The organism is Neisseria sp. S1, assembly GCF_048060015.1.
GTDB lineage: Bacteria > Pseudomonadota > Gammaproteobacteria > Burkholderiales > Neisseriaceae > Neisseria > Neisseria arctica.
In genome coordinates this window covers 1-115,343 of sequence record NZ_JBLUPI010000002.1, presented here as the reverse complement: position 1 = coordinate 115,343, position 115,343 = coordinate 1, and the positions used below count along the sequence as shown (strand labels likewise).

The following is a 115,343-nucleotide window of genomic DNA, read 5'->3' as shown; positions in this document are numbered from 1 at the left end:
TCCGTTGAGTTTGCGCGCAGTCTCAATATTGCCTGCTAACGATTCCCGGCACATGTCGGCAAAGAGTTTGGGGGCAACGTTGGCCGCTACGGTAATGACACCATGGCCGCCGCAGAACATGAAAGCCATGCCGGTAGGATCGTCACCCGAATAAACGGCAAATCCTTCCGGTACACGGTTGATGAGGTCGATTTCACGGCCAATGTCGCCGCTGGCTTCTTTAACGCCGACAATATTGGGAATTTCGGCCAAACGCAAAATGGTTTCGTTCGTCATGTTGACAACGGTACGTCCCGGAACATTATAAATAATCATCGGGATAGAGGTAGCTTCGGCAACAGCTTTGAAATGGCGGTAAATTCCCTCTTGGGAAGGTTTGTTGTAATAGGGGACGACAGATAAAGTGTAGTCCGCCCCCAAGCGCTCCGCAGCTTGTGAAAGCTCAATCGCTTCGCGGGTATTGTTGGCGCCGGTGCCGGCAATAACGGGTATACGCTTATTAACGTGTTTTACGGTGGCTTCGATAACCGCCAGATGTTCGTCTACAGCCAAAGTGGCGCTTTCGCCGGTAGTGCCCACGGCAACGATACCATCAGTGCCGCTTTCAATGTGCCAGTCGATTAAAGACTTGAGTTGCTCGAAATTCACGCTGCCGTCTTGATTCATCGGCGTGATCAGGGCGACCAGACTACCTTTTAACATGGTTAAACCTTTATTTCTCAACGTCGGTAAATAGGGCGATTGTAGCTTACTTTGCCGATTGTGTGAAATATTGCCTTCAGACGGCCTGCAAAGGTTTGCAAAGGTCGTATACAGATAGGGTGAAAGGCGTTTCGTAAGCAACAGTAGGCTGTATTGTTGCTCATGAAGTGATTGAATAAAAACTGATAATTATATACAATGCCGCGCTTACAATTTTTAGCATTTCTTAAAATTAAATGGGAAGGAAGATGTAATGGCAATGCCCCCGAAAATGGCCGAAAGCCCCGATTTGGTTTACCGTTTGGAAGACAAACCTCCGTTTATGAATGCGCTTTTAAGTGCCATCACCCATTTATTGGCTATTTTCGTACCGATGATTACGCCGGCTTTAATTGTGGGCGGAGCTTTACAGCTTCCGGTGGAGATGACCGCTTATTTGGTATCGATGTCGATGGTAGCTTCGGGTATCGGTACTTATCTTCAGGTAAACCGCTTCGGCCCGGTTGGTTCGGGAATGTTGTCAATTCAATCTGTTAACTTTTCTTTTGTTACCGTGATGATTGCACTTGGCGTGGGGATGAAAGAGGGCGGTTTGGATGAGAACGCCATGATTTCTACACTCTTGGGCGTATCTTTTGTCGGGGCGTTTCTGGTTTGCTTTTCGGCTTGGCTGCTGCCTTATTTAAAAAAGGTCATCACGCCAACGGTTAGCGGCGTAGTAGTGATGCTGATCGGCTTAAGCTTGGTGCATGTGGGTATTACTGATTTTGGCGGAGGTTTCGGCGCTAAGAGTGACGGTACATTCGGTTCGCTGGAAAATTTGGGCTTGGCTTCGCTGGTATTGTTGATCGTTTTGTTGTTCAACTGTATGAAGAATCCGCTTTTGCGCATGAGCGGTATTGCTGTGGGTTTGATTGTCGGCTATATCGTGGCTTTGTTTATGGGTAAGGTGGATTTTTCACCTTTACAAGATCTCCCTCTGATTACCGTACCGGTACCATTTAAGTATGGTTTCGCTTTCGATTGGCATGCATTTATCGTGGCAGGGGCGATTTATTTGTTGAGTGTGTTTGAGGCGGTGGGTGATTTGACCGCAACGGCGATGGTTTCTGACCAACCTATCGAAGGTGAGGAATATACTGCCCGTTTGAAAGGTGGCGTAATGGCGGATGGTTTGGTGTCAGTGATTGCGACTGCGCTGGGTTCGCTGCCGTTGACTACATTCGCCCAGAATAATGGTGTTATCCAAATGACCGGTGTGGCTTCTCGTCATGTGGGTAAATATATTGCTGTAATTTTGATATTGTTAGGTCTCTTTCCCGTAATTGGCCGGGCGTTTACGACTATTCCCAGCCCGGTTCTCGGTGGCGCAATGGTTTTGATGTTTGGTCTGATCGCGATTGCCGGCGTGCGTATTTTGGTCAGCAACGGTATCCGCCGCCGTGAAGCAGTGATTGCGGCAACATCAGTTGGATTGGGTTTGGGCGTAGCTTTTGAGCCTGAGGTATTTAAAAATCTGCCGGTATTGTTCCAAAATTCGATTTCTGCCGGCGGTATTATGGCAGTGATTTTGAATTTGGTTTTGCCTGAGGATAAGAGTGGCGGTACGGTTTATGTAAGCGGTGATTTGGAATAATGCAAATATTGCTTATACAGCCATAGCCTAAAAAGGCCGTCTGAAAAATTTTCAGACGGCCTTTTAAAATATGTTAAAGGTTTATTTCAATACTGCAGCAAATGCATTGGCAACATAATCAATATTGTTGTCGTTTAATCCGGCAACGCACATACGGCCGGAGGCAACCAGATAGACGGCAAATTCGTCTTGTAGGCGCTGTACTTGTGCCGGGTTGAGGCCGGTATAGCTGAACATACCGCGTTGGGTTATAAAATAGCTGAAATCTTTTTCAGGGATTTTAGCACTTAATACTTCATACAGTTTGCGGCGCATTAGGCGGATACGGTCGCGCATGGCATAAACTTCTTTTTCCCAGAGGGAAAACAGCTCCCCGTCATTCATGACACGCGCGGTAATGTAGCCGCCGTGCGCCGGTGGGCTGGAATAAACGCGGCGCACCCCCAGTTTGAGTTGGCCGAACACAAGTTTGGCTTCTTCTTCGCTCGGGCAGACGACAGACAAGCCGCCGACACGTTCGCCGTATAAAGAAAGGTTCTTGGAAAAAGAATTGCTGACAAACAGCGGTAATCCCATGGCGACGGCTTTACGGATGGCATAGGCGTCGTCTTCTAAGTTTTCGCCAAATCCTTGATAGGCGATATCCATAAAAGGAATTAGTTTGCGGTTTTGTATAACTTCTAAAACTTTATCCCATTGATCGCTGCTGAGGTCGACACCGGTCGGGTTGTGACAACACGGATGCAGAATCAATACGCTGTTTTCCGGCAGGCTCTCAAAAAAAGCCAACATTTCTTCAAATAGCACATTGCCGCTTACCGGATCATAATAAGGGTAAATACCGACTTCAAAGCCTGCACCTTCAAAGATACTTTTATGGTTGTCCCACGTCGGATTACTTACATATGCGCGGGTAGTAGGAAACCAGCGGTGTAAAAAATCGGCACCGATTTTAAGTGCGCCCGAGCCGCCAAGGGTCTGGATAGTGGCAATTCGGTTTTCGGATAGGGCACTACAATTGTTGCCGAATAATAGTTTTTGTACGGCTAAGCGGTATTCTGCAAGGCCTTCCATAGGAAGGTAGGGACGGGGACGTGCAGTGGCGGCACGCTCTTCTTCTGCGTGGCGGACAGAGTCCAAAACCGGCAAATTACCGTTTTCATCAAAATAAATACCAATGCCGAGATTTACTTTTTCGGCCCGCGGATCCTGATTATAAGTTTCAACCAAGCCGAGTATAGGATCGCCCGGATAGAAGTCGATGTGTTTGAACATGAGTAGTTTATCCTTGTCGTTATAGGGGTTTTTTAAAAGTATGTTCATTTTACATGGATTATTTTAAGGCGGGATGGTTTATCCGTAACCAAGTAATAAGATAGGAAACCGCATAAAAGTGTGAAGGCGGTTTGATTCCAGAAGCCATTGTTTGATGGTTCGTATTTCCAATTAAAGGTGGGGTTAAAACCTTTCTCAATAGTAATTCGGCTGCCCTTAAATTTTGTAGGGCAGCCGTTTATTTATTTTACGGATTTCTTCCACTCACCGTAGCCTTGGGCATCCATTTGATCATAAGGAATAAATTTCAAACTTGCCCCGTTAATGCAATAACGTAATCCGCCTTTTTCTATCGGGCCATCCGGGAATACATGACCCAGATGGGAATCGGCAGCGCGGCTGCGTACTTCGATACGGTGCATGTTGTAAGAGAAATCGTCTTTTTTGACGATGGATTGATCTTTTATCGGGCGGGTGAAGCTGGGCCAGCCGCATCCCGATTTATATTTATCCCGAGAGCTGAATAAAGGTTCGCCGCTAACGATATCTACATAAATGCCGTCGGCAAATAGGTTGTCGTATTCATGGCTGAATGCAAGTTCGGTACCGTTGCCGCGTACGACATTGAATTGTTCGCGGGTTAGTACTTTGCGCAACTCTTCATCGCTGGGACGTTGGTAGTTTTTGTCATCAAAAGCTTTTGGGGCAGAGGATGTTTGCACAGATTTGTTCTCCAGCGGCTCATCTGCCTTGGTGATATCAATATGGCAATAGCCGTTTGGATTTTTTGCCAGATAATCCTGATGATATTCCTCGGCCTCGTAAAAGTTTTTCAGAGGTTGGTTTTCAACTACGATTTTACTTTTGTATTTTTTTTGCTCTTGTTCGAGTGCGGCTTGGATAATAGATTTTTCTTTAGGATTAGTGTAATAAATACCCGTTCGGTATTGAATGCCGCGATCATTGCCTTGTTGGTTGAGACTGGTGGGATCCACGACACGAAAGTAATAGCGCAAAATATCGTTCAGACTCAAACGGCTTGCATCATAGGTTACTTTAACGGTTTCCGCATGGCCGGTTTGCCGGTGGACGACATCTTCATAGCTGGGGTTTGGGGTGTTGCCGTTTGCGTAGCCTGAAACGGCATCGATCACACCGGGAATGCGCTGGAAATAAGCCTCAACTCCCCAAAAGCATCCGCCGGCCAGGTAGATGGTTTGTGCATTTTGAGCGTTGACATTACCGTCTTTATTTTGTTGGTAAAATTTCTTTTCTACTTTGGAGGGCGGGTCTTGAGGATTTTTCGCAAGAGAGAGTATGGCGTTTTCATCCAAGCTTCCTTTGATAATTTGTAAGACTTTGCCTTTTTCGTCTAAAACAGCCCAAGACGGGTAAACTCCGATGCCCCACTGTCGGGCAAGCGTACCGTTTTCATCAATCAGAACAGGCAGATCGGGATAGTTCAAACCTTGAAACCATTCGATGAAAGAGGCTTTATCTTTTTCATGTAAGAAACCCGGTGAGGCAACGGTAACAATATTGGCGTTTTCTAATTTGTTGTCCCGTATTAATGCTTGGGTGGTGGAGAGTTCGGCTAAACATAGCGGACACCAGCTTGCCCAAAATTTGATGAGAGTTGGTTTTTTTTCTTGTATGGGTGTTTTTTGCGGCGATGGCTGTATGTTGTCTAATTCCATCAGATAATGGTTGATGTTTTTAGGGGAGGCTATTTGTGTAGAATCCGTAGGCGTACAGGCTGCTAAGGCAACGGCTGAACCGACAATGATTGCCCATAGTGTTCGTGAAGTTTTCATGTGAAGTCCAGTACTGTGTATTTTTAAACTAAAAATGCATTCCAGACATTAAGCGTATCGGGAAGCGAACAACTGATGATAAGAATTATTGTTTTGTTATAGTGTAACACCTTAACTGCTTCTGCAATAGCATTTAATTATTTTGTAAAAATATAACAAATGTTTACTTTTTTATGGCAGGGCTATTGCTTTGGCTGTGGGAAAGTTAGGATATTCGTCGTTTTTATTTTTCGTACATGGAACAGAAATTTTAATTGTTCAACATTAATTAGGGCTGTAAATGAAAGCAAAAGGCCGTCTGAAACATTTCAGACGGCCTTTGGATTTTACAGTAAAAATTTAACAACAGCGTCCGCCGCTGGCGCCGCAGCGGCGTTTGCGGCAATAATCTTGAAATTGCAGTTCCGTCATCACCGGTGCGTTGGGATTATGTTGGCGTTGGCGGGCAACGTAGTTTTCATAATCGGGCACGCCTACCATCAGGTTGGCCGTCAGGCGGGCGGTTTTCCACACGCGTTTGATGCGATTCAGGATTTTACGGCTCATTGGCTTTCACCTCGTTACGGTATACAGCGGGTACTTCTTTCGCAGTCGACCACGCCACTTTACGGGCTTTCAATGCAACACGCAAGCCGTAGAAGGCAACGATGATGACTACCGATAAAAAGAGTACGGTTAAGCCCGAGTTCACATAATCGTTAAAGGCGATCTTATGCATTTGTGCGAGGTCTTTGGCGGGAGCCAATACTTCGCCGCGAGCAGCCGCTTCTTTAAATTTGGCAGCATGTGCCAAGAAGCCGATTTTCGGATTGCTGTGGAACAGTTTTTGCAGGCTGGCGTAACAAGTAACGAACAACAGTAGCAGTGCGGGAGTGAGAGGAACCCATACATAGTGTTCGCGTTTCATTTTCACCAAAACCACACTCACCATAATCAATGCCACACCGGCAAGCATTTGGTTACCGATACCGAAGAGGGGCCATAAAGAGTTGATGCCGCCAAGCGGATCGGTTACACCTGTGTATAGGAAATAACCCCATAAGGCCACAGCCAAGAACGTGGCAACTAAGTTGGCAGGTAGTGATTCGGTGTTGCCGAAAGATTTGACGAAAATACTGCCAAGGTCTTGAATCATAAAGCGGGCAACACGGGTACCGGCATCCACGGCGGTAAGAATGAACAAGGCTTCAAAAAGCAGGGCAAAGTGATACCAGAAGGCCATCATACCTTCGCCGGGAATCAGCTGGCTCATGATGTGTGCCATACCTACGGCCAAGGTAGGAGCGCCGCCCGCGCGTGAAAGAATCGTGCTTTCGCCTACTTCTTTTGCAGTGTGCAGTAGGGTGGAAGCCTCAACAGGGAAGCCGAGTTGGTTGGTAATCACTTGTGCTGCTTGTACTGCATCGGTGCTGATCAGCGCAGTAGGGCTGTTCATTGCGAAATAAATACCCGGATCCAATACGGATGCAGCAGCCAAAGCCATAATTGCTACGAAGCTTTCCATCAGCATACCGCCATAGCCGATCATGCGGACATGGGTTTCGTTTTCCAGCATTTTCGGGGTAGTGCCCGAAGAGATTAGGGAATGGAAGCCCGATACGGCGCCGCAGGCGATGGTAATGAATAGGAAGGGGAACAAATCGCCGGAGAATACCGGGCCGGTACCGTCAACAAATTTAGTGACCGCAGGCATTTCCAGTACCGGGCTAACAATCAAAATACCAACGGCCAAAGCAACGATGGTACCGATTTTCAGGAAGGTAGAAAGATAATCACGCGGAGTGAGCAACAGCCAAACGGGCAAAACGGCGGCAATAAAACCGTAAATCATAATGGCCCAAGTCAGCTGTACGCCGGTGAGGTCGAAATAGTGCGCATAAGAGCTTTGAGCCACATTTTCGCCGTATACGATTGCCAGCATCAGCAGGATAAAACCGACAATGGAGATTTCGCCGATTTTGCCGGGGCGGATATAGCGGGTATAAATACCCATAAACAGGGCAATCGGCATAGTGGCGGCAATGGTGAAGGTTCCCCATGGGCTGTGTGCCAGTGCTTTCACTACGATGAGTGCCAATACGGCCATAATGATGACCATGATCATCATGATGCCGACTGACGCAATGATACCGGCGGTGGTTCCCAATTCTTGTTTGACGATATCGCCCAGTGATTTACCATCGCGGCGCATCGAAACGAATAACACCATCATATCTTGCACGGCACCGGCAAAAACCACGCCAAAGATAATCCATAAGGTACCTGGCAGATAACCCATTTGTGCGGCCAGTACCGGGCCTACCAAAGGGCCTGCACCCGCAATGGCGGCGAAGTGGTGGCCGAATAAAACGCCTTTATGTGTCGGAACATAGTCTAAGCCGTCGTTATGACGCTCTGCCGGAGTCAAGCGGTTCGCATCAAGTTCGAGAACTTGTTTGGCAATAAAGAGGCTGTAAAAGCGGTATGCGATACAGTAAACGGAGATGGCGGCAACTACCATCCATACCGCACTGACCTGCTCACCGCGACTCATGGCAAGCGTAGTAAAAGCGGCCAGGCCGACTAATACCACGATGCCCCAAATCAGAAACGACTTCAGATGTTTCATGGCAAATCCTTCAGGAGAGGGGTTAGGTTGAGTATATTTAGAAAAGAATCAGCAGTTTGAATCGTTGTAATCGGTTCTGTCCAAGCCGGAACGGCATCACTGTGGAAGCTTGCCGAGCGGATGGAGAGCCGTCCGCAATAAAAAGGAAGGCGCACGGCAGCATGCTTGCGGATACACCGTCGTTTTTATTGCGAACAGGTGGATTAAAGCAGCAAAATTGATTGTCTGCTTTATCCGACCGAACATACCCGATAAGATTAACATATCCGTAAAAGTGTTAGATTGTTTTAAATAAAGAAAGTTGCGGTAAGTCAAATGATAAAAAAACCTTCTCAAATTGAATATTTCAGAAGGCTTTTATGGATATGTTGGCAAAATATTGCTAAATTAATCGGCAATTACATCGAAGTCGCTGTCTTTAAATACGGTGTTCGGCATTTGTACGATTAAAGGATCGACTGCACCGATGGCTTGTTCGTCTTTACCCGGGTAGTCCAGTGCATGTAAGAAAGCACGGATACAGTTCAAACGGGCACGTTTCTTATCGTCCGATTTGATAACCATCCACGGTGCATCGCCGGTATGGGTGTGGAAGAACATAGCGTTTTTAGCTTCGGTATAGTCGTCCCAGCGGTCAAGCGATTGGATATCTACCGGAGAGAGCTTCCAGTGCTTTAGGGGATCGTCGCGGCGTGAGATAAAGCGGCGCAGTTGTTCTTCGCGGCTTACGGAGAACCAGAATTTAAACAAATGAATACCGCTGCTTACCAACATACGTTCGAATTCGGGAGTTTGACGCATAAACAGCAGGTATTCGTGGGGCTGGCAGAAGCCCATTACGCGTTCTACGCCTGCGCGGTTGTACCATGAACGGTCAAAAAACACCATTTCGCCGGCGGTCGGCAAATTTTGGATATAGCGTTGGAAATACCATTGGCCTTTTTCGGTTTCTGTCGGTTTTTCCAAAGCCACTACACGGGCGCCACGAGGGTTGAGATGCTCCATAAAGCGTTTGATGGTACCGCCTTTACCGGCAGCATCGCGACCTTCGAAAATGCTGACGATACGCTGCCCCGAATCTTTCACCCAACTTTGTACTTTCAAAAGCTCGATTTGTAGTTTTTTCTTTTCTTTCTCATACACGCGGCGGCTCATGCGGGTGCGGTAGGGGTAGCTTTCGGGCAGAGGGGCGGCATTTGAGTCTTCATTGCTGACACGGCCTTTATGCTCCAGAACAGCTTCTTCGAAAACCGCCAATTTGTCTTTTTTATCGCCCAAATCCACTGCTTCAAATGGTTTTAGTTGATGGTCGGTCATACTTTAACTCCTTTATGTGATTGAATATTGTTGAGACCTTTGTAAAAACAGCATATTTGATATACCGGTATATTTTTTGCTTTGTTTAGAGCCGTTTGTTTACTGTTTTTACAAAGGTCTCCCGTATTAGGAAGAAGCTGTTCTTTCAGTTGTATTTTAACGCTGTTTACAAAAATAAACAAAAAAATTACATCGGATTTCAACATGTTTTTGACATAAAACATGTGATTGCGGCATATTTTTCGGCACGGTTTGTGTACCTCGGCCATACTTTGGCCATAGGCTTGTCGTATAAGCGGATTTTTCCCTATGCGTCTTATTGTTTTTCATACGTATCTAAAGTGCCGATTCACTATATAATCCTGCTTTCTTTTAGGTCTATTGCGTTATATTTATGCTACATTTTGTATTGTTCGACGATGCTGTGGCCAATCGTGCGAAGTTGTACCGCCAATACTGTTACAGCCGTTTTTTGACCGCACAGGATTTGCCGCAGCTGGATACTGTTTTACAGGCGGGATGGGCAGAAGGGCTGCACGCGGTATTGTGGGCGGACTATGAATTCGGCTTGCCGCTGATGGGGTTGGATGCGCCGGCGGCGGGAAATTTGGCGGTGCATTGGTTTGCCGAGTGTAACCCTGTTGAAAATCCCGAATCATGGTTGGCAGAACAATACCAAGCAGATGTTCCTGCAGGTATTTCGATGCCGCAGAGCGATACGGGTGAGGCGGATTATTTGCGTGCGGTGGCAGCAATCCAAGAAGCGATTGCGCGGGGTGATACCTACCAAATCAATTACACCACGCGCCTGCACTTGAAAGCTTATGGTTCGCCTTTCAAACTCTACCACCGCTTGCGCCAGCCCGTGCCTTATGCGGCTCTGGCGGCTTTGCCGTCTGAAAGTGGTGAAACGAATTGGACTTTGTGCTTTTCTCCCGAGCTTTTTCTGAATATCGGTTCAGACGGCCTGATTACGACCGAACCGATGAAAGGAACGGCGCCGGTGTTGGGTGACGGTCAAGACGAACAGCGTGCGCAGGCATTACAGGCCGATGAAAAAAACCGTGCCGAAAACGTTATGATTGTCGACTTGTTACGCAATGATTTGGGCAAAATCGCGGTTACGGGCGGCGTACGTGTGCCGGAACCGTTTAAGGTTTCGCGTTTCGGCAGCGTTTGGCAGATGACCAGTGCGGTTCAGGCGCAAGCTAAGCCGGATATCGGAGCAGCGGATATTTTTCAGGCGGCCTTTCCTTGCGGTTCGATTACGGGCGCGCCCAAGCGTATGAGTATGCAGATTATCCGGTCAATTGAAGCGGCTCCGCGCGGCCTTTATACCGGCAGCATCGGTTGGTTGGCGCCTTGTGCGGGCGGATTGGGTTTTCACGGCACTTTGAATGTAGTGATACGCAGTTTGCAATTAAAGCTGGTTTCAGACGGCCTCTATCAAGGTATTTACGGTGTCGGTTCGGGTATCGTGGCCGATAGCGTGGGGGCGGACGAATATACCGAATGTCGTTGGAAAGCCCGCTTTTTAAATGATTTGCAGCCGGAATTCGGTGTTTTCGAAACATTGCGTGTTGAAAATCGAACCTGCCGGCTGCTTGCGGCGCATATCGCCCGTTTACGGCGCAGTTCCGTAGCGTTGAATCTTCCTTTGCCGGATACGGCCGCTGCTGATATTTCCGCTTATGTGGGGGCGTTGCCTGATATCGGTGTCTACCGTGTAAAAATTGTGCTGACACGGGAGGGATTGTCTTTTGAACATTCACCATGTCCGCCACTTGGGCAGGAAGCGCAATATGTGCTGGTGTCGGATACCGTATTGCCTGATAACGATTACTTACGCCGTTTCAAAACCACATACCGCGGCATTTACGATGCGGGTTGGCAACACGCCGTGCGGCAAGGAGCGTTTGACAGTTTGTTTTTCAACCGCAGTGGTTTTTTGCTTGAGGGCGGACGAAGCTCGGTATGGGTGAAGCTGAACGGTATCTGGCATACTCCGGCTGCCGATTTGGATATTTTAGACGGCGTTATGCGCCGTGAAGTGTTGGAGAACCCACAGCATTATTTGGGCCGCAGACAAGTTTGCGAAAGCCGCATTACATACTCGCAGCTGCAAAATGCCGAAGCCGTTATGTTGTGCAATGCTTTACGGGGCATGATGGAAGTACGCTTGAAAACAGATTGAGGCCGTCTGAAAATTTTGCGGAGGTGTTATTTGAATCATGAATGAGTTGCGGCAATAAAGGCATTATCCCGCTAGACTGAAAAATATAAGCCCCGCCGAATGTGTTTGGCGGGGCTTGTTGCATGAGGCGGTTTTTTACGACCAGAAAGCCTGTAAGTTTATTTTTTAATAAACAAACGCTTGCTGGGTAGTTCGTTTAATACGTCTTCCGTTGAATAGCCGCCGATATGCGGTTTTACCAAGCGGGAGTTCACATAGCCGTATACGGGAATAACCGCGCTGTCTTCATCGATTTTGGCTTCGGCCTGGCGGTAAAGCTCGCTGCGTTCGGCAGCGGTAATACCGGCATCAAGTGTTTTGTCCAAAAGCTTATCGTAGTTCGGATTTTTATAGAAAGCACGGTTGCTGCTGTTGTTGCTGCGCAAAGTATTGAGGAAGGTAGAAGGCTCGTTGTAGTCGCCGCACCAAGATGCGCGCGCCAGTTGGTAGCTGCCGCTGCGGCGGTTGTCGAGGTAGGTCTTCCACTCTTGGTTTTCCAATTTGACGTCGACGAAATCCAAAGCTTGCTTCCACATTGAAGCGGCGGCAACGGCGATTTTTTTATGTTGTTCCGAAGTGTTGTATAGGAATGTGAACTTCAGTGGTTTCGAGGGGCCGTATCCCGCTTCCGTCAGCAGTTTTTGTGCTTCGGCAACACGGGCGGCATAGTCGGTTTTTGTCCAGGCGGGCACATAAGGTACGAAATCGGCAGTACCGATACGGGTGAGGTTATAGGCCGGTTCTTCACCGCGTCCCAATACTTTTTCGACAATGGTGTCACGATCGAGTGTTAGCGAAAGGGCTTTACGCACGCGGGCATCGTTAAACGGAGCCTTTTGGTTGTTGATTTCAAAGTAGTAAGTACACAGTGAAGGGCTGAACATCAGCTCTTTGGGATGCTCTGTTTTCAGTTTGGCAAACATTTCGGGCGGCAGGGCATCGGTAATATCAACTTCTCCGGCCAGATAGCGTGCAACATCGTCGGTTTGAGAACCGATAGGTAAGAAGGCCACACGTTCGATCTGTACTTTGCCCGCTTCGCGGTATTGCGGGTTTTTCCGTAGTTCGATACGCTCGTTAACTACCCATTTGTCGAGCGTGTAAGGACCGTTGCCGATAAAGTTTTCAGGCTGAGTCCATTTGTTGCCGAATTTTTCAACGGTAGCACGGTGCACGGGCTTGGTTGCTGCGTGAAAGAGCATTTTCGGAAAATAGGGCACCGGGGCGGTAAGGGTAATTTCAAGTGTATGCGGATCAATCGCTTTTACGCCGAGCGTATCGGGTGATTTTTTGCCGGATAAGATATCATCGATGCTTTCAATTTTGGCAGCTTGTAAGTAAGAAGCGTATTGGGATGCGGTAGCCGGGTCGACAAGCCTGCGCCAGCTGTAAACAAAATCTTCCGCGGTAAGCGGGTCGCCGTTACTCCATTTGGCATCCGGGCGGAGCTTGAAGCGCCATATTTTATTGTCGCTGCTTTCCCATGATTCGGCGGCTGCGGGAATAACATCGCCTTTTTCATCGGTTTCAACCAAGCCTTCAAACAAATCCCGTACGATATTGATTTCGGGAATACCCGTGATTTGGTGGGGGTCGAGTGATTGCGGTTCGGTAACATTATTGCGGGTAACGATACTTGCTTTGGCTTCAGCCGGTTTTTCTTCGGCAGTTTTTTCCCCGGGCGCACAGGCAGAGAGGGCTAATGCCGCAGTTAGGGCGGCGGCGGAGAGTCGGAAAGAAGGTTTCATTGCAATCCTTTGCAGAGTAAGAAAGTACGGCGGGGATTTTATCGGTCCCGCCTGATTGGAGTTGTCGGGCAATATTATAAAAAAACAGGCCGTCTGAAAACTGTAAAATACGTTTCAGACGGCCTTTATCTGAGTATTGCCTATACGGCAACTTGGGCTTTGATATGCGGATGCGGATCATAACCGCTCAGTTCGAAATCATCGAAGGTGAAATCAAACAGATTAGTTATCTCCGGATTGAGTTTCATAACCGGCAGTTTGCGCGGTTCGCGGCTAAGCTGTAGTTTTGCCTGCTCGAAATGATTGCTGTAGAGATGGGCGTCGCCGAATGTATGAATAAACTCACCCGGTTTCAGGCCGCATACTTGCGCAATCATCATGGTAAGCAGTGCATAGCTGGCTATATTAAACGGCACGCCGAGGAAAATATCCGCGCTGCGCTGGTAGAGTTGGCAGGAAAGCTTGCCTTCGGCTACATAAAATTGAAATAAAGCATGACAAGGCGGCAGTGCCATCTCGTCAACTAAAGCAGGATTCCATGCCGAAACAATCAAACGGCGGGAATCCGGATTGTTTTTAATCTGCTCGACAAGATTACTGATTTGGTCGATATGGCGCCCGTCGGGTGCGGGCCATGAGCGCCATTGGTAACCGTAAACCGGCCCGAGCTCACCGTTTTCGTCGGCCCACTCGTCCCAAATCGAAACATTGTTTTCTTTCAAATATTTGATGTTTGTGTCACCTTTGAGAAACCATAACAGCTCGTGGATAATTGAGCGCAAATGCAGCTTTTTGGTAGTGAGCAAGGGAAACCCTTTACTTAAATCAAAGCGCATTTGATAACCGAACACGGAACGGGTGCCCGTGCCGGTACGATCGGATTTGTCGACGCCGTTATCAAGTACGTGGCGCATCAAATCTTGATATGCTTTCATGGCTTCATGCTTTCTGATTTTTGAAAAATGTCTCCATTATAATATTAAAATTAGCCTTGAAAAATTAGTTTTAAGCGGTATGCCGCCCTCGTTTTTGGCTGTATTTGATTCGGGTACAGGCAGTGTTACAAAGTGTTAATGATATGTTTTGTGGCGATTCGGAATATCGAGATGCGGTCATTATGTGCCATTATGTGTTATGCTTGCCTCATTGGTCGGCCGAAGCTTGATTTCAGCGTATCTGGAGCCCGATAGCCGGCCTGCCTAGACTAAATATTCGGAGAAACTAAATGGCTACAGATTTAAACAGCCTTTTTCAAAAAGTTAAACAGCGCGATCCCAATCAGGCGGTTTTCCATCAGGCTGTAGAAGAAGTTTTTATGAGCCTTGAACCGTTTTTGGCCAATAATCCGCGTTATACCCGCCAAGGCCTGCTTGAGCGTATCGTAGAGCCCGAGCGCGTGATTATGTTCCGTGTACCGTGGGTGGACGACAAAGGAGAGGTGCAAGTTAACCGCGGATACCGTGTACAAATGAATTCGGCTATCGGCCCTTATAAAGGCGGTTTGCGTTTTCATCCAAGCGTTGATTTGGGCGTATTAAAATTTTTGGCATTTGAGCAAGTGTTTAAAAACGCGCTCACCACGCTGCCTATGGGCGGTGGTAAAGGTGGTGCCGACTTTGATCCGAAAGGTAAGAGTGATGCCGAAGTAATGCGCTTTTGCCAATCATTTATGACTGAATTGTTTCGTCATATCGGTCCGGATACCGACGTACCCGCAGGCGATATCGGCGTGGGTGCGCGCGAAATCGGTTATCTTTACGGCCAATATAAACGGTTGGCCAATGAGTTTACCTCTGTGTTGACGGGTAAAGGCCTGACTTACGGCGGTAGCCTGATCCGTCCGGAGGCCACAGGTTACGGCACGGTTTATTTTGCAGAAGCGATGCTGGCAACACGCAATGATAATTTGGCCGGTAAAACCGTTACCGTTTCCGGTTCGGGTAATGTTGCCCAATATGCTTGCGAAAAATTGCTCCAACGTGAAGCCAAAGTGTTGACCGTATCCGACTCGGCCGGCTTCGTACATTTCCCCGAGGGTATGACGGAAGCACAATTGAGAGCCTTGATGGAGCTGAAAAACGAGCGTCGCGAGCGTCTTTCCGTATATGCCCAAGAGCAAGGTTTGCCGTATTTCGAAGGGGAGCGTCCATGGCGTGTTCCGTGCGATATTGCTCTGCCTTGCGCCACTCAAAACGAATTGGATGAGAAAGATGCCGCCGTATTGTTGTCGAACGGCTGTTTCTGTGTGGCAGAGGGGGCGAATATGCCCAGCACTATGGGAGCGGTGGAAGCATTTATTAAAGCTCGTATCCTGTATGCGCCCGGTAAAGCCAGCAATGCGGGCGGTGTAGCCACTTCAGGTTTGGAAATGAGTCAAAATGCCTTGCGTCTTTCATGGCCGGCAGATCAGGTGAACAACCGCTTGCACACCATTATGACTGATATCCACGAAGCTTGTTTGCGCTACGGCAAAGATGATGGTGGTTATGTGAATTATGTAAACGGTGCCAATATTGCCGGTTTTGTCAAAGTGGCCGATGCCATGCTGGCACAAGGTGTTGTATAAGTGTAGTTTTGGTTTATTCGTAGAAATGCCGTCTGAAAATTTTCAGACGGCATTTTTATATTCGCCGTTATTTGTCGGATAAAAGCTGAATTTTTTGTTAGTGCCAAAAGGAGCTGCTATTGTTTTCCGGGAAAAGTAGATTTTGATTGCTATCGACCAATCAAAGAAAGGTATGGATGACGGTTTTATAGGTGCATTTAGGCAGATTGGTTTTGGTGTTGCATTCAAGTGCGGTGGCGATGCCGTCTGAAAACTAGGGTGTTGCCGTATGAATGTTTATAACACTTGATATTAATATTGTATAGCTGATGTGTTGTTTTAAGAGCCGATGCATTTTAAGGATCGGCTCTTAATTGCTTTACCGTTCGTTTTCAAAGTTTGCCTTCGCAACATGTGCCCACGCTTCGGCCAGTAGGGCAGGGTTGTTGGATTTGAGCATTTCGGCATCAGAAAGGATGCGTCGCCAAGTCCGAGCGCCTTTGAGACCGTGCATCAGACCGAGATAATGGCGGGCCATGTGGCGCAGAATGGTGCCGCGCCCGGCGGAGATTTGTGCTGCTGCATATGTTTGCAGTTTGGTGACCAATTCGGCATGACTGATACCCTCTGTATCGCTACCGTAGAAAAGCTTATCCCAATCGCGCATCAGCATAGGATTATGATAGGCTTCGCGCCCGACCATCACGCCATCAACATGCTGCAAATGCTCGCTGATTTGTTGATTGGTGGTGATGCCGCCGTTGATGATAATTTCCAAATGAGGAAATTCTTGTTTGAGCCGGTAAACGTAATCGTATTTCAGCGGTGGGATTTCACGGTTTTCTTTGGGCGATAAACCGTCCAGCCAAGCATTACGGGCATGTACGATGTAGGTGGTGCAGGCGGTGCGCTCGTGTAAGGTTCCGACAAAATCGGCCACGACTTGATAGTCTGTTTGGCGGTCGACACCGATGCGGTGTTTGACGGTGATGCTGCAATCGGGGACGGCATCCTGCATGGCATTGAGGCAGTCGGCCACCAATAAGGGTTCGTTCATCAGGCAGGCTCCGAACGCGCCTTTTTGAACGCGCGGGCTGGGGCATCCGCAATTGAGGTTGATTTCATCATAGCCATATGCGGCTGCCTTAGCGGCCGCCTTGGCCAAATCGGCAGGTTCGCTGCCGCCTAATTGCAAAGCAACGGGGTTTTCGCATTCGTCTTTCAACAAAAAGCGGACAGGATCCCCGTGAATAACCGCTCCGGCATTAATCATCTCGGTGTAGAGCCATGTATGGCGCGTAATCTGACGGGCCATATAGCGGTAATGGCGGTCGGTCCAGTCGAGCATGGGGGCAACCGATAATCGGCGCGTACCTTTGTAATCAATAGCTAAATTGTTTTTATTGGTTTTTTCTGGTGTTTCCATACGTTTTATTTTGTACTTTGTGCTTTTTTTATATATTCGGCGGCAACATACATATAATGTTACAAGCAATGATGGGGCAAATGCGGGTAGTTTAAGCCCGGCCGATTCGAGAAGCGTTATTTAAGAGCAAAATGATTCATTACGGCAAATATTTGAAATCAGTAAAGCCGTTTATTATAGCGGATTTTGGATGGGCTCCGTGCGAAGAGGAAAAGATGGCGGCCGGAACTGATTTTCGCCGCAACAATGTGTGGTTTTCGGTTACAATACGCGCTTGAAATTCCAGATGCGGAAAGATGATGAAAGAACATAAGGCCCGCAAGCGTTTCGGGCAGAATTTTTTGCAAGATACGCGCATTATCAGTGATATCGTAAACGCAGTGCGCCCGCAGCCGGATGATGTGGTAATTGAAATCGGCCCCGGGTTGGCGGCAATTACCGAGCCGTTGGCGAAAAAATTGAACCGTCTGCATGTCATCGAAATCGACCGAGATATTATCAAACGTTTGAAAACGCTTCCGTTTGCCGATAAGTTGGTGATTCATGAGGGAGACGTTCTTGCTTTTGATTTTCACAGTGTGCCGGGTAAAAAGAAAATCGTCGGAAACCTGCCCTATAATATTTCGACACCTTTGCTGTTTCGTTTGAGCGAAGTGGCGGACGATGTGTACGACATGCATTTTATGCTGCAAAAAGAGGTGGTGGAGCGCATGGTGGCCGAGCCTAAAAGCAATGATTACGGCCGCTTAAGCGTGATGCTTCAGTATTTTTTCGATATGGAATATTTGCTGGATGTGCCGCCGGAATCTTTCGATCCCGCCCCTAAAGTTAATTCGGCAGTCGTTCGGATGATTCCCCAGCCGGGACGTTTGGGAGTAGCGGCGGATTTCGGGCATTTTGGCAAATTGGTAAAAGCGGCTTTCGCACAGCGGCGGAAAACCATACGTAATAATCTGAAAGACATGGCAACTGATGAGGATTTGGCCGCCGTTGGTATCAATCCGCAAGACAGAGCCGAGCATGTGAAGCCGGAATTATATGTGGCGTTAAGCAACTATTTGTTGAATAAGGCCGTCTGAACAGTTGGAAGAACAAAGAGCAATGATTAAATTTAAGAACGTACACAAGTATTTTAAAGATTTGCATGTTATTAACGGCGTAAATCTTGAAGTAAAACAAGGCGAAGTAGTCGTAGTGTGCGGCCCTTCGGGCAGCGGCAAATCAACACTTATCCGTACCGTGAACCAGCTTGAGCAAATTCAGGAGGGGGAAATCTGGGTAGACGGCGTGAATGTTGCCGATGCCAAAACCGATTTGAATAAGGTTCGTGCCGAAGTAGGTTTCGTATTTCAAAGTTTTAACCTCTACCCTCATTTAACGGTGTTGGAGAATATTATTCTTTCTCCGATGAAAGTGAAAAAGCTTAGCCGTGAAGAGGCAGAGAAAAAAGCCATCGAACTTTTGAAACGTGTCGGCTTGGAGCATAAAAAAGATGCTATGCCGGCTCAGCTTTCGGGCGGGCAGCAGCAGCGTGTGGCTATTGCACGCGGCTTGGCAATGGAGCCGCGGGTAATGTTGTTTGACGAGCCTACCTCCGCACTCGATCCTGAAATGGTGGGAGAAGTATTGCGCGTTATGAAAGATTTGGCCTTAAGCGGTATGACCATGATGTGTGTGACCCACGAAATGGGCTTTGCCCGCGAGGTGGCGGATCGGGTGATTTTTGTTGACCACGGCCAAATCCTCGAAGATGCCGTGCCTGAGGAATTTTTCAAAAATCCCAAAACCGAACGCGCCAAACAATTCTTGCAACAGGTAATGCATTAATAAAGAAAGCAGTGCACTCAAACCTGTTTCGGTATGTTCTGTTTTAATAATGCCGTCTGAAAAGCTTTCAGACGGCATTATTTGTAAGCTTTGGGTGTGAAATGTGCCAATCTTTTGCAAATTCGCCCCTAGAGGGTGCTAATCGGGTAAAATGCTTTTCTTGTTTAACTGGTTGTCTGTGATGTATGGCTACTGAAAAAAAATCCACAATGAAATATTGGCTGCTGGCGGCAGCGGCTATCGTATTAGACCAAATTACCAAAATCACCGTACTGGAGCGTTTTGAATTTGCCGAACGGTTGAATATCATTCCTAATTTTTTCGATTTAACGTTGGTATACAACACCGGTGCGGCATTCAGCTTCTTGGCCGAGGCCGGCGGTTGGCAAAAATATTTTTTCTTGGCCTTAGCGGTGCTCGTGTGTGCGTATTTGGCGAGAGCTATTGTAAAAGATGAATTCGGCTGTCGCGGAAAATTGGGTGCGGCGATGATTATAGGTGGCGCGCTGGGTAATGTGATTGACCGAATGCTTCACGGCCATGTAATCGATTTTTTACTTTTTTACTGGCAAAACTGGTATTACCCCGCATTTAACGTTGCGGATAGTTTTATTTGCGTGGGCGCGGTTCTTTTGGTTTTAGACGGGTTCAAGCATAAACAAGAGCCGGAAAAAAACGCTTAAATATTATAGATGGGCCGTCTGAAAGCCTGATATTTATCCGATTACAGAGAAATACAAATGACAACAAATAAAACCATTATGCTGGCTAATCCTCGCGGCTTTTGTGCGGGAGTAGACCGTGCCATCAGTATTGTCGAGCGTGCGCTTGAAGAGTTCGGCGCACCGATTTACGTGCGCCACGAAGTAGTTCATAACAAATTCGTAGTGGATAACCTGCGTGAAAAAGGTGCCGTTTTTATTGAGGATTTGGCGGACGTGCCACCTGGTGCTACCCTGATTTATTCTGCGCACGGTGTGTCGAAGGCCGTTCAAAATGAAGCGGCCGAACGCGGTTTCCGCGTATTCGATGCTACTTGTCCGCTTGTTACGAAAGTACATAAAGAAGTTGCCCGTTTGGATGCGCAGGGCTATCAGATTATTATGATTGGCCATAAGGGCCATCCCGAAGTAGAGGGAACGATGGGCCAACTGCCGCCCGGGCATATGCTGTTGGTGGAAACCGTAGAAGATGTGGCTTCATTGGAGGTGGTGGATACTGACAAACTCTCGCATGTGAGCCAAACAACACTTTCGGTAGACGAAACCAAGGATATTATTGATGCGTTGAAAGCACGGTTCCCGAATATCCGCAGCCCGCATAAAGAAGATATCTGCTATGCCACAACCAACCGTCAAGAGGCCGTTAAGGCTTTGGCTCAAGATTGTGACGTAGTGGTGGTGGTGGGCTCGCCCAATTCTTCCAACAGCAACCGGTTGCGCGAAGTGGCCGCTTTGCGTGGTGTGGATGCCTATATGGTTGATAATGCAAGTTATCTGAGGCCAGAATGGTTTGAAGGTAAGCGTAAAGTGGGTATTACCGCAGGCGCATCGGCCCCCGAAGTGTTGGTGCAGGAAGTTGTGGCTAAGATAGACGGCTGGGGTTTCAATACCGTGCGCGAGGGCGAAGGGGTAGAAGAGAATATTATCTTTGTATTGCCCAAAGAGTTGCGCAAAGAGTGAATGTAACTGCAAGTATTATGTCCGGTTTGTTATCAGGCCGACAGTATTTTCTTATGCGCCGGCTTGTCCGGCGTTTTTATCACGCCAATATGGTTCAGTGGCGGATTTGGGTAACAAATAACGCTATAATGTAACAATCTTGATAGGCCGTCTGAAAAGATTATGAACTCGGTAAAGCATAATATTCTCGAACAAGCCAAACGCACGGGCGGGCAGGTAACTGCTTTGCGCGAGCAAGTGCTTGATATTATTTTGCAGCAAAGCGGTGTAATCAAAGCTTATACCGTTTTGGCACAGATGCAGCAGCAAAGCGAGGGTGTTGTCGCACCGCCTACCGCTTACCGCGCATTGGATTTTTGGGCGGAGCAAGGCGTGCTGCATAAGGTCGCTGCGGTAAACGGTTATGTATTGTGCAGTCATGCCCGCCACCAATGTGACCACCATTGTCATGATGGTGGTAGTGCGGCGCGCCACAGTGCGTTTATTTTGGTGTGTACCGAGTGCGGCTCGGTAGACGAGCAAACTTTAAGCCGCGAATGGGCGGCTTTGTGCGAAGGTGTGGCTGCCAGCGGCTTTGCCTTGAAAGAAGAACACGTCGTATTAACAGGAATCTGCAAACAATGTCAGTGAAAAAAACCAAAGTACATTTGATTTCCGGCTTTTTGGGTACGGGTAAAACCACCGCATTGAAAAGCTTGATGGCGCAAAAAGACCCTGCCGAAAAATGGGTAATTATCGTCAACGAATTCGGTGAAATCGGTATTGATGGTGCCGTATTGAGTGATAACGGCATACCTGTCGCCGAAATAGCAGGCGGTTGTTTATGCTGTGTCGCAGGCCCTCAAATGAGCAATACGGTTCAAAAAATGTTGCGCGATACCGCCCCCGACCGCTTAATGATTGAGGCCAGCGGTTTGGCTCATGCCGCCAGTGTGATTGACGAGCTTAAAGCACCTCCTTTGGATCAGAGTTTGGAAATCGCTGCTGTATTTACCGTGGTTGATCCGCGTCAGTTTGTTAATCCTGATTACGCCATGCAGGCATTGTATAAAGACCAAATCGGCGTATGCGATATTTTGGTAGCGAGTAAAACCGATTTGTGCACACCCGAAACGATGGCTGAATTCCGCGAAAAAGCCGCCAAACTGTTTCCGCCTAAAGCTTTAGTAGCCGAGGTTGAAAACGCACAGATGGATATTGCCTGGCTGGACACGCCGGTAATTGAGAAATCACGTTACCGCCTTAAAGCATTGCCTGATAATACGATGGGTTTCCAGTCGCAAGGTTTTACATTTCCGGCAGGGCAAGACTTTGACGGCGAAAGGCTGACTAATTTCTTCAATGATTTGCCTAAGATGACCGAAGGCTTGGTGCGTGCCAAAGGCGTATTCCAAGTATTGGGTACATGGGTATGGCTCAATTGGGTGGACGGGCAATGGGGTGCAAATCAGGTTTCGTGGCGGAGGGACAGCCGTTTCGAGCTGATTGCCAAATCGTTTGATGCCGATTTAATCGAGAAAAAACTTACCGAAGCTTTGGAATAAGCGAGGTAGCCTGCTCCAATGATGGGCAACAACCTTTCCATAGCATATTTAACAAAGCCGTCTGAAAACTATTTTTCAGACGGCTTTGTTAACGGAAAAGCAAGAAGTTTTTGAGGCGGATTGTGCAATGTTTTCGTATCGTTCATATAATCGTGTAAAGCATTGAAAAATTATGTGTCAAAGGATTTTCAGGTATTTATTTGTATTGACAAGCATCTTGACGCTTCATATAGTGCAAACATTCAGTGTTGTAATGATCTAGTAAATGTTATCGAAATAATTATTTTCAGATTCATTAATCTCTGAGTGAAAATCGGGTCAAGTTGCGGTAAACCGCTTGAATGGCCTTATGTAAAGTGCTTTTGATAAGGAGCCACCAAGATGTCTAAGTTTGAACTGAGTAAAAACGATGCAGGCCAATTTCACTTCAATTTTTTGGATGACAAAGATAAAACCATCCTACGCAGTGAGCAATACAGTACGAAAGCCGCTGCACAAAACGGCATCGAATCAGTACGGAAAAACGCGGCGAACGAAGCACGTTATGAGCTAAAAGAAACCAGTTCAGGTAAATTTTATTTCAACCTCAAAGCAGCCAATGGTCAAGTTATCGGCAGCAGCAGTATGTATGCAAGTGGTGATGCTCGTGAAACTGCAATCGCCGTATTGAAAAGCGGAGCGGCCAATGCAGGTGTGGTAGAGGATATGTAACCGATTTTGTAAGCAGGTAAGGCCGTCTGAAATCACCATGATTTTCAGACGGCCTTGGTATGTAGGATTTACCGTATTTCGCCATACAGCCTAATATCGGCTATAATCCGCCTATATATTTACCTAAGAAAGACAGACACTATGCCTCGTTTTTATCCGCATCCGATTATTGCCCGCGAGGGTTGGCCGTTTATTACCGCAGGGTTGGTTCTCAGTTTGCTGGTAACTGCCTGTGCCGGTTGGTGGTCGCTGCCGTTTTGGTTCTTTACCGTGTTTGCACTGCAATTTTTCCGTGATCCTGCACGAGATATTCCCCAAGAACCCGATGCAATCTTGGCACCTGCCGACGGCCGCATTGTAGTCGTGGGTAAGGCAACCGACCCCTACCGTCAGGTAGAGGCGTTGAAAATCAGCGTATTCATGAATGTTTTCAATGTACATTCGCAACGCTCGCCGGTAGACGGGGAAGTTACCCGCGTACAATACCACCCGGGTCAGTTTTTGAACGCCGCTTTGGATAAAGCCAGTACCGATAATGAGCGTAATGCCGTATTGGCAACGACTGCCAGCGGTCGCGAAATCACATTCGTACAAGTTGCCGGTTTGGTAGCACGCCGTATCTTATGCTATGTGAAAGTGGGCGATAAGTTAAATCGGGGTGGCCGTTACGGCTTTATCCGTTTCGGTTCGCGGGTAGATGTGTATTTGCCGCTGGATGCCGAACCTTTAGTCGCTATCGGTGATAAAGTCAGTGCCAGCAGCACCATTATCGCCCGTTTGCCGTTGAGTACGCCTGAAGCTGCCGCTCCGCAGGCAGAGGTTGCCGCCGCCGAAGCCGGTTTGATGCCGATCGAAAGTGAGGAGGCTACCGATGCTGCCGAAGTTTCTGCCGAAAACGTTGAAGTGGTTGAAAAGCCCGAAGCAGCGGGCGAACAGGAAATGATTGAAGATGTGGCGGCCAAAGTGCAAGCAGCCGTAGACAAGCAGTTTGATAAATAATCCGGTTAATCATTGGAAACGGTTTTCAGACGGCCTGAAAACCGTTTTTTGTTTTATCTGGTAATGGTATATGATTAATACGGTTATGTAATGCTTGATTGATAGCCGCCAAACAGGCTTGTTACAGATAATTGTTTTGTCTTTATCGGTATTGCGCCAAAGAAAGCAGGCCGCCTGAAAAAAAGGAAATATTTTGAGTCGAAAACCTTCTTTATTCCAAATCGACAAATCACTTAGCAAGCCCGAACGGGTTATGTTGGTAGGTGTGATGTTGAGTACCGATTATTCCGGTGCAAACGAAACGCGCGAGCGTGATTTTGAAGCCGCCGTGGCAGAAGCTGCCGATTTGGTACGCGCCACCGGCGGTGATTTGGTGCGGATAGAAACCGCAAAACGCGAACGGGCGCAGAGTGCTTTTTTTGTCGGTACGGGTAAAGCCGAAGAGCTGGCAGAGCAAGTTCGCCTGCATGAAATCGAGCTGGTGGTGTTTAACCACGAACTCACGCCCACCCAAGAGCGGAACTTGGAAAAAGTCCTGCAATGCCGTGTGTTGGATAGAGTAGGGCTGATTTTGGCCATTTTTGCCCAACGGGCGCAAAGCCAAGAGGGTAAGTTGCAAGTCGAGCTGGCACAATTAAGCCATTTGAGCGGCCGTTTGGTACGCGGTTACGGGCATTTGCAAAGCCAAAGAGGCGGTATCGGCCTGAAAGGGCCGGGTGAAACACAGCTCGAAACCGACCGCCGTTTGATTAATGTCCGCATTACCGCACTGAAACGACAGCTGGAACAAGTGAAAAAACAACGTGCGACCCGCCGAAAATCCAGAATGTCGGGTAGCCTGCCCACGTTTGCGTTGGTCGGTTATACCAATGCCGGAAAATCCAGCTTGTTTAACCGTCTCACCAAGGCTGATGTGCTGGCGAAAGACCAGCTTTTCGCCACGCTGGATACCACCGCGCGGCGGCTTTATCTTTCGCCAGAGGCAAGCGTTATCCTTACCGATACGGTAGGTTTTGTACGCGATTTACCGCACAAACTGGTTTCTGCTTTCTCGGCAACGCTGGAGGAAACCGCTTTGGCCGATGTTTTGTTGCATGTAGTGGATATTTCCCATCCGCATTTCGAACGGCAGATGGATGATGTGAACGAGGTGCTGAAAGAAATCGGCGCACACGAGATCCCTCAATTGGTGGTCTACAACAAAATCGACCTGCTGCCCGGAAAAGAGCATCAAGCAGGCATATTGCGCGACCACGAAGGGCGTGCGGCGGCGGTTAATATTTCCGCAGTAAACGGTGATGGTTTGGATGATTTGCGTGTGGCTATGGTGGAGTATGTCGCACTAAAGCAGGATAGGAAGTAACTTCTATACCTCGAAAATATTGTTTATTGGGATAATATGTATGATAGCTTTATTTTTATTGGTTTGTAGTAGTCGGTAGGCATAAGCCGTAGCCGAATATTTGCCTATTATAAAGGCCGTCTGAAAATATCGTTTTCAGACGGCCTTTATGATGATTGCGATATACGTGGCTTGCTTAATTTTCTTCTTCGTCGCCGTAGTATTTCACGCCGATTTTAATCGGCGGGCGGCCTTGCGATTTGCGGTGGTGGTTGGTATCGCGCAGCGAGTAGGCGCAGCCGCAGTATTCTTGTTGGTAGAAGTGTTCGCGTTTGCTGATTTCAATCATGCGTGCGCTGCCGCCACCCTTGCGCCAGTTGTATTCCCAGTAGGTAAGGCCGGGGTATTTTTCGGCGGCGCGTACACCGCAATCGTTGATTTGGTTCATGTTTTTCCAGCGTGATATGCCTAAGCTGCTGGTGATGACGGGGAAACCGTTTTCATGGGCGTAGAGGGCGGTTCGCTCGAAACGCATATCGAAACACATGGTGCATCGGCGGCCGCGCTCGGGATCCATTTCCATACCTTTGGCGCGTTCGAACCAATTATCGACATCGTAATCGGCATCGATAAATGGAATACCGTGTTTTTCGGCAAAAGCGATATTTTCGTTTTTGCGGATTTCGTATTCTTTTTTTGGGTGGATATTGGGGTTGTAGAAATAGATGGTAAAGTCGATGCCAGAAGCCAGCATAGCTTCCATCACTTCGCCGGAGCAGGGGGCGCAGCAGGAGTGCAGCAGCACTTTTTTATGACCGCCGGGCGGAATCAGTGTGGGGCGTTCGAAAGCTTTTTCGTTGGTATTGTCGCTCATAATAGTGTGTGTTTCAGACGGCTTCACAACCGTGCAAATAATGGGATAAAGGCCGTTATTTTAGCAGATTGCTATGTTAAGTGTTGTGTTATAAACCCATGGCGTGTTTGATTAAGCGGTTTTTCAGCGGAGCGGCGGCATTGACCAGATTCAGGCCGGTATTGCGCAGCCAAGGCAGGGCGGGCAGATTTTGTTCGCCGAAAAGTTTGAACAAGCCGTCGCAGCCGAGCTGCATGGTGCGGACGGGCTCAAGGCGGTTTTGTGCGTAGCGTTTCAGCACTTGGTGTGCGCCGATATCAGGCAGACCGTTGCTGATTTTGGCAAATTCGATAACATCGCCGAAGCCGAGATTCACACCTTGGCCGGCCAGCGGATGGATGGTATGGGCGGCATCGCCTATCAGCATAACCCTTTGGGCAATGGTACTTTCGGGACGGCGGAGAATTAGGTTGAAGGCGAAGGCGGGTGAAAGCGGGGAAAGCTGCCCGAGAGCATATTCGCCTTGCCGGGTAACGGCATTGGCTAATTCTTGGGGAGATAAGGCGGTGAGTTTTTCCGGTTCGGCAGTACTCCAAACAATGGAGATTTTGTTGTCCGGCAGGGGGAGGTAGGCTAAAACTTCACCGTTTTTAAACCATTGGTAGGCCGTACCATGGTGGTTTTTTTCAGTGTGGAAGTTGGCGACTACGCCGTGGTGGTTGTAGGCATCTTCGCGCGTTTGGATACCTGCTTGGTTGCGTACCCATGAATTGGCGCCGTCTGCCCCGATAATCAGGCGGGTGTTGAGACGTTGGCCGTTTTGCAGGGTCAGGATGGCTTTTTCGTTGTCGGTTTCTATAGCGGCGGCAGGCTCGCTGATGACGGGAATGCCTAGAGCCTCGATTTGCCGCCATAAGGCTGCAAGCAGCCAACGGTTTTCAGCGATGCTCGTGAGGCGTTCGGAATGGATATCCGCGGCATTGAATTCGATACGCCCGCCGTTGTCGCCGCGTACGTCCATACGGGCAACGGCTTGGATGCGGCTTTCAGACGGCCATGCGCCGAGAGATTGCAAGAATGCTTGGTTGGCGGGGCTGATGGCATAAATACGCGCGTCCCACCCTTGTTGCAAAGCAATTTCATCGGTAGATGGCGGACGGATTTCAAGTAGGCCGACTTCGCGGTTTTGGCGTTTGAGGCCAACGGCCATGGCTGCGCCGACCAATCCTCCGCCGATAATCAGGGTATCGTAAACAGTTTGCATCATCATCACTTTTCAGACGGCCTTGAGCTGCATATCCATATGCGGTATGCCGTCTTCAAGGTATTCGGTGGAAACGGGTGTAAAACCTAATGATTTATAAAAATCAATCAGGTAGCTTTGTGCCTGAATGGCAATTACAGTTTGGGGCCAGCGGTTACGGCAGACGGCGATGGCCTGCTGCATCAGGTTTCGCGCCATGCCTTTACCTCTGTATTTGGGCGCGGTAACCACGCGGCCGATAGCGGGTATACCTTGGCTCGGGGGGAGAATACGGGCATAAGCGGCGAGCTGTTGGCCGTCTTGAATCAGAAGGTGTAGTGCTTGGAAATCTTTTTCACCGTCCGGGTCTTGGTAGGGGCATTCTTGTTCGACAACAAACACACGGCTGCGTAAGGCCAATATGGAATATAGCTCGTGGATACTGAGTTCGTGAAAGCAGCACAAAACAGTTTGCATATTATCGGGCTTTCTTTAAATGTTTGCTTACAAACCGAAAATCAGCTGTTCGGTAAATTTTTTGCGGGCGGCAGGCAAACTGTCGAGCAGGCTCATGATGCCGCCGCGCCCGAGTTTGAGCAAGGCGTCGGGATGGTCAAACAGAGTAACCAGGCTGTGGGTAAAGCCGACGATCGCATGGGCGTCGAGACGTCTTCGGGCGGCATATTGTTGCGCCAGTTGATTATTGTTAAGGTTGGGATTGCTGCCGAAACACTGAGCTAATGCAAGGGCATCACGTACGCCCAAATTCAGCCCTTGTGCGGCAACGGGGTGCATGGTTTGTGCGGCATTGCCGATACAGATGACGCGGCCGCTGTAAACTTTATTGAGCTGTTTGAGTTGCAGTGGGAACACTGCCGCATCTCCGCGTGCTTTCAGACGGCCTAAACGGTTGCCGAAAGCATTTTCGAATACCCGGGCGAAGTCGTCAAACGGCATATCCGCCAATGACCGGGCATCAGCGGGGGAACGTGTCCACACCAGCCGGTAGGCTTGGTGGTAGGGCAGTAGGGCAAAGGGGCCGTCATCGGCAAAGCGTTCGTATGCGGTGCCGTTGTTGCCTTGCTCGAATTCCAAAGTGGTAACTAAGGCGGATTGGCGGTAATCGTAGCTGTGGCGGCGAAGGCCGGGAAGATTATCTGTAAGGTGGCCGCCTTCCGCCAGAATGACCCAATCGGCGGTGATGCTGTGGGTATGGCCGTTTTGTTCGATATCCAGTTCGGCAAAACGGCTGAGGGTGCGGACTTGCCGTACGGGCGTTTGCCATAAAACGGGTAATCGTTGGGCAGACAGCGCATCGGTGCATGCTTGCATAATCACGGCGTAATCAACAGTACGTCCTAAGGCTGCGACGCCCATATCTTCAGCACGCAAGAGGGTGCGGCCGAATACGCCTTGTTGTGAAATGTGTACGTCGGTAATGGGTGTACCCTCTGCCGATGAGAGTTTTACGCCTGCATCTTCGAAAGCGCGCACGCTGTTAAATGATAAAGCCAGTGTGCGCCTGTCGCGGATGACCGCATTTTGGGGCCTTGCTTCTACCAATAATACCTGATGCCCCGAACGCTGTAATGCCAAGGCCGCCAATACGCCCACCGGGCCTGCGCCGATAACGGCAATTTGGGTATGAGTGGGAATAGTTTGCATAATTTGGTGCCTCGGGTTTCAGATGGCCTTTATTTTAGCGGATTTACGGCGGCGGTTAAACGGCTGGATAGCGGTTGCGTAAAAGATACTGCTAGGTTGTTTTATTTGATTTTGAACGTTTTTTGCCACACAACACTGGTTTTAATATTAATGTAAAGATTAGGCCGGTATTGGCGAGTGTTATAGGCTATGAAATTAAAGCGATATTTTTATTTTGTGTGTGCGGTTCGGGTATCAATGCCCCCTTGTAAGCCGAAATATCCGTTTATATTTAAATAGGTAAAAACGGCGGGCGATGAGAGAAATAGCTTGCTTAGGGCATGCGAATGAGGTAGAAACCAACTTGTCTATTTACGATTCATAACAAAATTATAAATATTTTGTATTTATGTTAATAATGTTGTGGGGAATAAATAGATAACGGCAATTGAAGCCGTTACCGGACCCCGAAACGGATTTAGGGGCGTCAATATTCATTTTTTAGGAAAAGAGAGCATTATGTTGGAATTCGTTAATATGCTCAACAGATGGGTTTGGAGCCCTGCGCTGATTTATTTGTGCTTGGGGGTGGGATTGTATTTTTCTATCCGTACCCGTTTTTTACAATTACGCCACTTACGGCAAATGATCAAATTGCTGTTTGACGGTAAAAGTAGTGATGAAGGTGTTTCATCGTTTCAGGCTTTGGCTATGTCGCTGGCAGGGCGTGTCGGCACGGGTAATATTGCCGGCGTTGCAACCGCCATTACTTTCGGTGGTCCGGGTGCTTTGTTTTGGATGTGGGCGGTGGCGTTTTTAGGTGCCAGCACGGCATTTGTCGAGTCTGCATTGGGACAAATTTATAAAGAAAAGCAAGATGGCGAATACAGGGGCGGTCCGGCTTATTATTTTGAAAAAGGCCTGGGGCAGACTTGGTACGGTATTTTGTTTGCTATCTCGGCTATTTTGGCATGTGGTTTGCTGTTGCCGGGCGTGCAGGCTAATTCGATTGCCGATAGTATGAGCAATGCTTTGGATGTGCCCCAATCGGTTACTGCCGCCATTATCGCCATTTTGTTAGGCTTCATTATTTTCGGCGGTGTAAAACGTATCGCCAAAGCGGCAGAAATCATCGTTCCCTTTATGGCTTTGGCTTATATTATTGTGGCAGTGGTGATTGTGTTGTTGCATATCCATGATTTGCCAAAAGTACTTACACTAATTTTTGAATCCGCTTTCGGCTTGCATGCAGGATTTGGTGCCATGATCGGTTTGGCAATCCAATGGGGTGTGAAACGCGGTGTATACTCAAATGAGGCGGGCCAAGGTACCGGACCGCATCCTGCGGGTGCCGCGAATGTGAGCCATCCGGCCAAACAGGGTTTGGTACAAGCTTTTTCAGTATATATCGATACCTTGTTTGTGTGCTCGGCTACAGGTTTTATGTTGCTGGTTACCGGTATGTATAACGTTGTAAAACCTGATGGTTCGGGTTTTGTGTACCAAGGTGTTCCCAGTTCGAGCATTCAGGCCGGCGCAGGTTATACGCAAACCGCTATGGAAAGTATTATGCCCGGCTTCGGCTCTGTTTTCGTGGCATTGGCATTGTTTTTCTTTGCCTTTACTACGATTATGGCTTATTACTATATCGCCGAAACCAATATCAAATATCTGAGTAGCAAAATTAAAATGGATTGGGCGATTACGTTACTGAAAATCGGCATCATTGTAGTAGTGGTATACGGTAGCGTGAAAACAGCCGAATTGGCTTGGGGCTTGGGTGACTTGGGCGTCGGCTTGATGGCTTGGCTGAACATTATCGGTATTCTGTTCCTGCAAAAGCCTGCTTTGGCTTGCTTGAAAGACTACGAGCGTCAGTTGAAAGAGGGTAAGGATCCGATGTATGTTCCCGAAGAAAATGGCGTACATTTAAATACCGAGCTGTGGGCTGAGATCCGCCGTAAGTTTACCCAACAGGCCGATTCTTCTAAAGACAATAAATAATCAATTTTCTGTTGTAAGTTGTAATCTGCAATCCCGCCGGATAAATACGGCGGGATTTTTCATGAATGTTTTGGGTGAAGAAAAAGAGATGTTTGGTTTGCTCCAACCGATTATTTGTGCGGATATGATTTTATGTCGTCTGAAAATCGAGTAAGCGGTTGATATTGTTTTCAGTGTGTTCGGCCAGTTCAGCTAAAGAAATTCCGCGTAGGAGCGCTACGGTTTCGGCAATACGGCGCAAGTTGGCGGGTGTGTTGGTTTGTTTAGGGAGCATAAAGGGGCTGTCGGTTTCAAGAACGATATGCTCGAGAGAAAGTTCGGTTGCCGCTTGCTGGGCTTTTTTTGCATTGGGATTGAATAAAAGTGAGCCGATTCCGATTAAGAGGCCGCAATCTATCAGGCGGCGGGCTTCTTCCAAGCTGCCGGAAAAGGCATGGGCAATCCCGCCGTAACTGTGGCGTACGGTTTTGAGTGCAGAAACCAAAGCTTCTGTGGATTTTAGGTTATGTAGAATCACAGGGCGGCGGTATTGCCCGGCTAATTCGAGCTGGTGTCGCAGTAGTTTGGTTTGCCGCCGACGTGCGTTCGTATCAGGGCTTCCATATTGGAAATCCAGCCCGACTTCACCTACAAGTGCATAGGGGTATTTGCTAAGTAGTTTTTCGAGCTGTTGCAGGTGGTCGGGTAAGGTACTATTCGTAAACCAAGGATGAATGCCGAAAGCGGTATGAATTTGCGGATATATGTTGAGAGTGGCGACGGAATTAAAATCACCGTGATGGGTAGAGGGAACGATAAAGCGGCAAATACCGGCTTCCGCCGCTTGCTGCATAACGGTATCCAGTTTGGGTAATATTGCTTTGTCTGCAAGATGGCAGTGAGAGTCGGTAAACATATCAAATACTTAACTGGGGGTGAATGTTTCAGCCTTTGAAAAAGGCCATTACGGTCAGCATACCCAGCAATGTGAGTAGTAGGGAACCGAAAAGATGCAGGGAGATAGTTGTAAATGCAGCCATCCAACGATGCATTTGCAGCATATTGATGATTTCGAGCGAAAAACCTGAAAAAGTAGTCAAACTACCGAGAAAGCCGGTTATTAGTAGTAGCCGCCATTGCGGGGGAAGCAAATCGGTATATTGTATGAGTGCGGCAGCGATACCGATTATATAGGCGCCGATCCAATTGGCCGCCAAGGTGCCTAGCGCCAGGTACGAAAGCGTATCAGCAAGCCACAAACCCAAGGCCCAGCGTATTACGGCGCCGGTTGCGGCACCGGTGGAAATGAGGAGGAGGTTGGTCAATATAGGCATGGTATGGGATAAATAATAGGCAACCGCTTACGGCTGCCTATTTTAGCGCACTATGCAAATGTATAGAAACGCCGTTTGTTTGCTTTGGTTGAAAACAACCTGCAATTATCAGCGTTCCAAATGCAGAAACTGCATATGCCGTTCATACTGGCTCAGAATATCGATGATAATTTGCTCTTTGGTATAGCCGACAATGTCATAATCTTGGCTGCCTTCGCTTAGGAAAACTTCGGCACGGTAGTATTTTTCCTGCTCTTTCGAGGGAGATAAATTACCTGCTTGCCCTAGGGCGAAAACCGGTTTAATGGCTTCGACCAAACGAACCTCATACAGAAAATCAACCTCTTCGCCGTGCAGTACTTCAAGTTTGAGGCGGTGGTTGGTTTTATCTTGCGAGAGGCGGGAGTCAATACCTTTGTTTTGCAGTTCGTGTGCCACTTCAAGCATGGCGGGTTGTAAGGTTTTTACCATAAAACGTAATGCGGTTTTGGCGCTCGGGAAGTTAACCAAGCGGTTAAGCCGATTGCGCCAGTTTTGGCCGTTATCCAGTACGAACGCTTTATCCACTTGATTCGCTTTCCGTTTGTTGCCTTCTTGGCGCAGGCTTTTCCACATGGAAACCATATACACCACCAAAATCAGCGAGAACGGAAGTCCTGCCACAACGGATACTGATTGCAAGGATGAGAAACCTCCTGCAAACAGAAGCCCGAGCGTAATCAGACCGGTTGCGGCGGCCCAAAATAAGCGCAGCCAAATCGGAGCATCTGTATCGTTGGAAAGGTTTTTCGAGCTTAAATTGGCCAAAACCAAGGCTCCCGAGTCGGCTGAGGTTACGAAGAAAATCAGCCCGATAATGACACCCAAACTGGACCAAAGGCTGGCCATAGGGTAATGCTCAAACAGTAAAAACATCCCCATTGCAGGCTCTTCACCCACCATTTTTGCCAAATCGGCCGCTTGGCCGCTATTGACTAAGTCGATGGCGCTGTTGCCGAAAATTGAAAACCACGCAAAGATAAAGCCCAGCGGAATAAACATTACGCCGAATACAAATTCTCGTAAGGTGCGTCCGCGTGAAATACGGGCGATAAACAGGCCGACAAACGGTGCCCATGCCACCCACCATGCCCAGAAGAAGATAGTCCACCAAGATTTCCATTCCGCACCTTTTTCCCCTTCGTAGGCATAAACCTGAAAGGTTTTGTTAACGATGTTTTGAAAATAGTAGCCGATGTTGTCTACCAGTCCGTTAAGTAGGAAGACGGTTGGCCCCATCACCAGTAGTGCAATCAATAAACCGGTGGCGCCCAGCATATTGATTTCGGACAAACGGCGGACGCCTTTTTCTACGCCCGACATAGCCGATAAACCGGCTGCAACCACTACACAGATAATAATGGCCGTCTGAACCGTTTTACTGGTTTCGATGCCGAAAACATGAGTGAGACCGGCATTGGCTTGTAATACACCGATACCCAAACTGGTAGCGATACCCAGTAAGGTACATACTACCCCGAAAATATCTACGGTATTACCCAGCCAGCCGTTTGCATAACGTGAGCCAAATACCGGTACCAATGCGCTGCGCAGTGCAAGCGGCATATTTTTGCGATAGGAGAAATAGGCCAAAGCCATACCGATTAGCGCGTATATGCCCCAACCATGCAAACCCCAGTGCAGAAAGGTTTGTGCCATGGCAGCGCGGGCGGCTTCAGGCGTGCTTCCTTCGCCGATATTCGGAGTGAGGTAATGAGTGAGCGGTTCGGAAACGCCGAAAAACAACAAATCAATACCGATACCCGCCGAAAAAAGCATGGCGGCCCAAGCAAGAAAGGGGAAGTCGGGCTTATCTTGATCTTGTCCGAGTTTGATGTCGCCGTAGCGGGAAAAACCGACAAACAGAGAAAAAATACCGTAAGCGGCGACAACCAGCATGTAGTACCAACCGAAGTGGTCGGATACCCAGCGTAGAGAGTTACCTAATACGGCCTCGCCGGCAGCAGGAAACAAAATAGTAAATAGAATCAGCGCGATTGTTAGCGCTGAAGAGGCAAGGAAAACGGTTTTATTGACTTGTAACGTTTGTCCTGTGCCGGATGACGGGGTACTGTGCATAGCTCATTCTCCTTGTGTGTACCCGGGCGGCTTGCGTAAAGCCGCCCTCAGGGTGCTTAGTTTTCTTCTTCTTTTTTTGCATTTTGCTGTTGGCGTTTTTCTTCATACACCGCTTGCTGTGCCAATACCGAACCTTCGGGGGCTTCTGAGGTTTGCCCCTGTTCCCACGGCGAATTGTGCGGTACTTCTTCAATGTGGATGGTTTTCAGTGAATAGTCGGGTTGGTAATACAAATCGTATTTGGCAGCTTTGATGGTAGAGAGCATGATGAGGCTCATAATTACCAACAGGGGCGCTCCGGCAAAAATAGAGGCCGTCTGAAGAGTAGACAAGTCGCCGATAAACATTAATACGGCAGGCATGAGACACAAGGTAAATGCCCAAAATAAGCGGTTCCAACGATGGGGTTCGTCGTCTACCTCATGTTGCACAACCGAAGCCAGAATGTAGGAAATGCTGTCAAAAGTGGTTGCGGTAAATAAAACGGCCAATACGGTGAACACAGCGATCACTATTTTAGGCATAGGCAGGGTATTGAGTACGGCGAAGATGGTTGTGGTAGCACCTTGGCTGTTGAGTGTACCGACAACATCCAGCGCGCCGCTTAATTGCATATAAAGCCCGTAGTTGCCCAAAATAATGAAAAATACCGCACAGCCGAGTGATCCGAAAAAGATAGAGCCGACGGCCATTTGTCGAATGGTGCGGCCTTTGGAAATTTTGGCGATAAAGAGGCCGATAGTCGGAGCGAATACTAACCACCATGCCCAGTAGAATACCGTCCAGTCTTGCGGGAATCCGGTATTTTTAAAGCCGTAATCGGTAAATTTGCCGAATGCTTCCGTCCAAGTCATCATCGTGACCATTTGGGTGAGGGAGCGTCCGAGGCTTTCCAAACCGGTATCCAAGATAAATGTCGTCGGCCCGGCCAGTAGTACAAATATCAGTAGGGCAATGGCCAAATAGAAATTGATATTGGATAAAAACTGAATGCCGCTACGAAGCCCCTGATAGGCGCTGTAGGCAAAAATCATGGTAGTTACCAGTAAGACAACCAATTGGGTAGTGATATTGCTGGGTACGTTAAATAATTCATGCAGTCCTTCGGTAATCATCGGAGAGGCCAAACCTAAAGTGGTGGCACCGCCGCCTATCATGCCGAAAATAAAGAAGATGTCTACCATTTTGCCCCAATTGCTTTTGGTAAATTTTTCCCCGAAAAGCGGCATCAGGCTCTGGCTGACTTTTAAAATCGGTGAGTTACGCACATGGGCGAAATAAGCGATGGAAATAGCGGGTACCAAGTAAATTGCCCAAGCTACGGGTCCCCAGTGGAACAAACCGTAAGTAGACGCCCAGCGTATGGCTTCGGGTGTGGCAGGTTCGATTCCGAAGGGCGGGCCTTGGTAGTAGTAGACCCATTCCAAAATACCCCAATACATAATACTGGCGCCGATGCCGCCGCAGAACATCATTGCAGCCCACGAGCCGGTTTTGAATTCGACATCATCTTCAGGCTTGCCCAGTTTGATATTACCGATATCCGAAGTGCAGATATAAATCACGAAAATCAGTGCTAACGCACCGAATGCCAAATAGGCACCGCCGAATTTATGGGTAACGAATTGCTTGGTTTGAGCCACCCAATCGGCTCCTTCGGCAGGAAACAGTACCAAAGGTATGGTAACGCCCAATACAATCAGCAATACGCCGAAAAAAGTAAATTTATCAATACGGGTATTGGGTTGTGAAGAGGAGGGGCGGGGTTTGAAGTTTTTATCGGAATCAAACATACCGAGGTGTTTATAAGTGGTTTGTTTGACCTGCTTATATGTTCTCTGAGGAGAAGTGTCGTGTTTCGTCATACATGACTTCCTTATTTTATAGCCGTTTCAGACGGCCTTATCGTTTGGCGGCACCACGCACCGGAACACCGTTGGCAACGTAATAGGCGGCATTGGATTTCGGCAGCGGTGTGCGGCCGCGGATTTGGTCGGCAATTTTTTCAGCCAGCATGATTGTGGTGGCATTCAGATTGCCGGTAATGATGTCGGGCATAATGGATGCGTCGACTACACGTAAAGCTTCTATACCGTGTACGCGCCCTTGACTGTCTGTTACCGCTTCGTTGCCTTCACCCATCGCACAGGTACAGGAAGGGTGGTAAGCGGTTTCCGCGTGGTTACGCACATATTCGTCCAATTCGGCATCACTTTGCAGATGCTCGGGCGGTGTAATGGCTTTGCCGCGGTAAGGATCTAAGGCCGGTTGGTTCATGATTTCGCGGGTGATGCGGATAGCGGCGCGGAACTCTTCCCAGTCTTGCTCGTGACTCATGTAGTTGAACAAAATACTCGGGTGTTCTGCCGGGTTGCGCGACTTGAGTTTTACACGGCCGCGGCTGAGAGAGCGCATTGAGCCGACGTGTGCTTGGAAACTGTGGGATTTGCTGGCGTTGCGCCCGTCGTAACGGACTGCGATGGGCAAAAAGTGGTATTGGATATTCGGCCAAGCGAATTTTTCATCGCTGCGGATGAAGCCGCCGCCTTCAAAATGGTTGGTCGCACCCAAGCCGGTGCCGTTAAACAGCCACTCCGCACCGATGGCGGGTTTGTTCCACCACTGTGTGGCAGGGGCAATGGATACCGGTTGAGTACATTCGTACTGCATATAAAGTTCGAGATGGTCTTGCAGGTTGTTGCCCACTCCCGGTAAATCCAATATTTCGGTGATGCCTGCCTCTTGCAGCCATTCCCCCGGGCCGATGCCGCTGCGTTGCAAAATCTGCGGCGAGGCAATCGCACCCGCACACAAAATTACTTCGCGGCGCGCTTCGACACTGTGCATTTGCTTTTGATGTTCGAAACGCACACCACGGACACGTTTGCCGTCAAATAGAATAATATCCGTAAGCGCGCCGGTAAGAATGGTTAGCCGCTCGCGGTGTTTTGCCATGTCAAGATAGCCGCGGGCGGTGGAAGAACGGCGGCCGTTTGGCGTAACGAAGCGGTCCATCGGTCCGAAGCCTTCTTGTTGGTAGCCGTTCAAATCGTCGGTACGAGGGTAGCCGGCATCTACACCGGCTTGAATCATGGCTTCAAACAGGGGATTAGTACCGGGCTTGGCGGTGGTAACGTGTATCGGGCCATCAGCGCCGTGATAGGTGTTTTCTCCCGCATCACGGTGTTCGGCTTTTTTGAAATAGGGCAGACAATCGAGATAGCTCCAGTTTTCCAGCCCCGGTTTTTTTGCCCAGTGGTCGAAATCAAGTGCGTTGCCGCGGATGTAACACATGCCGTTAATCAGAGATGAACCGCCCAAACCCTTGCCGCGGCCGCAATCCATAATACGGTTGTTCATAAACGGCTCGGGATCGGTTTTATAACCCCAGTTGTAGGTTGTGCCTTGCAGCGGCATGGCGAGTGCGGCCGGCATTTGGGTACGAAAATCAAAACGGTAGTCGGGCAAGCCGGCTTCAAGCAGCAGCACGGAAACATTTTCGTCTTCGGTAAGCCGTGCGGCCAATACATTGCCTGCGCTGCCGGCACCGATGATGATGTAGTCGTAAGCGGATTTGAGAGTCATGGTTATCCCTTTTGGGTGTTTCAGACGGCCTTTCAGCCTATAAGGGCATATAAAACTATTTATACAGGCCGTCTGAAAAGATAATGGAAAGGCAGGCTGCCCGGCGATATTTCAGACGGCTTTAAAACACCGACTGATAATTGCCCAAATCCACCAATACAGATTTGGTTTGCGTGTAGTGCATCAAAGTTTGGATACCGTTTTCACGGCCGATGCCGGATTGTTTGTAGCCACCCACAGGCATTTGTGCGGGTGATTCGCCCCAAGCGTTAATCCAGCAGATACCTGCCTGAATTTGGCCGATGATACGGTGGGCGCGTTGGAGATTGGGAGTTACCACCCCGGCGGCCAAGCCGTATCCGGTGTCGTTGGCGCGGTTAATCGCTTCCTCTTCGGTGGTGTAGATCAGAATGCTCATCACAGGGCCGAAAATTTCTTCGCGGCAGATGGTCATATCGTCAGTGCAGTTGCCGAATACGGTTGGGGCGACATAAGCGCCGTTTTCCAAACCGTTTGTTTTCAGACGGCCTCCGCCTGTTAATAAAACAGCTCCCTCGGCCTTGCCTTGTTCGATATAGGACAATACTTTTTCCATGTGTGCGAAGCTGGCCAGAGGGCCGAAATTGGTATCGGGATCAAGCGGATCGCCGACACGGATACGTGCTACGCGGGATAACACGGCAGCTTCGAATTCGGCTTGGCGCGATTGCGGGATGAAAACGCGCGTGCCGTTGGTACATACTTGGCCCGAGCTGTAAAAGTTGGCCATTACGGCAATATCGGCGGCCAAATCGATGTCGGCGTCTTCACAGATAATTAAAGGGGATTTGCCGCCCAATTCCATGGTGACTTCTTTTAATGTAGAAGATGCGGCTTGCGCCATCACTTTTTTACCCGTTGCCACGCCACCGGTAAAGGATACTTTGGCAATACCGGGGTGTTCGCTTAAGGCGGTGCCGACACGGTAGTCACCCTGTACGACATTGAATACGCCGTTAGGTAGGCCGGCTTCGGTGAATATTTCTGCCAGTTTCAGCGCCCCCAAAGGCGTAATTTCGCTGGGTTTGAATACCATGGCATTTCCCGCCGCAAGCGCCGGGGCGGCTTTCCACATGGCGATTTGGATCGGATAGTTCCAGGCACCGATACCCGCAACCACGCCTAGAGGCTCTTGACGGGTATATGCAAAAGCAGTTTCGCGCAAAGGTATTTGGCGGCCTTCTAGGGCTTGTGCCAATCCGGCGTAGTATTCGATAACATCGGCACCGGTAACGATATCGACGTATAAGGTCTCAGAGAGGGGCTTGCCGGTATCAAGTGTTTCTATCCGCGCAAGCTCATCATTGCGTTGGCGTAGGATTTCGACGGCTTTTAATAAGATACGGCTGCGCTCCACGGGCGTATAAGCCGCCCAAATTTTTTGGCCTTGGTGTGCGGTTTCGACGGCTTGGTTGATTTCTTCAGGTGTGCTTTGTTGTATGAGTGCCAAGGTTTCGCCGTTGGCGGGGTTGATGCTGGCAAAGGTTTCGGCTTGCGGATTGGCGGCGGTATAGCTGCCGTTGATGTAGGCGGTATGTAAGGTCATGGCTTCTGCTCCCTTTGTCCGGTGTTTTCAGATGGGGACCTTTACAAAAACAGTTATGCTGCACTGGCTGTTGAGTGTCGCAATAGTTTGAAGCGGCCATTCTTATCGACTATTTTTGTAAAAGTCTCTTGAATTTTGTGTATTTGAACCTGCTAAAAAATAGCAATGCAAATGAATGGTTTAAATTACCTTAACACAAGTTAATAGGGTGTGTCACATTCCTATGACATAAAAAGGCGTTTGTTTTGAATAGGATGGCTCGATTTTGCTGGAATGATTTTAAACAAAGGTTTTTTGAAATCAAATGGTTATTTTGAATTTTCAAGATATGGGGAGGCGGTTTGTGGGTGGGGTAAAAAGAATCGGCTGTTACCGCTTTTTTGAATTAATGAAAAATATTTTCTAGAAATTGGAGAAGGGTTAAGGCAATGCCGTCTGAAAAATTTCAGACGGCATTTGAAGTAAAATCATATTTTGAGAATTAGGATATGAAGATGCCTGAAGTTTGCAAGCTGATATACATAATATCGATTGTAAAATCATTGGACTCTCAGGCAGGTTTCAGACGGCATCATCATCCAAAGATTTGAGCCAGGCCAGTTTTTCGCCGATTTTGATTTCCAGTCCGCGTGGTACGGGCTGATAGAAGTCGGGCTCATCCAAACCCTCGGGCATATAGGTTTCTCCGGCGGCATAGGCGTTGGGTTCGTCGTGTGCATAGCGGTACTCGCGGCCGTAGCCCAATTCTTTCATAAGTTTGGTGGGCGCATTGCGCAAGTGGACGGGCACTTCGTCGCTGGAATTTTTTTTCACAAAATCGCGCATTTGGTTATAGGCTTTATAACCGGCATTGGATTTTGGAGCGGCGGCCAGATACAGCACGGCTTGTGCCAGTGCGAGTTCGCCCTCTGGCGAGCCTAAGCGTTCAAATGTTGAGGCGGCATCGTTGGCGATCTGCATTGCGCGCGGATCGGCCAGGCCGATGTCTTCCCAAGCCATGCGTATGATGCGCCGCGCCAGATAACGCGGATCCGCCCCGCCGTCTAGCATACGGCAAAACCAGTACAGGGAAGCATTGGGATGGGAGCCGCGCACGGATTTATGCAAGGCGGAAATTTGGTTGTAAAAGCTTTCGCCGCCTTTATCGAATCGGCGGATTTGCGTACCGAGGCTGTTTGCCAAAAAATCGGTGGAAAGCTCGGTAAGGTTTTGTGTTTTGGCGGCGCGAAGCAATTGTTCGAGCAGGTTGAGCAGACGGCGGGCGTCACCGTCGGCAGTGTGGACAAGCAAGTTTTGTGCTTCGGTTGTCAGCCTCATTCCCAGGTATTCCGGCAATACCAATACTTTTTTACATAGTTGGTTTAAGTCTTCGGGCGAAAGAGGCTGAAGGGTATAGACTTGCGCACGGCTAAGGAGGGCCGGGTTGACTTCAAACGAAGGATTTTCAGTAGTGGCGCCGATAAACGTAAGCAGGCCGTTTTCCACATAGGGCAGAAAAGCATCTTGCTGGGCTTTGTTGAAACGGTGCACTTCATCAACAAATAAAATCGTAGACTGCCCCTGCTGTAAGGCCAGTTCCGCTTTTTCAACGGCTTCACGAATGTCTTTTACACCTGAGAAAACGGCGGAAACAGGTAAAAATTTGGCATTGAAGCTTTGTGCGAGAATACGGGCCAGTGTGGTTTTGCCGACACCGGGAGGTCCCCATAGCAGCATAGAGTGAGGCTTGCCTCCTTCTATGGCCACACGCAAGGGTTTACCCATTCCTATAAGATGTTGTTGACCGATGACGTCGTCCAATGTTTGGGGGCGGAGACGTTCGGCCAGAGGAGCTTCAGGACTGCGGGAAAAAAGGTCGGACATAACTGTTTCCGTGGGCGGAAGAGATACAAAATTAATGAATTATAGCGCAAGCCCTACAGAGTTTTGAAAGGAAACAATCTTTTTTCAGACGGCCTTTTGCATAATTTCGATATGGCCGGCATAACTTATAGCCTTGCTTTGAAGCGTATTTCTGAAATGATAATGACCGGAATTATGTTGGTTTCGGTAGTTTTAAGGCAGCATTAATCGGAACGGGCCGCTTTTTTGTATTATTATTGCATAATCCCCAGCGTAGATTGTGTAGGTTGTTTCAGGCACATCGGCAGGTTTATCTGCCAGAGTGGGTTGTAGGCGGGGGGAGCATCGGTGATAATAGCGGTGTTGCCGTTGTGTTCACATTATACCTCTCGGTATGCTCCGTGAGCGTATCAACGGGTTTTTGCCGGTTGGCATGGCGTAAATAGTAAAGTGAGAGAATCATGAAGAAATTTTTAGCAGCTACTGCTGCGGTTTTGGCTTTGGGTGCCTGTGCAAGCGGCAACGGTGGTTTCGATACCGGTATGGGTGTCGGCAATTCACTGGTAAAAGCGGCTATCGACAACCAATGCCGCACCGAGCTCAATAACCGCAATGAATGGCGTTTGGCTATGTTAGCAGTAAGCGCGCAACAGCAGCAGGCGTGGGAAGATAAAATTTGCGGTTGCGCCAGTGAAGAGGCGCCGAATCAAATGAGTGCGGCGGAATTAATGCAGGTTGTTAGCCCCGCTACCCGTACTCAGGCAGTTGCCAGTGTAACGGCAAAAACAGTCACCGCATGTGTAAAGCGGCTTTATAAGTAAGACAACAAGGTTTGAGACGGCCGCTTTTGTAATGCAGGCCGTCTGAATGTTTGGTTTTATCCCGTAATTTTCAGAAAACGGAAAACAGGTTTATGAAATATATCAGCACCCGTGGCGCAACGGCACATAAGGCATTCAGTGAGGTTTTATTGATGGGCTTGGCTCCCGATGGCGGTTTGATGCTGCCTGAGCATTATCCTCATGTGAGCGAGCAAACGCTTGAGGCTTGGCGTGGCTTGAGCTATCAGGAGCTGGCCTTTGAGGTGATGAGTCTGTTTATTACCGACATTCCTGCTGATGATTTGCGCGATATCATCAACCGCACTTATACCGAAGAGGTTTTTGGCAGTCGTGAGATTACTCCGGTTCGTACTTTGAGTGACGGTATTAAAATCCAAGCCTTATCAAACGGGCCTACTTTGGCATTTAAAGATATGGCGATGCAGTTTTTGGGCAATGCGTTCGAATATGTATTGGCCAAAGAGGGTAAAACATTAAATATTTTGGGAGCAACCAGCGGAGATACCGGTTCGGCAGCCGAATATGCTTTGCGCGGTAAGAAGGGTATCCATGTATTTATGCTGTCGCCGGAAGGCAAAATGAGTGCTTTCCAGCGCGCGCAGATGTATAGCCTGCAAGATGAGAATATCCATAATATCGCTGTTTTAGGTATGTTTGACGATTGTCAGGATATTGTAAAAGCCGTACAAAGCGATGCTTCTTTTAAAGAAAAATATCAAATTGGCACGGTAAACTCCATTAACTGGGGACGGATTGTAGCTCAGGTGGTGTATTATTTTGCCGGTTATTTCAATGCTACTACAGACAACAGTCAAAAAGTCAGCTTCTGTGTGCCCAGCGGTAATTTCGGTAATGTGTGCGCTGGCCATATTGCCCGTCAAATGGGTCTGCCTATTCACCGCCTGATTGTGGCGACTAATGAAAATGATGTGCTGGATGAGTTTTTCAAAACCGGCGAATATCGCCCGCGCAGCACAGCCGATACCCATGTAACATCCAGCCCTTCTATGGATATTTCCAAAGCCTCGAACTTTGAGCGTTTCATATTCGACCTGATGGAGCGCGATGCGGTACAAATCGAAGCCCTGTGGGCAGAAGTCGGTATTGGTAAAGGTTTCGATTTGAGCTTGCAGTTGGGTAAAATCCGTAACCAATACGGTTTCGTGTCTGGTAAAAGCTTACACCAAGACCGTTTGGCTACCATTGCCGAGGTTTACCGTGCCGACGGCGAGCTGCTTGATCCACATACGGCCGATGGTGTGAAAGTCGCTCGCGAAGTGCGTGAGGCAGGCGAAACAATCGTATGCTTGGAAACTGCCTTGGCAGCCAAGTTTGAAGAGACTATCCGCGAGGCTGTAGGTGAAGTGGCCGTTGCACGTCCGTCAGGCTTGGCAGGATTGGAAGCACTGCCTCAACGCGTACAAACCGTGCCTAATAATGCCGAAGTAGTGAAAAGTATTATTCGGGAAACATTGGATAAATAATCAGGAGCAATGCCGTCTGAAATTTTTCAGACGGCATTGGTTTGTTTTAAAAACAGCGAACATTGATTTGAGAAGCGTTTTTGTTTAAAATCGGATGTTTGCTCTAAAATTGCGAATCGATATGCATCAAAGCACCGACCAGTCGGCTTGGCAGCTTTATAAGCGGCTGGCAGTTTACCTGAAAGGGTATTGGAAAGTTTTCACCGTTGCCGTTTTCGCCATGTTAATAGTGGCGGCAACCATGCCTTTGTTTGGGTATCTTCTCAAGCCTTTGATTAATGAAGGCTTTGTCGATAAAAATATGCAGAAGATGAGTTGGCTGCCCTTGGCCATCGTAGCACTTTTTATCGTGCGCGGCATCTTCAATTTTATCAACGAATACTGCACCAGTTATCTTTCCAGTCATTTGGTTCAGCAAATGCGGGAGCAGATGTTCGGCAAGATGATGCGCTTGCCCTCTTCGTATTTCAGTAATCATGCCAGCGGGCGGGTGATGTCGCGCGTGTTGAATGATGCAAACCAAATTGCAGACGCCGGCTTCAACGTGATTACCGTGTTAGCGAAAGACGGTGTCAGCGTTATCGGTTTGCTTGGCCTGTTGATGTACCTAAACTGGCGGCTGACGCTGATTACCTTCGTAGTGTTGCCGATTGTGGCCGTGTGCGTGCGTATGGTCAGCAAGCGTTTGCGCAGTCTTTCGCACAGTAACCAACAACAGTTGGGCCAAATGACGCAGGTTTTAAACGAGAGTATAGACGGTGCACGCGTTATTAAGGTTTATGGCGGTCAAAAGCGGGAGACAGGCCGTTTTGAAAATGCCGCAGGCGGAGTCCGCCGTAATAACGTCAAACAGGCTGCAGCTAGTTCTATCGGCACAAGCGTCACCCAAATCATGGCTTCCGTCGCTTTGGCGGCGATTATGTATATGGCAGCCCGAGAGGCGCATAGCGACGGCTTTAGCGCGGGCGATTTTATGTCGTTTTTGTCGAGCATGATTATGATGTTCGACCCCATTAAACGTATGACCAGCGTAATGCAGTCGCTCCAACGCGGATTGGCAGCGGCGGAGAGCGTATTCGGCTTTTTAGATGAGCCTGAGGAAACGGACGGCGGCATGCAGCAGCTAGTTAATCCGGGTACGATTGAATTTGTCGATATCGTGCACCGTTATCCGGAGGCGGAGAAGAACAGTCTCAACGGTATCAATCTGACTGTTCCACGGGGTAAAGTTGTGGCTTTGGTGGGTGCTTCCGGATGTGGTAAAACTACTTTGGCAAATCTGATACCCCGCTTTTTCAATCCGAGCAGCGGTGAGGTGCGTATTAGCGGAACAGATATCCGTGAATATACGCTGGAGAGTTTGCGTAGCCAAATGGCATTGGTGAGTCAGGATGTGGTGTTGTTCAATGATACCGTAGCCGGCAATATCGCTTACGGTCAGTTAGGCAAAGCTAGCGAAGCGGAAATCATTCAAGCAGCCAAAGCGGCAAACGCATGGTCGTTTATTCAGGCAATGCCGCAAGGATTGAATACTGAGGTAGGCGAAAACGGTTTGAAGTTGTCCGGCGGCCAACGCCAGCGTATTGCGATTGCTAGGGCGTTGTTGAAAAATGCTCCGATTTTAATTTTGGACGAAGCTACCAGTGCATTGGATAACGAATCCGAACGTTTGGTTCAGGCGGCATTGGAAAAGCTGATGCAAAACCGTACTACTATCGTAATTGCCCATAGGTTGTCGACCATAGAAAAGGCAGACACTATCGTAGTTATGCACGAGGGCCGTATCGTAGAGCAGGGTACGCACCAGGAATTGTTAGCCCGTGGCGGCCGTTATGCCGATTTGCACAATCTGCAATTTGATGAAAAGCCGTCTGAAGCGGTTCAGACGGCCTCTTGAATATTTATATAGGAAAATAACATGGCAGCATTTAATACCCAGACGGTTTTGTCGGTTCATCATTGGACAGACGCTTACTTTACCTTCACTTGCACGCGCGACGAGTCATTACGTTTTGAAAACGGCCAGTTTGTGATGGTGGGCCTGATGGTGGATGGCAAGCCTCTGATGCGCGCATACAGCGTTGCCAGTGCCAACTGGGAAGAGCATCTCGAGTTTTTCAGTATTAAAGTTCAGGATGGTCCTTTGACCAGCCGTTTACAACATCTCAAACCTGGTGATGAGGTGTTGATCAGCAAAAAACCGACCGGTACATTGATTTGCGGCGATTTGAATCCCGGCCGAAACCTTTATCTTTTGAGTACCGGTACCGGTTTGGCACCGTTCTTGAGTATTACCAAAGATCCGGAAGTATACGAGCAATTCGAAAAAATCATTATGGTTCACGGTGTTCGTTATAAAAAAGACTTGGCGTATTATGACCGTTTTACCAAAGAATTACCCGAACATGAATATTTGGGTGACTTGGTAAAGGAAAAGCTGATTTACTATCCGGTGGTATCTCGCGAAGAATACCCGCACCGCGGTCATATCACTGATTTGATGATGAGCGGTAAAATGTTTGAGGATATCGGCTTGCCGACTCTAGATCCCGAGCATGACCGTGCCATGTTGTGCGGCAGCCCTGAGATGTTAAAAGATACCAGTGGGGTGCTAAACCATTTTGGCTTGAAAGTTTCTCCGAAAATGGGCCAGCGTGGGGATTATGTAATTGAGCGCGCGTTTGTCGAGCAATAAATACAAATTCTGCCTGCTTCTAGATAGATAAGCGCAGTAAAGCACAAGGCGGCATAAGCCGCCTTGTTGGCTTTTATTTCCGGTAAACACATTAAAATATAAGCTTCTCATAGCGATTTTGGGTTTTATGTTATGAAAGGCATGAGATATGGCGCTTGCGGGCGATATCTTAATTTGGTGCTTGTAAGGTAAATATGATAGAAATCAGTAATTTGACTCTCCAGCGTGGTTTAAAGGTCTTACTTGATAAGGCTTCGCTTACTATTACCCCAAATCAGCGTGTAGGCTTAATCGGTAAAAACGGTACGGGTAAATCCAGTCTGTTTTCTCTGATTAAAGGCGAAATTACGCAAGATGGCGGAGATATCCAAATTCCCAAGCATTGGAAGTTAGCGGCGGTGGCGCAGGAAACTCCGGCGTTGGATATCACTGCTTTGAATTATGTATTGCAAGGAGATGGCGAATTACAATATTTTCAGGCCGCTTTGATGCAGGCCGAGACCGATAACGATGGCATGAAGCAGGCGGAATACCACGCTAAATTAGAGGAAATCGATGCCTATACTGCTCCTGCGCGTGCGGCGAAATTACTAAACGGTTTGGGTTTTTCGCAACAAGAACACGATATGTCGGTTAAATCGTTTTCCGGCGGATGGAGAATGCGTTTGAATTTGGCGCAGGCGCTTATGTGCCGCGCCGATTTGCTGCTGCTTGACGAGCCGACCAACCACTTGGATTTGGAAACCGTATTATGGTTGGAGAATCACCTTGCTTCCTTACCTTGCACGCAAATCATCATTTCGCATGACCGTGATTTTTTAAATGCCACTACTACGCAAACTATTGAGTTATCTAATCAGAAGCTTACGCTATACGGCGGGAATTATGATTTTTATCAAACCGAACGTGCTCAGCGTTTGGCTCAGCAACAGTCTGCCTATCAAAAACAACAGGCCCAAATCAAACATTTGCAATCGTTTATTGATCGTTTTAAAGCAAAGGCGACTAAGGCTACGCAAGCGCAAAGCCGTATGAAAGCCTTGGCCAAATTGGAGCGTATCGCACCCGCTCATTTGGATAGTGAATTTTCTTTCCAATTCGAACAGCCAACCCATCTGCCCAACCCTTTATTGAAATTGGATGCCGCAGATTTGGGATATGAGGGTAAGAGTATTGTTAGCGGTGTCAATCTTTCTATTGAGAGCGGGGCACGTTACGGTTTGCTTGGTGTGAACGGTAGTGGTAAATCTACATTCATTAAAGCATTGGCCGGGGAATTGCAGCCAATGGCAGGGCAGCTGTTGAAATCAGACAAACTCAATATCGGCTATTTTGCCCAGCACCAACTTGACACCCTGCGGGCAGATCAAAGCCCTATTTGGCATATCCAACAGCTTTCACCGCAAGTGCGTGAGCAGGAAATCCGCAATTTTTTGGGTGGCTTCAACTTTATTGGTGATATGGCTACCCAAAAAATCGAACCTTTTTCAGGTGGTGAAAAAGCGCGGTTGGCTTTGGCCTTGATGGTGTGGCAAAAACCTAATTTATTGCTGCTTGACGAACCGACCAACCATTTGGATTTGGATATGCGCCACGCGCTTACCGTAGCATTGCAAAGTTTTCAGGGAGCTTTGATTGTCGTATCACATGACAGAAGCTTGCTTGAGGCGACTACTGATTCATTTTTATTGATTAGTGAAGGCCGTCTGAAAGAATTTGATGGTGATTTGAACGATTACAGACAATGGCGCCTAGCACAAGAAAATGCCGCTACGGCACCGGCAGCATCGGCACAGTCTCAAAGTCGAAAAGACATTAAACGTTTGGAAGCTCAAATGCGGCAGGAGCGGGCGCGTCGTACAAAACCGCTTCAGCAGAAAATAGAAAAAGCCGAAAAAGAAATGGCCGTTTTGGCCGAAGTACAAAGTACGTGTGAAGCATTTTTGGCACAAGAATCCGCTTATGCGGATGAAAATAAAGCTGAATTACAGCAAATGCTCGCACGATTGGCCGAAGTCAAAGTAAAATTGAACGGTTTGGAAGAAAACTGGCTGGGGTGGCAGGAAGAGTTGGAGCGTGTCCATCAAGCTGTTGATGCGGAATTCGCTGATCTTAAATAATACATGCCGTCGGGGAAAGTGGGCAGAAATGCCCAAAAAATTCAAAATGATAAATGAAACATTCGGTTGTATGAAAAAAGTATCCGTTTTGTGTATATTGGCTGCTCTGTCGGTGGGAACCCTTCAGACAGCGCATGCTGCAAAAATTTATACCTGCGTGATAAACGGCCAGACAGTGTATACATCAAAGGCCGGCCGTAATTGCTCTTCGGCAGATTTGCCGCCGATAGGCCGTTACAGCACCAGTCGTTATGACACGCCATCGGTACGTAGTGCGGAAAGCCAGCAGGCTCAAAAAAATACCAATCAAAATACTGCTAAAGCAAAGCCTGCCGCTGTGCCGGTTAAGCGGACACAAACAGCCTCTCAAGCAGCACCTGTTGTACCTGCTGCTCCTAAAGTATCCTCCACAGGCGGGCGTCGTTCTATTTTGGAGCAAGAGTTGGCTAACGAGCGTCAGGCATTGGCTAACGAACAAAAAGCTTTGGCTGCGGCGCGAACCGCTAAATCAGGCAATCTTGACCAACAGCATATCAGTCGCTTGCAAGGCAGTGTGCTAGACCGCCAGCAAAATATCCAAGCTTTGCAACGGGAATTATCCAGGATATAACCCCTTTTGAGAGATCTGATGTTGACTGAGGATGTGCAGACTATATTTAGCTATATACCGTAAACGGGTTCTCAATAATTTAAGAAACACCGTCTGAATTTTCAGACGGTGTTTCTTAATATACGGATAATATGTATATGCAAAGAATATTTATTGAATATGCAGAATATTCCACAGTAGTAGTCCGGCAGGATATTGGTGCGCTATCTTGAACCTTGCCTGAAATAGTTGTTTTATTCAGTATCTGCTTATCCAGTTTATGGGTACGTTTGGGAAGCTTATATGGTGTGTAATGAACTAATAAGAATGCCCGTTAAATTATAATAATAGGCCGTCTGAAAATTTTCAGACGGCCTTGCAGATAGAAATGGCTATACATAGATACAGTTAGCTGCCGCGTGCCCGATTTTCATGGAATTGTGCTTGGAATTCGGCAAACTTACCTTGTTCGATGGCTTCACGCATTTCAGCCATCAATACTTGGTAATAATGCAGATTGTGGATGGTATTAAGCTGTGCGCCCAAGATCTCTCCCGCACGGTGCAGGTGGTGCAGATAAGCGCGGCTGAAGTTTTGGCAGGCATAGCAGGTACAGCTTTCATCAATAGGCCGGGTATCATGTTTATGTTTGGCATTTTTGATTTTTAAATCGCCAAAACGGGTAAATAACCAACCGTTGCGGGCATTGCGTGTCGGCATCACGCAGTCAAACATATCAACGCCGTGAGCTACGCCGTAAACCAAATCTTCGGGTGTGCCTACACCCATCAGATAATGTGGTTTGTGTGCAGGGAGTATCGGTCCTACCGCTCGCAGCATACGGTACATTTCCGGTTTGGGTTCGCCCACGGAAAGACCACCGATAGCTAAGCCGGGAAAGTCGAATTCTTCTAGGCCGCGCAGCGACTCTTCGCGTAAGTCTTCATACATTGCCCCTTGTACGATGCCAAAAAGAGCGTTGGGATTGTTCAAATCTTCAAAAGCCTTTTTGGATCGTTCTGCCCAACGCAGACTCATTTGCAGCGATTTTTGTGCTTGCGAATGAGAAGCTTCTCCCGGAGTGCATTCGTCTAGCTGCATGACGATATCGGAATTTAATACGGTTTGGATTTTCATTGAAATCTCGGGCGATAGGAACAATTTATCGCCGTTAATCGGGCTTTTGAAGGTGCAGCCTTCTTCGGTCAGCTTACGCATATCCGAAAGCGAGAAAACCTGAAATCCGCCGGAATCCGTAAGGATGGGTTTGTTCCAGCCGATAAAGTCGTGTAAACCGCCGAATTGCTCAATAACTTCCAAGCCTGGCCGCAGCCAAAGATGGTAGGTATTACCTAGAATGATTTGTGCTTTTATATCGTGCAGATGTTGGGGTGTCATGGCTTTTACCGAGCCATAAGTACCTACGGGCATAAAAACGGGAGTTTCAATTTTGCCGTGATTGAGTTCGAGTGTGCCGCGGCGCGCATAGCCATCGGTTTTGTGAAGGGTAAATTTCAACATATATTACAGCAGAGCATACTCTGAAAAGTTATCATAATCGCAATTATAGCGGATTTGCTGTATTTATGCGGTTTTAGACGGCGTATGGCGGCTCATTGCAAAATAGACTGCTTGTCAAGCAAAGCGCGAATCAGCTAAAATAACGCCTTTGCCGTATATCTGTTATGGCTGCTTTAATAGGCATGTAGCTCAGTTGGTTAGAGCACCACCTTGACATGGTGGGGGTCGTTGGTTCGAATCCAATCATGCCTACCATACTGTGTATGCAGCAAAAGCAGTATGCTTTTGTTGCTTTTTTTATGATGTGAAAAAATAGTTATTGCCTGAGATTCAGGTTCTGCGCATTTCGGTTATTGGAGTATTTTAATGTTGAACATTACCTTGCCCGACGGGTCCGTCCGTCAGTTCGAAGCACCGGTGTCGGTTTACGATGTGGCTGCTTCTATCGGTACGGGTTTGGCTAAGGCGGCCTTGGCCGGTAAGGTCAATGGTAAGTTGGTAGATACTTCATATGTGATTTCCGAAGACGCGGCTTTGTCGATTATAACCGGTAAAGATGCAGATGGGTTGGATATTATCCGTCACTCTACTGCACATCTGATGGCGTATGCCGTTAAAGAGCTTTTTCCTGAAGCACAGGTTACTATCGGCCCGACTATCGAAGATGGTTTTTACTACGATTTTGCTTACAAACGCCCGTTTACTCCTGAGGATTTGGCGGCAATTGAAAGTAAAATGAACGAGCTGGCAAGAAAAGATATTCCTGTTGAGAGATACGAACTTAGCAGAGATGATGCTGTTGCTTATTTTAAAAGCATTGGTGAAGATTACAAAGCGGAAATCATTGAGAGCATACCGCAAGACGAAGTATTGTCCTTGTACCGAGAGGGTGAGTTTACAGATCTCTGCCGTGGTCCTCATGTTCCCTCTACCGGTAAGTTGAAAGTATTTAAGTTGATGAAGGTTGCCGGCGCTTATTGGCGCGGCGATAGCAATAATGAAATGCTCCAGCGTATTTATGGTACTGCTTGGGCAAATAAAGAAGATCTCAAAGCTTATCTTACCCGCTTGGAAGAAGCTGAAAAACGAGATCACCGTAAACTTGGTAAGCAGCTTGATTTATTTCATTTGCAAGACGAAGCCCCGGGTATGGTATTTTGGCATCCCCGTGGTTGGGCATTATGGCAAACTATCGAACAGCATATGCGTAAAGAGCTGGATGCAGCCGGTTACCAGGAAGTGAAAACTCCCCAGATTATGGATAAAACCTTTTGGGAAAAATCTGGCCACTGGCAAAACTATAAAGACAATATGTTTACAACCCAATCGGAAAAGCGCGAATATGCGGTTAAGCCGATGAACTGTCCCGGTCATGTGCAGATTTTCAACCACGGTTTGCGTTCATATCGTGACCTGCCTATGCGTTTGGCAGAGTTTGGTTCTTGCCATCGAAACGAGCCTTCGGGTGCCTTGCACGGCTTGATGCGTGTGCGTGGCTTTGTGCAGGATGATGCGCATATTTTCTGTACTGAGGCGCAGATTACTCAGGAGGCACAGGCATTTAACCGTTTGGTAATGAAAATTTACAAGCAATTTGGCTTTGAACAGGTTGATGTCAAGTTGTCTTTGCGACCTGAGCAGCGTGCTGGTTCCGATGAGATTTGGGATAAAGCGGAGCAAGGTTTGCGTGATGCGCTGACTGCCTGCGGTATCGAGTGGGAAGAGTTGCCCGGGGAGGGAGCTTTCTATGGACCTAAAGTAGAATATCATATTAAAGATGCAATCGGCCGCTCATGGCAATGCGGCACGATTCAGCTTGATTTTGTGTTGCCGGAGCGTTTGAATGCCGAATACGTGACCGAAGATAATGGTCGTGCACGTCCGGTGATGCTGCATCGTGCCATTTGTGGTTCACTCGAGCGTTTTATCGGTATTTTGATTGAGAACTATGCAGGCTCTTTCCCGCTGTGGCTGGCGCCGGTGCAGATGGTGGTAATGAATATTACCGAGAAGCAGGCCGATTATTGCCGTAGTGTGGTAGAAAAGCTGCGCGCAGAAGGTTTTCGTGTTGAATTAGACTTGCGTAACGAAAAGATCGGTTACAAAATCCGAGATAATAGCCAATACCGTTACCCCTATCAAATTGTGGTGGGGGAGAGTGAAAAAGAAAACAACCAAGTTGCCGTGCGCCGTAAAGCGGAAGATTTAGGCGCAATGGGTGTGGATGATTTTATTGCCCACCTTAAGCAGGAAATTGCTTTGGCATTGGTTTAAGATTAATCCAACAGAAGGAGTTTTATCATCGCACAAGAACGCGAAGCACGTATTAACGGCGAAATTACTGCCAAAGAAGTGCGTTTAATCAGTGGCTCAGGCGAACAGCTTGGTGTTGTAAGTGTCAAAGAAGCTTTAGCTATGGCTGAAGAACAGGATGTGGATTTGGTGGAAATTTCTCCTACCGCCAAACCACCTGTCTGCAAGCTGATGGATTTTGGTAAATATAAGTACGAACAAGCCAAGAAGCGTGATGAGGCCAAGAAAAAGCAAAAGTTGGTACAAGTGAAGGAAATTAAATTCCGTCCTGGTACTGATGAAGGTGATTATCAAATCAAGATGCGTAATATTGTCCGTTTCTTAAACGACGGAGATAAGGTAAAAGTTACTTTGCGTTTCCGTGGTCGAGAAATGGCGCACCAGCAGTTGGGCGCTCAGCTTTTGGAGCGTGTAAAAGAAGAATTGGCTGAAATTGGCACGGTCGAGCAATTTCCTAAGATGGAAGGCCGCCAAATGGTTATGATGATTGCGCCAAAGAAAAAATAAAACTATAATTATCGGCTCCCCCGATTGCCGTGCGGGTGGGCTGTGTTAAAGCGGCAAAAAAAACCGTGGTGTTCGGGTTCAAGTGTTTGTTTACAAACCCCCTTATACCTTATCTAATAAATGATATGGAGTATTCCCATGCCAAAAATGAAAACCAAGTCGAGCGCGAAAAAACGCTTTAAAGTACTGGGTAACGGTGGTGTGAAACGCGCTCATGCGTTCAAGCGTCATATTTTGACCAAAAAAACCACTAAAAATAAACGCCAATTACGCGGCACCTCTATGGTGAACGAGCGCGATATGGCTTCAGTTTCTAAAATGTTACCCTACGCTTAAGGAGTTAAACTATGCCACGCGTAAAACGCGGTGTAACCGCTCGTGCCCGTCATAAAAAAGTATTAGCGTTAGCCAAAGGCTATCGTGGTCGTCGTAAAAACGTCTACCGTGTAGCCAAACAGGCGGTGATGAAAGCAGGACAATATGCTTACCGTGACCGTCGTCAACGTAAACGCCAATTCCGTCAATTATGGATCGTGCGTATCAATGCAGGTGCTCGTGAAAACGGTCTGTCTTATAGCAAATTCATGAACGGTCTGAAAAAAGCTGCAATTGAAATTGACCGTAAAGTATTGGCAGATTTGGCAGTATTTGATAAAGCTGCTTTTGCACAGCTGGTTGAAAAAGCAAAAGCTGCTTTGGCTTAAATAATACTTATTTTGTATTTAAAGGAAACTGCAAGTCGGTTTCCTTTTTTGCGTTGGCCGATATTATAAATGTGAGCGCTGTGGATTTTTTCTCATTTCTCTTTGAATCCCTGTTTTTTTAGGTGTTGTTGCGTTAAAATACATTACTTTAAAAAAATGAAGCGGAAGCCAACTGTGCGGCTGTCTGAATCGGTTTCAGACGGCCTTCGTTATTTTATTGGTATATCGAAGGCTGTTTTATAATGAATCGAATTTACCGCTCCCTTCTTTCACAGGCAATTTAAAGCAAAACTATCATGGAAAATGTAAACCGTATTGTTGCAGAGGGTATTGCCGCTATAGATGCTGCAAGTGATTTCAGTGCTTTGGAGCAGGTTAAAGCCCGTTATTTGGGTAAAACCGGTGAGCTAACTGGTTTGCTGAAAACTTTGGGGCAAATGTCTCCGGAGGAACGTAAAACAGTAGGGGCTCATATCAATGAATGTAAAAACCGTTTTCAGGAAGCATTTAATGCAAAGCGCGATGTCCTGAATGAGGCTAAATTACAAGCCCAATTGGCTGCGGAAGCTTTAGATGTAACTTTACCTGGCCGCGGTCAGCCTTCAGGGGGAATGCATCCTGTAACGCTAACTTTGCAGAGGGTGGTAACACTTTTTCATGGCATGGGTTTTGATGTAGCGGACGGCCCTGAAATTGAAGATGATTTCCATAATTTCCAAGCTTTGAATATTCCTGAAAATCATCCCGCACGTGCTATGCAAGATACTTTTTATGTGGAAAATGGCGATGTATTGCGTACGCACACATCACCTATCCAAATCCGCTATATGCTGGATAAGAAAAATCCGCCTATTCGAATTATCGCTCCCGGCCGCGTGTATCGTGTAGATTCCGATGCTACCCATTCGCCGATGTTTCATCAGGCTGAAGGGTTATGGGTGGAAGAGGGTGTAACCATGGCTGATTTGAAAGCAGTATTTACCGACTTTATCCGTCGTTTTTTCGAACGTGATGATTTACAAGTGCGTTTCCGCCCATCGTTTTTCCCATTTACCGAACCTTCTGCTGAAATTGATATTATGGGTGACAACGGCAAATGGCTGGAAGTTGGGGGGTGCGGTATGGTGCATCCGAATGTGTTGAAAAACGTTAACATTGACCCGGAAAAATATACAGGCTTTGCCTTTGGTATCGGTCTTGACCGCTTTGCTATGCTGCGCTACGGAGTGAATGATTTGCGGTTATTCTTTGATAATGATTTAAATTTCTTAAGGCAGTTTAAATAAGCGTCTGATTTAAAAAATAGTGTTAGAGAAATATTTTTTAGGCGGTTTCAGACGGCCTGAATTAACCTGAATAAGAGAATATTATGCAATTTTCTTACAACTGGCTGAAAACCCAAGCCAATCCCAATCTTTCTGCCGATGAATTGTCACATTTGTTGACAATGGCAGGTTTAGAAGTCGAAGAAGTCAATCCGGCTGCTCCTGAATTTAGCGGCGTGGTGGTTGCTGAGGTGAAATCGGTAGAAAAACACCCGGATGCGGATCGTTTAAATATTACCCGAGTAGACGCAGGTACGGGTGATCTTATTCAAATTGTATGCGGTGCACCGAATGTAAAACCGGGCATTAAAGTACCTTGTGCTTTGCCAGGCGCCGTATTGCCGGGAAATTTTAAAATCAAGCCTACCAAAATGCGAGGGCAGGTTTCAAACGGCATGTTGTGCTCCACCGATGAATTAGGTCTTCCTGATGACGCTGTGGATGGTTTACATATTTTGCCCGAAGATGCGCCTGTCGGCTGTAATTTACGTGATTACTTGGATCTGGATGATGCGGTGATGACTTTGAAAATCACTCCGAATCGCGCCGATTGTTTGAGTATTAAAGGGTTGGCGCGCGAAGTGGCAGCATTGTCCCAATGTGAGAAAAAATATCCCGAGATTACAAAAGCTACGGCTACTTCTGCGCGAAAACAGCCTGTTCGAATAGACACTCCTGAAGATTGCGGTAGGTTTTTGAGCCGAGTGATTGAAAATGTCAATGCACAGGTTCCTACACCGGATTGGATGAAGCAGCGCTTGGCCCGTAGCGGTATTCGCAGTATTTCCGCATTAGTCGACATCGGCAATTACGTGATGATGGAGCTTGGCCAACCTATGCACGTTTTTGATGCCGATAAATTGACAGGGAGTATTATCGTACGCCGTGCAAAAAACGGTGAAACTTTGGCCTGTTTAAATGAAAAAGAAATAACACTGGCTGAAAACACTTTGGTAATTGCAGATGAGCAAGGTGTCTTAAGCTTGGCAGGGCTGATGGGGGGGGAACCCAGTGCTGTATCCGATAAAACCTGTAATATCGTTTTGGAAGCGGCTTGGTTTGCTCCCGAGATAATTGCCGGTAAATCGCGCCAGTATGGTTTTGGTTCTGACTCTTCTTTCCGTTTTGAACGGGGCGTTGATACAGCATTGCAGGTTGATGCTATAGAGCGGGCGACCGAGTTGGTATTGGCTATTTGCGGTGGTGCAGCCGGGGAAGTGGTAGAAGCCGTCGGTAATCTTCCGAATGCCCGCCGTGTAAACTTGCGGATGGCCAGAATCGAACAGGTATTGGGAGTCAAGCTTGAAGCGTCAGCGGTAGAAGCCATTTTACGTAATTTAGGTTTGAATCCTATAGCGGTTTCGGAAGGCTTTGAAGTATCTTCGCCTAGCTTCCGCTTCGATATTGAGATTGAAGCAGATTTGATTGAGGAAGTGGGGCGTGTATATGGCTATGAGAATATTCCTGATGATTACACCTCAGGCCGTCTGAAAATGTTGGCACTGCCCGAAACTAAGCAGCCTCGTTTTGCTATTTACAACCGCCTTGCAGAAAGAGGTTATCAGGAAGTAGTCAGTTACGCATTTGTAGACGAACAATGGGAAAAAGATTTCGGCGGCAATCACGATCCTATCCGTTTGCAAAATCCTCTGGCAGCTCAGTATGCCGTTATGCGTTCTACATTGATTGGTGGTTTGGTCGAAATTTTGCAGAATAATCTTAACCGTAAGCAAAATCGTGTACGCATATTTGAAATTGCCCGTGTGTTTACCAAAGCATCGGATGGTAGTTTTGTTCAGAAAGAGCGTATCGGCGGTTTAATTTACGGTTCGGTTTTGCCGGAGCAGTGGGGCGAGAAAACGCGAGCAGCAGATTTTTACGATATCAAAGCCGATGTAGAAACTCTGTTGGCAGGAAAGCAAGTCCGTTTTGTAAAAGCCGAACATCCGGCACTTCATCCGGGCCGTACCGCAGAAATCGTACTGGATGGCAAAACAATAGGTTTTATTGGCGAGCTTCATCCTCAATGGTTACAAAAGTACGATTTACCGCAAGCACCTTTAGTGTTTGAAATCGACATGACTACCGTTTTGGCTCAAGAAAAAGTAGCGTACCGTCCTGTGTCAAAATTCCAAGCTGTTCGCCGTGATCTGGCCTTTGTTATACCCGAAGATATGAAACATGATGAATTAATTGCTGCTTTCGATACTGTAGGCAGTAATTTGATTCAGGAAATCAGTGTTTTTGACGTTTATCGGGGTGCAGGGTTACGGGAAGGAATGAAAAGTATGGCGGTAAAAGTTTTGCTTCAGGATATGGAGGCTACATTGACTGATGAAGTCATTGAACCCCTGATGCAGAAATTGATTCAAGCAGCCGCATGTGCGGGTGCGCAGCTGAGATCATAAACGTAAAAATAGTTGGAAATTTCAATATAAACTTGAATTTAAGCTGGAAATTAGTGATAATCAGCCCCTTGCAAAAAATATAAGAAGGTAATTAAAACATGACTTTAACAAAAGCAGAATTGGCCGACATTTTGGTGGAAAAAGTAAGCAGTGTTACCAAGAATGATGCCAAAGAAATTGTTGAATTGTTTTTTGAAGAGATTCGCACCACTTTAGAACGCGGAGAAGAAATCAAAATTTCAGGTTTTGGTAACTTCCAATTGCGTGACAAGCCTCAACGCCCGGGCCGTAACCCGAAAACCGGTGAAGAAGTACCTATTTCAGCCCGCCGTGTGGTAACATTCCACGCAAGCCAAAAATTAAAAGGCATGGTAGAGCATTATTATGACAAACAACGCAGCTGATCTGCCGGTTATTCCGGCCAAACGTTATTTCAGTTTGGATGAATTGTGCGAGCTGGCCCAAATCAGCCCTGCCCAGTTTGCCGCTTGGCAACATAACCACGGGGTGGTAGTGGGTTATGGCGGCAAGCACTACACACGTAGCGATGTAGTGAAGGTGCGCCATTTAAAAGATACGTTTGCCCCTTTTGTTGATGAATTCAACCGTAATGCGTTGGATGCCTCTGGTAATCCGGCCATTAAAGCAGAAGAAATGCGTATTGAATTGGAAAGAATGTTGGCAGAGATTGAAAAAACACTTGCCAATTAAAATTTCCGGTTTTATAATCTTTGTCTTCTTTGAGTCGGAGTGTGGCGCAGTCTGGTAGCGCACTTGCATGGGGTGCAAGGGGTCGAAGGTTCGAATCCTTTCACTCCGACCAAAAAATTCAAAAACCAGCTTCGGAAACGGGCTGGTTTTTTATTTAATTGCCAAACATGGGAAAACAGCTGTTTGTGGATTCAAAATCGGCTGATAGGTTGTGTTTGGCTTTTTGCCGAGCTTCGGTAATATCGGATATTAAGGTAGTTTTTGCCTGATATTTTGAAAAAAGATTTCAGGCCGTCTGAATTTTTCAGACGGCCTTTCTTGGATTGTCGGAATAAAAATATGATGAAGCCGTCTATTTTAGAGAAGTTGCAACAATTAGCCGAGCGCTTGGAAGAGGTAACGCATCTGCTGGGTTCGCCCGAGGCAACCGAGGATATGGATAATTACCGCAAGCTGACCCGCGAGCATGCTGAAATTACGCCCGTAGTGGAAGTATTTCAAAAATACCGTCAAGCACAAAGTGATTTGGCCGATGCGGAGGAAATGCTTACCGATCCGGAAATGAAAGACTTTGCCGCAGAAGAAATCGAAGCGGCGAAAGCAACGATTGATACATTGGAAATTGAGCTGCAAAAACTGCTTCTGCCCAAAGATGCAGATGATGATAAAAATATTTTTATCGAGGTGCGTGCCGGTACGGGCGGTGACGAGGCGGCTTTATTTGCAGGAGATTTGTTGCGGATGTATAGCCGGTATGCCGAGCGTAACCGTTGGCAGATCGAACTGATTTCTGCCAATGAAAGCGATTTGGGTGGGTATAAAGAGGTGATTGTGCGTATTATCGGCCTGGGTGCGTACAGTAAACTTAAATTCGAGTCGGGAGGGCACCGTGTTCAGCGTGTTCCTGCTACCGAAAGCCAAGGCCGTATCCATACTTCCGCTTGTACTGTGGCGGTGATGCCTGAGGCGGATGAGCTGGAGGATATCGAATTGAATCCAGCCGATTTGCGTATCGATACTTTCCGCGCCTCAGGTGCCGGCGGCCAACATATCAATAAAACCGATTCTGCGGTGCGGATTACCCACTTGCCTACGGGTATGGTGGTGGAGTGCCAAGACGGGCGTTCGCAACACGCTAATAAAGCACAAGCGCTGAAGGTGTTGGCAGCGCGTTTGAATGATGTTCAAAAACGAGAAGCCCAGGCTAAAGAGGCTGCCGAACGCAAGAGCCTGATCGGTAGCGGTGACCGCAGTGAGCGCATCCGCACTTATAATTACCCGCAAGGGCGCGTAACCGACCACCGTATCAATCTGACCTTGCATAAGCTGGACTTTATTATGGACGGTGATTTGGAAGAGTTGACGGGCGCATTAATTGCCGAGCATCAGGCTGAATTGCTGGCAAATATGGCCGATTAAGGCGGTTAGGCAAATACGATGGTTAGTTACACTAGCCGAATCATGCGTTTAGTTTTGCCGTTGTGGTATTGAAAACAATATTACTAAAACCTTCTGAAAAACAGGCCGTCTGAAATAATAAATCAAGAGGATACACAATGGGTTTGCAGCTTTATTTGGTTCGTCATGGACGCACGGAATACAATGAGGCAGGGCGTTTGCAGGGTTGGCGTGATGCCCCGTTAACGGCGCAAGGTCGTGCAGTAGCCGAGCAATTGGGAAGGGCGTTAGGTGCTGCCGGTATCGTCTTTGATGCGGCATTTGCCAGTACCAGCCCGCGTGCCGAAACAACTGCCCGGCTGATTCTTGAAAACAAAGGCCAAGCAGATTTGACGTTGCATCAAATCGCCGATCTGCGCGAGTATTCTTTCGGTAGTTTCGAGGGCGAACTGATTGCCGATGTGTACCGCAAAGTGGCGCAAAACAGTGGTTCGCCTGATGTGGAAACTTGGTTGGAAGGCTACCGCAGGGCGGAGCATAATCTGTTGATTGAAAGTGTCTGTCGTATGGATGCGGAGGGTAAAGCGGAAACAGAGGCTGCGTTTACCCGCCGTTTGCGACAAGGTATGGAGGAGTTGGTTGCTAAATCGCCCGAGCAGGGAAAGGTTTTGCTGGTTTCCCACGGGATGGCGATTACGGCACTTTTGAAAATGATTGATCCGGCCAGCACGCCTTATCAAAGCGTACCTAATGCTTCGGTGTCCCGTTTGGATTATGAAAACGGCGTATGGCGTATTCTTAGTGTGGACGATACGTCGTTTGTCGGTAACGCCGTACCAGAAACGTTGTAAACCGAGCCGGTAAGTATTTTGCAAATGAAATAACAAAGCCGTCTGAAAATTTCAGACGGCTTGATTTTTTGGAAAACATTTAACTTGATAGATCTTGCTGTTATCAGTGTGCAGTAAGCAATGTTTTTTCTTGTGGAGTTAAGAAGGCGGTCATAATCCGCTGCCATTTTTCAGTATGGTTTTATTGCATATGTGGTTGGTTTTAGGCAGTTCGGCAGTTGGACGGAACCGAAGGCTGGGCATAGTGTTTTGTTTGTGAAACGGTTGTGCCGATTTGCTTTGGATGAAAACAGGCTTGCTTTTCTGTGGATGGTGATGAGAAACCAATGGAGGATTAGAATATTAATTAAGGCCGTCTGAACAAAGTATGGATAAGTATTTGTTCAGACGGCTTGTTACTTTAATAGTGGATCACGGTGCGGATAGATTTGCCTTCATGCATTAAATCGAATGCACGGTTGATATCTTCCAACGGCATGGTATGGGTGATGAAATCGGAAAGGGCAAAATCACCGCGCATATATTGGCTGATGATGCCGGGTAACTCACTACGGCCTTTTACGCCGCCAAAGGCCGATCCCCGCCATACGCGACCGGTAACCAATTGAAACGGACGGGTGCGTATTTCTGCACCTGCAGGGGCAACACCGATGATAATACTTTCTCCCCAGCCCTTGTGACAGCATTCAAGTGCCGCGCGCATGACGTCCACGTTGCCGATACATTCGAATGAAAAATCGACACCTCCATCAGTCATTTCAATGATTACTTCCTGAATCGGCTTATCGAAATCATTGGGGTTGATACACTCAGTAGCCCCTAATTTTTCTGCCAAAGGGAATTTGGAAGGATTGGTGTCGATACCGATAATGCGGGCAGCACTGCTCATACGAGCACCGATAACGGCAGCCAGTCCGATCCCGCCCAAGCCAAAGATAGCAACGGTTTCACCGCGTTTTACTTTTGCAGTATTCATCACTGCGCCCATGCCCGTAGTCACACCGCAACCTAGCAGGCAAACTTCTTCCAGCGGGGCTTCTTTTTGGATTTTCGCCAGCGAAACATCTGCAACTACGATGTATTCGGAAAAAGTAGAACAGCCCATGTAATGGTAAATCGGCTGGCCGTTTTTAAAAAAACGCACCGTGCCGTCGGGCATCAGCCCTTTGCCTTGAGTGGCGCGTACGGCCGAACATAAATTGGTTTTGCCCGATGTACAGAATTTGCATTTGCCGCATTCGGCGGTATAGAGCGGGATGACATGATCGCCCACTTGAAAATCGGTAACACCCTCGCCTACTGCTTCCACTATACCCGCACCTTCATGCCCCAACACGCAGGGGAAAACGCCTTCACTGTCTTGGCCGCTGAGCGTATAGGCATCGGTATGGCAAACACCTGTGGCTACAATCCGAACCAGCACCTCATGTGCTTGCGGCGGCATTAAATCAAGTTCCTCAATTGTAAGCGGTTGGTTGGAGGCCCAAGCAACGGCGGCGCGTGTTTTAATGAATTCCATATTTTTCTCCTATAGGGGCGGAATCGGTAGGTTTATGAGACATTCGGGGCGGAATTTTATCCGTAAAAACCGATGGGTTTGATTGTACGGAAGTTGCCGTTACTCGAGTGTGGCAGAGCCAGTATAGGCAGAGCGGGAATGCTTGGCAAGGAAGGTGGTAGAGAGTGCGGAAGTGAAGTTTTGTCAGATTGGCGTATGCCCAAAAAAGATACCGTGTTTTATTTTAATATTTTGATAGTTATATGATTTATTTTGGTTTGGTAAGTATTTTACTATTATCGTAGCAAGGGCGATGTCAGGCATAAGTCCGTCTGAAAAATAAGTGAATTGATAGGGCGATATTTTGCCGTAAACGGATGCGCAGTTATTTTTAATTCTTGTAAACATTGGCAAGGCATGGCCTTTTTGATAAAGGCCGCTGCTATAATCGGCCGCGATATTTATCTGGTTTTCAGACGGCCTTTATATAGGCGTGTTGTCAATTTTTTATTTTATTAATATTGCATCAATTCACAGTATTCCGCTATGCGTCGAGCACATTCTTCTGCCCTTGCTTCTCTTATCGGCCCTTACCGCCGCCGTTTTTGGGCGGCATTGTTGCCGGCATTGTTGTCGGTAGGGCTGTTGGTGATGCAAAGTGCATTATTGGCGGATTTGTTTGCTGCTTGGCTAGACAGTACCGCAAACGGGGAGACTCTGCAAATTACCCGGCTGTATGAATTATTACCGTGGATTATCGGCTGCCTGTTGTTGCGGCCTTTTTTATTGCTTGTAAAAGAGCGGATCTTGCAAAACCTGAGTTTGGAAATCCGGCATAGTTTGCGCCGGCGGTTGTTAGCCGCATTGGCGAAATTGGGGCCGGAGCGCAGCCGTTTCGGTAGTGACGGGGCGTTGAGTATGCAGATTTTGGAGCAGACGGATGCTTTAGACGGCTACATCAGCCGCTTTTATGTGCAACGTACGGTAGCGGTGGCGACACCTTTGGTGATTGCGGCGGCAGTATTGGCACACAGTAAATTAGCTGCCGTATTGATGCTGGCTACCGCACCGTTGGTACCTTTGTTTATGGTTTTGGTAGGCAGTGCAGCCGCTGATAAAAGCCGTCGCCAGCTTGATACTTTGGCGCAGTTGGGCGGACGTTTTCTCGATTTGGCACGCGGTATGGCCACGCTGAAAAGGCTCGGTGCGGTACCGAAGGCGCAAGCTCAGGTTTCGGCCTCGGCCAAGGCATATCAAGAACGCACGATGGGTGTGTTGGCTTTGGCTTTTCTTTCGGGGGCGGTATTGGAGCTGTTCGCTTCTCTGGCGATTGCTCTGGTTGCGGTGTATTTGGGTTTGGGGTTGATAGGGATATTGCCGTGGGCACAGGGTGAGGTACCCGTACCCTATCAAAGCGCGTTATTTATTTTATTGTTGGCACCGGAATTTTATACCCCTCTGCGGCAGCTTGGTAACGACTATCATGCAAAAGCACAGGCTTCGGCAGCGGCAGAAGCGTTGCAGCCGTTGTTGGAGGCGGCTGAAACCCAACTCAGGCCGTCTGAAAACGCAAGTTCACCTATTACTCCTCCGTTGCCGCCTCTGCTTTTGAAGGATGCACCGGCTTTGAAGTTGGAAAAACTGAGGATATACGGCAAAGACAACCGCATCCGTCTGGTTGAAACCGATATGGCGGTAGAAGCAGGAGTGCGTATCGGAATCTGCGGCAGGAGCGGTGTCGGGAAATCCAGCTTATTACAGACTTTGCTTGGTTTCGGTGATTACGAAGGGCGTATTTTGATTAACGGTGAAGACATTGCGGCTTACGACAAAAGCAGTTTGCAACGGTATACCGCTTACCTTGCCCAAAATGCTACGTTGCTGCCGGGCAGTATTGCCGATAATTTGAAACTCGCAGATGCCGACGCTGATTATAAAAAAATGCGGCAGGTGTTGGAGGCGGTGGATTTATGGCATTTGGTAGAGCGTTTGCCGCAAGGTTTGGATACTGTGTTGGGGGAACGCGGAAAAGGCCTTTCGGGCGGGCAGCAGCAAAGGCTTTCACTGGCACAAATGCTGTTGAGGGATGCTTCCTTGTGGCTGCTTGACGAGCCGGCCGCCCATTTGGACGATGAAACTGCTGCCGAACTCTATCAGGTTTTGGAACGCATCAGCCGCGGTAAAACCGTTTTATTGGTCAGTCATGATTTGGCGGCGGTTCCTTGGTTGGATAGGGTGGTGGTGTTGGAAGGAGGCAGCCGTGGCGGATAAGCAGGATTTGCGTTTGCGGGATTTGCTCGGCGGCAGAAAAGGTATGTGGGCGTTTTCTTGGGCATTAGGCGCGCTTACTTTATTGGCTGCGGTAGCATTGCTGGCAATATCGGGCTGGTTTATCAGTGCGGCGGCAGTGGCAGGTATTACGGCTTTGGCAAGTGCTTATACATTCGATTATTTTCGTCCTGCTGCCGTTATCCGTACGTTGGCGATTGCCCGTACGGCAGGGCGTTACGGTGAACATTTGGCCTCTCATCAGGCAGTGCTGTCGTTGCTGCACGATTTGCGCTGCCGTTTCTTTGCCCGCTTGGGCGGGGTACCGAACGCCAAGATGAATATGGCTTCAGACGGCATGATGCACCGGCTCACCGGTGATATCGATTTGCTTGATCAACTGCCCTTACGTTTTTTTATGCCATGGTTATGGGCATTGCTACTTCAGGCTGTCTTTGCCGTTTGGCTGCGGCTTGCCGTTCCTGATCTGCCCGCTTACGTACTGCTGCCTTTGCCGCTGGCAGGGATAGTTTTGCCTGTATTCGCCGCCTGCCGCGGAATCTCATTGGCGAAAGCAGATGCCGAAGCTTCGGAAATACGCCGCCGCCGATTATTACAACCTTTGAGTGTGATGACGGCGTTATTGCTATGGCGGCGTTGGCATGACTGTGAAAAAGTATTTTTGGAGGCTGATCGGCAATACGGGTATTTGCAGCTGAGGCAGCAGCATTTGGCCAGCCTGTATGCTTGGATGCAGCAGACGGCCTTAGCGGCTTTGCTGGGCTTGGTTTTGTGGCAGGCGCAACCTTTGTTGTCAGACGGTACATTGGGCGTACCACTTTTGTTGGCGGTGGTGTTGGCTGTATTCGGTTTGAATGAAGTGTTGTTGCCGCTGGTGTCGCAATTTATGGCACTCGGATTCAGTATGGCTGCCCGCGACCGTTTGAACGAATTGGGGCGGGTTACAGATTCTTCCAGTCGTCCAGTGCCGGCAATAACCGTTTGGCCGAAAGATATATGGGAGTTGCGAGCGGAAAACGTGAGTGCACGCCAGAACGGTGCCTTGAACGGCCCGGACGATGTGTCGTTTGTTTTGCCCAAAGGCGGGGGACTGTGGGTATCGGGGCGTTCAGGTGCGGGCAAATCGACTTTATTAGATGTTTTGGCGGGTGAGTTGCTGCCTATGCAAGGCCGTCTGAAATTAAACGGGCAGGATTTTGCATCGTTTCAAGCAGATGATGCGATAGGCTATTTGGCGCAGCAAGTGGATATTTTTGACCTGACTTTGGCAGAAAATCTGCGCTTAGGCAACGAACATGCCGATGATGAGGCCTTGTGGCAGGTGCTAGAAAAAGTACAGTTGGCAGAATGGGTAAGGACTCAGCCCCAAGGTTTGGCTACCCGTTTGGGCGAGTACGGTACGGAGGTGTCGGGCGGGCAGGCGCGGCGGATTGCATTGGCTCGGATTTTGTTAAAACCGCGTGCCTTATTAATTTTAGACGAACCTTTTGCCGGATTAGATACGGAAACGCGTGAGAAGCTGGCAGTCGTTTTATTACAAGAACAATCCGAAGGTGTGCTGGTGGTGGCCAGTCATCAGAACATATTAGCGAACGCACGGGTACAAAGATTGGTATTGAAGTCGGATTAAAAATATTTAATCGGCACGATTATTGACAAGCACGGTTTATCGGCGTTTAATTGTATTAAACAAAATTTATTTTGTATTAATACAATTTTAAACTAGAAGGCCGTCTGAAAAATTTATACGGATAAAACCTGCTGCGGAAATGTTTGACCGGGCAGACGGATATTTTTTATAAGCCTTTGTACGCAAGGAGCGTTTATTATGGACTTGGTGGAATTATCACGGCTTCAGTTTGCCGTTACGGCCTTGTACCACTTTTTGTTTGTACCGCTGACTCTGGGTTTGTCGTGGATACTTGTGATTATGGAATCCGTGTATGTGATGACGGGTAAACAGATCTACCGTGATATGACCAAATTTTGGGGCAAACTTTTCGGTATTAACTTTGCTTTGGGGGTTACCACCGGTATCACCATGGAGTTTCAATTCGGCACCAACTGGTCGTATTACTCGCATTATGTGGGGGATATTTTCGGTGCGCCGTTGGCTATCGAAGGTTTGATGGCCTTTTTCTTGGAAGCCACACTGGTGGGATTGTTTTTCTTCGGATGGGAAAGAATGTCGCGCCGACAGCATCTGCTGGTTACCATCTTTATGGCTTTGGGTACCAATCTTTCCGCCTTGTGGATTTTGGTTGCCAACGGCTGGATGCAGAATCCTGTCGGAGCAGTGTTTAATTTTGAAACCATGCGCATGGAAATGACCAGCTTTGCCGAAGTGTTTTTTAATCCCGAAGCGCAAAACAAATTCGTACACACCGTGTCGGCGGGTTATGTGGCCGGGTCGATGTTTGTGTTGTCGATATCATCATGGTATCTGCTGCGCAAACAGGACGTGGAGTTTGCCAAGAGAAGCTTCCGTATTGCCGCAGCATTTGGTATGGCTTCGGTTTTATCCGTGATTGTATTGGGTGACGAATCGGGTTACAGCATCGGTAAGGCGCAGAAAACCAAAATGGCGGCTATCGAGGCGATGTGGGAAACCGAGCCGCCGCCGGCATCTTTCAGCCTTTTTGCTATTCCCAATGAGCGTGAGATGAAAAATGATTACGCCCTCCATATTCCTTATGTGATGGGTATTATCGGCACGCGTTCCCTGAATACCCCGATTCCCGGTATCAAAGATATCATTGCTGAAAATGCCTTGCGTATAGAATCCGGCCGCCATGCGGTTACCGCATTGGAACGTTTGCGTAAAGACCATACCGATACCGAGGCGCAGGAGGTTTTCCGTCGGCATCAGGAAGATTTGGGCTTCGGATTGTTGTTGAAACAATATACCGATAACGTTGCCCAGGCAGGTTCGGAGATAGTGGCACAGGCAGCACGCGATTCCGTACCCAAAGTATGGCCGATGTTTTGGGCATTCCGGATTATGGTGGCTTGCGGCTTTGCGATGTTGTTGGTATTCGGTTTGAGCTTTTGGAGCTCGGTAAAAGGTACTTTCGGTCAAAAACCGTGGCTTTTGAAAATGGTGTTTTGGTCGCTGCCGCTGCCGTGGCTGGCAATAGAATCGGGTTGGTTTGTAGCGGAATACGGCCGCCAGCCGTGGACGATTTACGGTGTGTTGCCTACCCACCTTTCTGCTTCTTCATTGTCGGTAGGCTCTTTGATGGGCTCGCTGGGCGGTTTTGTGGCTTTTTATACCGTATTGCTGATTGTCGAAGTGTATTTGATGCAGAAATATATCCGCATTGGCCCGGGGTCGTTGGGAACAGGGCGTTATGACAATGAACAAGCACACTGAGGAATCAAAAATATGGATATCGTAAATTTTTTCGACTATGCCACATTGAAATTTATTTGGTGGCTGTTTATCGGCTTTTTGCTTATCGGCTTTGCGGTTATGGACGGCCATGATATGGGAATTGGCGCTTTGCTGCCTTTTGTGGCCAAAACTGATGAAGAAAGGCGTATCGTCATCAACAGTATCGGTGTGCATTGGGAAGGTAACCAAACTTGGTTGATTACGGGTGCTGGCGCTATTTTCGCTGCTTGGCCGATGGTTTACGCTACTGCGTTTTCCGGTTTTTATTGGGCGATGTTGGCGGTGCTTTGGGCAATGTTTTTCCGCCCGGTCGGCTTTAAATACCGCAGTATGATTCAAAACGATACTTGGCGGCGGACATGGGATTGGTGTTTGTTTGTCGGTTCGTTCTTCCCGGCTTTGTTGTTCGGTGTGGCTTTAGGCAATGTGATTCAGGGCGTGCCTTTCCATTTCGATGATACTATGCGCTCTTTTTATACCGGCTCTTTTTGGGCGTTGCTCAATCCGTTTGCTTTATTATGCGGTGTGGTTTCCGTAGCCATGTTGGTTTTTCACGGCGGCGTATATCTGATGCACCGAACGGAGGGCACGGTTTATGCGCGTACCCGTAAAACCCTGTTGGGCAGCGCGCTGCTTACTTTGGTTTTGTTCGGAGCGTTGGGTTTTTGGGTGGCAAACGGTATAGACGGTTATGTTGTGGCTGCCGGATTGCAACCTGACGGCTTGGCTAATCCGTTAAATAAAGAAGTTGCACGCCAAGCCGGTGCATGGATGCAGAATTACCAACGTTGGCCGCTCACCATGGCGATTCCGGTTTCTGCTTATATCGGTATCGTTGCGGCTTTATTACTGGCACGCTCGGGTAAAACGTTGGCTGCATTCACATGTTCGGCAATCGGGATTTCCGCGATTGTCGCTACTTTCGGCGTATCGTTGTTCCCCTTTGTATTGCCCAGCAGCAGTGATTTGCGTTCCGGCCTGACTGTTTGGGACGCTACGTCCAGCCATTTGACCTTGGTGATTATGTTTTTTGTTACCGTCATACTTTTGCCGTTGGTAATGGCCTATACTTCTTGGGCATTCCGCATTATGCGAGGCAAGGTGACCGCTGAATACGTGCGTGAAAACAATCATAGCGCTTATTGAATAATCAAAATTTCAGACGGCTTGTTTGCTTTTAGAAAAGGCCGTCTGAAAACGGAAAGGAATTTTTAAAATGTGGTATTTCGCATGGATTTTGGGTTTGGGCTTTGCCGTTTTACTGGCAGTTATGATTGCTATGTGGGGCGAGTTTGAGCGGGATAGGGTAGAGAGTTTGAATAAAGCAGATCGGTATAATCCGTAAAGAAGGCCGTTAAAGTGAAAAGGATAAATTAAAAATGCCGTCTGAAAGTTTCAGACGGCATTTTTTACGGTTATTTGGATCGGCTGAGTTTGTCCAGGCGGGCGTTGAGGCGTGCGATATCGTCGCGCAGGCGGTCCACTTCGGCTGTCCACGCATCAAATTCTTCGCGGGTGATGACGGCCGAATCGGGCTCACGGGCATAATCGCTTATTTGCGCCATTAGGTTTTGGCCGATTTGCTTGAGTGTATGACCGAGTTGTGCGGCGCGTGTGGCAATGCTGCCCGCCAACGCGTCGCCAAACAAACGGGAAAGATCGTCGTTGGCGTAGTAGCGCAAGCTGCCGAAAAGAGGTAGCAGGGCCATACCCATGGCCGTATCTCCTTCTAAAGCGATGTCGCCCACGCCGGGCACTTGTCCTTGAAGGGCTTTTTGCAGCGCACTGTTGTGGAAAATCAGCACGGTATCTGCGGCGTGTTCGGTGTTTTCCAAATAGCCTTCGGCATTAATACGGCCTTTTATCGACAAACCGGCGGCTTGAATGCAGACGGTGATACCGTTGTAGCCGCCAAGTGTGGCGCGTGTTTCCGGATTTTGTCGGATCAGATGGTTAAGTGCGGATAGGGCAAGCATGGTTTTCTTTCGGGTAGGTTGTCTGTACGTATGCTTCAGACGGCCTGATTATTCGGTCAATATATGGGCAAAGTCGTTGTATAGCGTGCCGACAATTTTGCCTTGTGCCAAGTCATCCATATCAAATATAGGTTCGGGGAGTCCGAGTTTGGCGGCTTCGGCTCGGTAAAATTGATATTTCGGCAGGTATTCGGGCTCGACAAGATTGCGGATGCGTTTGCCCTGCGGATTGCAGGCGGCATAAAAGAGAGCAGAGACGGCGCGGTCTTGGTGCAGCATATTGACGGGTGCGTATGCGCCGCTGATGTTATTGCGCTTTAGCAGGCTGTTGAGCGGATGGCGGGTGGCGGAATAGAGGCCGCCCAAGCGTAGGATATCGATATTCGGAACGGCGCTATCCAGTAATTGTTGCTCAAAGGTACAGATGTTGCGCGCACTTTCGGTTTGGGGATCGGGTACGGTATCTTCGTCGCATTCACGTGGACTATTGCCGTATACGCTGATGCTGCTGCCGTAGATGATGTGCTGTATACCGTATGTTTGGGCAAGCTTGAGCCATTGTTCCAAAATGCTGTTATAGCGGTTGCCGAAAGGAGAGGGGGGAAGCAGGCAGAACCATACGGGTTTGTCTGCCCAGTATTGTTGCCAGAAAGGGGCGTTTAGGCTTTCGGCTTCGTTTAAATTGGCGCAACTGAGCTGTATGGGAAGGTTGATTTCATCTGATGTGAGGCGGTGTTTCAGGGCGGCGATACGGCTGCCGTGTTGGTCTAATTTTTCTGCCAACGGGCGGCCGAGATAACCCAGCCCTAAAATTGCGCTGTCGGGTGCGTACATTTCAGACGGCCTCTTGGTCGAGCCAGGCGGGGCGGCTCCATTTTTTAGTTTCTACAAAACGGTATGCGGCCATTTTTTCCAGCAGCTTGTCCGGAGTATCTGCGCAGCACAGTAAGTTGAGGTTGGTTTCAGGCATGAATCCGGCTTGTGCGGTTTGTTCCAGCATGGTTAGTAGGGGATTGAAAAAGCCGTTGGTATTGAGCACGCCTACCGGTTTGTGGTGTAGGCCGAGTTGTGCTTGTGATAAAACTTCAAACAGTTCTTCGTAAGTACCCAATCCGCCCGGCAAGGCGACAAAACCGCTGCCGAGCTCAATCATTTTGTTTTTACGGCTGGTCATATCAGGGGTTTCGATCAAACGGCTCAGGCCGAGATGGGCAACTTCTTTTTCGCGCAAGAAAGTAGGAATTACGCCCACGGCTTCGCCGCCTGCTGCCAATACGGCATCGGCTACGGTGCCCATCAGGCCGACTTTGCCGCCGCCGTAAACCAAAGTGCTGCCGCGTTGGGCGATGGCGGTTCCCATGGCTTGTGCGGCACGGTGGTAATCAGGGATACTGCCGTAGTTCGAGCCGCAGTAAACAACTATGGATTGCATTTATGCTCTCTAAAAAATTTATTGGTAATGTTTAAGCCGAATGGCCCGGCAATAGTTGTGGCTTATAAAACTGCCAGCGGATAAGAGCCGATAATTTTGACAAATGATGCGCGCTCTTCCAAGCCGCTCAGGGCGGTGGTAACTTTTTCATCATTACGGTGCCCCTCTATATCGATGAAAAACAGGTAATCCCATAGCCCCGATCTGCTGGGGCGGCTTTCGAATTTGGTCATGGAAATACCTTGTTCGGTAAAGGGTTTGAGCAGGGCGTTCATAGCACCGGCACGGTTGGGGGTGGAGATGACCAACGACGTTTTATCACGGCCGCTGGGAACGGTATCTTGATGGCCGAGAACGAGAAAACGGGTGGTATTATTCGGTTCGTCTTCGATGCTGCTGGCGGCTTTGGTCAATTGGTACAACTCGGCAGCAGTTTGGCCGGCAATAGCGGCAACGCCGGGATTATCGCTTTCGGAAGCCATACGGGCGGCTTCGGCGTTGCTGGATACGGAAATACGGACGGCGTCAGGCAGATTGCGGCTGAGCCATTCATGGCATTGCGCCAGAGCTTGCGCGTGCGCATAGACATGGGTAATACCGTTTAGGCTGCCGTTGTTTTTACGCAGCAAATGATGATGTATGCGTAAAACAACTTCACCGCAGGCTTTTAGCGGTGATACGGATAATAAATCCAAAGTGCGGCCGACGGAACCTTCGGTAGAGTTTTCTACCGGAGCGACCACATAATCAGCCCGACGGGATTCGGCCATACGGAATGCCTCGTCTATTGTGGCGCATGATTGGGTATGGGCGGCATGGCCGAAATGTTTGATGGCTGCTTGTTGGGTAAATGTGCCGGCAGGGCCGAGATAAGCAATGGTAAGCGGACGCTCTACCGCCAAACACTCGCTCATGATTTCGCGGAATAAACGTGCCACGGCCTCATCGGGAAGAGGGCCGCGGTTGAGATTTTGAATGCGGCGCAATACTTCCGCTTCGCGCTCGGGACGGTATACCACACCCGTACCTTTGAGTTCGCCGATAGCGCGGGCATGACCTGCACGATCGTTGAGCAAACGTAAAATAGCGGCGTCTATTTCGTCAATGGCCTTGCGGTGCGGAAGCAGTTTGTCGTCGGCAGACATGGTATTCCTTTATAGAGATTCGGTTGTGTGCGCTTGAAGGATTGGGCTTGTAAGCGGCAAAATAGAAAACAGCCCATGTGTTTTTGCTGTCCGATATCGGCATATCCAGTGCGTTAACTTTTTATTTTCGTATATAACGCCCGCTTATTTTAACATTAAAGAAAGGCCGTCTGAAAATATAACTTTCAGGCGGCCTTTCGGGTAAAAGTATGGCATCTAACCGATACGCAGTATCAAAAATAAATCTATCTTGCGGGCTTAAGCAAGCGATCGGTTGCCAAATAAAACTTTGCCGGAAAACAGCCACAGTAAAACCATACCGCATATGGTAGAGAGCAGCATCATACCGGCCATGGTCAGCGGCGTACCATTGTGCATCCAGGTAGTCAGTATACCGACGGCTGCCGCAATCAACGATTGGCAGACGCCCAATACGGCATTGGCACTGCCGCCTTCTTCTTTGAAATAGCTCATAAAGCAGGCCTGGGTATTGGCATTAATCAAGCCTTGCGTACCGACAGATAACATAATACAACCTACCAAAAATGCCATATGCGGTTGTTTTGTCAATAAAACGGCGGAAAGCATCAGCAGATTGGCCAAAAATTGAATGGCGATACCCCATTTCAAAATATTTTGAGCATGACTGCCTGTTTTCAAACGCCAAGCCGTAATGCGGTTAAATGCGGCCATGGTAATGATGTTCATACCAAAAAACCAAGCATATTGGTGGGCGGAAATGCCGTAAAGCTTCATATAAACGAATGAAGATTCGGTGAGAAAGACAAACATCGAGGAAAAACTGAATGCTTGGAAAAATAGAAAACCCAAAGCAGAACGTGTACGTAAGACATGCAGATACCGCCTGATCACGGTTTGGAAGACCGAGCGGCCAATGGGTTCGGTTTGTGCCGGCTTGGCTAAAAAACGAAACAGCAATCCCCATACCGCACAAGCGTACACGGAGAGAAAAATAAAAATAGCCCGCCAGCCGCCCAAGCTTTTTAATAGTGCTCCGAGCATAGGGGCTGCCAGCGGGGCGACCATCATGATAATGCCGATAAGTGCAAACATCTGTGCTGCTTGGCGTCCTTCGTAGTAATCCCGTACGATTGCGCCTACTACCACAACCGCCATACCGGCACCGAAGGCTTGAACCATACGTAGAAAAAAGAGCTCTCCTGCGGTTTGTATGAAAACCAAGCCGACAGCGCCTGCCAAATATATTGCTAAGCCCGATAAGGCTACAATACGGCGGCCTTTTAAGTCGGACAAAGAGCCGCCGATAAGCTGCCCTGCAGCCACACCAAACATAAAAGAGCTGAGGCTTTGTTCGATACGGTGGATATCTGCGCCCAGTTGTGCTGCCATGGTGGGAATAGCAGGAAGATAGGCATCTACCGAGAAAGGCATAATGGCGACCAGAAGGGCAAGCAGCAGAGCCATTTGTTTGTCGGTAAGGGTAGGGGTGGAAACCGTATTTGTCATGATGGATAATATAGTAATGAAAGCGTTAAGCCGCCCAAAGGCGGCTTGTGTCAGATAAGTGGTTTTGATTCTACGCCTTTTTCAGACGGCCTAAAAGTCTCTTTTGGATGAAAAAGGTTAAATAAATCAAAAAAATGAAATAGATTTTGGCGGGGGTAGCTATTGTGGGTTACTACTCCTCTGGTGCAACATATTGATATGTGCTGCTTTCCGAAAGGCTATCGGCTTACGAATTTATGCTTATGGAATTTAATTTGTTTATTGAATGAGTACTTTCGGAATTGGTGGTTACGGCAATTTTTTGGGATAGGGGAAATTCATTTTGATTTATTCCTTGCATATGAAATCAGGCCGTCTGAAAAATTTTCAGACGGCCTGATTTGCTAAGAATTATATTCTTTAAGGTGCGCTTGCGCTGTCGGGAATGGTTTCAGGCTCCGAAGCCGCCTGATCCGGTATGTTTGATTCAGGCAACATATCGGCTTCGGTAAACTCAGGTTCCGGCTCGCTTTCAAATATTTTACCGTTGAGCTTGAGTTGGTTGTCAGCCAAATCTATGCGGGTACGGATGATGCCGTTATCGAGGGTGAGATAATTTTCACGCTGCATCGATTGTACGGTGCTGTCTACCATCAGGCGGAGAGTTTCATTGATATCGTCCAAGCTGGCGCGGCCTTCTGCCAAATCTTCGGGGTTCACGCTAAAGAGGTTGCTTGCTTGGTTGATGGCGATTTGTTCCAACAGTTTTTGGGGCACGTTCATATCAAATTGTGCCTGTGTTTTTCTCATCATAGCGGAAAAGTCATTTAAATCGGCTGCCAGCAGGCCGTTAAAGCGAAGCTCGCCTTTCACGTCTACTTTTCCTTGCGGCATGGTAAAGGCGAATGTATTGATTTTTAATACCGGATTTTGAGTAAACAGACCGGCTGCATCGGTTTTGACGGTTTGCAGCAGTTCCGCACGAATCTGCTCTTCGCTTAATTCGCGTGCAGCTAATTCGGTAAGTTTGTTTTTAACGGCCAGCAAGCCTTTGGCATCGAGGTGTTCTGCCGCAACATCAATATCAAGAGGACCGTATTTTTCGTCGCCGTAGGTGAGGTTGGCAAATTGGAAGCGGCCTTTACTGTTGATCCATTCTCCCGCTTCATCGGTTTGCGTGTCGAAGCTTAGTTTGTCGACTTCTATTTTTGAAGGTGCGATTGTGCCGGTGGGATTGATAAAGGCGCCGATTTGCAGGTTGGTTACCAAGTTGACCAGTTCGTTTAATTTGACGTTATAGTCGATGCCTTCTTTCCATTGGATGGAGAATTTATCCAATTTGAAACTGCTGCTGCCCAATGCCAGACGGTTGCCACCGTCTTTGGTTTCGGTATGGATATTCAGATTTTGCAGTACTACATCGCCTTTGTCGGCTAATTTGATATGAAGGAAGGGAGCGGTGTAATCATTATTATAGCTGTCGAAGCCTTTGGTGTAGGCAGTATTGCCGCTCAAACCTTTCCAATCCAGTTTGATACCGGAAAGCTCTTCATAGTCGAAAGCGGGGACTTTGAAACTGATATTGCCCGAACCGCTTAAGTAAACAGTATTGCTCATACTTACTGGCGCCTGATTGCCGAAAAAGCGCGCCAATACTTTTTCTGTTTCCGGGTTGTATTTGAACTCGGTTTCCACGCGTGCCCGAACGGGAGTCAGGCCGCCGGCAAAGGGGCCATGTTGGATATGGTTGACGAGCGTAATGGGCTCGTTCAGTACGGTTTTTAAATTCTCGGGTAAATATTGCTGGGTATTGTGGAGCAAAGAAGGTTTCAGCCGGATAACTGTAGTTTCGGTAGCGCTGAACCAGCCCCGTTCATAATTATGGGATTCGACGGTTAGAAAGCCTGATTGGGCGAGTATTTTTTGTTGTTCGTTGAGGCTTTCTTCGGCTTTTGTACCTAAATAGTAAGGCAGACCTAAAAACAGCACTGCCAAAAGGATGATGATGGTGGCCGAGATGGCAATCAGAAGCTTTTTCATTGCGTCGAATTTAATAATAGCTAAAGGCCAAGCATAGCATTTTTTAGCGGCTTTGTCTTTTTTGCACGGCAGAGGGTAGATTGGAATTAGGTAGTAAAAAAGCACCCTTTAAGGGTGCTTTTGATTATCTGGCGTATTATTTATTGTAACTCGCGAACATCGCGCCAACCATCATTGGTTTGCATAAGCGTAGCGCTTTGAGTACGTGTTTTCTCAATATCGGCCCAACTGTCGCCGCCTTGTTTGATCAGCTTGCGGGCCCAACTTTCAGGTTTGAATTCCGCTTCGTAGGAAACTTGTGAAACTGTTACACCGTTTGAAGGTGTCGGTTCGGTGTACCAATTGATCTTGTCGACCGTTTGGACACCTAAGCAAAACAACGGGCCATGGGAGCTGGGGCGAACTTGTCTATTGCCTTTTTCGGTAAGTTGGAAAACTTGCGTACGTATGTTTTCATCTCCGTCTTCGGTAATTTCGGTTTTTTGGCGTTCGTAAAATCCTTCATTGGTTAGCAGACGCATTTGTTTGAGATTATTTTCATTGATTTCCTGGCCGTTTCGGTTTTGTTCGGCAATTTTAATTACAGGTTCGCCCAACATGATACCGGAGCTGCTGCCATTTTCCGGTGATTGGATATCCAGGCTCAAAGGCAGACAAAAACGATTTTGCCCTGCGTATCGTTCAATCGATTTTTTAAATTGCGTATTACTGGCGGAATTTTTATCGCCGCATGCGGTAAGCATGGCGGCAGCGGCAATAGCGGTGATGATGGCTTTTTTCATATCGGTAGTTCTCCTGCTGTTTTTGAATGCCTTCTATCAAAGCAAAGGTGTTTATTAAAATAAGCATAACTTTTTTTAGATAGTCTTCCAAATTTTTTACTTGCTAAATTTTATGTTGCCATATATTTGAAGCATGACAACTATGTTGCGAAAACGTACAATTGGGTTCTTTTAATAAAATTGATTTGGAAATCATGATAAAAATTTACGGCATTCCGAATTGCGATACGGTCAAAAAAGCCCGGCGCTGGTTAGAAGAAAACCAAGTGGCCTATGAATTTATTGATTTCAAAAAGACGCCGCTGGATAAGGCTTTAATTGAGAAATGGTTGGCAGATATTCCAATGGAAGTATTATTAAATAAGCGTGGTACCACTTGGAGAAAGCTTGATGAAGCACAGAAGGTATCAGTAGAAAACCATGATGCCGCCATTGCTTTAATGGTAGACCAACCCAGTTTAATCAAACGTCCCATAGCCGATATGAATGGCCATTATCATGCCGGCTTTCAGATTGTCGATTACGAATCATTTTTTAGAAAATAATGAAATATATGAATACACAAACCATTTTTATTTCCGACTTGCACCTTTCCGCAGATGTGCCGGAATTAAACAAATTGTTTTTTCACTCTTTGGCAGAATGGCGAGGCAAAATCGACGCGCTCTATATCCTTGGCGATTTTTTCGATGTTTGGGTAGGAGACGATGACGAGAACCCGTTTATCAATAGTGTTGTTCAGGCTTTGGTAGATTTTACTGCCGAAACACCCGTATTTATCCAGCATGGTAACCGCGATTTTTTATTGGGTAATGCTTTTGCCGAGAAAAGTGGCGTACAGATGTTGCCTGAGCAGTATATAGCTGAGATTTACGGTAAACCTTATTTATTGGTACACGGCGATGAATTATGTACGGATGATTTGGCATACCAGCAATTCCGTCTGCAATCGCGTAATCCGATGTGGCAGGCTGCCGTTTTGACCAAGTCCTTGGCAGAACGCCGTATGTTGGCCGGGCAAATACGTATGATGAGCGAAATCAAAAAAGCCGAAGACGGTAAAAGCGAAATCTCTGATGCCACTGAAGCCGGTATTCAAGCTTTGTTGAGCCAACATCGAGGTAAAGGTATTGAGGTATTGATTCACGGTCATACCCACCGCCCGGCAGTACATGTTCACGAGACAGAAGAAGGCAGTGTGCATCGTTATGTGCTGCAAGATTGGGAAAACGGCAAAGGCGGTTATTTGAGTATCACTTCAGACGGCAAGATAGGCATGCATCTGTTAGAGAAGTGAAGGATTTTATGTAATATGGTAAAAGAGGTTATGTATTAATATAGTTTGTAACTTTTGTAACTGTTATTTTAATAATATACAGTATTTTATGCTTTAAAAGATGAAAAAAATACATATTATTGCCGTTCATCTTGATTAAATACCGTTGTTCCGGCTCTATGCTATCGACATCTTGAGTCGCACTAGAATGTAAGTCATTAGGGTGGTTGTTTTTTTGCCGCCCTTTAGCTCAGGCGGGAAAAGTATTCTGCCTGAAACCTTGCATGATGTGGATAACCTTGGAGTAAATGATGACTTATTATTACGGTACGGCCTGCTACGGCGGGAAATCTTATAGCTATGGTGGCTATAGCTACAGCGGCTCTAAATACTACGGCTCAACCAGTTGCGGTACCAGTGGAAGCTGGAGCACGGGAAGCACTTGGGGCAGCAAATGCAGCGTGGTAATTAAACCGATTGTAAAACCTGCTTTGTGCTTTTCTTTCTCGAGCCTGATTAAAATCCTTAATCCTGTTTACTGGTGCTATCCGAAGGCTACTGTTACTCCGAAGCCCGAACCAAAACCGACAACTCCCGATTGTCCTAAACCTGAACCTAAGCCGGAACCGAAACCCGAGCCGAAACCGGAACCTAAGCCGGAACCAAAACCCGAGCCGAAACCGGAACCTAAGCCTGAGCCTGCCAAGCCTTGCGTAGACTGCTCAGATGTTGATCCGAACCCAAGCAACCAATACGGTGGTACTGATACCAATCCGGGTAATGTTCTGCATGTTTCCGACATGAATGCCGATGAAAACGGTTATTACTGGGGTTCTGAAGAAAAAGACACCATTACCGGTACTGACGGCGAAGATGTTATTTTCGGCGCAGGCGGCCCCGATGTGATTTACGGTGGCGACGGTAACGATACTATTATCGGCGGCCCGGGCGGCGATTCTTTGTACGGCGGTAATGGCAAAGACTACCTGCAAGGCAGCGATGGTAACGACTACCTCAATGGCGGTCCTGGTGACGATATCATGCTGGGCGGTTACGGTAATGATGTTTATGTTGTACATCAACCCGGTGATGTGGTTAAAGAGTTTGAAAACCAAGGTACCGATTTGGTTTACAGCGTTATTGACTACACCTTGCCTGATCATGTTGAAAATCTGACCTTGCTGACTGATTCTAACTTGAACGGTACCGGTAACTCTCTGGACAACGTAATCACCGGTAATGCAGGTAATAACGTGTTGAATGGCGGTGACGGTAACGATACCTTGTATGGCAAAGGTGGTGAAGACACTCTGATCGGTGGTAATGGTAACGATTACCTGGATGGCGGTTCGGACGATGACGTTCTGAACGGCGGTTTGGGTAACGACACCTACTTCTACGACTTCTGCTATGGCCACGACACCATCGTTGATAATGGTGGTAACGACGTGCTGAAATTTGGTTCTGACATCAAGGCTTCAGATTTGTTGTTCAAAGCCGACGGTAACGACTTGGTTATCAACTTCAAAAATAACCCGACCAATGATAGCCTGACCATTTCTGATTGGTTCTCAGGTGCTGATAATAAAGTGGAAAGCTTCGTATTCACTTCAAGCAACACCACTTGGGACAGCAACGCTATCCAAAACCAACTGCAAACCCATGGTATCGTATAATTTAGTATGAATACTGTGCAGTAATGCTTAACCGCCCGATGATTCGGGCGGTTTTTTATATTCGGGCTACGGAGCTTGCCAACAGGCCGTCTGAAAATTTCAGACGGCCTGTTTGATCGGGTATGAATTAATGCTGTGTTGATTATATTATAGGGAATTCTGATTGGGAAAAAGCAGGGTATGGTTTCTGATAAAATGATTATAGTAATATCATGGGTGTAAGGCATCTCCTTAAGTCGGTGTGCCAATCGTCTTAAAATCAAGTAAAATACGCGCTTGAATTCAATTTTCCGGGTAGGGTAGCCATGAGTGAAATCAGTCTGAAAAAAATTTATTCAGGTAAGGTGCGGGATCTTTATGAAATAGATGACAAGCGTATGCTGATGGTTGCTTCAGACCGTTTGTCTGCTTTTGACGTTATTTTAGATGATCCTATTCCCGGCAAAGGTGAGATTCTTACCCAAATTTCCAATTTCTGGTTCCAGAAACTCGGCCATATAATGCCTAACCATTTCACGGGGGAGACGGTTTATGATGTATTACCCGAATCGGAAGCGAAATTGTTGGAAAAGCGTGCTGTAGTAGCCAAAAAACTCGAACCGGTGAAAGTTGAAGCGATTGTTCGCGGTTATCTGGCCGGAAGCGGTTGGAAAGATTACCAGCAAACAGGAGCAGTATGCGGCATCAAATTGCCGGAAGGTTTGCAAGAGGCGCAGCAGTTGCCTGAGGTGATTTTTACTCCGTCTACCAAGGCGGCGGTGGGCGACCATGATGAAAACATCAGTTTTGAAGAGTGTGAGGCCATTATCGGTAAAGAGTTGGCGGAGGAAGTTCGTGCCAAAGCCATTCAGCTTTATACGGAAGCCGCAGAATATGCCAAAACAAGGGGTATTATTATTTGCGATACCAAATTTGAATTCGGCTTGGACGAAAATGGTACGTTAACCCTAATGGATGAGGTTTTGACTCCTGATTCCAGCCGCTTTTGGCCTGCCGATCAATACCGTATGGGCAGCAATCCGCCGTCTTTCGACAAACAGTTCGTGCGTGATTGGTTGTTGCAAAGCGGCTGGAACAAACAGGCTCCCGCTCCCAAAGTGCCGGAAGATGTGGTGGAAAAAACCGTAGCCAAATATCGTGAGGCATTGCATCTTTTGGCCGATTGATTAAATAAAGCCCGATTTTCGGCGAATATAAATTTCAGCCGTTCGACAGATTGCCGCCGATCATTTCGGCGGCAGCCATTTTTCAGACGGCATAATGATATTAAGACGGATACATAATGAAATTACATCAGACTGTAGCAAAGCATGTAGAAGCAGCTTTTAACACGGCAGGTATCGGCGGTGAGCCGATCGTATTGCAACCTGCAAAAAATGCCGATTTCGGAGATTTTCAAATTAACGGCGTGATGGGTGCGGCCAAAAAAAGTAAGCAAAACCCGCGCGAGTTGGCCCAAAAAGTTGCCGATGCATTATTGCAAAACAGCGTGATAGAGTCTGCCGAAGTTGCAGGCCCGGGTTTTATCAACTTGCGACTGAAAGCCGGATTTTTGGCAGAAGAGGTGTATGCGGCACTTTCAGACTGCCATCTGAACGTCAGCCCCTGTTCCGATCCGCAAACAGTAGTGATTGATTATTCTTCTCCGAATTTGGCTAAAGAAATGCATGTAGGCCATTTGCGTTCAAGCATTATCGGTGACAGCCTCAACCGCGTATTGTCTTACCTTGGCCATAAGGTGATTGCCCAAAACCATGTGGGCGATTGGGGAACACAATTCGGCATGCTGGTGGCTTATATGGTGGAGCAGAAACAGGAAAATGCCGAGTTTGAATTGGCCGATTTAGAGCAGTTTTACCGTGCCGCGAAAGTGCGTTTTGACGAAGATACCGCTTTTGCCGATACCGCCCGTGAATATGTGGTGAAACTGCAAGGCGGTGATGAAACCGTATTGGCGTTATGGAAGCAGTTTGTAGAGATTTCGCTTAAGCATGCCCAAGCCGTTTACGATACTTTGGGGCTCAAGCTAACGCCGGCGGATGTGGCGGGTGAATCTAAATACAATGATGATTTGCAAACCGTTGTGGATGATTTGGTTGCGAAAAATCTAGCAGTGGATGATGAAGGTGCCAAAGTCGTGTTTTTGGACGAGTTCAAAAACAAAGACGGCGAACCGGCAGCGTTTATCGTGCAAAAACAAGGCGGCGGTTTTTTATATGCCAGTACCGATTTAGCCTGCGTGCGTTACCGTGTAGGCAACTTGAAAGCCGACCGTTTGTTATATGTGGTGGATACCCGTCAAAAACTACACTTCGAGCAACTATTTGCCACTTCGCGCAAGGCAGGCTATCTGCCTGAAAATGTAAAGGCAGAGTTTATCGGTTTCGGTACCATGATGGGGCAAGACGGCAAACCGTTTAAAACCCGCAGCGGTGATACGGTGAAGCTGGTGGATTTGCTGGACGAATCAGTTGAACGCGCAACAGGTTTGGTAAAAAGTAAAAATACCAATTTAAGTGACGAAGAAGCTGCGCAAATAGGCCAAGTAGTCGGCATCGGTGCGGTAAAATACGCCGATTTGAGTAAAAACCGCCTTAGCGATTATGTATTCAACTGGGATGAAATGCTCAGCTTCGAAGGCAATACCGCACCTTATTTGCAATATGCCTATACCCGTGTACAAAGCGTATTCCGTAAAGCGGGTGAATGGGATGAAAATACCAAGCCCGAGTTGGTCGAACCTTTGGAAAAACAGCTTGCCGTTGAACTGCTGAAATTTGAAGACGTGTTGCAAAGCGTGGCCGATACGCTGAATCCACACTATTTGGCGGCCTATCTCTACCAAGTGGCAACTTTGTTCAGCCGTTTCTACGAGGCTTGCCCGATTCTAAAAGCCGAAGGAACTACGCGAAACAGCCGCTTGCAATTGGCCGCACTTACGGGCGAAACACTGAAGCAGGGTTTGGGTTTGTTGGGTATTGAAACGTTGGATGTGATGTAGTTTGTATCGGGGCCGTCTGAATATTTCGGGCGGCTTTTTTATTGCTTTCGTATGAAATATCTATTTCAAAAACATACGTTTGATAAAAAAAGGCCGTCTGAAATATATTTCAGACGGCCTTTAACAAAGTATCTGCGTAACATCGGTCAAACTTATTTGTACATATATGGTGAGCGGTATTTTTACCGACAAGGCGCGGTGATAGGAATCGTAAACGTTTTCGTGCCATACACGAATTTACACGGCGGCGGTGTTGAAATCGGCCGCAGTGTGATCATATATAGAAAACTTAAACAACTGAATTATCTTGTTTATCAGTGATGAAGATTTTATTTCGCTTGACTGTATCGGTGTTGTTGGCAGCAGGTGCTTATGCAATGTGGTTGCATTATGGTGCTTTGAAGCCGTCTGAAAATACAAAGGTATTAACGCGCGAAGGTGTGCTTACCCAGATTCAAGACTTAAACCGTCTTGAAAGTACGGCGTTTTATATCGACACGATTATCAAAACCGAAAAGCAGGGCAATTGGTATGCTTTGTGGCAGGATGCGCAACGAGGTTTGTTTCTGGCCAAGGGCCGGGTGGTGGCCGGAGTGGATTTGAACAAACTGACGCCCGAACATGTGAATGTGGTGGATAACAAGGTGATTATCAGTTTGCCTCCGGTAGAAATTTTAAGTGTGAATTTAGACGACATAGAAGTTTATGATTTGAAAACCGGTTCGCTCGGTTTGCATCCGGTAGATAAAACAGTTTTCCAAACCGTACAAGCAGAGGGTAGGCGGCAGGTTTTAACCAGCGCCTGCAAAGCCGGTATTTTGGAGCACGCACAAAATCAGGCGCAGTTGCAGTTGGAAAAACTGTTTGCGCTTACCCAAACCGAAGTATCGGTTTATCCTGCCGCTTTACCTGTGTGTAAAGCGGTTTAATATCGTGATGAAAGGATCACAGCATGTCTCAAGTAACCTTACAGGGCAAACCGGTAGAAGTGGCCGGTAACTTTTTACAAGCAGGCCAAACCGCGCCGGATTTCAGTTTGACTGCCGGGGATTTGTCGCAAAAAAGCTTGGCTGATTTTGCCGGTAAACGCAAAATTCTGAATATTTTTCCGAGCGTGGATACCGGTGTATGTGCCAAATCCGTGCGGACATTTAATGAACAAGCAGCCGCTGTGGCCAATACGGCCGTATTATGTATCTCTGCCGACCTACCGTTTGCCCAAGCACGTTTTTGCGGTGCCGAAGGCATTGAAAACGTATCCATGCTCTCTACATTCCGTAGTGATTTTCCCGAAAATTACGGTGTGGCTTTGGTTTCCGGTGCGCTGCAAGGCTTGACTGCCCGTGCAGTGGTTGTACTGGATGAAAACAATCGGGTATTGCATAGCGAGCTGGTTGCCGAAATCGCCCATGAGCCGGACTATACGGCTGCTTTAGCGGTTTTGTGATGTAGAGCGTTATTTGTTATCAAGGCCGTCTGAAATTTTCAGGCGGCCTTTTGTTTGCAAACGGGGGCGAAGGGGAGATTGGAATAAATCTTGGTTTTGTGTGTTTGCATATCGGACGGGAGTAGGTGCCGAAGTGATTTTCTCAGCTATGTATGGTGTGAATGCGGTACAATAGCAGCCTATCTATACCGGAGCTGTAGAGCAGTTCCGGTTAATGTTTTTATTTTTACAGCCATTATGAACCGCAGAACTTTGCAGCAAAACCATTTTGCCCGTATTGAAAAGCAGGCGGGTTATAGTTTTTCCGACCGCTCCTTGCTTGAACGGGCGTTGACCCACCGCAGCTTCTCAGCCAACAATAACGAACGCTTCGAATTTATCGGCGATGCGATTTTGAATTATACCGTTGCCAAAATGCTATTTGATGCTTTTCCCAAATTAAGCGAGGGTGAGTTGTCGCGCTTGAGAGCGAATTTGGTGAACGAAGCGGTATTGGCGGAAATCGCCGTAGAAATGAAACTGGGCGATGCCTTGTTTCTCGGTGTGGGCGAATTGAAAAGCGGCGGCTTCAACCGTCCCTCCATATTGGCCGATGCGTTGGAGGCTTTGTTTGCCGCCGTCAGCTTTGATGCGGATTTTGCCGCCGCAGAGAAAGTGGTGCGCCGTTTGTTTGCCGAGCGGGTGAAAACAGTAGATTTTAAAAACCAAGGTAAAGATGCCAAGACTCTGTTGCAGGAGTTTTTGCAGGCGCAACGCCTAGCTTTGCCAAAATACCGTATTGAAAAGCAAACCGGTGAAGGCGCCGACAGTATTTTCAGAGTATCTTGCGATTTGGGCGAGCTTGGTTTTATCTGTTACGCCGAGGCAGGCAGCCGTAAGGCGGCAGAGCAAAGTACGGCAAAAGAAGCATTGGCTTGGCTTGAGCAGCACCGTTCACCAAAGAAAAGTAAAAAATTATGATTCAGACGGCTTTGATTTGAGAGCATGCCGTCTGGAAACAGGAAAATCATTTTATGAATATGGACGATACCCAATTTCAAATTCCGGATGCCAACGGTTATCGCTGTGGCTTCGTGGCGATAGTAGGCAGGCCGAATGTCGGTAAGTCAACATTAATGAACCACCTTATCGGTCAAAAAATCAGCATTACCAGTAAAAAAGCACAAACCACGCGCCATAAGGTAACCGGTATCTATACCGATGATACGGCGCAATTTGTGTTTGTTGATACCCCGGGTTTTCAAACCCATCACCGTAACGCGCTCAATGACCGGCTGAATCTGAATGTTACCGAAGCCGTCAGCGGTGTAGACATAATCGTTTTCGTGGTGGAGGCGATGCGTTTTAGCGATGCCGACCGCATCGTATTGCAGCAATTGCCCAAGCGCACACCGGTTTTGCTGGTGGTGAATAAGATAGATAAAGACAAAGCCAAGGACAAATTGGCATTGGATGCGTTTATTGCCGATGTGCGTACTGAGTTTGATTTTGCAGGCGTGGAGGTGGTGAGTGCCAAACACGGTCTGCGCATTGCAAACCTGCTCGAAACCCTCAAGCCGTTTCTGCCCGAAAGTATTCCGATGTATCCCGAGGATATGGTTACCGACAAATCCAGCCGCTTTTTGGCGATGGAGATTGTTCGTGAAAAACTGTTCCGCTATTTGGGTGAGGAACTGCCTTATGCCATGAACGTGGAGGTAGAGCAGTTTGAGGAAGAAGAAAGCGGCATGTATCGGATTTATATCGCCGTTTTGGTGGATAAAGACAGCCAAAAGTCGATTTTAATCGGCAAAGGCGGCGAGCGGCTGAAGAAAATTTCGACCGAAGCGCGGTTGGATATGGAAAAACTGTTTGATACCAAAGTTTTCTTAAAAGTATGGGTGAAAGTGAAATCCGGTTGGGCCGACGACGTGCGTTTCCTGCGCGAGTTGGGTTTATAAGACAAAGCCGATGAAGCATCTCGACAATATCCTGCCGTTTGCACACAAGCTGTTACGTGCCGCCATTGGTGAGGGCGGACGTGCCTTAGACGGTACGGCGGGCAACGGCCATGATACGCTGGTGTTGGCCGAGGCTGTGGGAGAGACAGGGCGCGTATGGGCGTTTGATGTACAGGCTCAGGCTTTGGAAAACACCTGCAACCGCTTATTGGCGGCAGGGGTGGCGGAGCGTGTGGTTTTGGTTTCAGACAGCCACGAACATGTTGCACGACATATCCATGAACCGCTGGATGCTGCGGTATTCAATTTCGGATGGCTGCCGGGCGGCGACAAAAGCCTGACCACAGAATCACAAACCAGTATCAGCGCACTGTCTGCCACACTTGGTTTGCTGAAAGAGGGCGGGCTCTTGGTTGCGGCATTGTACCCGGGTCATGAAGCCGGACAGTATGAAGCAGAAGCCGTTGAAGCATGGGCGGCACAACTGCCGCAACGGCAATATGCGGTTTTACGTTACGGCTTTACCAATCGGCAAAACCGTCCGCCTTATTTGTTGGCAGTGGAAAAATTCACAAATTAATAATTATTTCGTTTAAAATACAACGTTGAAGCTTGGGATTGATTTGGCAGTTTCTGCTAATCAAAACCGCTTCGGCATAAATTGTTGTTAGTGTGTCTCAACTTCAGGCCGTCTGAAAAAACACTGGGAGTTTGGCGTAATGTCTTATTTGGCTGTAAAACACAGTCACATGTTGTTTGTGGCAATCACGATTTTACTGTTTAACTTACGTTTTTGGCTGCGTTTTGCACGCCCTGAAAAACCATTGGCGGACATATTGAAAGTATTGCCGCATCTTAACGATACTTTGTTGTTGTTTACCGGCCTTTGGTTGATGAAAATCACCCATTTGACACCGTTCGGCAATGCAAACTGGTTGGGTGTAAAAATCCTGTTGCTATTGGCCTATATCGCTATCGGTATCGTTACTCTCAAAGCTCCTCCTCGCAGCAACAAAGCCAATACGGGCTATTCGCTCAGCATGTTGTGTTTGGCGGGTATTCTTTATTTGGTGTGGTTCAGACCATTCTAAACAAGAGGCCGTCTGAATTATGCAAGAGTCAAAAACAGCCGTTATTGCTTTGGGCAGTAACCTGAAAAATCCCGCCGAACAATTACGCGGTGCATTGGATGCCCTTACTGCACATTCGCAAATCCGAGTGGAAAAGGTTTCTTCTTTTTATGTCACCGAGCCGGTAGGCTATACCGACCAACCCGATTTTGTGAATGCCGTTTGCGTGGTTTCCACCACTTTAAGCGGTATGGAATTGTTGGATACCTTGAACGGTATAGAGGCCGATTTCGGCAGAGAGCGTACTTTCCGTAATGCCCCGCGGACATTAGATTTGGATATTATCGACTATGCGGGCGAAATAAGTGAGCATCCGCGTTTGATTTTGCCCCATCCCCGCGCACACGAGCGTAGTTTTGTGATGCGGCCTTTGGCGGAAATTGCGCCAGATTATTCTTTGGGCATGCACGGTACGGCGGCAGAGTTGGCGGAGACATTGGGTAACGGCGGTATAAGATTGTTGGCATAACAAAAAATCAGCTACGCCCAGGGCCGAAATACAGGTCGAAGCGTGCGGTTTTATTTAGGGAAGGCAGTATGGATTACCGTTATATTGTTGTAGAAGGATCGATAGGAAGCGGCAAATCAGAGCTCAGCCAGCGTTTGGCCGCTTATTTTGATGCGCTGTATCTTACCGAAAGTCCGGAGCGTAACCCGTTTCTCGAGCAGTTTTATCTCAATGCGGCCAATCACGGGCTGGCTACCGAACTGTACTTTCTCATGCGCCGAGCCGAAGCGGTTGAAATCATCAATACCGAAGAAGAGCGTAACGGCCGTATCGTGGCTGATTTTTTGTTGGAGAAAGACCAGATTTTTGTACCAACGGTACTCAAAGGCAGTGATCCGGGTAACGAGCAAACTTTGTTTTGGGAAGTAAAACACAAAGTGATGCCAGAAATTCCCGTTCCCGATTTGGTGGTCTATCTGCAAACTTCAGACGAATTGGCACATAAACGCTTGCAAAAGCGTAACGACGGTACGTTGAATCTCTTTCCCAGCGGTTACTTACAGCAGATTCACGATGAATACCGGCGTTTTTTCCATCTCTACCAAAATGCTCCGCTGCTGATTGCCAATGCAGACGAAATGGACTTTGCGGATAATGACGACCATTTTGAAATGCTGTTGCGTGCCATGAGCAATATGCAGGGTAGCCGTCATTATTTGAATCTAGTAGATTGATCGGAAAAAAGATTTTTCAGACGGCGTGGGTGCGGCTCAGGCCGTCTGAAATATTTTCAGCGGGGTATATGGGTTTATCAGTTTGCCGCCGCTTGAAAACAAAGGCTGCTGTAACCATATAGCGGAAACGAAATTTTATCTGTAAAGAGACTAAGATGATTACAGTCAATACCCTGCAGAAAATGAAAGCAGAGGGTGAAAAAATCGCCATGCTGACGGCGTATGAGGCCAGTTTTGCCGCTTTGATGGACGAAGCTGGCGTAGATGTGCTTTTGGTCGGCGATTCTTTGGGCATGGTGGTTCAAGGACAACAATCTACCTTGCCGGTTAGCCTGCGCGATATGTGCTACCACACCGCCGCTGTGGCGCGCGGTACGAAAAATGCCATGATTGTGAGCGACTTGCCTTTCGGCGCATACCAGCAAAGCAAAGAACAGGCTTTTGCCGCCGCCGCCGAATTGATGGCCGCGGGTGCGCATATGGTCAAACTCGAAGGCGGTGTTTGGATGGCGGAAACCACCGAGTTTTTACAGTTGCGCGGTATTCCCGTATGCGCCCATATCGGCCTCACGCCGCAATCAGTACATGCTTTCGGCGGTTATAAAGTGCAGGGCAAGGGTGACAAAGCACAGGCTTTGCTAAATGACGCCGTCGCACACGAGCAGGCGGGAGCCGCTGTGGTACTGATGGAGTGCGTTCCTGCCGATTTGGGCAAACAAGTGACCGAACGACTGCGCTGTCCGACCATCGGCATCGGAGCAGGTGTGGATTGCGACGGACAGGTATTGGTGATGCACGATATGCTGGGTATTTTCCCGGGCAAAACCGCCAAATTCGTGCGTAACTTTATGGAAGGGCAAACCAGTGTTCAAGCAGCGGTAAAAGCCTATGTGGATGCGGTTAAAAACAAAACATTCCCCGCCCCCGAGCATACATTTGGCTCATAATGTTTTCTCCGTTGCAAACAGTGTATGATTTTTACCCCTAATTTTTCAGACGGCCCCGAAAATACTCAGGCCGTCTGAAATACGATTGGAAACAAGCCAATAGCGTATCCGAGTAGAAATAGAAAACATATATGGGACAGCTGTTAAGTATTGCCGCCTTGCATTGGCGGCATAGTTGCGCCACTATTATGGCCGTTTCTTTCAAGCCGTTTTAAAACAAAACTATGCAAATCATCCATACCATTCAAGAATTACGCGCATGGCGCAAAACTGCCGGGCGGGTGGCTTTTGTGCCGACAATGGGCAATCTCCACGAAGGCCATCTGGCCTTGGTGCATGAAGCACGCAAACGCGCAGATAATGTTGTCGTGAGCATTTTTGTCAACCGTTTGCAGTTCGGGCAAGGCGAAGACTTCGACCGTTATCCGCGTACCTTGCAGCAAGATGCCGATAAACTCAAAGATGCAGGCGTAGCGGTCGTATTCGCTCCCGATGAGCGCGAACTCTATCCCCGTGTTGCACAACGTTATAATGTCGAACCACCGCATCTGCAAAACGAATTGTGCGGCAAGTTCCGCCCCGGCCATTTCAGAGGCGTGGCAACGGTAGTGAGCAAATTGTTCAATATCGTTACCCCCGACGTGGCCTGTTTCGGCAAAAAAGATTACCAACAGCTGGCTGTAATCAAAGGCATGGTAGAAGATTTGAATTTCAATATCGAAATCGCGCCCGTTGATACAGGCCGTGCAGCCGACGGCTTGGCCCTATCCAGCCGCAATCAATATCTGAGCGAAACCGAACGTGCCGAAGCACCGCATCTTTATCGGGAACTGCAAGCCGTAGCAGAAGCGATAGTGCAAGGAAATCTTGCCTATGCCGATTTGGAACGCCGGGCTACCGATAATTTGGCGGCTGCGGGCTGGGTGGTGGATTATGTCGAAGTACGCCATGCCGAAAGCCTCGAAGTGGCCCATGCAGGAGATAAGCATTTAGTCGTATTGGCTGCCGCCCGCCTAGGCAGCACCCGCTTGATTGATAATATTGAAGTATCGCTAGAGTAAGCGAGCCAATACGATCAAAATAAAAAAGCCTGCAAGGATTAGCCATGCGGGGTTTTTTTATTTTGGGGTGTTATATACCGGATATTCAAATGCTGTCTGAAATTTTTCAGACGGCATTAATTGTTTGGATAGTAAGTACTTAATTCAAATACCCATTAGTTTTGCCAATTGGGGCCAATAAAACAGGCAGCCGATGGCGCATACGGCTACGGCGATTCCGGCTGCATTGATGCGGCTCAGATTTTCTTTAAAAGCCACTGCTCCGACTAATGTACCCAAAACAATCACGCCGATATTCATTCCTGCAAATACCAAAGTCGGATTATCGCTCATGGCTTGGTGGGCGCGTACATACGACCAGATATTGGCAAAATTCAGGCAGCCCAAAAGTAGGCCGCCGGTAATGCCTGCTGCCGTCCACTTGCTGCCTCTGTAAAACAGATAGCCGAACATTAAAACTGCGGCAAGGCAGAAGGCTACCAGTAGGTTGCCGGAAAATGCCGTACCGCTTTTGGCGACTTGTTTGAATAATATGTCTATCAAACCATAGCCTGCCCATACACCCAGTAAAAGCATCGCCTGCATGGTGAAGTTGCCCGATTTTTTGCCACCGCCGTTTTTCCATAGTAGGCAAAATAGGGCGACAAAAGCCAGCGAGATACCAATAAGGCGGCTTGGCGACAATTCTTCGCCGAAAATCAAAAATGAGGCGGTAATCGGCAGAAACAGAGACAGCCGTTGTGCCGCATCTGATTTGACAATGCCTACCTGTTGTACGGCACGCCCCATGATGATAAATACGGCGGGTAAGAGCACGCCCAATGCGGCAAACAGCCACCATGTGGGCAGATAGGCACGCCATTGTGATAGATCGGGTTGGAGCAGCCACATACACAAGGCAATGGCGGCCAGATAGTTGACGGCTACGGCTTGTTCGATGTCGATTTTCTTACTGCGTGCCACTTTCAGAAGCACTGAAACGGATACGCTGCATAAAATACTGATAATCAGGAAAATCATGATATGGAGGTAATTGCAGGAAAAAATCTGGAATCAGAGAGGCCGTCTGAAAATGTGTTCAGACGGCCTGTTTCGTTAGCGGTTTTAGTCGGCCAGTAAGGCTACCAATACGGCTTTGATGGTGTGCATACGGTTTTCCGCCTGATCAAAAACGATAGAGGCTGGGCTTTCGAATACGTCTTCGGTTACTTCTACGCCATCCAAGCCGAAGGTTTGGTAAATCCATTCGCCTACTTTGGTTTCCCGGTTATGGAAGGCGGGCAGGCAGTGCATGAATTTAACGTTTGGGTTGCCGGAGGCCGCCATCAGCTCGGGGGTAACGCGGAAAGGCGAAAGCAGTTTGATGCGTTCTTGCCATGCGGCCTCGGGTTCGCCCATGCTGACCCAAACGTCGGTATGGATAAAATCAACACCGTTCACGGCTTCTTGCGGGTTTTCCGTGAGCAAAACGCGTGCGCCGCTGGATGCGGCCAATTCGTGAGCGTGTTTGATCAGCTCTTCAGACGGCCATAAATTTTTGGGTGCGCCGATGCGTACATCCATACCCAATAGCGCGCCGATTAGCAGCAGCGAGTTGCCCATGTTCGAACGGGCGTCACCCACATAAGCATAGGAAATTTGTGTGAGCGGCTTGGCGCAGTGTTCGCACATGGTCAGTACGTCGGCCAACATTTGGGTAGGGTGGAATTCATCGGTAAGGCCGTTGAATACGGGGACGCCGGCATAACGTGCCAAGTCCTCTACGATGCTTTGTCCGTAACCGCGGTATTCGATACCGTCGTACATCCGTCCCAATACGCGGGCGGTATCTTTAATGCTTTCTTTGTGGCCGATTTGGCTGCCGCCCGGTTCGAGATAGGTAACGCCTGCACCTTGATCCATAGCGGCGACTTCAAACGCACAACGGGTACGGGTAGAGGTTTTTTCAAAAATCAGGGCAATGTTTTTGCCGCGCAGCTTTTGTTCTTCCCGGCCGGCTTTTTTGGCGGCTTTGAGTTCGGTTGACAAATCAAGCAGGTATTGGATCTCATCTGCCGTGAAATCAAGAAGCTTGAGGAAATGGCGGTTTTTCAGATTCATGGTTTTCTGCCTCTGGGGTTTATGTTGTTATATTGTTCACGAGAATCACAGCAATTTTTTCAAAATATTTTCGTATATGGCCGAAAGCTTGGGGATATCTTCGAGCAATACGTTTTCGTTAATTTGGTGGATGCTGGCGTTGCTCGGGCCCAATTCGATTAGTTCGGCGGCGATGGCTTTGATAAAACGGCCGTCTGAAGTGCCGCCGCTGGTGGAGAGTTCGGCACGGATACCGCATATTTCGTCAATCGCGGCTTGGGCTACCTCGGTAAGTTTGCCCGCTTCGGTGAGGAAGGGTTGGCCGGAGCATTGCCATTCGAGATCATAGGTAACACCGTGTTTGTCCAAGATGTCGTGTACCCGTTGCTTGAGGCCGATATCGGTGGATTCGGTGGAAAAACGGAAATTGAATTTGACGTTCAGCGTACCGGGAATCACATTGGTTGCGCCTGTGCCGCCGGCGATGTTGGAAATTTGGAAGCCGGTCGGCGGGAAATAGGCGTTGCCTTCGTCCCATACGGTGGCGGTGAGCTCGGCTAATGCAGGGGCAAAGGTGTGGATAGGGTTAACCGCCAGATGCGGATAGGCGATATGACCTTGCTTACCCTTAACGGTGAGGTTGCCTGAGAGCGAACCGCGTCGGCCGTTTTTAATGGTGTCGCCCAGTTGGTCGACGGCGGTAGGCTCGCCAACAATACAATAATCGATGGTTTCGCCGCGTGCCTTTAAAATATCCACCACTTTGGTGGTGCCGTCATGCGCATCGCCTTCTTCATCCGAAGTAATCAGAAGGGCGATGCTGCCGTTGTGGTCGGGATTTTGTGTGATAAAACGTTCGCAGGCGGTTACGAAGCAGGCGATGCTGGTTTTCATATCGGCGGCACCGCGGCCGAATAGGCGGCCTTCGCGCTCGGTGGGTTGGAAAGGCGGCGAATCCCATTTTTCAATCGGCCCGCTGGGAACAACATCGGTGTGCCCGGCAAAGCAGATTAAGGGGCCGCTGCTACCTCTCCGCGCCCAGATGTTTTTGGTATTGCCGAAGTGCATTTCTTCGATACGGAAGCCGACCTTTCGCAGGCGCTCGGCCAGAATAGTTTGACAGTTTTTATCGTCGGGAGTTACCGATTGCTCGGCAATCAGTTGTTTGGCTAGAGCCAGAGATTGGGTATCGCTCATCATTTAGGATTATAAAAATATAAATAGGGTTGCTGATGCGAAAGGCCGTCTGAAATTTTTCAGACGGCCTGAAAGCTTATTTATAGCCTTTATCGCCTGTTTTGCCAAGTTTTTCATTCGAAATAAGTAAATTTCGCCCGTTTGACGTTGCACAGTACTTCGTAGGCTATAGTGCCTGCCGCGGCCGCTACTTCGTTAATGTGTACAACATCGCCCCACAGCTCTACTTCATCACCCAATCCTTCGTTGGAAGGATCGAGTTCGACGGTAATCATATCCATGGAGACGCGGCCGATAATACGGCTTCGGTGGTTGCCGATGGCAACGGGTGTGTCGTTGCTTGCAGCACGGGGGTAGCCGTCAGCGTAGCCGCAGGCAATCAGGCCGACACGGGTGGACTTTTTGGTATAGAACGACGCGCCGTAGCCGACGGGCGAATGCGGTTGCAGCACACGTTCGCCGAACACCTCGGTAACCAGCCGCATAACAGGCTTCAGGCGTTCGTCGGTGCCGCCGAACGGACTGGCACCGTATAGTGCGATACCGGCCCGCCCCCAATCACGGCACGCTTCGGGGTAGGCCAGTAAAGCGGCGGAGTTGGCCATACTTTCTTCGCCCTCCAGCCCTTCGCAGGCTAAATCAAAAGCCTCGATCTGCATTTCGGTGGAGCCGCGCTCGGCTTCGTCGGCACAGGAAAAGTGGGTGAATTTGACAATACTGTCGACACAGGCAGATTGTTTCAGGGCGGTGTAGGCCGCAGCGTAGTTGTGTGGGAAAAAACCGGCGCGGTGCATGCCCGAATCCATTTTCAGCCAAACTTTTACGGGATGCTGCCAAGTATGTTTCAACAGGGCTTCCAATTGCCATTGGCTGCATACGGCCGGCCATAAACGGTGTTCGTCTACCAATCCGTATTCGGCCGCTTCGAATACGCCTTCAAGTAAGACAATAGGATTGGTAATACCGTGTTTGCGCAGCTCGATTGCCTCTTCGATAGCGGCGACTGCAAAACCGTCGGCCAAATCGGCCAGTGCATGGGCGCAACGAACCGCGCCGTGGCCGTAGGCATTGGCTTTAACAACGGCCAGCAGCTTGTTGCCGTGGATATTTTTCAGGGTTTGATAATTGTGGCGCAGGTGGTCGAGGCGGATTTGGGCTTGCAAAGGGCGCATGGTCGGCCTTTCTGAATGATATGTATGAAAAACGGCAGCCGGAGGCAAGCTTTATATCAAGGCTTGCTGCCGGATTTTGATTATAGGCGGAACGGCTGCTTTTTAAAATCCGTTATGCCGTCTGAAAAAATTTTTAGGTATTTTTAGCGGGTGTAGCGTGCCATGCACAAATCGTCGTAACGGATTTCCGGAGCGGTACCGCAAACCAAATCGGCAGCAAGCTTGCCCGAACCGAGTGCCATTGTCCAGCCCAGCGTACCGTGGCCGGTATTGGTAAACAGGTTGTCAAAACGGGTAGCGCCGATAATCGGGGTGCTGTCGGGTGTCATCGGACGTAGACCGCTCCAGAATGAAGCTTTACTTAAATCGCCGCCGTTAGGATAGAGGTCGTTAACAACCAGCTCGAGTGTTTCGCGCCGTTTGGGGTCTAGCTTGATTTTATAGCCTGAAAGTTCCGCCATACCGCCTACGCGGATACGGTTGTCAAAGCGGGTAAGGGCAACTTTGTAAGTTTCGTCCAATACGGTAGAAACGGGGGAGGCATCGGGATCCGTAATCGGAATGGTAAGCGAGTAGCCTTTGACGGGATAAACCGGTAAATCCAAACCCAAGTCTGCCAATACAGGGCGGCTGAAACTGCCCAACGCGCACACGTAACGGTCGGCCTCGAAGCGGCGTCCGCCTGCATAAACGGCGGTTATTTGTTTGCCGTTGTGTTCGATGCGCCCGATGCTTTGTCCGAACTCGAATGCAACACCTTTGCTACGGCATAATTCGGTAAGGTTGCGGGTAAACAGATGGCAGTCGCCCGTGCCGTCGTTGGGTAGATGCAAAGCGCCTGCCAGTTTTGGGGCGATATGTTTCAATGCGGGTTCGTAATCAAGGCATTGTTGGGGGTTACTGAGCAAACGGTAGGGAACGCCGTATTCTTCCAATACGGCGATATCTTTTTGTGCGGCTGCCAATTCGTAATCATGGCGGAAGATTTGTAATGTACCGTGTTGGCGGCCTTCGAATTTAATGCCTTCGGCGGCCTCGAGCCTGTGTAGCATTTCCCGGCTGTATTCCGAAATACGTACCATACGTTCTTTGTTTTCGTGGTAGCGTTCGGTAGTGCAGTTGGCCAGCATTTGTGAGAGCCAACGCAGTTGGTACAGACTGCCGTCGGGGCGGAAAATTAACGGCGAATGGGCCTTGAGCATCCATTTGGCAGCCTTCTTCGGAATGCCCGGAGCTGCCCAAGGCGAGGTGTAGCCGTAGGATAATTGCCCGGCATTGGCAAAGCTGGTTTCCATTGCGGAATCGGCGGCACGGTCGATAACGGTAACCGAATGGCCGGCTTCGGCCAAATACCAAGCGGTTGATACACCGACTACGCCCGCACCCAATACGATAACCTTCATTATTTCCTCTTTCTCCGTTGTGTTTATAGGATTAGTGAAAGTTGGTAGTCTAATAAAATATTGGCAGTGTTTTTAACTTTATTTATGTAAATAAAAATAGTATTATTTTATAAATTTTTATTTTTATGGGGATATGTTGAAGTGAAGGGTTTGGATAAGACGGATAGAAAAATTTTAAAACTTTTGCAGCAAAATGCACGTATGCCGATGACCGAACTGGCTGAAAAAGTCGGCTTGTCGACAACGCCTGTTACCGAGCGCGTGCGCCGTTTGGAGCGGGACGGTATTATCCAGGGTTATCATGCGCGCTTGAATCCCCATGCTTTGGGGAAAAGCTTGTTGGTGTTTGTCGAACTGAAGTTACGGGCTAAATCCGGTAATATTTTCGAAGACTTCCGCCGTGAAGTGGCGTTGATTCCGCAAATAATGGAATGCCATTTGGTGTCGGGCGAGTACGATTACCTGATTAAAGTGCGCCTGCCGGATATGTCGGCCTACCGCAATATGCTGGGTAATATTTTGTTGCAGCTGCCTGCAGCGGTGGAAAGCCGCAGTTATGTGGTGATGGAAGAAGTAAAAGAAGATATTTTGTTGGATTTGAGTTGATGTTTTGAGCGCTTTTCCCTGTGTTAAAGGCCGTCTGAAAAAATGGTTTCAGACGGCCTTATTGTTGCCTGAACGCTATCGGCAACGGTTTTACTGCTTAGAATTTATAGTTAACCGCTACGCGTATATCACGGCCGATACCGGGTAAAACAGTATCACGTTCGCTGCGGGAACGTTGGCTGTGCGGATAATATAATTTATTGAACACGTTGTTAATTGAGAAATTTACGTTGAGGGTATCTTTGCCCAGTGGTTTCCAGTTGGCATAGATATCGTTCACGTTGTAGCTTTTGCGCTCAATAGGTGTTGATGCGCTATTGTTACGTTCCCGCACCAAGACTGAGCCGCTGGCTTTTTGAACGGTACGGTTTTGCCAACCGATTTCAAGGTTCGGTTTGTCGAAGCGGTAGGATAAGCCCGCCGTCCAAGTGCGGCCGACTTGTACGGCAAATTCAGGATTGGCGCTGAGCAGGTTTTCCGGATGAGTATCGTAAATGCGCGGCTTGCTGTGTGCGACGCCAACTTTGGCGGTTAGGCCGCCGGTTTTATAGGATGCGCCCAATTCATAGCCTCGGTTTCTGATGTAGCCGGCATTAGTGGTTTCGCGTACGCCAGTAATCGGATTACCGTTAGCATCGTGACGTTGCTGCGGGCTGGCTACGGCATCTTTGATGGTTTGCCAGAAATAGCTGCCGTTGGCGGCAAAAGTACCGTTGTTGTAGTTGAAACCGATTTCGGTATTACGCGCACGCTCGGCTTTGGTACCGTCTGCGATTGAAACAATGCCTCGGTTGCCGTGTGTCAGCAAAGCATCATAGAGGCGCGGGCTTCGGGTGGCATAGTTGTGTACCGCATTGAAGCTGAGGCTGTCCAGAGGCTGCCAAATTACACCGAAGCTGGGGTTTAAGGCGCCGTCTGAAACCGATTTGCCGTCATGTGTTTTGATGTTGAAATGGTCGTAGCGCAAGCCGGCCGTCAGCGTGAAGTCGCCGATATCATGGATAGCTTCCGCATATAAGCCGGAATCTTGCTTTTTAGGATTGCTCAGTCCGGGAACCAAGAAAGTAAACGGTTTGATTTCCTGATGGCGGTAGTTGGCACCGTATTTCAGCAAGGTATGTTCGCCGATACGGCTGTCGAGGTTGAGATTGCCCCCTTTGGTGGTAATCAGCGTGGTAGTCGGGCCGTCGATATTGCCGGCATAGCCGTTGTTTTTATCATTGGCGGAGTAACGCTTGTTTTGCATCAGGTAGGCATTGGCGGTTAATTTGTCGACAAAGCCCAAATCGTTTGCCGTCCATTCCACATTGTTGTTGGTTAGGGTGGTTTCGCGATAGGCAGGAGATTGTCGGGCGAGGCTCAAACGGCCGGTATTACTGAAGGCGAATTCTTCGCGAACTAGGCGTTCGCCGCGGTGTTGGTCTTGCATACGGCTCAATACGATGCGGTGGTTGCCGAAAGTGGCGCCGATTTTGGCCAAATAGCTGCGTTTATCCAGGCCGCTATAGGGTAATGTATCTATACCGTTTGGATTAACATAACCTTTTCCCGGGGTGTAGTCGTCTTCATCGGTGCGGCTGAACGACAGCAGGCCGTCAAAGTTACCAGCCTGACCGAAGGTAGTTACGCCGTAACTTTCTCCGTTATTACTCGAATAGCCTGAATTTAGGCGAACGCCCCAATTTTTATCCGTATCTTTTAATAAATCGAGCGCATCAATGGTTTTCGCGATAACGGCACCGTTGGTTGCACCGATACCCGCACTGGCCGATCCTGCGCCTTTTTGTACCGATACGATTTTTACTAAGGCCGGATCAATAATAAAACGGCCTTGGTGGTAAAGAATCTGGCTGTCGGAATAGGCGTTGTCTACTTTGATGTCAACCGAGTTTTGCCCCATGCCTCGGATGGTCATAAATTGGGAGGTGCCGTTGCCGCCGCCGAAATCGATGGCAGGCTCTTTATTGAGCAATCCACGCAAATCAGTAGCGGTACTTTCGTCTTTTTCACGCTCCGTTACCAGATTGGTTTTAACTTTGGCTCCTTGGCGGTCGGCAACAACGACCACTTCATCCAAATTAGCATTGTGGGGTGTGGTGGCTGCCCAGGCGGAGGAGAGGAAGGCATTACCGATCAAGACGGCTAAAATTTTTTTACTCATGTTGAATTCCTATTCTCTATATTTTAATAGATATTAATAATTAATATCATTAATAGTGAGAATGTTAGATGAAGTTAAATTTTGTGTCAAGAAAATGATAATGATTATCGTGTATGTATTTGGGAGAGTAGATTTTTAGGTTGGGATAAAGAGCTTTTTGCTTGACTGGGAAATTTGGGGATAGGAAATAAATGTGTTTGTATTTATTGAGAGGGCATGCCTGAGTATGAAGAGAACGTACAGAGCCGGTTATTTTGAGAGCGTAGGATGGATGCACACAATGCAAAAGGCTGTTTGAGTAGAATCAAACAGCCCTGATAAAAATTAGTTTAAGCGTTTTTGCGTTTACCGAACCAGATAAAACCGAGTATACCCGCGATAATCATAGGCAGGCTCAACCATTGCCCCATTGATAAACCGAGAGTCAGCAGACCGAGATAATCATCAGGCTGGCGGGCAAATTCGGCGATAAAGCGGAATATGCCGTATCCGGTTAGGAAAACCATAGATACTTGGCCGATGGGGTGTGGTTTTTTAGAAAACAGCCACACGATGGCAAATAAACACAAGCCTTCAAGGGCAAATTGATACAGTTGGGATGGATGGCGGGGGAGCATGCCGTATTCGGTAAGCCAAGCTGTCCATTGGGGATTATGTGCCGCAGCCGTGAGGTCTTCATAACGTGCTTGGGGGAAGCCCATGGCCCAAAAAGCGTTGATATCGGTTACGCGGCCCCATAGTTCGCCGTTGATAAAGTTACCGATACGGCCGGATGCCAAGCCCAGCGGTACCAGTGGGGCAATGAAGTCGGATACTTGCCAAAAGCCCAATTTGTGCTTGCGGCTAAAGAGCCACATGGCCACCATTACGCCGATAAAGCCGCCGTGAAAAGACATACCGCCTTCCCACACTTTGAAAATATCAAGTGGATTGGCTAAGTAATCGGAGAGTTTGTAAAACAAAACATAGCCCAAACGACCACCGAGAATCACGCCGAAAATACCCCAAGTTAGGAAGTCGTCGAGCATTTCTTTGGTAAATACGCTGTTGCCTTGGGCAATACGGCGGCGGCCCAGCCAGATAAACAGTACGAAGCCGACAATATAGCTCAACGCATACCAGCGGATGGCCAAAGGCCCCAAGCTGACCAAAACCGGGTCGAACTGCGGATGAATCATCATAATAGGAAAACCTTTATTGTTTTTTCAGACGGCCATTATAGCGGAAACGAGGTAAGGCGGCATGCACACTACAACAGGGCCGTAAGCGTTGGATTCGGCATGGATTGGACGTCAATTTTTTTATAACTTAAATAACAGCGGGATGATTCGGCGATAAGCTCCATAGGCCGTCTGAAAAGATAAAACGGATGGTTTATTGTCTATTTGTATGGCTTTGGGGCATAAAATAGTTTTGTTTTGCAAGTTGCCGGCATTTGTCGGAATATTTTGTTCGGATAGCATTGCTGTTTGTGTTTTCCCTATATATCGCCCGTTTCTTAATCTCTATTGATTGGTATAAAATATACGGGTGTTTTGATAACTAACAACCCTGATAAAGGCCGTCTGAAAACCACTTCTGACGGCTTGTCTTGCTAAGGAAACCACCATGCCGGATTACCGTTCCAAAACCTCAACCCACGGCCGCAACATGGCCGGTGCCCGTGCCCTTTGGCGCGCTACAGGCGTTACCGATGACGATTTCGGCAAACCGATTATCGCCATTGCCAATTCTTTTACCCAGTTCGTACCCGGCCATGTGCACTTGCATAATCTTGGCCAACTGGTTGCGCGCGAAATCGAAAAAGCGGGCGGATTGGCCAAGGAATTTAACACCATCGCTGTAGATGATGGTATCGCCATGGGACACGGCGGCATGTTGTACTCGCTGCCCAGCCGTGATTTGATCGCCGATTCGGTGGAATATATGGTAAACGCACACTGTGCAGATGCTCTGGTATGTATTTCCAACTGCGACAAAATCACACCGGGTATGCTGATGGCGGCGATGCGTTTGAATATTCCCACCGTATTCGTATCCGGCGGGCCAATGGAGGCGGGTAAGGTAATCGGCGTAGCCAATATTGCCGACGAGCGCAAACTGGACTTGGTAGATGCAATGGTAGATGCCGCAAATGACCAAGTTTCGGATGAGGCCGTCGCAGCGGTAGAGCGCAGCGCCTGCCCGACTTGCGGTTCGTGTTCGGGTATGTTTACCGCCAATTCGATGAACTGTCTTACCGAGGCTTTGGGTTTGTCGCTGCCGGGTAACGGCTCTCTGTTGGCTACTCATGCCGGGCGTAAAGAATTGTTTTTGGAAGCGGGCCGTTTGATTGTTGAAATCACTAAACGCTATTATGAGCAAAACGATGATAGCGTGCTGCCGCGTAGCATCGCTACCAAAGCCGCGTTTGAAAATGCGATGAGCCTTGATGTGGCCATGGGTGGTTCTACCAATACGGTATTGCATCTTTTGGCAGCGGCCAATGAAGCCGAAGTCGATTTTAAAATGGCCGATATCGACCGTATCAGCCGCCAAGTGCCTTGTTTGTGTAAAGTCGCACCCGCCACGCAAAAATACCATATGGAAGACGTACACCGTGCAGGCGGTGTGATGGGTATTTTGGCAGAGCTTGACCGTGCGGGCTGCTTGGATACTTCCGTTCCTACCGTGCATGCCTCTACTCTGAAAGAAGCCTTGGCAAAATGGGACGTTACCAACGAAGCCAACGAAATTGCCCATGCGCGTTACAAAGCTGCACCCGGCGGCATTCGTACCACCGAAGCCTTTTCGCAAAACCGCCAATGGCCGAGCTTGGATTTGGATCGTGAAAACGGCTGTATCCGCAATAAAGCGCATGCTTATTCGCAAGACGGCGGCTTGGCCGTGTTGTTCGGCAATATTGCCGAGCGCGGTTGCGTGGTGAAAACCGCCGGTGTGGACGACAGTATTTTGAAGTTTACCGGCCGCGCCCGTGTGTTTGAAAGCCAAGATAGTGCGGTTGCCGCGATTTTGGATAACCAAATTATTGCCGGTGATGTGGTTGTTATTCGCTATGAAGGCCCTAAAGGCGGCCCGGGCATGCAGGAAATGCTTTATCCTACCAGCTACTTGAAATCCAAAGGCTTGGGTAAAGCCTGCGCGTTGCTCACCGACGGCCGTTTTTCAGGCGGTACTTCGGGTTTGAGTATCGGTCATGTATCGCCCGAGGCGGCTGAGGGCGGTGCCATCGGTTTGGTGAAAGAGGGGGATACCATCGAAATCGATATTCCAAACCGTAGTATCCGTTTGGCTGTATCTGATGCCGAGCTAGAGGAGCGCCGTAAGGATATGGAAGCCCGCGGTGCGCAAGCTTGGAAACCGGAAAGCCGTGAGCGTCATGTTTCCGCGGCTTTGCGTGCCTATGCGGCCATGACGACCAGTGCCGATACGGGTGCGGTGCGTGACGTATCGCAAGTCGAACGCCGTAGTTAAAAACTTATATAAAGTAATCAACACAGGCCGTCTGAAATCATGATTTTCAGACGGCCTGTGTTTAGGCGAAGTCGGCTATAATATTTGCCATGCTGGAAAATGGCTGGGTATCTGATCTGTTTTTGTGATAAAAATAGCCGTCTGAAATATTCTAATAAGTATCAAGGGAAACTGTTTATGCAAACCAATCTTGCCGATTTTATTAAACATACCCCTGAGGGGGAGGTTGCCGATGAGATTTTGCGCAAATGTGTACATTGCGGGTTTTGTACCGCAACCTGCCCGACTTACCAATTAACCGGCGATGAATTGGATAGCCCGCGCGGGCGCATCTATCAAATCAAACAGCTGCTCGAAGGTATGCCCGCTACCGTATCGATGCAGCATCACTTAGACCGCTGCCTGACTTGCCGCAGTTGCGAAACCACTTGCCCTTCAGGTGTGAAATACGGACACCTTGTCGATATCGGCAGAAACGAAATCGAAAAACAATTGGGGCGGCCTGCTCTTGAAAAAATCAAGCGTGACGCTTTGCGCGGGTTAATGTTGAACAAACCTTTGTTTGAAGCTACTTACCGTATGGCGCAAACCTTCAAACCGTGGTTGCCGAAAAAAATTGCGGCAAAAGTACTGCCTCGTCGAGATGCGGGTCGTGTACCGCAAACCGTACACGGTCGTAAAGCCATCATGTTGGAGGGATGCGTGCAGCCGGGTATGTCGCCGAATATCAATGCCGCTACATTGCGCGTGCTCGACAGATTAGGCGTAGAGTTGTTGCGGCCGCAAAATGCGGGTTGTTGCGGTGCGGTTAATTTGCATATGAGTGCCGAGGCTCAAAGTTTGGATGATATGCGCCGCAATATCGATGCTTGGTGGCCGTTGTTGGAGGCGGGTGCGGAGGCAGTATTGATTAATGCTTCGGGCTGCGGTGCGATGGTGAAAGAATACGGTTACCATTTGCGTAATGATACGGCTTATGCTGAAAAAGCAGTTCGGGTCAGCGCATTGGCAAAAGATATCGTCGAATTTCTTACGCCCGAAGCCGAACGTATCCGTATGAAAATGAAACCCGGCGTTTCGGTGCAAACGTTGGCCTATCATCCGCCTTGCACGCTGCAACACGGACAAAAATTGAAAGGCAGCGTAGAGGCCTTGTTTTCAGAATTGGGTATGACGGTATTGCTGCCGCGTGACGCCCATTTATGCTGCGGTTCGGCGGGTACGTATTCTTTTTTCCAGCCGGAATTATCACAACAATTGCGCGACAACAAACTGGCCGCGTTGGGTGAGCTCAAACCGGATGTGATACTTTCAGCCAATATCGGTTGTATCGGTCATTTGGCGGGTGGTGGTCAGATCCCCGTGATGCACTGGATTGAATATCTCGATGAATTAATGACCGTTTGAGTTTATGTTTAATGATAAAATTTAAGTATTTGATAAAAAATTTTTTTTGATGCCGTATTTTAATTTTAAGAGGCCGTCTGAAATTTCAGACGGCCTCTTTTTATAAAAAGCAATTTGTAAACTATGGATTATTCTTGTAAATAATGGTATTTTCGTTTCAACGTCAACAGATGTTGGCGCATATGAGAAAAAAGAAAACAGGAGAATACCGATATGGCATACAACTACATCCGAGCTGCTGATTTGCAGGTAGACGAAAATCTGTTCCGTTTTATCGAAAACGAAGTGTTGGCTAAACATCCCCATGTAAAGTCGGCCCAATTCTGGCAAGATTTCTCCGATTTGGTTTACAAATTTGCCCCGCTTAACCGCGAGCTGTTGGAAAAGCGTGACCGCCTTCAGCTGAAATTGGACGAATGGCACCGCAACCATCCCGGTGCGGTGGCCGATTATGATGCTTATAAAGCCTTCTTAAAGGCCGAAGGTTATCTGACCGAGGCGCCTGCCGAATTTAAAGTATCCACCCAAAATGTCGATCGTGAATTGGCCGAGCAGGCCGGACCGCAGTTGGTTGTGCCGATCAACAACGCCCGCTACGCGCTCAATGCTGCTAATGCACGTTGGGGTAGTTTGTATGATGCTTTATATGGTACTGATGCGATTGATCAAAGCGGTGATTTGGCACCCGGTAAAGGTTACAACCCCAAACGCGGTGATGAGGTTATTGCTTTTGCGCGCAACGTATTGGACAGCAGCATTCCTTTGGCTGCGGGTAGCCATAAAGACGTTGTGGCCTATCAAGTTAGCGAAGGCCGTCTGAAATCCCAGCTGAAAGACGGCAGCAGCATTGGTTTGGCTTCACCCGAACTCTTTGTCGGCTACAACGGTAGTCCCGACGCGCCGACTTCTCTGCTGTTTTTGCACAATGGCCTGCATATCGACATTTTGATTGATAAAAGCAGCCCCATCGGTGCGCAAGATCCTGCCGGTATCAAAGATATTATTCTTGAGGCCGCTTTGAGCACCATTATGGATTGTGAAGATTCGGTAGCCGCCGTCGACGGTGAAGACAAAGCGCTGGTATACGGCAACTGGTTGGGCTTGATGAACGGCACATTGGAAGAGCAAGTGGAGAAAGGCGGTAAAACCTTTACCCGCAAACTGAATGCTGACCGCGAATATACCGCTCCTAACGGCGGCAGCTTCAAACTCCCCGGCCGTTCGTTGCTATTTATCCGTAATGTGGGCCATTTGATGACTACTCCCGCCGTATTGGATAAAGACGGTAACGAAATTCCGGAGGGCATTCTCGACGGCGTGATGACCGCTTTGATTGCCCCGTTTGATTTAAACCGAAGCGAAAATAAAAACAGCCGTGCCGGTTCGGTCTACATTGTGAAACCGAAAATGCACGGCCCTGAAGAAGTGTGTTTTGCCAATGATTTATTTGCCGCAATCGAAAAGATTACCGGTTTGCAGCCCAATACGCTGAAAATGGGCATTATGGACGAAGAACGCCGTACTTCGGTAAATCTGGCTGCATGTATTTATGAAGCGAGAGAGCGTGTCGTATTCATCAATACCGGCTTCCTCGACCGCACCGGCGACGAAATGCACACCTCTATGCTGGGTGGTGCGATGGTGCGCAAGGGTGATATGAAATCCAGCAAATGGATTCAGGCTTATGAGCTGAACAACGTTCAAGTCGGTCTGCAATGCGGCTTGCCCGGCAAAGCACAAATCGGCAAGGGAATGTGGGCAATGCCGGATTTGATGGCGGATATGTTGAAACAGAAAGTCGGCCATCCGAAATCAGGTGCGACTACGGCATGGGTTCCGTCTCCGACCGCCGCTACGTTGCATGCCCTTCATTATCACCAAGTAAATGTTTTCGACGTGCAAAAAGAGCTGTTGGCACAAGAACCAAAATGTTATTTGGATGATTTACTGACTGTTCCTGTGGCTGAAAATACTGGATGGAGCGAAGCAGAGAAGCAGCAAGAGCTGGATAATAACTGCCAAGGTATTCTCGGCTATGTCGTGCGCTGGGTAGAACAAGGCGTAGGCTGTTCGAAAGTGCCGGATATCCATAACGTTGGATTGATGGAAGACCGTGCTACTTTGCGTATTTCCAGCCAGCATATTGCCAACTGGTTGGCGCATGGCGTCGTAAGCGAAGCGCAGGTGCGCGAAACTTTGGAACGTATGGCTGGTGTGGTAGATAAACAAAACGAAGGCGACCCGCTTTACACTCCGATGGTAGGCCGTTTCGATTCATCTCCCGCCTTTTTGGCCGCATGTGATTTAATTTTCAAAGGCACCTCGCAGCCGAGCGGTTATACCGAACCTTTGCTGCATCATTGGCGCCGTGTGGCAAAATCGCAATAAATATAGCCATTTAAATATAGCAAGGCCGTCTGAAAGATTCAGACGGCCTTTTTAATTGGGTAAGCTATACCGTAATTGGATTTGTGTTTCAAAAATAAAAAGACGGTTAATACAACCGGCTGCTCAACTTCACCGCGCAAGTATGCAAAACGGGATTTTGTGTTGTAGTTTTGTGTAATCAGCAGATCGTTTTTGTACCGTTTGTCAGCATATCCGACAGCTTAGCGCTGCTTAATTTGTTTTTTTTTGGTAAACTGCACGGTTTGCTTAAGAAAAATTATTGTTTTCAGACGGCCTCGTTTGTGATGGCGGTGTTTGAAACGGTTTGGAAAAATATGCTGTTGGACTTAAACCGTTATTCTTTTCCGGTATTTCAAAAAGAAATTCGCAAACTGGCGGTTTTGGCAATGCCTATGCTGATAGCGCAAGTAGCCCAAGTCGGTATAGGGTTTGTTGATACCGTGATGGCAGGTGGTGCAGGGAAAGCCGATTTGGCAGCGGTTGCTTTGGGTAGCAGCGCGTTTTCGACGATTTATATCACTTTTTTAGGGGTGATGACCGCGCTGAATCCTATGATTGCCCAGCTGCATGGAGCCGGTGAGTATGAGAAAGTCGGTGAAACGGGACGTCAAGGCCTATGGTTCGGGCTGATGCTCGGCATTATCGGCATGTTGTTGCTGTGGGCGGTGATTGCGCCGTTTCAAATGATTTTGACTCTGCCTGAAGAGGTTGAAAGTAAAATGAGCTGGTATCTTTTTTATACCAGCCTGGCTATGCCTGCCGCGATGGTACACCGTGGCCTGCATGCCTATGCATCAAGCCTCAACCGCCCGCGCGTCATTATGATTGTGAGCTTTCTTGCATTTTTACTGAATATCCCGCTGAATTATATGCTGGTATATGGGAAATTCGGGTTGCCGGCAATGGGGGGCGTCGGTTGCGGCATCGCAACGGCAATCGTTTTTGGGTTTAATGCCGCCGTGTTGTGGCTGTATGTGGCCAAACAGAAATATTTCCGGCAATTTCAGCTGACAGCAGTATTTAGTAAACCTGACAAACAAGTTTTCAAACAGATTTGGAAATTGGGCATGCCTATCGGGTTGTCGTTTTTTCTAGAAGTCAGCCTGTTTTCATGTATTGTTTTTTTGGTTGCACGCTTGGGTGAGGATTATGTGGCTGCACAACAGGTAGTGATTAGTCTTACCAGTGTGATTTATATGATTCCCCAGAGTATCGGTGCGGCAGGAACGGTTAGGGTAGGTTACTCGCTCGGTCGCAGCGAATATGCCCGTGCAAGATACGTATCAGGTGTTTCCGTTGTGCTCGGTTTAATAATGGCGGTATTGACGGCTTTGTTATTGGTCTTCTTACGCGAGCCCTTGGCAAGGATGTATACCGATGATACTGCCGTATTGACAATCGCCGCTACAGTATTGTTGTTTGCAGCGGTTTTCCAATTGGCAGATGCCACGCAATGTGTCGCCTCCTATGCACTCCGTGGCTACAAACTCACCCGGGTGCCGATGTTTATTCATGCGGTAGCTTTTTGGGGGTTCGGATTGGCACCGGGGTATTGGTTGGCTTACGGATGCGATATGGGAATTTACGGCTTCTGGACAGCGCTGGTGTTGTCGCTTACGGTGGCTGCCGTTGCTTTGGTTTGGTATTTGGAATGGTGCAGCCGAAAAATGGCGGCGCGTAAAAGGATTTTGTGATGCAGCTTCAGCATAATGTCGATTTAACACCTCTGAATACTTTTGGCTTAAATGCCCGTGCCCGTTACTTTACGGCTCTCGAAAATGCTGCTTTGCTACCTGAATTATGTGCCTTGCCTGAATTTGACCGTAGTAGCGTATTGTGGTTGGGTGGCGGTAGTAATGTGTTGTTTATGCAAGACTATCCGGGATTGGTCGTGCATATGTGTAATAGTGGGGTGCGTGAAATAGGGCGTTCAGACGGCCTGGTTTATATAGAAGCTCAGGCGGGTGAAATTTGGCATGATTTCGTTTTGCAAACTTTGGAAATGGGATTAAGCGGCCTGGAAAATCTCAGTCTCATTCCCGGTACGGTAGGTGCCTCGCCCGTACAGAATATCGGCGCTTACGGTGTAGAGGTGAAGGATGTTATCCGTTCGGTACGTTGTTTCGATTTGGAAACCGGGAAATTTGTCGAATTAGATAATGCACAATGCCGTTTTGCTTACAGGGAAAGTATTTTCAAACAAGAAGGAAAAGGGCGTTATGTCATTACAGCGGTTACGTTTGCTTTACGGGAAAACTTTGAGCCTAATATCCGTTATGGCGATTTGGCCGCAATATTAGAAGAGAACTGTGGCGGTAGGGAAATCACTGCGAAAGATGTTTCTGATGCGGTTTGCATTATCCGGCGAAGTAAACTGCCGGATCCGAAAGAGCTTGGTAATGTCGGCAGCTTTTTCAAAAACCCCGTTGTGCCTGCGCAGCAAGCTACAGCACTGAAAAAACAATATTCTGATATGCCGGCTTATCCTCAAGAAAACGGTTCCGTAAAATTAGCGGCGGGGTGGCTGATCGATCAATGCCGTCTGAAAGGTTATGAGGTCGGAGGAGCCGCCGTACACGACAAGCAAGCTTTGGTATTGGTAAACCGAAATCAGGCTACCGCAGCCGATGTGCGGGCTTTGGCCGAGTATGTTTGTAACCAGGTGGAAGAAAAGTTTGGTGTCGCATTACAGCCGGAGCCGAATTGGTTGCCTGATGTACACGTAATATGATTAACCAATTGACAATTACATGTTTGTAGTGCATTGTGCAAAAATATGAAAAGATCGAAGGAGATGCCGTAATGACAAAAGAATTAAGACCAAACACTTACAGCCGTATCGTTGATGCCAGCCTGATCTTATTTAATGAAGAGGGTGAACGTAATATCAGTACCAACCATATCGCTGCATATTTGGGTATCAGCCCGGGGAACCTGTATTACCATTTTCGTAATAAAGACGAAATTATCGTCCAATTGTTCAAACGCTATAGCGAAGACTTGTTGGTCTATCTGCATCAGGCCGTATTGCCCAGCAGCGTATCGGATGCCGTCAGCTATATGCAAGGAGTATACGATGTTATGTGGCGCTATCGTTTTTTGTTTAGCGATGTTAATACATTGTTGGCCAGAAGTGCCGAGCTTCTAGGTGAACACAATACATTTACCCAGGCCAAGGTTTCGCCTTTACTGCTTAACTTGCTCTCCCAACTTAATCAGTTGGATATTATCCGTGCGGATGAAACCGCTATGAATGATTTGGCAATGAATATGTGGATCGTGACCAAATATTGGTTTGATTTTGACGGTTCTTTACGCGGCAGGGCAAAGTTAACCGAAGATTCCAAATATCGGGGTATCCGTCGTACCTTAAGCCTGCTGAGACCTTACTTGCTACCGCAGCATTTAGAAGAGTTCGATCACACGCTGGCAACTATGGCGTAGTATTATAGTTATGTAAAAAACTATATTAATTGATAATGAAAGTTAATTATAGCTCATAATAAATTTAAAATAGACTATTTATATCTAACTGGATTACAATTAATTACATATCTATTGAAACCCTCAATAGCTGATGATGTGTATCGCATATTTGGGCTGAATTAAGTAACGGGTTTATGTAGGAAGACATTTCTACTACGTTATTCAATATTTAAGTGTTACGGTCAATAGACATACTGTTGGCCGTAATTTATTGAACCTTTATTGAAACAACTCAAAAGGTAATACGAAGTCAGAAATCTGAATTTTCGGAATAGACCAACGAGAAGACCATTGAAAAGATGGCTGTTAATCAACAGGAAAGACCACTATGAACATAACCAGACGGCAGTTTTTCAAGGTAACCACCGCCGGTGCCGGTGCATCCGGCCTGGCTGTTATGGGTATGATGCCGACTAATGCTTGGGCGGAAGTGCGGCAATACAAATTGTTGCGCGCATCAGAAGCCCGTAATAACTGTACTTATTGCTCGGTAGGCTGCGGTACGATTTTGTATAGCTTGGGCGACGGTGCTAAAAACGTAACCAAATCTATTTTCCATATCGAAGGTGATCCGGATCATCCGGTAAGTCGGGGTTCTTTATGTCCGAAAGGCGCATCACTGATTGATTTCGTCAATAGCCCTAATCGTGTACTTTATCCGGAAGTGCGCGAACCCGGTAGCAACGAATGGAAGCGCATCTCTTGGCATGATGCGTTGGTGCGTATCGCGAAACATATCAAAGCAGACCGAGATGCTAATCTGATTGTAAATAATGAAGCGGGTGTTCCGGTTCACAGATTGCCGACTTTGGGAATGCTTACGGCTTCGGCTAGCTCAAACGAGACCGGTATTTTGACCCAAAAATGGATGCGCTCTCTCGGTATCGTTGCCACAGATGCCCAAGCCCGCGTATGTCATGGTCCGACCGTATCGGCATTGGCTTCTACATTTGGACGCGGTGCCATGACCAATACGTTTGTTGATATACAGCATGCCGATTTCATCATGGTGATGGGCGGTAATGCGGCTGAAGCACACCCAGTTGGCTTCAAATGGGTTATTGAGGCCAAAAAGAAAAAAGGTACTAAATTATTTGTTGTCGATCCGCGCTTTACCCGTACCGCATCAGTTGCCGACTTTTATGCTCCGATCCGTTCAGGTAGCGATATCGCATTCTTAGGGGCATTAATCAACTGGTTGATTGAAAACGATAAAATCCAATGGGAGTACGTTAAAGCCTATACTAATGCCAGTTTCATTGTTGACGAAGGATATGATTTCGATGAGGGTATGTTCGTCGGTTATGATGAAACTAAGAAAAAATATAATAATGAAAATTGGTATTACCAACTTGATGCCAACGGCTATGCGGAAACGGATCCTACCTTGCAGCATCCGCGTTGTGTTTGGCAGCTGATGAAAAAACATTATTCGCGTTACACATTGGATATGATGCATAACATTTGTGGAACGTCGAAAGAAGATTTTCTGAAGGTTGCCCAAGCATGGGGCGAAATGGCCGCTCCGAACAAGGCGGGTACTATTCTTTATGCTTTGGGTTGGACGCAACATACTGTTGGTACGCAAATGATTCGTACGATGGCGATGGTGCAGCTATTGCTTGGTAATATCGGTATGTCGGGCGGTGGTGTAAATGCTTTGCGTGGACACTCAAATATTCAGGGTTTGTCGGATTTGGGGCTGTTATCAACAGCATTGCCCGGCTATATGGTGTTGCCTAACGAAACTAATCATCCTACGTTTGCCGATTATTTGGCCAAGCAAACGCCGAAACCGCTTCGCCCCGGGCAATTGAATTATTGGGGTAATACACCGGCTTTCTTTGTTAGCTTCCTGAAATGGATGTATGGTGATGCGGCAACCAAAGAAAATAATTGGGGTTACGATTGGTTACCTAAATGGGACAAGATGTACGATATCTTGCAACTGACCGATTTAATGTATCAAGGTAAAATCAACGGTTTGTTGGTGCAGGGTTTTAATGCCCAAGGTTCGTTTCCCGATGCTAACCGTGTGACTGAGGCATTTTCCAAATTGAAATACATGGTGGTGATGGATCCGCTTAAAACAGAAACTGCTTCATTTTGGGAAAATCACGGTGATGCACATGATGTCGACCCGTCAAAAATCCAAACAGAAGTGTTCCGTTTGCCGACCCCCTGTTTTGCAGAAGAGGCCGGCTCTATCGTGAATTCTTCGCGTTGGTTGCAATGGCACCACCCCGGAGCTAAGCCGCCTGGCGAGGCATTGCCTGATCTCGATATTTTGGCCGAGCTGCATATGCTGCTCAAAGAAATGTATGAAAAAGAAGGCGGTACGGCACCGGAACCGATTACTAAATTGAATTGGCCTTACAAAAACCCGTATGCGCCCACTCCCGAAGAAATGGCTAAAGAGTCAAACGGTCATGCTTTGGAGGACATTAAAGATGCTGACGGCAACGTTATCCGCAAAAAAGGAGAGTTGCTTGATGGTTTTGCCCAATTGCGAGACGACGGTTCGACTTCTTGTGCGACTTGGATTTTCTCCGGCTCGTGGACGGAGCAGGGCAACCAAATGGATCGCCGTGATAATACCGACAGTGGTTTAGGCAATACGCCGAAATGGGCATGGGCATGGCCGGCCAACCGACGCATTATTTATAACCGTGCCTCTTGTGACCCGAGCGGTAAGCCGTGGAATCCGGATCGCGTGTTGATCCGGTGGGACGGTAAAAAATGGAGCGGGGCCGATGTGGCTGACTTCAAAGCGGATGCTGCACCTGATTCGGGTATGAATCCGTTTATCATGAATGAAGAAGGGGTAGGCCGCTTGTTCTGTGCGCGTAAGTTGGTGGATGGTCCGTTCCCGGAACATTACGAGCCGCTTGAATCACCCATCGGAACCAATCCGTTGCATCCTAAAGTGGTGCAGACACCTGCGATGCGCCTGTTTGACAGTGTGAAAGACCGTGTTGGTACGCATCAGGATTACCCCTATGTAGGTACGACTTACCGCTTGACCGAGCACTTCCAATTCTGGACCAAGTCCGTGAAATTACTGATGATTGCTCAGCCGCAGCAGTTTGTGGAAATCAGTGAGGAGTTGGCAAAAGAAAAAGGCATTGCCAAAGGCGATTGGGTGAAAGTCAGCTCCAAACGAGGTTGGATTAAAGCTAAAGCCGTTGTGACCAAGCGTGTGAAGCCTTTGCAGGTGAATGGTCAAACAGTCCATCAGGTTGGTATTCCTTTGCACGGAGGTTGGGAAAACGTATCGGGCGAGAAGCAGTTTTTGGTGAATTCTCTAACGCCTTTTGTCGGTGACTGCAATACACAAACGCCCGAATACAAAACCTTCTTGGTAAACGTGGAAAAAGCATAAGGAACGTAAACAATGGCATTACAATCATTAGATATCAAACGCCGTTCCGCTACTGCCGGCATTACGCCCCCGCCGGGCGTACGCCAGCCCACGGAAGTGGCCAAATTAATTGACGTAACTACTTGTATCGGCTGTAAAGCTTGTCAGGTAGCCTGTTCGGAATGGAATGACATCCGAGATGAAATCGGTACTAACCACGGCGTATACGACAACCCGATAGACCTTACTTCAAAAAGCTGGACGGTGATGCGTTTCAGCGAAGTAGAAGAAAACGGCAAGCTGGAGTGGCTGATCCGTAAAGACGGCTGTATGCACTGTTCTGATCCGGGATGTTTGAAAGCTTGCCCGTCACCCGGTGCGATCATCCAATACCACAACGGTATCGTAGACTTCCATGAAGAAAACTGTATCGGTTGCGGTTACTGTATCTCTGGTTGTCCGTTCAATATTCCGCGTATTGATAAAAAAGACAACCGTGCATATAAATGTACTCTGTGTTCTGACCGTGTCGCGGTCGGTCAAGAGCCGGCTTGTGCCAAATCATGTCCTACCGGAGCCATTCAGTTCGGCTCGAAAGAGGATATGAAAAAAGTTGCCGCAGATCGTATTGTTGATTTGAACAAGCGCGGTTTCGATAAGGCCGGTTTGTATGATCCTGAAGGAGTGGGCGGTACGCATGTGATGTATGTATTGCATCATGCAGATAAACCCGGTCTGTATAGTGGCTTGCCGGAAAAACCTGCAATCAGCACCACAGTGAAGTTATGGAAGGGCTTTTTGAAACCTTTGGCTACCATCGGTATTGCAGCTGCTACCCTCACAGGCTTCTTCCACTATATTACCGTTGGTCCGAGCAGAGCCGAAGAGGAATCACCCGAAGTGATCGGCAAAGACGGCAAAACCTTGCACGGCGAGGAGGATGCATAAATGAAAGAAAAACTGATTCAGCGTTATAAACGCAGTGAGCGCATCAACCACTGGATAGTAGCGGTTTGTTTCGTATTACTTGCTATTTCGGGTTTGGCGTTTTTCTATCCGGCCTTTTTCTGGCTGACGGGTGTTTTCGGTACCCCCCAGCTGGCGCGCATTATTCATCCGTTTGTAGGCGTGGTAATGTTTATCGGCTTCTTTGTTCAGTTTTTCCGTTATTGGAAATACAATTTTATCGACAAAGAAGACGTTAAATGGATGAAGTCGGTAAAAACAGTGCTTAAAGGCCATGAAGTTGGTGATATTGGCAAATATAACGGCGGCCAAAAAGGAATGTTTTGGCTGATGACAGCGTGTATGCTGGTATTGCTGGTTACAGGCTTTATTGCTTGGCGGCCCTATTTTGCCGAAATGTTCCCGATCCCGGTGATTCGTTTGGCGCTACTGTTCCATGCTTGGGCAGCCTTAATTCTGATTGCGGGTATTATTGTGCATGTTTATGCCGCATTCTGGGTAAAAGGTACGATTCGAGCGATGGTGGAAGGTGTGGTAACTCAAGCTTGGGCAAAGAAACATCATCCGCGTTGGTATCGTGAAGTAATGGAAAAAAATGCACAAGTAGAAAATGGTCAAGATAAGGTTAAGCCGAAAAATTGATTGTGCCGTCTGAAAAAAGCAGCCTTTCGGCTGCTTTTTTCAGACGGTCAAAATATTCAGATTAAAACCTGTGTAATACCTATTTTTTGACATTATTATTGAAGGGGCTGTATTAGATTGGCAGTTATGTTACCCTTTAAAAATGAAGATAACACACTGTAAACTATCTAAAAAAGTACAAAAAAAGTTGCTTGAATTTTTTGTACTTGAGGTAACCGCCCGTTCTGCTGCCA

At 48.0% G+C, this 115,343-nt stretch carries 95 protein-coding genes, 2 tRNA genes and 1 pseudogene (1 of these 98 running past the window's edge); 62 read left to right on the top strand and 36 right to left on the bottom strand.

The window, feature by feature from the left end; genetic code table 11:
- Nucleotides 1-702, bottom strand: partial view of a 4-hydroxy-tetrahydrodipicolinate synthase gene (gene dapA, locus ACEPPX_RS02165; protein WP_416622770.1) — the 5' portion only. It extends 174 nt beyond the left edge of the window; 702 of the gene's 876 nt are visible here — the first part of the coding sequence; it begins with the start codon at nucleotides 700-702; its stop codon lies off the left edge, out of view.
- A 253-nt stretch (nucleotides 703-955) separates the two neighbouring features.
- Between dapA and ACEPPX_RS02160 the strand changes: the two genes are divergently transcribed.
- Nucleotides 956-2,338: a nucleobase:cation symporter-2 family protein gene (locus tag ACEPPX_RS02160; RefSeq protein WP_416622769.1), complete on the top strand. Its 1,383-nt coding sequence runs from the start codon at nucleotides 956-958 to the stop codon at nucleotides 2,336-2,338.
- Nucleotides 2,339-2,419: 81 nt separating this feature from the next.
- Here the strand turns inward: ACEPPX_RS02160 and ACEPPX_RS02155 are convergent, their stop codons facing one another.
- The 5 genes from ACEPPX_RS02155 to ppk2 all read right to left on the bottom strand — a co-directional run bounded on the left by ACEPPX_RS02155 (nucleotide 2,420) and on the right by ppk2 (nucleotide 9,352).
- Nucleotides 2,420-3,613, bottom strand: coding sequence for an aromatic amino acid transaminase (locus ACEPPX_RS02155; protein ID WP_416622768.1), 1,194 nt, complete (start codon nucleotides 3,611-3,613; stop codon nucleotides 2,420-2,422).
- Nucleotides 3,614-3,855: 242 nt separating this feature from the next.
- Nucleotides 3,856-5,427: a bifunctional peptide-methionine (S)-S-oxide reductase MsrA/peptide-methionine (R)-S-oxide reductase MsrB gene (msrAB, locus tag ACEPPX_RS02150; protein ID WP_416622767.1), complete on the bottom strand. Its 1,572-nt coding sequence runs from the start codon at nucleotides 5,425-5,427 to the stop codon at nucleotides 3,856-3,858.
- A 339-nt stretch (nucleotides 5,428-5,766) separates the two neighbouring features.
- On the bottom strand, nucleotides 5,767-5,973 hold the full coding sequence (locus ACEPPX_RS02145; RefSeq protein ID WP_416622766.1) for a YbdD/YjiX family protein: 207 nt from the start codon (nucleotides 5,971-5,973) through the stop codon (nucleotides 5,767-5,769).
- The gene (locus ACEPPX_RS02140; RefSeq protein ID WP_416622765.1) at nucleotides 5,963-8,035 is read right to left on the bottom strand and encodes a carbon starvation CstA family protein; all 2,073 of its coding nucleotides are present in this window, start codon (nucleotides 8,033-8,035) and stop codon (nucleotides 5,963-5,965) included. Before ACEPPX_RS02140 ends, ACEPPX_RS02145 begins: the two co-directional genes overlap by 11 nt.
- 387 nt (nucleotides 8,036-8,422) lie before the next feature.
- Nucleotides 8,423-9,352, bottom strand: coding sequence for a polyphosphate kinase 2 (gene ppk2 / locus ACEPPX_RS02135; RefSeq protein ID WP_047760389.1), 930 nt, complete (start codon nucleotides 9,350-9,352; stop codon nucleotides 8,423-8,425).
- A gap of 394 nt (nucleotides 9,353-9,746) precedes the next feature.
- Between ppk2 and ACEPPX_RS02130 the strand changes: the two genes are divergently transcribed.
- Complete coding sequence (locus ACEPPX_RS02130; RefSeq protein ID WP_416622764.1) at nucleotides 9,747-11,546, top strand: chorismate-binding protein; 1,800 nt, start codon at nucleotides 9,747-9,749, stop codon at nucleotides 11,544-11,546.
- 158 nt (nucleotides 11,547-11,704) lie between these two features.
- On the opposite strand, the gene ACEPPX_RS02125 is transcribed toward ACEPPX_RS02130, so the two are convergent.
- Both ACEPPX_RS02125 and ACEPPX_RS02120 read right to left on the bottom strand, forming a co-directional pair.
- Entirely contained in the window at nucleotides 11,705-13,333 is a 1,629-nt protein-coding gene (locus ACEPPX_RS02125; protein WP_416622763.1) for an ABC transporter substrate-binding protein, read from the bottom strand.
- A 140-nt stretch (nucleotides 13,334-13,473) separates the two neighbouring features.
- The gene (locus ACEPPX_RS02120) at nucleotides 13,474-14,268 is read right to left on the bottom strand and encodes a thymidylate synthase (RefSeq protein ID WP_416622762.1); all 795 of its coding nucleotides are present in this window, start codon (nucleotides 14,266-14,268) and stop codon (nucleotides 13,474-13,476) included.
- Nucleotides 14,269-14,558: 290 nt separating this feature from the next.
- Here ACEPPX_RS02120 and gdhA point away from each other — a divergent pair, with 290 nt between their 5' ends.
- Nucleotides 14,559-15,899, top strand: a complete 1,341-nt coding sequence (gdhA, locus tag ACEPPX_RS02115) for an NADP-specific glutamate dehydrogenase (protein ID WP_416622761.1) — start codon at nucleotides 14,559-14,561, stop codon at nucleotides 15,897-15,899.
- Between the two features lie 358 nt (nucleotides 15,900-16,257).
- Here the strand turns inward: gdhA and dusA are convergent, their stop codons facing one another.
- The gene (dusA, locus tag ACEPPX_RS02110; RefSeq protein ID WP_416622760.1) at nucleotides 16,258-17,304 is read right to left on the bottom strand and encodes a tRNA dihydrouridine(20/20a) synthase DusA; all 1,047 of its coding nucleotides are present in this window, start codon (nucleotides 17,302-17,304) and stop codon (nucleotides 16,258-16,260) included.
- Nucleotides 17,305-17,603: 299 nt separating this feature from the next.
- Between dusA and rsmA the strand changes: the two genes are divergently transcribed.
- From rsmA to hflX, 9 genes are all read left to right on the top strand, one after another.
- Entirely contained in the window at nucleotides 17,604-18,383 is a 780-nt protein-coding gene (gene rsmA, locus ACEPPX_RS02105; protein ID WP_416622759.1) for a 16S rRNA (adenine(1518)-N(6)/adenine(1519)-N(6))-dimethyltransferase RsmA, read from the top strand.
- A gap of 22 nt (nucleotides 18,384-18,405) precedes the next feature.
- Complete coding sequence (locus tag ACEPPX_RS02100) at nucleotides 18,406-19,131, top strand: amino acid ABC transporter ATP-binding protein (RefSeq protein ID WP_047760382.1); 726 nt, start codon at nucleotides 18,406-18,408, stop codon at nucleotides 19,129-19,131.
- 185 nt (nucleotides 19,132-19,316) lie between these two features.
- Nucleotides 19,317-19,814: a signal peptidase II gene (gene lspA / locus ACEPPX_RS02095; protein WP_047760381.1), complete on the top strand. Its 498-nt coding sequence runs from the start codon at nucleotides 19,317-19,319 to the stop codon at nucleotides 19,812-19,814.
- Nucleotides 19,815-19,871: 57 nt separating this feature from the next.
- Nucleotides 19,872-20,813 (top strand): 4-hydroxy-3-methylbut-2-enyl diphosphate reductase, encoded by a 942-nt coding sequence (gene ispH / locus ACEPPX_RS02090; RefSeq protein WP_416622758.1) that lies wholly within the window; start codon nucleotides 19,872-19,874, stop codon nucleotides 20,811-20,813.
- Between the two features lie 162 nt (nucleotides 20,814-20,975).
- The gene (locus ACEPPX_RS02085) at nucleotides 20,976-21,443 is read left to right on the top strand and encodes a Fur family transcriptional regulator (protein ID WP_416622757.1); all 468 of its coding nucleotides are present in this window, start codon (nucleotides 20,976-20,978) and stop codon (nucleotides 21,441-21,443) included.
- Nucleotides 21,434-22,357, top strand: coding sequence for a CobW family GTP-binding protein (locus ACEPPX_RS02080; protein WP_416622756.1), 924 nt, complete (start codon nucleotides 21,434-21,436; stop codon nucleotides 22,355-22,357). Before ACEPPX_RS02085 ends, ACEPPX_RS02080 begins: the two co-directional genes overlap by 10 nt.
- 381 nt (nucleotides 22,358-22,738) lie before the next feature.
- Nucleotides 22,739-23,068 carry a YegP family protein gene (locus ACEPPX_RS02075; protein WP_416622755.1) on the top strand — a complete coding sequence of 110 codons (330 nt, stop codon included), beginning with the start codon at nucleotides 22,739-22,741 and terminating at the stop codon, nucleotides 23,066-23,068.
- Nucleotides 23,069-23,209: 141 nt separating this feature from the next.
- On the top strand, nucleotides 23,210-24,067 hold the full coding sequence (locus ACEPPX_RS02070) for a phosphatidylserine decarboxylase (RefSeq protein WP_416622754.1): 858 nt from the start codon (nucleotides 23,210-23,212) through the stop codon (nucleotides 24,065-24,067).
- Between the two features lie 253 nt (nucleotides 24,068-24,320).
- Nucleotides 24,321-25,430 (top strand): GTPase HflX, encoded by a 1,110-nt coding sequence (hflX, locus tag ACEPPX_RS02065; protein WP_416622869.1) that lies wholly within the window; start codon nucleotides 24,321-24,323, stop codon nucleotides 25,428-25,430.
- 175 nt (nucleotides 25,431-25,605) lie between these two features.
- Here hflX and ACEPPX_RS02060 read toward each other — a convergent pair whose 3' ends face one another.
- The 4 genes from ACEPPX_RS02060 to ACEPPX_RS02045 form a co-directional block, all read right to left on the bottom strand.
- The gene (locus ACEPPX_RS02060) at nucleotides 25,606-26,283 is read right to left on the bottom strand and encodes an epoxyqueuosine reductase QueH (RefSeq protein WP_047760374.1); all 678 of its coding nucleotides are present in this window, start codon (nucleotides 26,281-26,283) and stop codon (nucleotides 25,606-25,608) included.
- Between the two features lie 88 nt (nucleotides 26,284-26,371).
- The gene (locus ACEPPX_RS02055) at nucleotides 26,372-27,532 is read right to left on the bottom strand and encodes a UbiH/UbiF family hydroxylase (protein ID WP_416622753.1); all 1,161 of its coding nucleotides are present in this window, start codon (nucleotides 27,530-27,532) and stop codon (nucleotides 26,372-26,374) included.
- A gap of 6 nt (nucleotides 27,533-27,538) precedes the next feature.
- A complete protein-coding gene (locus ACEPPX_RS02050; RefSeq protein WP_416622752.1) occupies nucleotides 27,539-27,982 on the bottom strand; it encodes a GNAT family N-acetyltransferase in 444 nt (147 codons plus the stop codon).
- Nucleotides 27,983-28,009: 27 nt separating this feature from the next.
- The gene (locus tag ACEPPX_RS02045) at nucleotides 28,010-29,170 is read right to left on the bottom strand and encodes an FAD-dependent monooxygenase (protein ID WP_416622751.1); all 1,161 of its coding nucleotides are present in this window, start codon (nucleotides 29,168-29,170) and stop codon (nucleotides 28,010-28,012) included.
- Nucleotides 29,171-29,668: 498 nt separating this feature from the next.
- Between ACEPPX_RS02045 and ACEPPX_RS02040 the strand changes: the two genes are divergently transcribed.
- Nucleotides 29,669-31,153: an alanine/glycine:cation symporter family protein gene (locus ACEPPX_RS02040; RefSeq protein ID WP_416622750.1), complete on the top strand. Its 1,485-nt coding sequence runs from the start codon at nucleotides 29,669-29,671 to the stop codon at nucleotides 31,151-31,153.
- A gap of 130 nt (nucleotides 31,154-31,283) precedes the next feature.
- On the opposite strand, the gene ACEPPX_RS02035 is transcribed toward ACEPPX_RS02040, so the two are convergent.
- The 7 genes from ACEPPX_RS02035 to ACEPPX_RS02005 all read right to left on the bottom strand — a co-directional run bounded on the left by ACEPPX_RS02035 (nucleotide 31,284) and on the right by ACEPPX_RS02005 (nucleotide 41,617).
- Nucleotides 31,284-32,048, bottom strand: a complete 765-nt coding sequence (locus ACEPPX_RS02035; RefSeq protein ID WP_416622749.1) for a TatD family hydrolase — start codon at nucleotides 32,046-32,048, stop codon at nucleotides 31,284-31,286.
- Between the two features lie 28 nt (nucleotides 32,049-32,076).
- Entirely contained in the window at nucleotides 32,077-32,460 is a 384-nt protein-coding gene (crcB, locus tag ACEPPX_RS02030; RefSeq protein WP_416622868.1) for a fluoride efflux transporter CrcB, read from the bottom strand.
- Between the two features lie 114 nt (nucleotides 32,461-32,574).
- The gene (gene betT / locus ACEPPX_RS02025) at nucleotides 32,575-34,584 is read right to left on the bottom strand and encodes a choline BCCT transporter BetT (RefSeq protein ID WP_416622748.1); all 2,010 of its coding nucleotides are present in this window, start codon (nucleotides 34,582-34,584) and stop codon (nucleotides 32,575-32,577) included.
- A 56-nt stretch (nucleotides 34,585-34,640) separates the two neighbouring features.
- Nucleotides 34,641-36,449, bottom strand: coding sequence for a BCCT family transporter (locus ACEPPX_RS02020; RefSeq protein WP_416622747.1), 1,809 nt, complete (start codon nucleotides 36,447-36,449; stop codon nucleotides 34,641-34,643).
- 37 nt (nucleotides 36,450-36,486) lie between these two features.
- On the bottom strand, nucleotides 36,487-38,169 hold the full coding sequence (gene betA, locus ACEPPX_RS02015) for a choline dehydrogenase (protein WP_416622746.1): 1,683 nt from the start codon (nucleotides 38,167-38,169) through the stop codon (nucleotides 36,487-36,489).
- Nucleotides 38,170-38,290: 121 nt separating this feature from the next.
- On the bottom strand, nucleotides 38,291-39,754 hold the full coding sequence (gene betB, locus ACEPPX_RS02010) for a betaine-aldehyde dehydrogenase (protein WP_416622745.1): 1,464 nt from the start codon (nucleotides 39,752-39,754) through the stop codon (nucleotides 38,291-38,293).
- Between the two features lie 561 nt (nucleotides 39,755-40,315).
- Entirely contained in the window at nucleotides 40,316-41,617 is a 1,302-nt protein-coding gene (locus tag ACEPPX_RS02005; RefSeq protein ID WP_416622744.1) for a replication-associated recombination protein A, read from the bottom strand.
- A gap of 440 nt (nucleotides 41,618-42,057) precedes the next feature.
- Between ACEPPX_RS02005 and ACEPPX_RS02000 the strand changes: the two genes are divergently transcribed.
- The 6 genes from ACEPPX_RS02000 to ACEPPX_RS01975 all read left to right on the top strand — a co-directional run bounded on the left by ACEPPX_RS02000 (nucleotide 42,058) and on the right by ACEPPX_RS01975 (nucleotide 49,347).
- Entirely contained in the window at nucleotides 42,058-42,417 is a 360-nt protein-coding gene (locus ACEPPX_RS02000; RefSeq protein WP_416622743.1) for a hypothetical protein, read from the top strand.
- Between the two features lie 92 nt (nucleotides 42,418-42,509).
- Entirely contained in the window at nucleotides 42,510-43,922 is a 1,413-nt protein-coding gene (gene thrC, locus ACEPPX_RS01995; RefSeq protein ID WP_416622742.1) for a threonine synthase, read from the top strand.
- Between the two features lie 121 nt (nucleotides 43,923-44,043).
- The gene (gene msbA / locus ACEPPX_RS01990; RefSeq protein WP_416622741.1) at nucleotides 44,044-45,819 is read left to right on the top strand and encodes a lipid A export permease/ATP-binding protein MsbA; all 1,776 of its coding nucleotides are present in this window, start codon (nucleotides 44,044-44,046) and stop codon (nucleotides 45,817-45,819) included.
- A gap of 21 nt (nucleotides 45,820-45,840) precedes the next feature.
- Nucleotides 45,841-46,617, top strand: coding sequence for a ferredoxin--NADP reductase (locus ACEPPX_RS01985; RefSeq protein WP_047760362.1), 777 nt, complete (start codon nucleotides 45,841-45,843; stop codon nucleotides 46,615-46,617).
- 194 nt (nucleotides 46,618-46,811) lie between these two features.
- The gene (locus ACEPPX_RS01980; RefSeq protein ID WP_416622740.1) at nucleotides 46,812-48,737 is read left to right on the top strand and encodes an ATP-binding cassette domain-containing protein; all 1,926 of its coding nucleotides are present in this window, start codon (nucleotides 46,812-46,814) and stop codon (nucleotides 48,735-48,737) included.
- Nucleotides 48,738-48,807: 70 nt separating this feature from the next.
- Nucleotides 48,808-49,347, top strand: a complete 540-nt coding sequence (locus tag ACEPPX_RS01975) for a hypothetical protein (RefSeq protein WP_416622739.1) — start codon at nucleotides 48,808-48,810, stop codon at nucleotides 49,345-49,347.
- 387 nt (nucleotides 49,348-49,734) lie between these two features.
- On the opposite strand, the gene tgt is transcribed toward ACEPPX_RS01975, so the two are convergent.
- Entirely contained in the window at nucleotides 49,735-50,847 is a 1,113-nt protein-coding gene (gene tgt / locus ACEPPX_RS01970; protein ID WP_416622738.1) for a tRNA guanosine(34) transglycosylase Tgt, read from the bottom strand.
- Between the two features lie 178 nt (nucleotides 50,848-51,025).
- Between tgt and ACEPPX_RS01965 the strand changes: the two genes are divergently transcribed.
- The 12 genes from ACEPPX_RS01965 (at nucleotide 51,026) to ACEPPX_RS01910 (ending at nucleotide 61,064) form a co-directional block, all read left to right on the top strand.
- Nucleotides 51,026-51,102, top strand: a tRNA-Val gene (locus ACEPPX_RS01965).
- A gap of 111 nt (nucleotides 51,103-51,213) precedes the next feature.
- Nucleotides 51,214-53,121, top strand: coding sequence for a threonine--tRNA ligase (gene thrS, locus ACEPPX_RS01960; RefSeq protein WP_416622737.1), 1,908 nt, complete (start codon nucleotides 51,214-51,216; stop codon nucleotides 53,119-53,121).
- Nucleotides 53,122-53,145: 24 nt separating this feature from the next.
- Nucleotides 53,146-53,667, top strand: a complete 522-nt coding sequence (infC, locus tag ACEPPX_RS01955) for a translation initiation factor IF-3 (protein ID WP_416622867.1) — start codon at nucleotides 53,146-53,148, stop codon at nucleotides 53,665-53,667.
- A 138-nt stretch (nucleotides 53,668-53,805) separates the two neighbouring features.
- Nucleotides 53,806-54,003, top strand: coding sequence for a 50S ribosomal protein L35 (rpmI, locus tag ACEPPX_RS01950; RefSeq protein ID WP_047760357.1), 198 nt, complete (start codon nucleotides 53,806-53,808; stop codon nucleotides 54,001-54,003).
- 11 nt (nucleotides 54,004-54,014) lie between these two features.
- Nucleotides 54,015-54,371 carry a 50S ribosomal protein L20 gene (gene rplT / locus ACEPPX_RS01945; RefSeq protein WP_047760356.1) on the top strand — a complete coding sequence of 119 codons (357 nt, stop codon included), beginning with the start codon at nucleotides 54,015-54,017 and terminating at the stop codon, nucleotides 54,369-54,371.
- A 296-nt stretch (nucleotides 54,372-54,667) separates the two neighbouring features.
- Nucleotides 54,668-55,657, top strand: a complete 990-nt coding sequence (gene pheS, locus ACEPPX_RS01940; protein WP_416622736.1) for a phenylalanine--tRNA ligase subunit alpha — start codon at nucleotides 54,668-54,670, stop codon at nucleotides 55,655-55,657.
- Between the two features lie 83 nt (nucleotides 55,658-55,740).
- Nucleotides 55,741-58,104 (top strand): phenylalanine--tRNA ligase subunit beta, encoded by a 2,364-nt coding sequence (gene pheT / locus ACEPPX_RS01935; protein ID WP_416622735.1) that lies wholly within the window; start codon nucleotides 55,741-55,743, stop codon nucleotides 58,102-58,104.
- Between the two features lie 98 nt (nucleotides 58,105-58,202).
- Nucleotides 58,203-58,508 (top strand): integration host factor subunit alpha, encoded by a 306-nt coding sequence (locus ACEPPX_RS01930; protein WP_047760353.1) that lies wholly within the window; start codon nucleotides 58,203-58,205, stop codon nucleotides 58,506-58,508.
- Nucleotides 58,489-58,815, top strand: a complete 327-nt coding sequence (locus ACEPPX_RS01925; protein WP_416622734.1) for a hypothetical protein — start codon at nucleotides 58,489-58,491, stop codon at nucleotides 58,813-58,815. The genes ACEPPX_RS01930 and ACEPPX_RS01925 overlap by 20 nt, the downstream gene beginning before the upstream one ends.
- Before the next feature lie 35 nt (nucleotides 58,816-58,850).
- A tRNA-Pro gene (locus ACEPPX_RS01920) sits at nucleotides 58,851-58,927 on the top strand.
- 230 nt (nucleotides 58,928-59,157) lie between these two features.
- Complete coding sequence (prfA, locus tag ACEPPX_RS01915) at nucleotides 59,158-60,234, top strand: peptide chain release factor 1 (RefSeq protein WP_416622866.1); 1,077 nt, start codon at nucleotides 59,158-59,160, stop codon at nucleotides 60,232-60,234.
- Between the two features lie 137 nt (nucleotides 60,235-60,371).
- Nucleotides 60,372-61,064: a histidine phosphatase family protein gene (locus ACEPPX_RS01910; protein ID WP_416622733.1), complete on the top strand. Its 693-nt coding sequence runs from the start codon at nucleotides 60,372-60,374 to the stop codon at nucleotides 61,062-61,064.
- A 400-nt stretch (nucleotides 61,065-61,464) separates the two neighbouring features.
- On the opposite strand, the gene ACEPPX_RS01905 is transcribed toward ACEPPX_RS01910, so the two are convergent.
- Nucleotides 61,465-62,583: an S-(hydroxymethyl)glutathione dehydrogenase/class III alcohol dehydrogenase gene (locus tag ACEPPX_RS01905; protein ID WP_416622732.1), complete on the bottom strand. Its 1,119-nt coding sequence runs from the start codon at nucleotides 62,581-62,583 to the stop codon at nucleotides 61,465-61,467.
- Nucleotides 62,584-63,108: 525 nt separating this feature from the next.
- On the opposite strand from ACEPPX_RS01905, the gene cydD reads away from it, so the two are divergent.
- The 5 genes from cydD to cydX all read left to right on the top strand — a co-directional run bounded on the left by cydD (nucleotide 63,109) and on the right by cydX (nucleotide 69,590).
- A complete protein-coding gene (gene cydD, locus ACEPPX_RS01900; protein ID WP_416622731.1) occupies nucleotides 63,109-64,833 on the top strand; it encodes a thiol reductant ABC exporter subunit CydD in 1,725 nt (574 codons plus the stop codon).
- A complete protein-coding gene (locus ACEPPX_RS01895; RefSeq protein ID WP_416622730.1) occupies nucleotides 64,823-66,481 on the top strand; it encodes an amino acid ABC transporter ATP-binding/permease protein in 1,659 nt (552 codons plus the stop codon). Before cydD ends, ACEPPX_RS01895 begins: the two co-directional genes overlap by 11 nt.
- A gap of 198 nt (nucleotides 66,482-66,679) precedes the next feature.
- The gene (locus ACEPPX_RS01890; protein WP_416622729.1) at nucleotides 66,680-68,224 is read left to right on the top strand and encodes a cytochrome ubiquinol oxidase subunit I; all 1,545 of its coding nucleotides are present in this window, start codon (nucleotides 66,680-66,682) and stop codon (nucleotides 68,222-68,224) included.
- Between the two features lie 12 nt (nucleotides 68,225-68,236).
- Nucleotides 68,237-69,391, top strand: coding sequence for a cytochrome d ubiquinol oxidase subunit II (cydB, locus tag ACEPPX_RS01885; protein WP_416622728.1), 1,155 nt, complete (start codon nucleotides 68,237-68,239; stop codon nucleotides 69,389-69,391).
- Between the two features lie 70 nt (nucleotides 69,392-69,461).
- Complete coding sequence (cydX, locus tag ACEPPX_RS01880) at nucleotides 69,462-69,590, top strand: cytochrome bd-I oxidase subunit CydX (RefSeq protein WP_416622727.1); 129 nt, start codon at nucleotides 69,462-69,464, stop codon at nucleotides 69,588-69,590.
- A gap of 70 nt (nucleotides 69,591-69,660) precedes the next feature.
- Here cydX and ACEPPX_RS01875 read toward each other — a convergent pair whose 3' ends face one another.
- The 7 genes from ACEPPX_RS01875 to ACEPPX_RS01845 all read right to left on the bottom strand — a co-directional run bounded on the left by ACEPPX_RS01875 (nucleotide 69,661) and on the right by ACEPPX_RS01845 (nucleotide 77,087).
- Nucleotides 69,661-70,221 (bottom strand): ubiquinone biosynthesis accessory factor UbiJ, encoded by a 561-nt coding sequence (locus ACEPPX_RS01875; protein WP_416622726.1) that lies wholly within the window; start codon nucleotides 70,219-70,221, stop codon nucleotides 69,661-69,663.
- 48 nt (nucleotides 70,222-70,269) lie between these two features.
- A complete protein-coding gene (locus tag ACEPPX_RS01870) occupies nucleotides 70,270-71,055 on the bottom strand; it encodes an SDR family NAD(P)-dependent oxidoreductase (protein ID WP_416622725.1) in 786 nt (261 codons plus the stop codon).
- Between the two features lies 1 nt (nucleotide 71,056).
- Complete coding sequence (locus ACEPPX_RS01865; protein ID WP_416622724.1) at nucleotides 71,057-71,653, bottom strand: TIGR00730 family Rossman fold protein; 597 nt, start codon at nucleotides 71,651-71,653, stop codon at nucleotides 71,057-71,059.
- A 62-nt stretch (nucleotides 71,654-71,715) separates the two neighbouring features.
- A complete protein-coding gene (gene pheA / locus ACEPPX_RS01860; RefSeq protein ID WP_416622723.1) occupies nucleotides 71,716-72,798 on the bottom strand; it encodes a prephenate dehydratase in 1,083 nt (360 codons plus the stop codon).
- Between the two features lie 258 nt (nucleotides 72,799-73,056).
- Nucleotides 73,057-74,286, bottom strand: coding sequence for a multidrug effflux MFS transporter (locus tag ACEPPX_RS01855; protein WP_416622722.1), 1,230 nt, complete (start codon nucleotides 74,284-74,286; stop codon nucleotides 73,057-73,059).
- Between the two features lie 399 nt (nucleotides 74,287-74,685).
- Entirely contained in the window at nucleotides 74,686-76,305 is a 1,620-nt protein-coding gene (locus ACEPPX_RS01850; RefSeq protein ID WP_416622721.1) for a YdgA family protein, read from the bottom strand.
- Nucleotides 76,306-76,445: 140 nt separating this feature from the next.
- On the bottom strand, nucleotides 76,446-77,087 hold the full coding sequence (locus ACEPPX_RS01845) for a hypothetical protein (protein WP_416622720.1): 642 nt from the start codon (nucleotides 77,085-77,087) through the stop codon (nucleotides 76,446-76,448).
- 194 nt (nucleotides 77,088-77,281) lie between these two features.
- Here ACEPPX_RS01845 and ACEPPX_RS01840 point away from each other — a divergent pair, with 194 nt between their 5' ends.
- The 15 genes from ACEPPX_RS01840 (at nucleotide 77,282) to panC (ending at nucleotide 90,747) form a co-directional block, all read left to right on the top strand.
- Nucleotides 77,282-77,632: an ArsC family reductase gene (locus ACEPPX_RS01840; protein ID WP_416622719.1), complete on the top strand. Its 351-nt coding sequence runs from the start codon at nucleotides 77,282-77,284 to the stop codon at nucleotides 77,630-77,632.
- An 8-nt stretch (nucleotides 77,633-77,640) separates the two neighbouring features.
- The gene (locus ACEPPX_RS01835; RefSeq protein ID WP_416622718.1) at nucleotides 77,641-78,384 is read left to right on the top strand and encodes a UDP-2,3-diacylglucosamine diphosphatase; all 744 of its coding nucleotides are present in this window, start codon (nucleotides 77,641-77,643) and stop codon (nucleotides 78,382-78,384) included.
- Nucleotides 78,385-78,671: 287 nt separating this feature from the next.
- Nucleotides 78,672-80,039, top strand: a complete 1,368-nt coding sequence (locus ACEPPX_RS01830) for a calcium-binding protein (protein ID WP_416622717.1) — start codon at nucleotides 78,672-78,674, stop codon at nucleotides 80,037-80,039.
- A gap of 305 nt (nucleotides 80,040-80,344) precedes the next feature.
- Nucleotides 80,345-81,205: a phosphoribosylaminoimidazolesuccinocarboxamide synthase gene (locus tag ACEPPX_RS01825; RefSeq protein ID WP_416622716.1), complete on the top strand. Its 861-nt coding sequence runs from the start codon at nucleotides 80,345-80,347 to the stop codon at nucleotides 81,203-81,205.
- Between the two features lie 116 nt (nucleotides 81,206-81,321).
- A complete protein-coding gene (gene argS / locus ACEPPX_RS01820; protein WP_416622715.1) occupies nucleotides 81,322-83,040 on the top strand; it encodes an arginine--tRNA ligase in 1,719 nt (572 codons plus the stop codon).
- A gap of 320 nt (nucleotides 83,041-83,360) precedes the next feature.
- A complete protein-coding gene (locus ACEPPX_RS01815) occupies nucleotides 83,361-83,969 on the top strand; it encodes a DUF4230 domain-containing protein (RefSeq protein WP_416622714.1) in 609 nt (202 codons plus the stop codon).
- 23 nt (nucleotides 83,970-83,992) lie between these two features.
- The gene (tpx, locus tag ACEPPX_RS01810) at nucleotides 83,993-84,487 is read left to right on the top strand and encodes a thiol peroxidase (protein ID WP_416622713.1); all 495 of its coding nucleotides are present in this window, start codon (nucleotides 83,993-83,995) and stop codon (nucleotides 84,485-84,487) included.
- Nucleotides 84,488-84,724: 237 nt separating this feature from the next.
- Complete coding sequence (gene rnc, locus ACEPPX_RS01805) at nucleotides 84,725-85,447, top strand: ribonuclease III (protein WP_416622712.1); 723 nt, start codon at nucleotides 84,725-84,727, stop codon at nucleotides 85,445-85,447.
- A gap of 53 nt (nucleotides 85,448-85,500) precedes the next feature.
- Nucleotides 85,501-86,427 carry a GTPase Era gene (gene era / locus ACEPPX_RS01800; RefSeq protein ID WP_416622711.1) on the top strand — a complete coding sequence of 309 codons (927 nt, stop codon included), beginning with the start codon at nucleotides 85,501-85,503 and terminating at the stop codon, nucleotides 86,425-86,427.
- Between the two features lie 10 nt (nucleotides 86,428-86,437).
- Nucleotides 86,438-87,007: a class I SAM-dependent methyltransferase gene (locus ACEPPX_RS01795; protein ID WP_416622710.1), complete on the top strand. Its 570-nt coding sequence runs from the start codon at nucleotides 86,438-86,440 to the stop codon at nucleotides 87,005-87,007.
- Nucleotides 87,008-87,146: 139 nt separating this feature from the next.
- Nucleotides 87,147-87,518: a SirB2 family protein gene (locus ACEPPX_RS01790; RefSeq protein WP_416622709.1), complete on the top strand. Its 372-nt coding sequence runs from the start codon at nucleotides 87,147-87,149 to the stop codon at nucleotides 87,516-87,518.
- A gap of 19 nt (nucleotides 87,519-87,537) precedes the next feature.
- Nucleotides 87,538-88,026, top strand: coding sequence for a 2-amino-4-hydroxy-6-hydroxymethyldihydropteridine diphosphokinase (gene folK / locus ACEPPX_RS01785; RefSeq protein ID WP_416622708.1), 489 nt, complete (start codon nucleotides 87,538-87,540; stop codon nucleotides 88,024-88,026).
- Nucleotides 88,027-88,094: 68 nt separating this feature from the next.
- Nucleotides 88,095-88,739 carry a deoxynucleoside kinase gene (locus ACEPPX_RS01780; RefSeq protein WP_047760330.1) on the top strand — a complete coding sequence of 215 codons (645 nt, stop codon included), beginning with the start codon at nucleotides 88,095-88,097 and terminating at the stop codon, nucleotides 88,737-88,739.
- 155 nt (nucleotides 88,740-88,894) lie between these two features.
- On the top strand, nucleotides 88,895-89,686 hold the full coding sequence (gene panB, locus ACEPPX_RS01775) for a 3-methyl-2-oxobutanoate hydroxymethyltransferase (RefSeq protein ID WP_047760329.1): 792 nt from the start codon (nucleotides 88,895-88,897) through the stop codon (nucleotides 89,684-89,686).
- 224 nt (nucleotides 89,687-89,910) lie between these two features.
- Nucleotides 89,911-90,747 carry a pantoate--beta-alanine ligase gene (gene panC / locus ACEPPX_RS01770; protein WP_416622707.1) on the top strand — a complete coding sequence of 279 codons (837 nt, stop codon included), beginning with the start codon at nucleotides 89,911-89,913 and terminating at the stop codon, nucleotides 90,745-90,747.
- A gap of 144 nt (nucleotides 90,748-90,891) precedes the next feature.
- Here panC and ACEPPX_RS01765 read toward each other — a convergent pair whose 3' ends face one another.
- The 5 genes from ACEPPX_RS01765 to ACEPPX_RS01745 all read right to left on the bottom strand — a co-directional run bounded on the left by ACEPPX_RS01765 (nucleotide 90,892) and on the right by ACEPPX_RS01745 (nucleotide 96,598).
- The gene (locus ACEPPX_RS01765; RefSeq protein WP_416622706.1) at nucleotides 90,892-91,767 is read right to left on the bottom strand and encodes an EamA family transporter; all 876 of its coding nucleotides are present in this window, start codon (nucleotides 91,765-91,767) and stop codon (nucleotides 90,892-90,894) included.
- A gap of 84 nt (nucleotides 91,768-91,851) precedes the next feature.
- The gene (locus ACEPPX_RS01760) at nucleotides 91,852-92,847 is read right to left on the bottom strand and encodes an ornithine carbamoyltransferase (RefSeq protein WP_047760326.1); all 996 of its coding nucleotides are present in this window, start codon (nucleotides 92,845-92,847) and stop codon (nucleotides 91,852-91,854) included.
- A 45-nt stretch (nucleotides 92,848-92,892) separates the two neighbouring features.
- The gene (gene dapE, locus ACEPPX_RS01755; RefSeq protein WP_416622865.1) at nucleotides 92,893-94,023 is read right to left on the bottom strand and encodes a succinyl-diaminopimelate desuccinylase; all 1,131 of its coding nucleotides are present in this window, start codon (nucleotides 94,021-94,023) and stop codon (nucleotides 92,893-92,895) included.
- A gap of 113 nt (nucleotides 94,024-94,136) precedes the next feature.
- Nucleotides 94,137-95,195 (bottom strand): alanine racemase, encoded by a 1,059-nt coding sequence (gene alr / locus ACEPPX_RS01750; RefSeq protein ID WP_416622705.1) that lies wholly within the window; start codon nucleotides 95,193-95,195, stop codon nucleotides 94,137-94,139.
- A gap of 143 nt (nucleotides 95,196-95,338) precedes the next feature.
- Complete coding sequence (locus ACEPPX_RS01745) at nucleotides 95,339-96,598, bottom strand: D-amino acid dehydrogenase (protein WP_416622704.1); 1,260 nt, start codon at nucleotides 96,596-96,598, stop codon at nucleotides 95,339-95,341.
- Nucleotides 96,599-96,739: 141 nt separating this feature from the next.
- On the opposite strand from ACEPPX_RS01745, the gene ACEPPX_RS01740 reads away from it, so the two are divergent.
- Nucleotides 96,740-97,204, top strand: coding sequence for a winged helix-turn-helix transcriptional regulator (locus ACEPPX_RS01740; RefSeq protein WP_047760439.1), 465 nt, complete (start codon nucleotides 96,740-96,742; stop codon nucleotides 97,202-97,204).
- A gap of 97 nt (nucleotides 97,205-97,301) precedes the next feature.
- On the opposite strand, the gene ACEPPX_RS01735 is transcribed toward ACEPPX_RS01740, so the two are convergent.
- Both ACEPPX_RS01735 and lgt read right to left on the bottom strand, forming a co-directional pair.
- Nucleotides 97,302-99,365 (bottom strand): TonB-dependent receptor domain-containing protein, encoded by a 2,064-nt coding sequence (locus tag ACEPPX_RS01735; protein WP_416622703.1) that lies wholly within the window; start codon nucleotides 99,363-99,365, stop codon nucleotides 97,302-97,304.
- Nucleotides 99,366-99,694: 329 nt separating this feature from the next.
- On the bottom strand, nucleotides 99,695-100,546 hold the full coding sequence (gene lgt, locus ACEPPX_RS01730; protein ID WP_416622702.1) for a prolipoprotein diacylglyceryl transferase: 852 nt from the start codon (nucleotides 100,544-100,546) through the stop codon (nucleotides 99,695-99,697).
- Nucleotides 100,547-100,973: 427 nt separating this feature from the next.
- Between lgt and ilvD the strand changes: the two genes are divergently transcribed.
- From ilvD to ACEPPX_RS01680, 10 genes and pseudogenes are all read left to right on the top strand, one after another.
- The gene (ilvD, locus tag ACEPPX_RS01725) at nucleotides 100,974-102,839 is read left to right on the top strand and encodes a dihydroxy-acid dehydratase (protein ID WP_416622701.1); all 1,866 of its coding nucleotides are present in this window, start codon (nucleotides 100,974-100,976) and stop codon (nucleotides 102,837-102,839) included.
- A gap of 177 nt (nucleotides 102,840-103,016) precedes the next feature.
- Nucleotides 103,017-104,246 (top strand): glycolate oxidase subunit GlcF, encoded by a 1,230-nt coding sequence (gene glcF, locus ACEPPX_RS01720; RefSeq protein ID WP_416622700.1) that lies wholly within the window; start codon nucleotides 103,017-103,019, stop codon nucleotides 104,244-104,246.
- 213 nt (nucleotides 104,247-104,459) lie between these two features.
- Nucleotides 104,460-106,634 carry a malate synthase G gene (locus ACEPPX_RS01715; RefSeq protein WP_416622699.1) on the top strand — a complete coding sequence of 725 codons (2,175 nt, stop codon included), beginning with the start codon at nucleotides 104,460-104,462 and terminating at the stop codon, nucleotides 106,632-106,634.
- 335 nt (nucleotides 106,635-106,969) lie between these two features.
- A complete protein-coding gene (locus tag ACEPPX_RS01710) occupies nucleotides 106,970-108,349 on the top strand; it encodes an MATE family efflux transporter (protein WP_416622864.1) in 1,380 nt (459 codons plus the stop codon).
- Entirely contained in the window at nucleotides 108,349-109,386 is a 1,038-nt protein-coding gene (gene murB, locus ACEPPX_RS01705; RefSeq protein WP_416622698.1) for a UDP-N-acetylmuramate dehydrogenase, read from the top strand. Before ACEPPX_RS01710 ends, murB begins: the two co-directional genes overlap by 1 nt.
- 71 nt (nucleotides 109,387-109,457) lie before the next feature.
- Nucleotides 109,458-110,099 (top strand): TetR/AcrR family transcriptional regulator, encoded by a 642-nt coding sequence (locus ACEPPX_RS01700; protein WP_047760316.1) that lies wholly within the window; start codon nucleotides 109,458-109,460, stop codon nucleotides 110,097-110,099.
- A gap of 370 nt (nucleotides 110,100-110,469) precedes the next feature.
- Entirely contained in the window at nucleotides 110,470-113,523 is a 3,054-nt protein-coding gene (fdnG, locus tag ACEPPX_RS01695) for a formate dehydrogenase-N subunit alpha (protein WP_416622697.1), read from the top strand.
- A 12-nt stretch (nucleotides 113,524-113,535) separates the two neighbouring features.
- Nucleotides 113,536-114,450, top strand: a complete 915-nt coding sequence (gene fdxH, locus ACEPPX_RS01690; RefSeq protein WP_047760315.1) for a formate dehydrogenase subunit beta — start codon at nucleotides 113,536-113,538, stop codon at nucleotides 114,448-114,450.
- Nucleotides 114,451-115,110, top strand: coding sequence for a formate dehydrogenase subunit gamma (locus ACEPPX_RS01685; protein WP_416622696.1), 660 nt, complete (start codon nucleotides 114,451-114,453; stop codon nucleotides 115,108-115,110).
- Between the two features lie 142 nt (nucleotides 115,111-115,252).
- Nucleotides 115,253-115,343: pseudogene (locus ACEPPX_RS01680) on the top strand (IS1595 family transposase); the annotation flags it as partial.

Bases quoted from the DNA above. Each gene is read 5' to 3' on its own strand.
- ACEPPX_RS02160 (WP_416622769.1), top strand. From the start codon at position 956: ATGGCAATGCCCCCGAAAATGGCCGAAAGCCCCGATTTGGTTTACCGT.
- ACEPPX_RS02155 (WP_416622768.1), bottom strand. From the start codon at position 3,613: ATGTTCAAACACATCGACTTCTATCCGGGCGATCCTATACTCGGCTTG.
- msrAB (WP_416622767.1), bottom strand. From the start codon at position 5,427: ATGAAAACTTCACGAACACTATGGGCAATCATTGTCGGTTCAGCCGTT.
- ACEPPX_RS02145 (WP_416622766.1), bottom strand. From the start codon at position 5,973: ATGAGCCGTAAAATCCTGAATCGCATCAAACGCGTGTGGAAAACCGCC.
- ACEPPX_RS02140 (WP_416622765.1), bottom strand. From the start codon at position 8,035: ATGAAACATCTGAAGTCGTTTCTGATTTGGGGCATCGTGGTATTAGTC.
- ppk2 (WP_047760389.1), bottom strand. From the start codon at position 9,352: ATGACCGACCATCAACTAAAACCATTTGAAGCAGTGGATTTGGGCGAT.
- ACEPPX_RS02130 (WP_416622764.1), top strand. From the start codon at position 9,747: ATGCTACATTTTGTATTGTTCGACGATGCTGTGGCCAATCGTGCGAAG.
- ACEPPX_RS02125 (WP_416622763.1), bottom strand. From the start codon at position 13,333: ATGAAACCTTCTTTCCGACTCTCCGCCGCCGCCCTAACTGCGGCATTA.
- ACEPPX_RS02120 (WP_416622762.1), bottom strand. From the start codon at position 14,268: ATGAAAGCATATCAAGATTTGATGCGCCACGTACTTGATAACGGCGTC.
- gdhA (WP_416622761.1), top strand. From the start codon at position 14,559: ATGGCTACAGATTTAAACAGCCTTTTTCAAAAAGTTAAACAGCGCGAT.
- dusA (WP_416622760.1), bottom strand. From the start codon at position 17,304: ATGGAAACACCAGAAAAAACCAATAAAAACAATTTAGCTATTGATTAC.
- rsmA (WP_416622759.1), top strand. From the start codon at position 17,604: ATGAAAGAACATAAGGCCCGCAAGCGTTTCGGGCAGAATTTTTTGCAA.
- ACEPPX_RS02100 (WP_047760382.1), top strand. From the start codon at position 18,406: ATGATTAAATTTAAGAACGTACACAAGTATTTTAAAGATTTGCATGTT.
- lspA (WP_047760381.1), top strand. From the start codon at position 19,317: ATGGCTACTGAAAAAAAATCCACAATGAAATATTGGCTGCTGGCGGCA.
- ispH (WP_416622758.1), top strand. From the start codon at position 19,872: ATGACAACAAATAAAACCATTATGCTGGCTAATCCTCGCGGCTTTTGT.
- ACEPPX_RS02085 (WP_416622757.1), top strand. From the start codon at position 20,976: ATGAACTCGGTAAAGCATAATATTCTCGAACAAGCCAAACGCACGGGC.
- ACEPPX_RS02080 (WP_416622756.1), top strand. From the start codon at position 21,434: ATGTCAGTGAAAAAAACCAAAGTACATTTGATTTCCGGCTTTTTGGGT.
- ACEPPX_RS02075 (WP_416622755.1), top strand. From the start codon at position 22,739: ATGTCTAAGTTTGAACTGAGTAAAAACGATGCAGGCCAATTTCACTTC.
- ACEPPX_RS02070 (WP_416622754.1), top strand. From the start codon at position 23,210: ATGCCTCGTTTTTATCCGCATCCGATTATTGCCCGCGAGGGTTGGCCG.
- hflX (WP_416622869.1), top strand. From the start codon at position 24,321: ATGTTGGTAGGTGTGATGTTGAGTACCGATTATTCCGGTGCAAACGAA.
- ACEPPX_RS02060 (WP_047760374.1), bottom strand. From the start codon at position 26,283: ATGAGCGACAATACCAACGAAAAAGCTTTCGAACGCCCCACACTGATT.
- ACEPPX_RS02055 (WP_416622753.1), bottom strand. From the start codon at position 27,532: ATGATGATGCAAACTGTTTACGATACCCTGATTATCGGCGGAGGATTG.
- ACEPPX_RS02050 (WP_416622752.1), bottom strand. From the start codon at position 27,982: ATGCAAACTGTTTTGTGCTGCTTTCACGAACTCAGTATCCACGAGCTA.
- ACEPPX_RS02045 (WP_416622751.1), bottom strand. From the start codon at position 29,170: ATGCAAACTATTCCCACTCATACCCAAATTGCCGTTATCGGCGCAGGC.
- ACEPPX_RS02040 (WP_416622750.1), top strand. From the start codon at position 29,669: ATGTTGGAATTCGTTAATATGCTCAACAGATGGGTTTGGAGCCCTGCG.
- ACEPPX_RS02035 (WP_416622749.1), bottom strand. From the start codon at position 32,048: ATGTTTACCGACTCTCACTGCCATCTTGCAGACAAAGCAATATTACCC.
- betT (WP_416622748.1), bottom strand. From the start codon at position 34,584: ATGCACAGTACCCCGTCATCCGGCACAGGACAAACGTTACAAGTCAAT.
- ACEPPX_RS02020 (WP_416622747.1), bottom strand. From the start codon at position 36,449: ATGACGAAACACGACACTTCTCCTCAGAGAACATATAAGCAGGTCAAA.
- betA (WP_416622746.1), bottom strand. From the start codon at position 38,169: ATGACTCTCAAATCCGCTTACGACTACATCATCATCGGTGCCGGCAGC.
- betB (WP_416622745.1), bottom strand. From the start codon at position 39,754: ATGACCTTACATACCGCCTACATCAACGGCAGCTATACCGCCGCCAAT.
- ACEPPX_RS02005 (WP_416622744.1), bottom strand. From the start codon at position 41,617: ATGTCCGACCTTTTTTCCCGCAGTCCTGAAGCTCCTCTGGCCGAACGT.
- ACEPPX_RS02000 (WP_416622743.1), top strand. From the start codon at position 42,058: ATGAAGAAATTTTTAGCAGCTACTGCTGCGGTTTTGGCTTTGGGTGCC.
- thrC (WP_416622742.1), top strand. From the start codon at position 42,510: ATGAAATATATCAGCACCCGTGGCGCAACGGCACATAAGGCATTCAGT.
- msbA (WP_416622741.1), top strand. From the start codon at position 44,044: ATGCATCAAAGCACCGACCAGTCGGCTTGGCAGCTTTATAAGCGGCTG.
- ACEPPX_RS01985 (WP_047760362.1), top strand. From the start codon at position 45,841: ATGGCAGCATTTAATACCCAGACGGTTTTGTCGGTTCATCATTGGACA.
- ACEPPX_RS01980 (WP_416622740.1), top strand. From the start codon at position 46,812: ATGATAGAAATCAGTAATTTGACTCTCCAGCGTGGTTTAAAGGTCTTA.
- ACEPPX_RS01975 (WP_416622739.1), top strand. From the start codon at position 48,808: ATGAAAAAAGTATCCGTTTTGTGTATATTGGCTGCTCTGTCGGTGGGA.
- tgt (WP_416622738.1), bottom strand. From the start codon at position 50,847: ATGTTGAAATTTACCCTTCACAAAACCGATGGCTATGCGCGCCGCGGC.
- thrS (WP_416622737.1), top strand. From the start codon at position 51,214: ATGTTGAACATTACCTTGCCCGACGGGTCCGTCCGTCAGTTCGAAGCA.
- rpmI (WP_047760357.1), top strand. From the start codon at position 53,806: ATGCCAAAAATGAAAACCAAGTCGAGCGCGAAAAAACGCTTTAAAGTA.
- rplT (WP_047760356.1), top strand. From the start codon at position 54,015: ATGCCACGCGTAAAACGCGGTGTAACCGCTCGTGCCCGTCATAAAAAA.
- pheS (WP_416622736.1), top strand. From the start codon at position 54,668: ATGGAAAATGTAAACCGTATTGTTGCAGAGGGTATTGCCGCTATAGAT.
- pheT (WP_416622735.1), top strand. From the start codon at position 55,741: ATGCAATTTTCTTACAACTGGCTGAAAACCCAAGCCAATCCCAATCTT.
- ACEPPX_RS01930 (WP_047760353.1), top strand. From the start codon at position 58,203: ATGACTTTAACAAAAGCAGAATTGGCCGACATTTTGGTGGAAAAAGTA.
- ACEPPX_RS01925 (WP_416622734.1), top strand. From the start codon at position 58,489: ATGACAAACAACGCAGCTGATCTGCCGGTTATTCCGGCCAAACGTTAT.
- prfA (WP_416622866.1), top strand. From the start codon at position 59,158: ATGAAGCCGTCTATTTTAGAGAAGTTGCAACAATTAGCCGAGCGCTTG.
- ACEPPX_RS01910 (WP_416622733.1), top strand. From the start codon at position 60,372: ATGGGTTTGCAGCTTTATTTGGTTCGTCATGGACGCACGGAATACAAT.
- ACEPPX_RS01905 (WP_416622732.1), bottom strand. From the start codon at position 62,583: ATGGAATTCATTAAAACACGCGCCGCCGTTGCTTGGGCCTCCAACCAA.
- cydD (WP_416622731.1), top strand. From the start codon at position 63,109: ATGCGTCGAGCACATTCTTCTGCCCTTGCTTCTCTTATCGGCCCTTAC.
- ACEPPX_RS01890 (WP_416622729.1), top strand. From the start codon at position 66,680: ATGGACTTGGTGGAATTATCACGGCTTCAGTTTGCCGTTACGGCCTTG.
- cydB (WP_416622728.1), top strand. From the start codon at position 68,237: ATGGATATCGTAAATTTTTTCGACTATGCCACATTGAAATTTATTTGG.
- cydX (WP_416622727.1), top strand. From the start codon at position 69,462: ATGTGGTATTTCGCATGGATTTTGGGTTTGGGCTTTGCCGTTTTACTG.
- ACEPPX_RS01875 (WP_416622726.1), bottom strand. From the start codon at position 70,221: ATGCTTGCCCTATCCGCACTTAACCATCTGATCCGACAAAATCCGGAA.
- ACEPPX_RS01870 (WP_416622725.1), bottom strand. From the start codon at position 71,055: ATGTACGCACCCGACAGCGCAATTTTAGGGCTGGGTTATCTCGGCCGC.
- ACEPPX_RS01865 (WP_416622724.1), bottom strand. From the start codon at position 71,653: ATGCAATCCATAGTTGTTTACTGCGGCTCGAACTACGGCAGTATCCCT.
- pheA (WP_416622723.1), bottom strand. From the start codon at position 72,798: ATGTCTGCCGACGACAAACTGCTTCCGCACCGCAAGGCCATTGACGAA.
- ACEPPX_RS01855 (WP_416622722.1), bottom strand. From the start codon at position 74,286: ATGACAAATACGGTTTCCACCCCTACCCTTACCGACAAACAAATGGCT.
- ACEPPX_RS01850 (WP_416622721.1), bottom strand. From the start codon at position 76,305: ATGAAAAAGCTTCTGATTGCCATCTCGGCCACCATCATCATCCTTTTG.
- ACEPPX_RS01845 (WP_416622720.1), bottom strand. From the start codon at position 77,087: ATGAAAAAAGCCATCATCACCGCTATTGCCGCTGCCGCCATGCTTACC.
- ACEPPX_RS01840 (WP_416622719.1), top strand. From the start codon at position 77,282: ATGATAAAAATTTACGGCATTCCGAATTGCGATACGGTCAAAAAAGCC.
- ACEPPX_RS01835 (WP_416622718.1), top strand. From the start codon at position 77,641: ATGAATACACAAACCATTTTTATTTCCGACTTGCACCTTTCCGCAGAT.
- ACEPPX_RS01830 (WP_416622717.1), top strand. From the start codon at position 78,672: ATGATGACTTATTATTACGGTACGGCCTGCTACGGCGGGAAATCTTAT.
- ACEPPX_RS01825 (WP_416622716.1), top strand. From the start codon at position 80,345: ATGAGTGAAATCAGTCTGAAAAAAATTTATTCAGGTAAGGTGCGGGAT.
- argS (WP_416622715.1), top strand. From the start codon at position 81,322: ATGAAATTACATCAGACTGTAGCAAAGCATGTAGAAGCAGCTTTTAAC.
- ACEPPX_RS01815 (WP_416622714.1), top strand. From the start codon at position 83,361: ATGAAGATTTTATTTCGCTTGACTGTATCGGTGTTGTTGGCAGCAGGT.
- tpx (WP_416622713.1), top strand. From the start codon at position 83,993: ATGTCTCAAGTAACCTTACAGGGCAAACCGGTAGAAGTGGCCGGTAAC.
- rnc (WP_416622712.1), top strand. From the start codon at position 84,725: ATGAACCGCAGAACTTTGCAGCAAAACCATTTTGCCCGTATTGAAAAG.
- era (WP_416622711.1), top strand. From the start codon at position 85,501: ATGAATATGGACGATACCCAATTTCAAATTCCGGATGCCAACGGTTAT.
- ACEPPX_RS01795 (WP_416622710.1), top strand. From the start codon at position 86,438: ATGAAGCATCTCGACAATATCCTGCCGTTTGCACACAAGCTGTTACGT.
- ACEPPX_RS01790 (WP_416622709.1), top strand. From the start codon at position 87,147: ATGTCTTATTTGGCTGTAAAACACAGTCACATGTTGTTTGTGGCAATC.
- folK (WP_416622708.1), top strand. From the start codon at position 87,538: ATGCAAGAGTCAAAAACAGCCGTTATTGCTTTGGGCAGTAACCTGAAA.
- ACEPPX_RS01780 (WP_047760330.1), top strand. From the start codon at position 88,095: ATGGATTACCGTTATATTGTTGTAGAAGGATCGATAGGAAGCGGCAAA.
- panB (WP_047760329.1), top strand. From the start codon at position 88,895: ATGATTACAGTCAATACCCTGCAGAAAATGAAAGCAGAGGGTGAAAAA.
- panC (WP_416622707.1), top strand. From the start codon at position 89,911: ATGCAAATCATCCATACCATTCAAGAATTACGCGCATGGCGCAAAACT.
- ACEPPX_RS01765 (WP_416622706.1), bottom strand. From the start codon at position 91,767: ATGATTTTCCTGATTATCAGTATTTTATGCAGCGTATCCGTTTCAGTG.
- ACEPPX_RS01760 (WP_047760326.1), bottom strand. From the start codon at position 92,847: ATGAATCTGAAAAACCGCCATTTCCTCAAGCTTCTTGATTTCACGGCA.
- dapE (WP_416622865.1), bottom strand. From the start codon at position 94,023: ATGAGCGATACCCAATCTCTGGCTCTAGCCAAACAACTGATTGCCGAG.
- alr (WP_416622705.1), bottom strand. From the start codon at position 95,195: ATGCGCCCTTTGCAAGCCCAAATCCGCCTCGACCACCTGCGCCACAAT.
- ACEPPX_RS01745 (WP_416622704.1), bottom strand. From the start codon at position 96,598: ATGAAGGTTATCGTATTGGGTGCGGGCGTAGTCGGTGTATCAACCGCT.
- ACEPPX_RS01735 (WP_416622703.1), bottom strand. From the start codon at position 99,365: ATGAGTAAAAAAATTTTAGCCGTCTTGATCGGTAATGCCTTCCTCTCC.
- lgt (WP_416622702.1), bottom strand. From the start codon at position 100,546: ATGATGATTCATCCGCAGTTCGACCCGGTTTTGGTCAGCTTGGGGCCT.
- ilvD (WP_416622701.1), top strand. From the start codon at position 100,974: ATGCCGGATTACCGTTCCAAAACCTCAACCCACGGCCGCAACATGGCC.
- glcF (WP_416622700.1), top strand. From the start codon at position 103,017: ATGCAAACCAATCTTGCCGATTTTATTAAACATACCCCTGAGGGGGAG.
- ACEPPX_RS01715 (WP_416622699.1), top strand. From the start codon at position 104,460: ATGGCATACAACTACATCCGAGCTGCTGATTTGCAGGTAGACGAAAAT.
- ACEPPX_RS01710 (WP_416622864.1), top strand. From the start codon at position 106,970: ATGCTGTTGGACTTAAACCGTTATTCTTTTCCGGTATTTCAAAAAGAA.
- murB (WP_416622698.1), top strand. From the start codon at position 108,349: ATGCAGCTTCAGCATAATGTCGATTTAACACCTCTGAATACTTTTGGC.
- ACEPPX_RS01700 (WP_047760316.1), top strand. From the start codon at position 109,458: ATGACAAAAGAATTAAGACCAAACACTTACAGCCGTATCGTTGATGCC.
- fdnG (WP_416622697.1), top strand. From the start codon at position 110,470: ATGAACATAACCAGACGGCAGTTTTTCAAGGTAACCACCGCCGGTGCC.
- fdxH (WP_047760315.1), top strand. From the start codon at position 113,536: ATGGCATTACAATCATTAGATATCAAACGCCGTTCCGCTACTGCCGGC.
- ACEPPX_RS01685 (WP_416622696.1), top strand. From the start codon at position 114,451: ATGAAAGAAAAACTGATTCAGCGTTATAAACGCAGTGAGCGCATCAAC.